At 60.4% G+C, this 114,194-nt stretch carries 99 protein-coding genes and 6 pseudogenes (1 of these 105 only partly in view); 62 read left to right on the top strand and 43 right to left on the bottom strand.

Annotated features, from left to right (window positions below):
• Nucleotides 1–316 precede the first annotated feature (316 nt).
• Nucleotides 317–3,295: an ATP-binding protein gene (locus ABIB95_RS10655; protein WP_354239203.1), complete on the bottom strand. Its 2,979-nt coding sequence runs from the start codon at nt 3,293–3,295 to the stop codon at nt 317–319.
• Between the two features lie 267 nt (nt 3,296–3,562).
• On the opposite strand from ABIB95_RS10655, the gene ABIB95_RS10660 reads away from it, so the two are divergent.
• The 6 genes from ABIB95_RS10660 (at nt 3,563) to ABIB95_RS10685 (ending at nt 10,906) form a co-directional block, all read left to right on the top strand.
• Nucleotides 3,563–4,210 (top strand): sensor histidine kinase, encoded by a 648-nt coding sequence (locus tag ABIB95_RS10660; RefSeq protein ID WP_354239205.1) that lies wholly within the window; start codon nt 3,563–3,565, stop codon nt 4,208–4,210.
• 107 nt (nt 4,211–4,317) lie between these two features.
• Nucleotides 4,318–5,289 carry an MBL fold metallo-hydrolase gene (locus tag ABIB95_RS10665; RefSeq protein WP_231142949.1) on the top strand — a complete coding sequence of 324 codons (972 nt, stop codon included), beginning with the start codon at nt 4,318–4,320 and terminating at the stop codon, nt 5,287–5,289.
• Between the two features lie 585 nt (nt 5,290–5,874).
• Entirely contained in the window at nt 5,875–6,624 is a 750-nt protein-coding gene (locus tag ABIB95_RS10670) for a gluconate 2-dehydrogenase subunit 3 family protein (RefSeq protein WP_354239208.1), read from the top strand.
• A 1-nt stretch (nt 6,625) separates the two neighbouring features.
• Nucleotides 6,626–8,404 (top strand): GMC family oxidoreductase, encoded by a 1,779-nt coding sequence (locus ABIB95_RS10675; protein WP_354239210.1) that lies wholly within the window; start codon nt 6,626–6,628, stop codon nt 8,402–8,404.
• Nucleotides 8,405–8,486: 82 nt separating this feature from the next.
• Nucleotides 8,487–9,647, top strand: a complete 1,161-nt coding sequence (locus ABIB95_RS10680; protein WP_354239212.1) for a c-type cytochrome — start codon at nt 8,487–8,489, stop codon at nt 9,645–9,647.
• Between the two features lie 422 nt (nt 9,648–10,069).
• Nucleotides 10,070–10,906, top strand: a complete 837-nt coding sequence (locus tag ABIB95_RS10685) for a universal stress protein (protein ID WP_354239214.1) — start codon at nt 10,070–10,072, stop codon at nt 10,904–10,906.
• Between the two features lie 668 nt (nt 10,907–11,574).
• Here ABIB95_RS10685 and ABIB95_RS10690 read toward each other — a convergent pair.
• Entirely contained in the window at nt 11,575–11,805 is a 231-nt protein-coding gene (locus ABIB95_RS10690) for a hypothetical protein (protein ID WP_354239216.1), read from the bottom strand.
• A gap of 284 nt (nt 11,806–12,089) precedes the next feature.
• Nucleotides 12,090–13,103, bottom strand: a complete 1,014-nt coding sequence (locus tag ABIB95_RS10695; RefSeq protein WP_354239218.1) for a helix-turn-helix transcriptional regulator — start codon at nt 13,101–13,103, stop codon at nt 12,090–12,092.
• A gap of 1,184 nt (nt 13,104–14,287) precedes the next feature.
• On the opposite strand from ABIB95_RS10695, the gene ABIB95_RS10700 reads away from it, so the two are divergent.
• The 4 genes and pseudogenes from ABIB95_RS10700 to ABIB95_RS10715 all read left to right on the top strand — a co-directional run bounded on the left by ABIB95_RS10700 (nt 14,288) and on the right by ABIB95_RS10715 (nt 17,365).
• A complete protein-coding gene (locus ABIB95_RS10700) occupies nt 14,288–15,082 on the top strand; it encodes a class I SAM-dependent methyltransferase (protein WP_354239220.1) in 795 nt (264 codons plus the stop codon).
• A gap of 253 nt (nt 15,083–15,335) precedes the next feature.
• Nucleotides 15,336–16,154 (top strand): BA14K family protein, encoded by an 819-nt coding sequence (locus ABIB95_RS10705; RefSeq protein ID WP_354239222.1) that lies wholly within the window; start codon nt 15,336–15,338, stop codon nt 16,152–16,154.
• 82 nt (nt 16,155–16,236) lie between these two features.
• A pseudogene (locus ABIB95_RS10710) lies at nt 16,237–16,439 on the top strand (SOS response-associated peptidase); the annotation flags it as partial.
• Nucleotides 16,440–17,122: 683 nt separating this feature from the next.
• A complete protein-coding gene (locus ABIB95_RS10715) occupies nt 17,123–17,365 on the top strand; it encodes a hypothetical protein (RefSeq protein WP_187387749.1) in 243 nt (80 codons plus the stop codon).
• A gap of 643 nt (nt 17,366–18,008) precedes the next feature.
• Here ABIB95_RS10715 and ABIB95_RS10720 read toward each other — a convergent pair.
• Entirely contained in the window at nt 18,009–18,986 is a 978-nt protein-coding gene (locus ABIB95_RS10720; RefSeq protein WP_354239224.1) for an AraC family transcriptional regulator, read from the bottom strand.
• 844 nt (nt 18,987–19,830) lie between these two features.
• Between ABIB95_RS10720 and ABIB95_RS10725 the strand changes: the two genes are divergently transcribed.
• Nucleotides 19,831–21,027 (top strand): OpgC family protein, encoded by a 1,197-nt coding sequence (locus tag ABIB95_RS10725; protein ID WP_354239226.1) that lies wholly within the window; start codon nt 19,831–19,833, stop codon nt 21,025–21,027.
• Nucleotides 21,028–21,798: 771 nt separating this feature from the next.
• Here the strand turns inward: ABIB95_RS10725 and ABIB95_RS10730 are convergent.
• The gene (locus ABIB95_RS10730) at nt 21,799–23,187 is read right to left on the bottom strand and encodes a hypothetical protein (RefSeq protein ID WP_354239228.1); all 1,389 of its coding nucleotides are present in this window, start codon (nt 23,185–23,187) and stop codon (nt 21,799–21,801) included.
• A gap of 358 nt (nt 23,188–23,545) precedes the next feature.
• Between ABIB95_RS10730 and ABIB95_RS10735 the strand changes: the two genes are divergently transcribed.
• The 6 genes from ABIB95_RS10735 (at nt 23,546) to ABIB95_RS10760 (ending at nt 29,573) form a co-directional block, all read left to right on the top strand.
• The gene (locus ABIB95_RS10735) at nt 23,546–24,205 is read left to right on the top strand and encodes a Spy/CpxP family protein refolding chaperone (RefSeq protein ID WP_354239230.1); all 660 of its coding nucleotides are present in this window, start codon (nt 23,546–23,548) and stop codon (nt 24,203–24,205) included.
• Nucleotides 24,206–24,280: 75 nt separating this feature from the next.
• Nucleotides 24,281–24,535 (top strand): DUF2933 domain-containing protein, encoded by a 255-nt coding sequence (locus tag ABIB95_RS10740; RefSeq protein WP_354239232.1) that lies wholly within the window; start codon nt 24,281–24,283, stop codon nt 24,533–24,535.
• Entirely contained in the window at nt 24,535–25,209 is a 675-nt protein-coding gene (locus tag ABIB95_RS10745) for a methyltransferase family protein (protein WP_354239234.1), read from the top strand. The genes ABIB95_RS10740 and ABIB95_RS10745 overlap by 1 nt, the downstream gene beginning before the upstream one ends.
• A gap of 47 nt (nt 25,210–25,256) precedes the next feature.
• Nucleotides 25,257–25,964 carry an ABC transporter ATP-binding protein gene (locus ABIB95_RS10750; RefSeq protein ID WP_354239236.1) on the top strand — a complete coding sequence of 236 codons (708 nt, stop codon included), beginning with the start codon at nt 25,257–25,259 and terminating at the stop codon, nt 25,962–25,964.
• Between the two features lie 4 nt (nt 25,965–25,968).
• Complete coding sequence (locus ABIB95_RS10755) at nt 25,969–28,332, top strand: ABC transporter permease (protein WP_354239238.1); 2,364 nt, start codon at nt 25,969–25,971, stop codon at nt 28,330–28,332.
• A 2-nt stretch (nt 28,333–28,334) separates the two neighbouring features.
• The gene (locus ABIB95_RS10760) at nt 28,335–29,573 is read left to right on the top strand and encodes an efflux RND transporter periplasmic adaptor subunit (RefSeq protein ID WP_354239240.1); all 1,239 of its coding nucleotides are present in this window, start codon (nt 28,335–28,337) and stop codon (nt 29,571–29,573) included.
• A 633-nt stretch (nt 29,574–30,206) separates the two neighbouring features.
• On the opposite strand, the gene ABIB95_RS10765 is transcribed toward ABIB95_RS10760, so the two are convergent.
• Nucleotides 30,207–30,611, bottom strand: a complete 405-nt coding sequence (locus ABIB95_RS10765) for an EF-hand domain-containing protein (RefSeq protein WP_354239242.1) — start codon at nt 30,609–30,611, stop codon at nt 30,207–30,209.
• 125 nt (nt 30,612–30,736) lie between these two features.
• Between ABIB95_RS10765 and ABIB95_RS10770 the strand changes: the two genes are divergently transcribed.
• The 3 genes from ABIB95_RS10770 (at nt 30,737) to ABIB95_RS10780 (ending at nt 33,030) form a co-directional block, all read left to right on the top strand.
• Complete coding sequence (locus ABIB95_RS10770) at nt 30,737–31,969, top strand: medium chain dehydrogenase/reductase family protein (protein WP_502917809.1); 1,233 nt, start codon at nt 30,737–30,739, stop codon at nt 31,967–31,969.
• A 188-nt stretch (nt 31,970–32,157) separates the two neighbouring features.
• Nucleotides 32,158–32,721 (top strand): hemerythrin domain-containing protein, encoded by a 564-nt coding sequence (locus ABIB95_RS10775; protein ID WP_028153141.1) that lies wholly within the window; start codon nt 32,158–32,160, stop codon nt 32,719–32,721.
• Nucleotides 32,722–32,823: 102 nt separating this feature from the next.
• Nucleotides 32,824–33,030, top strand: coding sequence for a hypothetical protein (locus ABIB95_RS10780; protein WP_354239245.1), 207 nt, complete (start codon nt 32,824–32,826; stop codon nt 33,028–33,030).
• A gap of 228 nt (nt 33,031–33,258) precedes the next feature.
• Here the strand turns inward: ABIB95_RS10780 and ABIB95_RS10785 are convergent, their stop codons facing one another.
• Nucleotides 33,259–33,537, bottom strand: a complete 279-nt coding sequence (locus ABIB95_RS10785; RefSeq protein ID WP_354239247.1) for a hypothetical protein — start codon at nt 33,535–33,537, stop codon at nt 33,259–33,261.
• 599 nt (nt 33,538–34,136) lie between these two features.
• On the opposite strand from ABIB95_RS10785, the gene ABIB95_RS10790 reads away from it, so the two are divergent.
• Nucleotides 34,137–34,859 (top strand): hypothetical protein, encoded by a 723-nt coding sequence (locus ABIB95_RS10790; protein ID WP_354239249.1) that lies wholly within the window; start codon nt 34,137–34,139, stop codon nt 34,857–34,859.
• Nucleotides 34,860–34,897: 38 nt separating this feature from the next.
• Here ABIB95_RS10790 and ABIB95_RS10795 read toward each other — a convergent pair whose 3' ends face one another.
• On the bottom strand, nt 34,898–35,254 hold the full coding sequence (locus tag ABIB95_RS10795; protein ID WP_038944690.1) for a c-type cytochrome: 357 nt from the start codon (nt 35,252–35,254) through the stop codon (nt 34,898–34,900).
• Between the two features lie 150 nt (nt 35,255–35,404).
• Nucleotides 35,405–35,857 (bottom strand): pyridoxamine 5'-phosphate oxidase family protein, encoded by a 453-nt coding sequence (locus tag ABIB95_RS10800; RefSeq protein WP_028153137.1) that lies wholly within the window; start codon nt 35,855–35,857, stop codon nt 35,405–35,407.
• A gap of 155 nt (nt 35,858–36,012) precedes the next feature.
• On the opposite strand from ABIB95_RS10800, the gene ABIB95_RS10805 reads away from it, so the two are divergent.
• From ABIB95_RS10805 to ABIB95_RS10815, 3 genes are all read left to right on the top strand, one after another.
• Nucleotides 36,013–36,291: a hypothetical protein gene (locus tag ABIB95_RS10805; protein WP_354113104.1), complete on the top strand. Its 279-nt coding sequence runs from the start codon at nt 36,013–36,015 to the stop codon at nt 36,289–36,291.
• Nucleotides 36,292–36,317: 26 nt separating this feature from the next.
• Entirely contained in the window at nt 36,318–36,668 is a 351-nt protein-coding gene (locus ABIB95_RS10810) for a c-type cytochrome (protein ID WP_502917818.1), read from the top strand.
• A gap of 256 nt (nt 36,669–36,924) precedes the next feature.
• Entirely contained in the window at nt 36,925–39,213 is a 2,289-nt protein-coding gene (locus ABIB95_RS10815; RefSeq protein WP_208070084.1) for a heavy metal translocating P-type ATPase, read from the top strand.
• An 18-nt stretch (nt 39,214–39,231) separates the two neighbouring features.
• On the opposite strand, the gene ABIB95_RS10820 is transcribed toward ABIB95_RS10815, so the two are convergent.
• The 5 genes and pseudogenes from ABIB95_RS10820 to ABIB95_RS10840 form a co-directional block, all read right to left on the bottom strand.
• A complete protein-coding gene (locus ABIB95_RS10820) occupies nt 39,232–39,543 on the bottom strand; it encodes a DUF3240 family protein (RefSeq protein ID WP_085400502.1) in 312 nt (103 codons plus the stop codon).
• Nucleotides 39,540–40,058: pseudogene (locus ABIB95_RS10825) on the bottom strand (efflux RND transporter permease subunit); the annotation flags it as partial. The pseudogene ABIB95_RS10825 and the gene ABIB95_RS10820, both read right to left, overlap by 4 nt.
• Before the next feature lie 193 nt (nt 40,059–40,251).
• The gene (locus ABIB95_RS10830) at nt 40,252–40,563 is read right to left on the bottom strand and encodes a c-type cytochrome (RefSeq protein ID WP_063982735.1); all 312 of its coding nucleotides are present in this window, start codon (nt 40,561–40,563) and stop codon (nt 40,252–40,254) included.
• 209 nt (nt 40,564–40,772) lie between these two features.
• Nucleotides 40,773–41,069 carry a c-type cytochrome gene (locus ABIB95_RS10835; protein ID WP_166106037.1) on the bottom strand — a complete coding sequence of 99 codons (297 nt, stop codon included), beginning with the start codon at nt 41,067–41,069 and terminating at the stop codon, nt 40,773–40,775.
• A 53-nt stretch (nt 41,070–41,122) separates the two neighbouring features.
• On the bottom strand, nt 41,123–41,956 hold the full coding sequence (locus tag ABIB95_RS10840; protein WP_354239253.1) for a universal stress protein: 834 nt from the start codon (nt 41,954–41,956) through the stop codon (nt 41,123–41,125).
• A 123-nt stretch (nt 41,957–42,079) separates the two neighbouring features.
• Here ABIB95_RS10840 and phbB point away from each other — a divergent pair, with 123 nt between their 5' ends.
• Complete coding sequence (phbB, locus tag ABIB95_RS10845; RefSeq protein ID WP_354239254.1) at nt 42,080–42,805, top strand: acetoacetyl-CoA reductase; 726 nt, start codon at nt 42,080–42,082, stop codon at nt 42,803–42,805.
• Nucleotides 42,806–43,625: 820 nt separating this feature from the next.
• Here the strand turns inward: phbB and ABIB95_RS10855 are convergent.
• Nucleotides 43,626–43,823: a cation-transporting P-type ATPase gene (locus tag ABIB95_RS10855; protein ID WP_354239258.1), complete on the bottom strand. Its 198-nt coding sequence runs from the start codon at nt 43,821–43,823 to the stop codon at nt 43,626–43,628.
• Nucleotides 43,824–43,950: 127 nt separating this feature from the next.
• On the opposite strand from ABIB95_RS10855, the gene ABIB95_RS10860 reads away from it, so the two are divergent.
• Nucleotides 43,951–45,780 (top strand): PHA/PHB synthase family protein, encoded by a 1,830-nt coding sequence (locus tag ABIB95_RS10860; protein ID WP_477007985.1) that lies wholly within the window; start codon nt 43,951–43,953, stop codon nt 45,778–45,780.
• Nucleotides 45,781–45,789: 9 nt separating this feature from the next.
• Here the strand turns inward: ABIB95_RS10860 and ABIB95_RS10865 are convergent, their stop codons facing one another.
• From ABIB95_RS10865 to ABIB95_RS10880, 4 genes and pseudogenes are all read right to left on the bottom strand, one after another.
• Complete coding sequence (locus ABIB95_RS10865) at nt 45,790–46,773, bottom strand: zinc-dependent alcohol dehydrogenase family protein (protein ID WP_354239260.1); 984 nt, start codon at nt 46,771–46,773, stop codon at nt 45,790–45,792.
• Nucleotides 46,774–46,963: 190 nt separating this feature from the next.
• Nucleotides 46,964–47,371: pseudogene (locus ABIB95_RS10870) on the bottom strand (helix-turn-helix domain-containing protein); the annotation flags it as partial.
• 312 nt (nt 47,372–47,683) lie between these two features.
• Nucleotides 47,684–48,202, bottom strand: coding sequence for an Hsp20/alpha crystallin family protein (locus ABIB95_RS10875; protein WP_085400515.1), 519 nt, complete (start codon nt 48,200–48,202; stop codon nt 47,684–47,686).
• A 282-nt stretch (nt 48,203–48,484) separates the two neighbouring features.
• Nucleotides 48,485–48,619 carry a hypothetical protein gene (locus ABIB95_RS10880; protein ID WP_354239262.1) on the bottom strand — a complete coding sequence of 45 codons (135 nt, stop codon included), beginning with the start codon at nt 48,617–48,619 and terminating at the stop codon, nt 48,485–48,487.
• Between the two features lie 274 nt (nt 48,620–48,893).
• On the opposite strand from ABIB95_RS10880, the gene ABIB95_RS10885 reads away from it, so the two are divergent.
• The gene (locus tag ABIB95_RS10885; protein WP_354239264.1) at nt 48,894–49,724 is read left to right on the top strand and encodes a universal stress protein; all 831 of its coding nucleotides are present in this window, start codon (nt 48,894–48,896) and stop codon (nt 49,722–49,724) included.
• Nucleotides 49,725–49,952: 228 nt separating this feature from the next.
• Here the strand turns inward: ABIB95_RS10885 and ABIB95_RS10890 are convergent, their stop codons facing one another.
• Entirely contained in the window at nt 49,953–50,999 is a 1,047-nt protein-coding gene (locus ABIB95_RS10890) for an ABC transporter substrate-binding protein (RefSeq protein ID WP_354239266.1), read from the bottom strand.
• A gap of 170 nt (nt 51,000–51,169) precedes the next feature.
• On the opposite strand from ABIB95_RS10890, the pseudogene ABIB95_RS10895 reads away from it, so the two are divergent.
• The 3 genes and pseudogenes from ABIB95_RS10895 to ABIB95_RS10905 form a co-directional block, all read left to right on the top strand.
• Nucleotides 51,170–51,451: pseudogene (locus ABIB95_RS10895) on the top strand (site-specific integrase); the annotation flags it as partial.
• A gap of 390 nt (nt 51,452–51,841) precedes the next feature.
• Nucleotides 51,842–52,141: pseudogene (locus ABIB95_RS10900) on the top strand (TerC family protein); the annotation flags it as partial.
• Nucleotides 52,142–52,228: 87 nt separating this feature from the next.
• A complete protein-coding gene (locus tag ABIB95_RS10905; RefSeq protein ID WP_354239268.1) occupies nt 52,229–52,426 on the top strand; it encodes a hypothetical protein in 198 nt (65 codons plus the stop codon).
• A gap of 226 nt (nt 52,427–52,652) precedes the next feature.
• On the opposite strand, the gene ABIB95_RS10910 is transcribed toward ABIB95_RS10905, so the two are convergent.
• On the bottom strand, nt 52,653–54,455 hold the full coding sequence (locus ABIB95_RS10910) for an NAD(P)/FAD-dependent oxidoreductase (protein ID WP_354239270.1): 1,803 nt from the start codon (nt 54,453–54,455) through the stop codon (nt 52,653–52,655).
• A gap of 374 nt (nt 54,456–54,829) precedes the next feature.
• Between ABIB95_RS10910 and ABIB95_RS10915 the strand changes: the two genes are divergently transcribed.
• The gene (locus ABIB95_RS10915) at nt 54,830–55,207 is read left to right on the top strand and encodes a hypothetical protein (RefSeq protein ID WP_166102969.1); all 378 of its coding nucleotides are present in this window, start codon (nt 54,830–54,832) and stop codon (nt 55,205–55,207) included.
• Between the two features lie 821 nt (nt 55,208–56,028).
• Nucleotides 56,029–56,244 (top strand): hypothetical protein, encoded by a 216-nt coding sequence (locus ABIB95_RS10920; RefSeq protein WP_071909883.1) that lies wholly within the window; start codon nt 56,029–56,031, stop codon nt 56,242–56,244.
• 701 nt (nt 56,245–56,945) lie between these two features.
• On the opposite strand, the gene ABIB95_RS10925 is transcribed toward ABIB95_RS10920, so the two are convergent.
• Nucleotides 56,946–57,368, bottom strand: a complete 423-nt coding sequence (locus ABIB95_RS10925; protein ID WP_354239273.1) for a hypothetical protein — start codon at nt 57,366–57,368, stop codon at nt 56,946–56,948.
• 784 nt (nt 57,369–58,152) lie between these two features.
• On the opposite strand from ABIB95_RS10925, the gene ABIB95_RS10930 reads away from it, so the two are divergent.
• The 15 genes from ABIB95_RS10930 to ABIB95_RS11000 all read left to right on the top strand — a co-directional run bounded on the left by ABIB95_RS10930 (nt 58,153) and on the right by ABIB95_RS11000 (nt 72,464).
• Nucleotides 58,153–60,723 carry an ATP-binding protein gene (locus ABIB95_RS10930; protein WP_354239275.1) on the top strand — a complete coding sequence of 857 codons (2,571 nt, stop codon included), beginning with the start codon at nt 58,153–58,155 and terminating at the stop codon, nt 60,721–60,723.
• 359 nt (nt 60,724–61,082) lie between these two features.
• On the top strand, nt 61,083–62,429 hold the full coding sequence (locus ABIB95_RS10935; protein ID WP_063981213.1) for an ABC transporter substrate-binding protein: 1,347 nt from the start codon (nt 61,083–61,085) through the stop codon (nt 62,427–62,429).
• A 101-nt stretch (nt 62,430–62,530) separates the two neighbouring features.
• Nucleotides 62,531–63,490, top strand: a complete 960-nt coding sequence (locus ABIB95_RS10940; protein WP_014492573.1) for a carbohydrate ABC transporter permease — start codon at nt 62,531–62,533, stop codon at nt 63,488–63,490.
• Nucleotides 63,487–64,440, top strand: coding sequence for a carbohydrate ABC transporter permease (locus ABIB95_RS10945; RefSeq protein ID WP_028150087.1), 954 nt, complete (start codon nt 63,487–63,489; stop codon nt 64,438–64,440). Before ABIB95_RS10940 ends, ABIB95_RS10945 begins: the two co-directional genes overlap by 4 nt.
• Nucleotides 64,437–64,649: a hypothetical protein gene (locus ABIB95_RS10950; RefSeq protein WP_208072923.1), complete on the top strand. Its 213-nt coding sequence runs from the start codon at nt 64,437–64,439 to the stop codon at nt 64,647–64,649. Before ABIB95_RS10945 ends, ABIB95_RS10950 begins: the two co-directional genes overlap by 4 nt.
• A gap of 6 nt (nt 64,650–64,655) precedes the next feature.
• Complete coding sequence (locus ABIB95_RS10955; protein ID WP_063981215.1) at nt 64,656–65,753, top strand: ABC transporter ATP-binding protein; 1,098 nt, start codon at nt 64,656–64,658, stop codon at nt 65,751–65,753.
• Nucleotides 65,746–66,753 carry an ABC transporter ATP-binding protein gene (locus ABIB95_RS10960; protein ID WP_063981216.1) on the top strand — a complete coding sequence of 336 codons (1,008 nt, stop codon included), beginning with the start codon at nt 65,746–65,748 and terminating at the stop codon, nt 66,751–66,753. The genes ABIB95_RS10955 and ABIB95_RS10960 overlap by 8 nt, the downstream gene beginning before the upstream one ends.
• Complete coding sequence (gene dhaL, locus ABIB95_RS10965; protein ID WP_063981217.1) at nt 66,750–67,364, top strand: dihydroxyacetone kinase subunit DhaL; 615 nt, start codon at nt 66,750–66,752, stop codon at nt 67,362–67,364. The genes ABIB95_RS10960 and dhaL overlap by 4 nt, the downstream gene beginning before the upstream one ends.
• Complete coding sequence (gene dhaM / locus ABIB95_RS10970) at nt 67,361–67,762, top strand: dihydroxyacetone kinase phosphoryl donor subunit DhaM (RefSeq protein WP_028150082.1); 402 nt, start codon at nt 67,361–67,363, stop codon at nt 67,760–67,762. Before dhaL ends, dhaM begins: the two co-directional genes overlap by 4 nt.
• The gene (locus ABIB95_RS10975) at nt 67,755–68,069 is read left to right on the top strand and encodes an HPr family phosphocarrier protein (RefSeq protein WP_028150081.1); all 315 of its coding nucleotides are present in this window, start codon (nt 67,755–67,757) and stop codon (nt 68,067–68,069) included. Before dhaM ends, ABIB95_RS10975 begins: the two co-directional genes overlap by 8 nt.
• Before the next feature lie 5 nt (nt 68,070–68,074).
• Nucleotides 68,075–69,673, top strand: coding sequence for a phosphoenolpyruvate--protein phosphotransferase (ptsP, locus tag ABIB95_RS10980; RefSeq protein WP_063981219.1), 1,599 nt, complete (start codon nt 68,075–68,077; stop codon nt 69,671–69,673).
• The gene (locus tag ABIB95_RS10985) at nt 69,670–70,095 is read left to right on the top strand and encodes a hypothetical protein (RefSeq protein WP_028160804.1); all 426 of its coding nucleotides are present in this window, start codon (nt 69,670–69,672) and stop codon (nt 70,093–70,095) included. Before ptsP ends, ABIB95_RS10985 begins: the two co-directional genes overlap by 4 nt.
• A 39-nt stretch (nt 70,096–70,134) precedes the next feature.
• Nucleotides 70,135–71,124 (top strand): dihydroxyacetone kinase subunit DhaK, encoded by a 990-nt coding sequence (gene dhaK / locus ABIB95_RS10990; protein ID WP_085400593.1) that lies wholly within the window; start codon nt 70,135–70,137, stop codon nt 71,122–71,124.
• A 261-nt stretch (nt 71,125–71,385) separates the two neighbouring features.
• Complete coding sequence (locus ABIB95_RS10995) at nt 71,386–71,916, top strand: DUF1269 domain-containing protein (RefSeq protein WP_028150077.1); 531 nt, start codon at nt 71,386–71,388, stop codon at nt 71,914–71,916.
• Between the two features lie 359 nt (nt 71,917–72,275).
• Nucleotides 72,276–72,464, top strand: coding sequence for a hypothetical protein (locus ABIB95_RS11000; RefSeq protein ID WP_224517481.1), 189 nt, complete (start codon nt 72,276–72,278; stop codon nt 72,462–72,464).
• Between the two features lie 293 nt (nt 72,465–72,757).
• Here ABIB95_RS11000 and ABIB95_RS11005 read toward each other — a convergent pair whose 3' ends face one another.
• The 3 genes from ABIB95_RS11005 to ABIB95_RS11015 form a co-directional block, all read right to left on the bottom strand.
• Entirely contained in the window at nt 72,758–73,117 is a 360-nt protein-coding gene (locus tag ABIB95_RS11005) for a hypothetical protein (protein WP_354239278.1), read from the bottom strand.
• A gap of 3,021 nt (nt 73,118–76,138) precedes the next feature.
• A complete protein-coding gene (locus tag ABIB95_RS11010) occupies nt 76,139–77,770 on the bottom strand; it encodes a winged helix-turn-helix domain-containing tetratricopeptide repeat protein (protein ID WP_247343128.1) in 1,632 nt (543 codons plus the stop codon).
• Between the two features lie 45 nt (nt 77,771–77,815).
• Entirely contained in the window at nt 77,816–78,712 is an 897-nt protein-coding gene (locus ABIB95_RS11015; protein ID WP_346659162.1) for a hypothetical protein, read from the bottom strand.
• Nucleotides 78,713–78,826: 114 nt separating this feature from the next.
• On the opposite strand from ABIB95_RS11015, the gene ABIB95_RS11020 reads away from it, so the two are divergent.
• Together ABIB95_RS11020 and ABIB95_RS11025 are read left to right on the top strand one after the other, a co-directional pair.
• Entirely contained in the window at nt 78,827–79,666 is an 840-nt protein-coding gene (locus ABIB95_RS11020) for a DUF1194 domain-containing protein (RefSeq protein ID WP_247304648.1), read from the top strand.
• Between the two features lie 428 nt (nt 79,667–80,094).
• A complete protein-coding gene (locus ABIB95_RS11025) occupies nt 80,095–80,271 on the top strand; it encodes a hypothetical protein (protein WP_167768162.1) in 177 nt (58 codons plus the stop codon).
• Between the two features lie 90 nt (nt 80,272–80,361).
• Here the strand turns inward: ABIB95_RS11025 and ABIB95_RS11030 are convergent, their stop codons facing one another.
• The 9 genes and pseudogenes from ABIB95_RS11030 to ABIB95_RS11070 all read right to left on the bottom strand — a co-directional run bounded on the left by ABIB95_RS11030 (nt 80,362) and on the right by ABIB95_RS11070 (nt 90,508).
• On the bottom strand, nt 80,362–81,075 hold the full coding sequence (locus ABIB95_RS11030) for a class II aldolase/adducin family protein (RefSeq protein WP_247304646.1): 714 nt from the start codon (nt 81,073–81,075) through the stop codon (nt 80,362–80,364).
• Nucleotides 81,072–82,487, bottom strand: coding sequence for a carbohydrate kinase (locus tag ABIB95_RS11035; RefSeq protein ID WP_354239282.1), 1,416 nt, complete (start codon nt 82,485–82,487; stop codon nt 81,072–81,074). Before ABIB95_RS11035 ends, ABIB95_RS11030 begins: the two co-directional genes overlap by 4 nt.
• A 6-nt stretch (nt 82,488–82,493) precedes the next feature.
• A complete protein-coding gene (locus tag ABIB95_RS11040; protein WP_028150070.1) occupies nt 82,494–83,501 on the bottom strand; it encodes an ABC transporter permease in 1,008 nt (335 codons plus the stop codon).
• Entirely contained in the window at nt 83,498–84,502 is a 1,005-nt protein-coding gene (locus ABIB95_RS11045) for an ABC transporter permease (protein ID WP_028150069.1), read from the bottom strand. Before ABIB95_RS11045 ends, ABIB95_RS11040 begins: the two co-directional genes overlap by 4 nt.
• A complete protein-coding gene (locus tag ABIB95_RS11050; RefSeq protein WP_354239285.1) occupies nt 84,495–85,979 on the bottom strand; it encodes a sugar ABC transporter ATP-binding protein in 1,485 nt (494 codons plus the stop codon). Before ABIB95_RS11050 ends, ABIB95_RS11045 begins: the two co-directional genes overlap by 8 nt.
• 112 nt (nt 85,980–86,091) lie before the next feature.
• Nucleotides 86,092–87,093, bottom strand: coding sequence for an autoinducer 2 ABC transporter substrate-binding protein (locus ABIB95_RS11055; RefSeq protein ID WP_354239287.1), 1,002 nt, complete (start codon nt 87,091–87,093; stop codon nt 86,092–86,094).
• 286 nt (nt 87,094–87,379) lie between these two features.
• A pseudogene (locus ABIB95_RS11060) lies at nt 87,380–87,972 on the bottom strand (transposase); the annotation flags it as partial.
• Between the two features lie 137 nt (nt 87,973–88,109).
• Nucleotides 88,110–88,532, bottom strand: a complete 423-nt coding sequence (locus ABIB95_RS11065; RefSeq protein WP_071909902.1) for an SseB family protein — start codon at nt 88,530–88,532, stop codon at nt 88,110–88,112.
• 98 nt (nt 88,533–88,630) lie between these two features.
• Nucleotides 88,631–90,508: a sigma-54-dependent Fis family transcriptional regulator gene (locus tag ABIB95_RS11070; RefSeq protein ID WP_502917819.1), complete on the bottom strand. Its 1,878-nt coding sequence runs from the start codon at nt 90,506–90,508 to the stop codon at nt 88,631–88,633.
• 336 nt (nt 90,509–90,844) lie between these two features.
• Between ABIB95_RS11070 and ABIB95_RS11075 the strand changes: the two genes are divergently transcribed.
• From ABIB95_RS11075 to ABIB95_RS11120, 10 genes are all read left to right on the top strand, one after another.
• Nucleotides 90,845–91,888 (top strand): NAD(P)-dependent alcohol dehydrogenase, encoded by a 1,044-nt coding sequence (locus tag ABIB95_RS11075; protein WP_135215639.1) that lies wholly within the window; start codon nt 90,845–90,847, stop codon nt 91,886–91,888.
• A gap of 57 nt (nt 91,889–91,945) precedes the next feature.
• The gene (locus ABIB95_RS11080) at nt 91,946–92,317 is read left to right on the top strand and encodes a hypothetical protein (RefSeq protein WP_354239292.1); all 372 of its coding nucleotides are present in this window, start codon (nt 91,946–91,948) and stop codon (nt 92,315–92,317) included.
• 85 nt (nt 92,318–92,402) lie between these two features.
• Complete coding sequence (locus ABIB95_RS11085; RefSeq protein ID WP_354239294.1) at nt 92,403–92,582, top strand: hypothetical protein; 180 nt, start codon at nt 92,403–92,405, stop codon at nt 92,580–92,582.
• Between the two features lie 150 nt (nt 92,583–92,732).
• Nucleotides 92,733–94,403, top strand: a complete 1,671-nt coding sequence (locus tag ABIB95_RS11090; protein WP_028156528.1) for an aromatic/alkene/methane monooxygenase hydroxylase/oxygenase subunit alpha — start codon at nt 92,733–92,735, stop codon at nt 94,401–94,403.
• A gap of 105 nt (nt 94,404–94,508) precedes the next feature.
• A complete protein-coding gene (locus ABIB95_RS11095) occupies nt 94,509–95,549 on the top strand; it encodes a 2Fe-2S iron-sulfur cluster-binding protein (protein WP_354239296.1) in 1,041 nt (346 codons plus the stop codon).
• 49 nt (nt 95,550–95,598) lie between these two features.
• On the top strand, nt 95,599–96,702 hold the full coding sequence (locus ABIB95_RS11100; protein ID WP_354239298.1) for an aromatic/alkene monooxygenase hydroxylase subunit beta: 1,104 nt from the start codon (nt 95,599–95,601) through the stop codon (nt 96,700–96,702).
• Between the two features lie 46 nt (nt 96,703–96,748).
• Entirely contained in the window at nt 96,749–97,105 is a 357-nt protein-coding gene (locus ABIB95_RS11105; protein ID WP_028150059.1) for an MmoB/DmpM family protein, read from the top strand.
• 111 nt (nt 97,106–97,216) lie between these two features.
• Entirely contained in the window at nt 97,217–98,260 is a 1,044-nt protein-coding gene (locus tag ABIB95_RS11110) for an amidohydrolase family protein (protein ID WP_354239299.1), read from the top strand.
• A 5-nt stretch (nt 98,261–98,265) separates the two neighbouring features.
• On the top strand, nt 98,266–99,054 hold the full coding sequence (locus tag ABIB95_RS11115; protein ID WP_354239300.1) for a metal-sulfur cluster assembly factor: 789 nt from the start codon (nt 98,266–98,268) through the stop codon (nt 99,052–99,054).
• 78 nt (nt 99,055–99,132) lie between these two features.
• On the top strand, nt 99,133–100,761 hold the full coding sequence (locus ABIB95_RS11120; RefSeq protein WP_354239301.1) for a molecular chaperone GroEL: 1,629 nt from the start codon (nt 99,133–99,135) through the stop codon (nt 100,759–100,761).
• Nucleotides 100,762–100,855: 94 nt separating this feature from the next.
• On the opposite strand, the gene ABIB95_RS11125 is transcribed toward ABIB95_RS11120, so the two are convergent.
• A complete protein-coding gene (locus tag ABIB95_RS11125; RefSeq protein WP_502917820.1) occupies nt 100,856–102,781 on the bottom strand; it encodes a sigma-54-dependent Fis family transcriptional regulator in 1,926 nt (641 codons plus the stop codon).
• Between the two features lie 439 nt (nt 102,782–103,220).
• Between ABIB95_RS11125 and ABIB95_RS11130 the strand changes: the two genes are divergently transcribed.
• Nucleotides 103,221–103,367, top strand: a complete 147-nt coding sequence (locus ABIB95_RS11130) for a hypothetical protein (RefSeq protein WP_187388109.1) — start codon at nt 103,221–103,223, stop codon at nt 103,365–103,367.
• Between the two features lie 115 nt (nt 103,368–103,482).
• On the opposite strand, the gene ABIB95_RS11135 is transcribed toward ABIB95_RS11130, so the two are convergent.
• The 7 genes from ABIB95_RS11135 to soxC form a co-directional block, all read right to left on the bottom strand.
• Nucleotides 103,483–104,466: an HlyD family secretion protein gene (locus tag ABIB95_RS11135; RefSeq protein ID WP_354239303.1), complete on the bottom strand. Its 984-nt coding sequence runs from the start codon at nt 104,464–104,466 to the stop codon at nt 103,483–103,485.
• Nucleotides 104,453–106,783 carry an ABC transporter permease gene (locus ABIB95_RS11140; RefSeq protein WP_354239304.1) on the bottom strand — a complete coding sequence of 777 codons (2,331 nt, stop codon included), beginning with the start codon at nt 106,781–106,783 and terminating at the stop codon, nt 104,453–104,455. The genes ABIB95_RS11135 and ABIB95_RS11140 overlap by 14 nt, the downstream gene beginning before the upstream one ends.
• Entirely contained in the window at nt 106,780–107,841 is a 1,062-nt protein-coding gene (locus ABIB95_RS11145; protein ID WP_354239305.1) for an HlyD family secretion protein, read from the bottom strand. Before ABIB95_RS11145 ends, ABIB95_RS11140 begins: the two co-directional genes overlap by 4 nt.
• Before the next feature lie 171 nt (nt 107,842–108,012).
• Nucleotides 108,013–108,330, bottom strand: coding sequence for a hypothetical protein (locus tag ABIB95_RS11150; protein ID WP_354239306.1), 318 nt, complete (start codon nt 108,328–108,330; stop codon nt 108,013–108,015).
• Between the two features lie 32 nt (nt 108,331–108,362).
• A complete protein-coding gene (locus tag ABIB95_RS11155) occupies nt 108,363–108,764 on the bottom strand; it encodes a DUF302 domain-containing protein (protein WP_502917810.1) in 402 nt (133 codons plus the stop codon).
• A gap of 76 nt (nt 108,765–108,840) precedes the next feature.
• Nucleotides 108,841–109,389, bottom strand: coding sequence for a c-type cytochrome (locus tag ABIB95_RS11160; RefSeq protein ID WP_354239310.1), 549 nt, complete (start codon nt 109,387–109,389; stop codon nt 108,841–108,843).
• Nucleotides 109,376–110,647 (bottom strand): sulfite dehydrogenase, encoded by a 1,272-nt coding sequence (gene soxC / locus ABIB95_RS11165; RefSeq protein WP_354239312.1) that lies wholly within the window; start codon nt 110,645–110,647, stop codon nt 109,376–109,378. The genes ABIB95_RS11160 and soxC overlap by 14 nt, the downstream gene beginning before the upstream one ends.
• A gap of 221 nt (nt 110,648–110,868) precedes the next feature.
• Between soxC and ABIB95_RS11170 the strand changes: the two genes are divergently transcribed.
• Nucleotides 110,869–111,846, top strand: coding sequence for an AraC family transcriptional regulator (locus tag ABIB95_RS11170; protein ID WP_354239314.1), 978 nt, complete (start codon nt 110,869–110,871; stop codon nt 111,844–111,846).
• Here the strand turns inward: ABIB95_RS11170 and ABIB95_RS11175 are convergent.
• Nucleotides 111,809–113,596 carry a peptide ABC transporter substrate-binding protein gene (locus ABIB95_RS11175; RefSeq protein ID WP_354239316.1) on the bottom strand — a complete coding sequence of 596 codons (1,788 nt, stop codon included), beginning with the start codon at nt 113,594–113,596 and terminating at the stop codon, nt 111,809–111,811. The genes ABIB95_RS11170 and ABIB95_RS11175 overlap by 38 nt on opposite strands.
• A gap of 263 nt (nt 113,597–113,859) precedes the next feature.
• Between ABIB95_RS11175 and ABIB95_RS11180 the strand changes: the two genes are divergently transcribed.
• Nucleotides 113,860–114,194, top strand: the 5' portion of a protein-coding gene (locus ABIB95_RS11180) for a hypothetical protein (RefSeq protein WP_354080090.1). Its footprint extends 220 nt past the window's final position; 335 of the gene's 555 nt are visible here — the first part of the coding sequence; it begins with the start codon at nt 113,860–113,862; its stop codon lies beyond the right edge, outside the window.

Genomic DNA, 114,194 nt, shown 5'->3' on the forward strand with positions numbered 1-114,194 from the left:
CGGGCAAAATTGTTCGGCCAGCGGGTAGGTGACTTCCAGCGCCCGGGGCACCGGTGGATGAATCAAGTGTCTCATGCTTGCAAAGTGCCACGCTGTGGCTGGTTCGCTCGAATGGCTACGTATCCTTTTAAACTCTTAGTCGTTTCGGGAGGCCTTGAAAGATCAACCTCTCAACCATCGGCTTGCGTTTATGACTGATATTCGGCGCTCGCGCTGTCCCGAGGCCCGCCGGTGGGCATTTCCTCCCCAGACCCGCCCCACGGCCAATGCCATCGGGCGCCTTTCAGGTACGTTCGATTGAATTCACCTTTGTCGATCAAAGGCCCGGAGTCGCCCTTAACCTGCCGAGCAACGCCTTTGCGGCCTTGAGATCGGAGCTATCGAATCCTTCCGTGAATCGGTTGAACACAGCAGCCAATAGACTGCAGCCGTCTGATTGACGACCTTGGTGTATCCACAGTTCGGCAAAGCTCATCGCGGTTCGCAATTCCCAAGAAAGAGCATGTTGCACGTCGGCCAATTTCAACGATCTCTGAAATAGCCGTTCCGCGCCCGCTAAATCCTTTTGATCTGCCGACGCTAAAATGACGCCTTTGATACGCAGCAGCTCTGGCAATATGAATGCTTGGCCGTTGTCTTCAACTCGGGCGATTGCATCGTCGATGGTCGCTAATGCGTCGTCACTCCGCCCGAGCTTAGCGAGGCCTTCGGCCAAGCTGCCAAGTAATGCCGGATGATGCAGTTCGTACCGGTCAGCTTGCAGCGCGCTGATTGCGCCACCCAACATCTCGACACCTTCGTCTGCGTCGCCATGGTGAATATCCAACACACCTTTCAAGCCGATACCAACTGCGCGGTGGGGACCGAGTGAATGCCTTTCGCAATGAGCGATAAGTCGCTCGATCACGCCGCGCGCCACGGGGACATTTCCGATGCGAACGAACATGAAACCAGAAAAGACCAGGCCGGTGCTCAATGTGACGGGATGCTCTATATCCGTGCGATCGTGGATTGTCTCCAGCGCCATCTTGACGGCCTGGTCGGGAAATCCCCTAAACCACCGAATTGCAGCCAACGCACACCGAACGCGCGTCTCCGTATGACTATCGAAGCCAAAATTACTCGACTGGTTGCGAAGAACGCTGGGATCGGCGAGAAGGCTCTCGCAACTTCTCTCGGCAGAAAGCTGGTTGCCGGCGAAATAGTTCGAAAGCCCGAGCATCCAATTCGCTACAGCAATGGGGGCTGGATCGTTCGTTTTTCGGGCGACCTCCTCATTGCGTTGCGCAAGTTCAAATGACTTGCGGAAATCCCCAATTGCAATGTGGAAGTTGTGAAGGGAGCGAAGCATCCGCATTTGGAAGTACGGATCGCCAAGGACCTCGGCCAAATCCAGTGCTCTCATCAGAGCAATCCGCGCATCCTCGCGGTAGCCTTCCGTAAGCATCAACGATGATCCCAGCGACGCCTGCAATTCCATCTCTCGTCGCGTGGCGCGATCAGGTTCGCCGATTACTCCCAGCGCTCGCCTCGTTAGGCGATGACATTCGGCCAATAACGAAAGCTCAGCCAAGAAAGGTGCGACTAAGGCCGCCAGAGAAACTCCGACTTCGGTGTGGTTCGCGGACGATAGGCTCCAATCGAGTGCGCCGCGCGCGTTACCGAGCACTTCTGATCGCAGGCTCAAGTCTCGAGACATTGCGAGCGAGCTGGAATCGTGGCGTTCAAGGACTTCTCGATAATGGATCGCGTGACGCTGCTTCGTCGGGTCGAGCTCCCCGCTTTCTCCCAATTTGATTGCAGCATAGGTGCGGGTGGTATCAAGTAGTCGGTACCGCCGTTTTGTCCCCCCTTTGTCGACCTCAACAAGGGATTTTCCAACCAGAGCGGCGGTGGCTGCCGCGACACGTATGTCATCAAGATCTTCATCTGTTGCAACTGCGCACGCTGCCTCAAGTGTGAAGGTGCCGACAAAAACGGAAAGCCTGCGAAGAACCAAGCGTTCTTCCTGCGGCAGTAAATCATAACTCCAGTCGAGCGTTGCTCTCAGTGTGTGATGACGTGGGCGCGCCGTACGCCGTCCCTCCCATGTTAGCTCGAACCGATCCTTCAAGAGTGACAAGGTGCCCTCCATCCCATAGGCGTTGGCACGGGCGGCGGCGAGTTGAATGGCGAGGGCGATTCCGTCTAGCCGACGGCAAATTTCCCCGATTATGGGAACATCAGTATCGGTCAGCGTGAGTTGTCGTCGTCCGCCAGCGATAGCGCGTTCCATAAATAGCTGCACGGCGGGGAAATCGAGTACCTGCGTAGCGGTGAGGCGTACGTTATCGGGTGGACTGGCGAGCGGCGGTAGCCGATGAATATGTTCGCCTTCGACCCGCAAGGATTCCCTGCTGGTCGCCAATATGTGCACTTGCGGTGCGTTCGCGAATATTCGCTCAGCTAGCGTCGCCACGGTTTCTATTACGTGCTCACAGCTGTCAAAGATCAAAAGCGTTCGTTTGTCCCGGAGATGGTTAATCAAGGCAGTAGTGAGATCCGCGGACTGAAGCGGAATACCAAGCGTCACGGCAATAGTGCCAGGTATGAGAAGCGGATCACTCAGCAGTCCAAGATCGAAAAGATATACGACGCCGCCAAACTCGTTGTTCAGCTCGTGACCGACTGAGACAGCCACCGTGGTCTTCCCAATGCCGCCCGGTCCCACGATCGTGAGAAAGCGCTCGGTCTTCAACCGGATAACGATTTCCCCGACCGTTTGATCACGTCCGAAAATCCGCGTAACCTTAGGCGGAAGATTGTAGTCCGGATCAAACGCCTGATTGGTCGATGCTGGGACCCCCGCGCGAAAAATCGGCGCGACGAAGCAATAGCCCGTCCCGGGAATTGTACTGATATAGCTCGCACTCGTGGCTCCGTCGCCGAGTGCCTTCCGAAGCGCGGCGACCTGGACGCGAATATTGGCCTCGTCGACGGTGATCCCAGGCCAGGCTTGCGCGATCAGGTCACTCTTGCTGACTACCTTGCCAGCTTCTGCGACCAGAACGACAAGGATGTCGAGGGCTCGACTACTCAGACGAACCGGTGTGCCGTCACGTTCGAGGAACCGTCTCGCGGCGAACAGCCGGAACGGTCCAAACGAAACGACTTGATCGTGCGTCTCGCTCGATTCATGTCGACCTTCGTGTTGACCGCGATCAATGGGTAGGCCGGGCATTGTAGAGCCTAAGGCTTTTTGTAGGGGGAGCCGGCTGCTGGAAGCAATCCTCGATTTATGCTCGTCCGAAATCAAGTTAGTTTATTGCCGCAGGCAAGGCCTCTGCCCGAAAAGCCGTGCAAGGACATTTCGATACGGTTGTAACGACCGGGCGGTTAGCGTCGAGCCAAGCAACTCTAAGGTGTGGCCGGGTGGCTCAATGCCGTCCGCGGAGCATGCCACTTTGCGTTCGATCTCAAAACACAGTCCGAATTCGAAAGATGATACCGCGAAGGCGTCGCAGAATACGGAGCGAGGTCTCAATCCTTGTCATATGGCTCATACAAGACGGCGGAGCATCTCTTGAACACCATAGCGCGGCCCAAGATCCAATTCTCAGAGCAGCTGCTTCTGCACGAGTTTACTCATAGAATTAACAACGAGTTCGCGTCGGCGATTCAGGTCGTATCCTCGACCGCGGCTAGATCGTCAAACGACGATGTGAAGACTGCACTGGCAAATGTACTGGAACAATTGCACGCCTACGCGCGGGTTCATCACGCGCTGCAGATGCCAACGCAAAGCGATCTTGTCGATGCCTCGAAATATCTGCGCGAGCTGTGCCTCTCGATAACTTGCTCCAAGCTCGTAAATGCGGGCATTGAGCTAATTCTTGTCGATCAGCCATTCCGATTGTCTGCCGAACGCGCGTGGTTGATGGGATTGATAATTTCAGAGCTCATTACGAACTCCGCTCGTCACGCGTTTGATCAGCGAGGTGGCGTGATTCGGGTTGATTGCCTGGTGTCACAAGAGTCCGTGGTGTGTCGAGTGTTGGACAATGGATCTGGTTCGATGGCGCAGCCAAGGAATGGAGGCGGCATGCGAATTATTGGCGGACTTGCGGAGGCCCTCGGTGCGACATTTGCCTTCAATCTTGGCGAGGCTGGTGCTGAAGCTATCCTTGATCTTCCGCTTGAGACGGTGTGCCTACTTCAGACACCGACGTGAGCTCAAATGATCTGGTGTCAGTGAGGGATTAGGGTCGCTGCATTCCGTTGAGCCGCACGGACGGTTCGGCCGTTCATGGGCTCCATGTGGAGCATTGGAGGAAAACCATGACAATCACTCCATCGCAAGTGTTCTCCAGGCGACGTTTTTGCTCCTGCTGTGTCGCGGGCGCGGCGCTTTCGACCGCTAGTCGTTGGCTTTCGCCGAGTGAGGCATTTGCCGAAGCACGCGGACTCGTAAGCGCTATCAAAGATGCCGCCGCGGTCTCACCGATCGTTACCCACAAGTTGCGTAACAATATCAGCGTGCTTGAAGGTTCGGGAGGGAACATTGCGGTTCTTGCGGGGGCAGACGGCAAGGTGCTCGTTGACGCTGGTATTGGAATCTCGCGACCGCGCCTTGCCAGGGCTCTTGAAGAGTTGGGTCCCGGAGCCGTCACACATGTCATAAACACGCATTGGCATTTTGATCATTCCGATGGAAATACCTGGTTGCATTCGACCGGTGCGAAGATCATCGCGCATGAAAAGACCCGAGAATATCTCTCAAAGGTGCAGCGAGTGGAAGACTGGGACTACAATTTTCTGCCCCCATCTCTGGATGGAATGCCCAGCGAAGTCTTCACGGAAGAGTACGATCTTCAATTCAACGCATCAAACCTCCACTTATGGCGGTACGCTTCCGCACACACTGACAGTGATATCGCCGTTACGTTTGCCGAGGCGGATATTGTTCATGTCGGCGACACGTTCTGGAACGGAGTCTATCCGTTCATCGACTACTCGACGGGAGGCAGCATCGACGGAATGATTGCTGCATCTGATGCCAACCTGGCAGCAACCACAGACGCAACGATCATCGTCCCCGGCCACGGAAAGCCTATCGGCAATCGATCCGAGTTGAAGGAGTTCCGCGAGATGCTCGTAGTTGTTAGAGATAGCGTTGCAACTCTAAAAGAGCGAGGATTATCTCGCGACGAGACCGTTGCCGCGAGGCCGACCGCGGCCTTTGATGACAGATTCGGCAACTTCGTCGTCGATGGAGGCTACTTCACCAAGTTGGTCTACGAGGGCGTATGAGCGTGGTCTATCATGAACCTCCGCCGCCTATAACGCGCGCATTGAGCGCACCACCACCGAGATGTGGGTCAATCAGCGATTTGCGATCTATCAGTTCGTGCAAATTCGAAGCGCTTGCGCCCTTCGCTAGTGGCCCAAGACGGACATCGAACCATCCGACTTCAACGTCGTTTTCTGTGCGATACCGGAGGCGACAACTTCCAGCGACACGCCTTCATGCATTGGTGTGGCCGACGCGCAAGCGAGCCGGGCAGGGCAGTCATTTTCGGGATTGGTTTGCGGTAACCTCTGTACCCTCTTCGGTCGGGCATCGTGTCTTTTCGGAATATCATGCGCTTCGTGGAATACGCGATCGATGGACCACTGTAGAATTCGGGAGCACCGCTCGAGAGATCGCGGGTATTCACGGATAATTGCTGTCGATCATGATCGATGGATGCGGGTCATAAGCGACATACGGCGTTTCACTTCCGTTCGGATTTTGGCCGAATGACGGTTGCGTTGCTCGCGCAAAATGGTGTTCGCGGGCGATTGGCCGTCTCCGAACTGTCATTGACAGCGTAGTCGACCGATAAGGAAGAACAAATGAGACAGGCGAAGCCCGCAACAATCGCCCTGCGGCGCAGGGAGTTCCTTGCCGGAACGGCCATGCTGCTGTTCAGCGCGACGACCGTCAAAGCGGCCACGATCGCGGGGAGGTTGCCCTGGGTTCCCAATGCAGGAAATCCCCCGCCGCCAATCAAGGTCGGACCGTGGGAGTTCTTCAACGGGGAAGAGGGCCAGGCCATGGAGGCGCTCGTGGATTGCATCATCCCGCCGGACCCGGAGACACCGGGCGGCAAGGAGGCCGGCTGTGCCGTGTTTATCGATCGGCAGCTGGCCGGGCCTTATGGCCGGCAGGAGGGATTGTATGTGCGCCCGCCGTTTCAGGCCGGTGCGAAGAACCAGGGCCATCAGTCGGCGAACGGCCCCGCACAAGACTACCGGGAGGGCCTCGCTGCACTCGATCGTGCGTGCAAGCAGAGGGGCGGGGGAAAGCCCTTCGCCGAGCTGTCGGGCGACGACAGGATCGCGGTTCTGAAGGCGGTTGAGAAGGGCGAGCTCAAACTCGACGGTGTCGATGGCAAATCGTTCTTCGCGCAACTCGTCAAGGACGTGCAGATGGGATTCTTCGCGGACCCGATCTATGGCGGCAATCGCGACATGGTCGCGTGGAAGATGATCGGCTATCCGGGCGCGCGCTACAACTATCTCGATTGGGTGAACCGCCACAACGAGCGCTTTCCACTGCCGCCGGTCGGGATGACCGGCAACGCGCAATGGACGAGGTCGTAGCATGTCCCGAAGGCTTCCCAGGAAGGACGTCGTCATCGTCGGTTTCGGCTGGACCGGCGCGATCATGGCAAATGAGCTGACCGACGAGGGGCTCGAAGTCATCGCCTTTGAGCGCGGTCCGTGGCGCGATGCGCCGACGGACTTTCCGCCGGGCTACATGCAGGACGAGCTTCGTTACCGCATCCGGCACGAGTTGTTCCTCCGTCCGGACCAGTTGACGTTCACGTTTCGCAACAATATGGGTCAGACCGCCCTGCCGATCCGAAGCTGGGGTGCGTTCATGCCGCCGAACGGTGTCGGCGGCGGGGGCGTGCACTGGAACGCCGAGATGTGGCGTTTTCTTCCGTCGGATTTCGTGCTGAAGACACATCTGACCGAACGCTATGGTGCTGCGTTCCTGCCCCCGGATATGACAATCCAGGATTGGGGCGTGACCTATGACGAGCTTGAGCCGCATTACGATCGCTTCGAATATCTGTGCGGCACGTCGGGGACGGCCGGAAATCTGAGCGGCAAGATCATGGACGGCGGCAATCCGTTCGAAGGGCCCCGGTCCCGTCCTTATCCGACCCCGGCGCAGGCCCAGCCGTTCAGCCATACGCTGTTCGGGAAAGCCGCGCGCGAGCTTGGTTACAAGCCGTTCCCGCAGCCTTCGGGCAATCTCTCGCAAGCCTATACGAACCCGCTGGGCATGCGCCTTGGCCCCTGCACCTATTGTGGCTTCTGCGAGTGGTTTGGCTGCGGCAATTATTCCAAGGCTAGCCCGCAAACAACCATCCTGCCGCATCTCATTCGAAAATCGAACTTCAGCCTCCGCGACAATTCCGAGGTTGTCAGGATCAATGTCGATCGTTCAGGCAAGCGCGCCACCGGCGTGACATTCGTGGACTCGAGCGGCGAAGAATGGGAGCAGCAGGCCGACCTCGTGATCCTGTCGGCTTACACGATGTTCAACGTCCAGCTTCTCCTGCATTCGCAAATCGGACAGCCCTACGACCCCGTCACCAATACCGGGGTCGTTGGCCGAAACTACACCCACCAGACGATCTCGTCGGTCAACGGCTTTTTCGACAACAAGAAGTTCAACTTCAACCCGTTCATCGCGTCAGGCTCGATCGGGATGTGCGTCGACGAGTTCAACGGCGACAATTTCGATCACGGGCCGCATGGTTTCGTGGGCGGCGGCTATGTCGGCCAGGTGCAGACAGGTGCTCGTCCGATCGAAAGCACCCTGGTGCCGCCGGGAACGCCGCCATGGGGCGCCGACTGGAAGAAGGCGGTCAAGGACAATTATCTCAGCACGGTCAAGCCCGGCACCGGTGTGCATGGCAGCTTCTACGCCTACCGCGACATCTACCTGGATCTCGACCCCGTCTACAAGGACCGGTTCGGGCGTCCGCTGATGCGGATCACGATGGATCTCAAGGAGAACGAGATCAAGCAGAACAAGTTTCTCACCGACAAGTTCGCCGAGATCATCAAGGCGATGGGCGCTGAAAAGCTCGCCGTGCAGTATCGGACCGCGCCATACGACATAACGACCTACCAGACGACGCATCTCAACGGCGGTGCGATCATGGGGGCCGATCCCAAGACAAGCGTCCTCAACAAATATCTGCAGAGCTGGGATGTCCCGAATCTGTTCGTGATGGGGGCAAGCGCCTTTCCGCAGAACGCCGGCTACAACCCGACGCTCACGGTCGGCGCGCTCGCTTATTGGTCGGCGGCCGCGATCCGGAACCAGTACCTCAAGAATCCCGGAAGGCTGGTCGATGCGTAGGATTCCTCGCGTATGCACGCTCGTTTGCGCAGTGCTCGCTTCGGCGTCGCTGGCTGGCCGCGCGCATGCCGGCTCCGCAAACATGCAAGAGTTCACCCAGATCGAACGCGGGCGCTATCTGTCGATCCTGTCGGACTGTGCCGGCTGCCATACCGTTCCCGGCGGCAAGCCGTTTTCGGGTGGGCGGCCGATCGAAACGCCGTTCGGCAACATCATATCGCCCAATGTCACGCCCGATCTGGAAACGGGCATTGGAGCCTGGAGCGACGATCAATTCGATGCCGCGGTGAGAAAGGGTATCGGACGAACCGGCGCGCATCTCTATCCGGCCATGCCTTACAATGCGTACACGCGGATGTCGCGTGACGATGTGATGGCGATCCGGGCCTATCTGACTTCGCTGGAGCCGGTCCGAAATTCGCGCAACGCGGATACGCTTCCGTTTCCATTCAATATCCGCTCAACGATGATCGTGTGGAACGCGCTCTACTTCACGGCAGGTGAATACAAGCCGGAACCGACCAAATCCGCCGAATGGAATCGCGGCAAGTTCATCGTCGACGGGCCAGCGCATTGCGGAGCCTGTCACACGCCGAAGACGCTGCTCGGAGGCGATCGAACCGATCAATATCTGCAGGGAGCAAATCTCCAGGGCTGGTCGGCGCCTGACATCACCAACAACCGACGGACCGGATTGGGCAGTTGGACGGCAGACGATGTCGCGCTCTACCTCAAGACGGGGCACAATCGCGCTACCGCTGCGACAGGGCCGATGGCGGAGGCCGTCGAGCTGTCGACGTCCAGGATGAAGGATGAGGATACGAAGGCTATTGCGACGTATCTGAAATCGCTGCCTGGCAATGCGGATGAGGCCACGCTTGCCCCGATGGATACGAACATAATGGCGGCTGGAGGTGCGATCTACCGGGACCAATGCTCCGCCTGCCACGGGATCGAGGGCAAAGGCGTTCCCCACCTGTTTCCCGCCCTCGCAGAGTCCACGATGGCGCGCTCGAATGATCCCGCAACGGCAATCCGAATCGTGCTCCGCGGTGCGCGAAGTGTAGGTACGATGGCCGAGCCGACGGCGCCCGGGATGCCCTCCTACGGATGGCAGCTCGATGACCGCGAGATCGCGGCGGTCCTCAGCTATATCAGAAACAGTTGGGGGGGAGCGACTACCCCGATCGACGCAAAGGACGTGACGCGTGTTCGGTCCGACACGGCGTCGCGCAACGATTGAGCTGACTGGTCTCGGATCCGCCGGCCTATTGAAGTGGTCGGCCAGCGCAAACGCCCACGAGGAGTAGACTCCCGCGTGGCCCGCCACAGCGCCGATCAAAACGTAGATTCCAGCCCCCACGGTGACCCCGTCCCGTAGAGGACGAGAAGCGGCAATCCCAGCCGCCGTCGCAAACCTGCCGGAGGCGTGATTGCAACTTGCGGCGGTGTTTTCATTTTCATCATTACGAGCGACAATCGAACTTGGAACTCATACGAGCGGACCCTAAGCGCAGTCGCTTGATCTGGGTCAATCGGGAGGCGTGAGCGAGGTCAAAGCCGCATCAGAATGTCGCGTTGGGAGTTGCTGCTCTGACCTAGATCAAGCTGTTCGGACCTCTCGCGGTTACCTTGAAGGAAGAAATTGCATTTCCGGAGACGCCGATGGCCATCAGGGACGTTTTGCTCACCCTCACTAGCTATCCTGATCCGACCCCGGTTTCGGTGATCGATCGCGCCCTGTCGCTGTCGTCACTTCTTGGCGCCCATATCGCCGCGATCTCATGTGAAGCTCACGTCCAAGTCCCCGGTAGCTTCCTGGCCGGCGCTGGCAATCTCGGGTCAATCGTGGCCAGCGAAGCACACAAAAGCAAAAGGAATGCGGAGGATCTGCTGGCGGCCTTTGAGGCGGCCGCTCAGAAAGCCGGGGTGCTGCACGAGATCGTTCTCGAGCGTTGTCTGACATCCGAAGTGCCGGACCTTTTGATGGAATATGCGCGGCTCCGCGACCTGACGATTGTGCCGGTGCCGGAATTCTATGACCAATGGTACGCCGAGGACATCATCTTCGGGTCGGGGCGACCGACCCTGGTGGTCCCGGAAGTCGCGTCGTCCGGGCCCGTCGAGCTGAACAGGGTGCTTATTGCGTGGGATTTCAGCCGCGCGGCCGCACGCGCGGTATCCGATGCCATCCCGATCCTGGAGAAGGCGCGCAAAGTGTACATCCTTACGGTGACCAACGAGAAAGCGCTTCCGAGCCGGCGCTCGTCGTCCGAACTTGCCAAAAACCTGTCGCGGCATGGAATCGATGTGATCGTCGAGGAGGCGGATGCCGCTGGAAGGACAATTGGCGACGTTCTCGGAACGCAGATAGCCTCCCTTAAAGCAGATCTCCTCGTCATGGGCGCTTACGGCCATTCGCGTCTTCGTGAGTTCATATTGGGAGGCGCGACCCGAAGCATCCTGACGAAGCCGCCGATTCCCGTGCTGTTTTCCCACTGAACCGGCAGTTGTCACTCAACTCCAGGAGGAGTTGAGGAGGAGAGGGAGCGCAACGACCGAAACAACAGACGTAGGATAGTAGGATAATGGGCCACGCTGCCCGCCTGTGTTGTCTTCCGCCGCGTCGCCACCAGGGTGGCGGACAACGAGATGCTCCTGCTTTGAACGGATTCGCGGGTTCAGTTCGACGAGGGCTGCTTACTTAATTAGCAGCCCTCTTGCGGGCCGATGGCCAAAGGCTCCTTATGCGCTTCGTCGGCAAGCAGGCGATCGGCTGATTGAACTTACGACGTGTGAGTTCGTCGATGAATGGGGCTGCGATCGTGATGGCACGGCTACCATCGCAAGCGGAGCCCGGACAACTACCGTCCTTTCTTTTCGCCCATGTGGTGGGGCGCCGAAGTGGCCGGACCGCCCGTGTAGTCCTTGCTGCAAGTAATATTTTTGGCCTGTTGAAATCGTCGGAAGTGACGGAAAATAAAAACATATTTCGGTTGTCGCCTGGCTAGCGAACGGCCCCCTCGAACCGGCCGGGCCCTAATAGGCCCTAGTTTCACATGGCGCTGGCGCGGGCCGGCCTCGTCCCCTGCGCTGTGCGGCCTTCGTGTGGCCTTGCGCCTGCCGTCTGCCGCGTCGTGCTGATGCGGAGCGCGATAAAAGAGCCTGCGTCAATCGGTCAGGTTGAGCGTCTTATCGGCGCAGACGTTGATGCCGGAGGCATCCGTCGACTGGCCGTCGTCGAACGTCCCGCGCAGATCGAAGCGGCAATCGCTGGACTGCGGCAGTTTAGCCGACGCTTGCTTGCCGGATTTCAGCGGGCCCAGTACTTCCTTCCAGTCTGGCGACCCGGACTTGGCCGCCTCCAGCTGGACTAGATCCGCTTTGCGCGAGTTCGTCACGGTGACGGTGACCGCGCCCGCCTGTTTCGCCTTGGGCTTCGGCGCGGCCTACGCGGCGGTAAGGCCGAACAGAGTTGCTCCCACGAGCGCTGCAGCAAGTGTCCGAGTGTTCATCGGATTGTCTCCGTTTGGCCCCCAGCAGCGACGGTCTCATTCTTCAACGCGAAGCGGTCCCGGTTATGGCCAGTTCGCGTGTTCCATAGATCAAGGTGAAGGAACTCTTTCAGCCCTGTAGCCCCGGTGCGCGCTGCCTGCCGTCCCGCGAGGTCGAACTGTCCGCGTTTTCAACGGCCGTCGCCCGCGCATTGTGAGGGGGCGCAGGATGACTTCTGCCGCACCATCGATGCGGCGCGCACGCCTGATGGCGTCTCGCCGAAGTGTCGGCGGAACGAGCGATTGAAATGAGAAACATCACCAAAGCCGGCTGCAAACGCGATATCGATGATGGCCAAATGCAGATGGTGCGGGTCAGTCAACATCGCGAAGGCACGCTCAAGCCGACACGCTGCAAGGTGCTCGGTGAACGACTTTCCGGTCTCTTCGAGCAACTTTTGTACGTATCGCCGCGACATATCGAGCGCTCCGGCAACATTGTTCAGATCGACATCGGGATCGCCGAAGCGTTGCGCGACCTCCGCCAGGATCGCCTGCAGCTTGGCTGCCTTCACACCACGCTCCGTAACGAGGTTTGCAGCTTCGACGGTCGGCCCGAGCGTCGCGGCCACAAGATCGAGGAGATGTGTGCCGACGGTGGAGGCGAGTTTTGATGACGGAGGTTCTTTGAAGGATGCGAGCGATTGCAGGTAGAGGTGGAGCAGGCGAAGCGCCGGTCCAGGACGCACCGGCCGACCTGATAGATCTTCCGGCTGTGCAACCAGCGACCTAAGGGCGGCAGCCGGCACGGTCACGAATTTGACGCTGGCGCCACGCGACCCAAATACTCGCAGCAGCCTTCCCCGGTCAACCAAACAAGCGGCGCCGGCATCATAGACATGTTCCTGGCCAGCATTTGCAAATTGGACCGGACCAGCTTCGACGATGTTAAGTCCGAATTGGTCACGGCTATCCTTGAGGTGGCGTTTGTGACGGATAAACTCCACCGGCGTGGTGACAATGCTACAAACGCTAACCGGGCCGAGCGGCAAGTAGGTGACATTGATACGCGGGCGGCCGCCGCTGTGATCTATCACGTCCAAGGCGAGGTTCAGCCGCGTAAACTCTTCACGGAACGTGGAGAATCTTGTTCGCCCCGGCAGCATCTCAGTCGACCATCGCACAAGGGGAGATGACGTTGGCATGCCGGCCTCCCGTTTCGGTGCCCAACCACGCAAGAACGACTGAGCGCCCGAACGAAATCTGTAAATTCCTCGAATGACGCCAAGACTGAGACAATATCGGACCGCAGCTTCGCTGCAGGTGTGAGGTGGATTACAAATGGAGGTAGGGACCTCAAGAAAATGATGAGGAATTTCCCGTCAGGCTTTCGATGCTGACACGGTTCGCATCGAGGTTGCTATGATGCGCGAAATGCCGCAAGGGCACGAAGAATTTGCGTGTGCAACTTTCAGGATGCGCATGTGTGATCCACAGCAGATACGACTGGCGTCACTCCTCAAAAGGTGAAGAAAACGCCGTGCCTAAAGGCCGCCAACCGAGACGGCTTGCTTCTTTAGCAAGCCCACATCATCCGCGAGCTGCGGGCGGCCGGAAAAGCCAGTCTACGTTCCATTGCAGAGGAGCGGAACGAAGCCGGCAACTCGGTTGCGCGCGCGGAAGGCTCAGTTTGCTCGGTTCAGCGGTTGCAAGTGTCTTGACCATCGCAAGATCGAATGGGGTTGGGATAGAAGCAGCGATGCGGGCCCGAATGGGATCGCCCAAAAATGTCACTGCAATCGTGATCATCACTACAGATACTAGGACTACGAGCACATCAGTCATGATGCGCCTCGAAAAGTGCTTCGTCATGATTTGAACCCCTCACAACCAATGACGCGCGCGTGCGCAGCTAAAATCAATTTCGCATGCAAATGAGTATGTGAATGGGAGTTCGCCGCACGTAGCGGATCGTCCCTTTATAGCGCAGCAGTCACCAACTATGTAGCAGCGGTCCAGACCCAATTTAGCGGATGCGTCAAAACTGATGTCCTCGCAGGACGCTATAGCTTCCACGTCGTGCATCGCACGGACACGACAGGATGGTCGAGGGTCCTATGGATGGCGACGAAAAGCGCGGGGAACGTGCGACCGAACCTATCGAGAATATCTGGCGCGAGAAAATCCGTGGTTGCAGTTGCAGAGGACATGCATCTGTTTCGGACGCGCGCCCATATCATCGCGCTAGGCGGTCTACCTTGAACTGAGACATTGTGCCGCAACCGATTTGTAAACTGTGGTTGAGGTTCGTCTTGCGTGCCAATGTTCTCATCACGCCGGGCTCAAGCGACTGAGCTGATTATTCCATCGAGATCGAGGAGTAAATTTCATGGCGCAAATTCTTGCTCATAACCTCAAACCCGCCGCGACTTGGGGTTCCGGCGGCGCGTCCTACGATACCGTGAGCCAAAGTATAGCAGACGCCATTGATCACGTCGTGAATCGAATCTGGCCGCAACCGGGAGAGCGCATCCTTGACGTTGCGACAGGCACGGGCTGGACTGCGCGGCGGTTATCTAATCGAGGCGCAAAGGTGACTGGTATCGATATTGGTGACGGCGTTATCGAGGCGGCGAAACTGATTGCACCGGAGATCGACTTCAAGGTCGGCGATGCCGAAGCGCTGGAATTTCCGGATCAAAGCTTTGACTGTGTGACTTCGACGTTCGGTGTCATGTTTGTCTCGCGCCCCGAGGCTGCAGCTGCCGAGTTGGCACGTGTCACGCGCAAGGGCGGGCGACTGGGGTTGGTCACTTGGCTGCCTGGCAGCGCGGTTGAAGAAATATTCCAGACAATGCGGCCATACATGCCGCCACCGCCTGACAATCCTCCTCCTTCGCCATTCGCGTGGGGCCGGGAAGGCCGCGTTCGGGAATTGCTTGGCGATACATTCGATCTGGCCTTTGAACCTGGCACCACGGTACTCCGCATGCCGAGCGGCCAAACGGTATGGGACATATTTGTGACTGGCTATGGTCCGACAAAAACGCTGGCCGCATCGCTCGACCCTGAAAGGCGCACGGCACTTCAACGAGACTTCATCGCGATGCATGAGAAGCACCGCTCGCCGGTCGGGTTAGCCATGCCGCGCGACTATCTCTGTACGATTGGAACTCGAAAATAACGCACTCGGCACTGCGTGCCCATCAGCCATCCTGCGCAACGTATCCGCAGTCGACCAAGCGTCCCATCATCGACCTCGACGCGAGCGCGTCAACGAGGGGGCCTCCGTTGTGTCCGGCACGTTGTCCACCGCAATCGGTAGCGGCTTGCCTCTCCCGCTCGGGGCGGCGCATCCCCGCGTGCAGCCGGAGCTATCACCGAGGAGTAACACCAAACTTGAGGCGCACAACGGGTGGGGTTAGGCTTCCGGCGAAGTGAAGAAGCAATGGCCTGATAACCCGGCGGTGGTTTACATGCGCCATACGATTAAGACCGCACCAAACGTCGTCATCCTCGAGGCGTCACACGCGCGGCGGGGATTTGCAATTTCCTGGTTCGCCCGAACCCTCGTCGCGGCGGCACTCATCGGGTTCTGTCTCAACGCCGACGTCGTCGCCTATGTGGCGCGATACGCCACTCAGCAGGAGTTATCTAAGCTCATCACGATCGTCCCGCCGGTCATGGCGCAACAGACGCCATTGTCGAAGGACGACGAGGCGGCGCAGCTCAAGCAGGCGGTCGACAGCGCGACAGCGGAACTGCGGCAGTCTCTGCAGCAAGAGCACGCCAGGGCTGAGGCGCTCGAAAAAGAACTTGTGAAGGCATGGCGGTACGTCGGGAAACTGCTGTCGATGCCCAACGGCGAGGCGCACCAGTTCAGCCAAGCGGTCGACAGCGCGACGGCGGTACTGTGGCAGTCTCTGCAGCAGGAGCACGACAGGGCCGAAGCGCTTGCAACCGAACTGGCGGACGCGCGGCGCTCCATGGAACAGAAACCTGCCGTTGTGGAAGAGACGCCCGGTGTCTCCTTGCCTGCCTGGGCAAACAGCTACGCCGCCTTCGTGAACCCCGCCCAGACCGCAGGTCAACCGGACGTGGCCACGGATAACAGCAAATCGGCAATTAAACCAGGCGAACCAGCTCGCGTTGAACACAAACCGCGCGGGGGCTACGGCTGCCAGCACTTTCAGACCTACGATCCGGCATCCGGAACTTACATCGGCTATGACGGACGGCGGCGTTCCTGCCCATAAGTGCGGGGCGGTGTTTCGGCAACAAGTCTAGCTGACCTGCCGCTATGGCAGCGAGATGCAGCCGCCCTCACTCGGCTGCTGCGGCTTCCTGACGACGTCACCGAACGTGTCGTCTTGTCGATCCATCCGAAGGCCATGCCGGTGATCCCGACCACCGATGAAGAACGCGATGTCTGGATGCGCGCGTCGTGGCACGAGGCCAAGGCGTTGCAGCGGCCATTGCCGGATGGTGCGCTCAAGATCGTGCTGCGCGGCGCCGATAAGGAAGATCGGGCGGCGGCATAAAGGACCCAGCCGTATGGTTCAGTGTCAGCTTGGCTTAGTGCGAAATCCCGAATGGGAATCCACATTCTTCGGAATGTGCGATTCAGCGAGAATGCACGCGATCGGCGGGACACGCGAACCGTGGGATTGCGTTCTGGTTTTGCGTTGCGCACAAGCAAGCCAAGGCGTTTTTTGACCGAGGGGGAGGGGGGAGGAAAAAGTTCGGAAAAGAATGCTTATGCGAATGAGATCCTCGGACCAGTTGGTGATCTCGAAAAACGCTGCCCTTCTGAGCATCCCACTTTCCAAGTTGGCCGCGTGCTCTCTCCAATCACGAGTTTCCTCGGACCCGAAATCGCGGCTTTTACTCGCTGCCTGTCGGCGTCCTCCGAGATCAAAGTACCGCGGACGCTTTCGTACATCATCGCGAGATCGCCGTTTCAGCCCGATCAAGTCCAGGAGGAAGGTGGCATTAGCTTAACCAGCCGTCGATCGAACCGGCAGCTCAAGGCCGCGCTTCGGTCTGTTCGCTGGGACGTCTCTAGAGATTTGGTGTTGCCCAAGTGGAGGAGCGCGCCCGCGCCAATCACGCTTGCTCCGAAAAAGTCACGTTGTGGTGACGACGGAAGGTGATGCTACCTGAAGTGAGCTGACTATGTTATGCGTTGTAGCACTCCAGGGGGGAATCCCAACAGGAGCTAACTATGACAAGAAAACTGCTCGTGGCTCTCGCTGTTCTCACTCTCTCCGTTACTGCCGCCTCGGCAACGCACCATCATCGCCACGCGATGAACACTCATGCCGCTGTTCCGGAATCGCCATCGCCCATGGGCTGGGCGGGTGGTATGAACGCAAACGATCACGCCATGTATCTCAAAAATCTTCACGACTCAGGTTACAACCCGAAGAATGATCGCGATGCGACCGGGAACGTGGCCACGCAGTAGAAATCGCAGAGCGGGTTAGCGATTGTCTGCCGAGACTCGAAGACCGAAGGTGGACGCGTAATCCGCCGCTCGGTATCCACCAGGCATGGATCGTGGGTGGGAAGGCGTTAGGCTAACCCACCCGCAATCATTGCTGCGCAATCACTTCACCGGCCCCTTCTCGAGCCTTCTGGCCAGAGTGCGCCTGTACACGCCGAACCGGCTAGCGCGAACGGATCGACGTCCGCGCCTAGTTCTGCCACCAGAAATGACACGCGATGCACCATGAGGCCGGCTGATGAGGCGAACGTCGCGGCTCAGTCGGTCCAGCTTGGCGATCGGGGCTGCGCTTGTCTTGCCACCTCGACCGACCGTACGAGCATGCTTCATGGCTGCCGCGAGTTCAGGCCAACGCTCCAAAGCATCGGCTCCCTTGCCAGTCTCCACTTCGCGGTACTCCGCCGCGATGCTGTAGCTGTGCTGTGCGCAGAACACCTTGATTGCAGATTGTTGCGCTTCCCGGCCGAGACCGCTGCGCTGGGCAATCACTATGTCAGCGTTCGGCATTGAAGCGGCAGTCGACCTCCGTAGTCGTCATCGACGGCTTATGACCCAAGGCGGTCATTGGGCGACCATCACTCGCACTCACCGAGGGGCACGTGGATCAGCTAGGATCCCTTCGGGCGCAACGAACGCCACGCGGCGAATCGCCGAAGCGAGCTCGGAACAAGCGATTGAAATGCGAAACATCCGAGAAGCCGACCTCTAAGGCGATATCGGAAATTAGCCGCGCGCTGGCGCTGGAATCGGTCAGCAGTTTGAGCGCTCGTTGGAGGCGTAACTCATTCACGTGCCCGGTGAACGATGATCCTGACGATGTCATCAGGCGCTGCAGATAGCGAGGTGAGATGCCTTGGCAACGAGCTACCATCTCGACGCTGAGTCCTGGTTCTTGAAAGTGTGTCTCGATGTAATCAAGGGCGGCGCCGTGGCGCGCAGTCACGACAGCGCTCGCACTGCTCTCGCCCAAGGGAGCGCACTCGACGATTGCGAGCGCCAGGAGATCGTGGATGTGAGTCACGACTGCATCTCGCAGCTTCGGGGTGGCCAGAACACTCTCATTAAATGCCGACTTGAGATAAGCCATGAGAAGTCGGAGCGCTTCATTTCGGTGAGAAATCGGCCGCATGGCGCGGCTTTCGACGTTCGTCACGCGCTGTGCAAGCGCGTCGCGCGGTACGGCAAGACCGAATAGCAATCCGTCGACATAGGTGACGGTGACCGGCTCGGAATGCAGAATTGCGATGGCGTCGCTGGCGTGAAGCTCGATTTCTTGACGGCGCTGCGATAGTTGACTTTTGCCGGGAGAACAGAGGATGACTCCGATCGAGTCATCACCATCAGCGATGCTCGCCTGCAAGCGCTTGAAACGCATAGGGGAGCCTTTCAGCGCGAGCCTGCGCAAACCTCGGATCGCTTGCAGCGTTGCGTAGGCCTGAAACGGTGCGTTCGATAGAGGCTCAATATCAGCGTGGACTATGCCTCGCCCAAAGTCCTCGCGCCATAGCGGGATTCGCATCCGCTCCGGAAACTCTCGCGTCGAGAATCGATGTGATACGAATTCGGCTGCGTCCATAGACATGGGGACCTCCAGCCTTGTTGGACATCGGGATCAAATGCGACAAACTCACCGGTATCTGCATTTTGCAGTTCGCGCACCGAACTTGTTTGATCTGTGCGCAAGAGTCCAAGAAGCTACGCCATTGGCCTGCTAGTCTCGCTCAGCTAAGTTCAATGCTGATGTGAACTCGTTCACTTAGCGGCCAGAAATTAGGTCTATAGTGATTGCGAAGGCCGTGGCGTCAAAAAATCTCCTTTAAGAGGAGGCGCTCGTGATGGCTCTATTTCTGATTGCCGTTATCGGATCTAGTTTAGATATCCTTGGCGGGGTGAACCCGTAAGCTCCGCTTCTATGACTCTCGCGATTGATCGAACTCAACGATCCGCGGACAGACTGTCCTGCAGCACTAGACGTTCTCTGATACCGATTTCGTGTCGCGCCTCGTCGGCCACATCGTCGTCATCCGAGTTCGTCGGACACAAACTACTCCGGCGCCGTTGATATTTACCGTCGGTTGAAATGGTCGAAATCTATCGTCAATGGTGATGATCAAGCGAGGGTTCGATCATGTCCACCCTAGTCGAGATGTTTTACCGTGAGTATTGTCGTGCCCGCCTCGCCGAAATGCGGAAGCAGCTTCTGATACCGGTTGCCAGCGACGACATATTGCAAACGTTTTGGGAGGACGGCGAACCTTCCGGCCCAGGCAATCAAAGCACCGGCTGGCCAACGAAAGAGCCTCCAACCATCAGGTAGCTCGGGCTCGTAACCGCATCGTTTGGTCGGATACCCCGCTCGGCACCCCAGCCCGGAGCAGCAGAGCCTCTCATCGACCGATGTGCGAGTACGCCGGCAGGTCAAACCGATGCACGATCGAACTCACACCTCGAAGCGATTGATCGGCGAAACTCCGCCGGAGTTCAGGGGGGCTGGCCGCGACCTGCGCATCGATGTCTGTCGCGGGATCGCGCTATGGTGGATCTTTCTTGATCATGTTCCCAACAACACCGGAAGCTGGCTGACACCGCGCAACTACGGCTTCTGCGATGCCGCCGAAATATTCATGTTCATTTCGGGCGTGACCTGCGCGCTGGCCTACGGCAGGGCACGTCAGCGCGAGGGCTGGAGCGGCATGATTGGTCGTTCGCTGCGGCGGGGATGGGACATCTATGCCGCGTTTCTGCTGCTCACGCTCGCTTGCACCGTCCTCGTCTACCTCGCGGGCAGCGATCGGCTTGCTGACGAGAGCAATACGCGGATTCTGCTCGATCATCCGGGCGCGACGCTTGCGCATGCCGCAATCCTGCAATATCGCCCTGTCAATACCGACGTCTTGCCGACTTTCGTCATCTTTCACGTGTTGTTCGCGCCGCTGTTGTGGCTGCTGCTGCGAGCACCAAACGTTACGCTTGGTGTTTCGCTGTTGCTTTATGCGCTCGTGCACATCTTCGGCTGGAGCGTTCCAGCCTGGCCCAACGGCGCCTGGTTCTTCAACCCGTTGGCTTGGCAGCTTTTGATCGTGCTGGGCGCGTGGTGCGTCATCGAAGGGGAGAGGGTCTGGCCCTGGGTGACGTCGCGCACGACGCTTACTCTTGCTGTTGTCTATCTGGTTTTTGGCCTGGTCCTGACGCTGAGTTGCAGCGGCAAACCGCTGGTCCCGCAAAATTTGACGACCCTGGTCTTCCCGCTGGATAAATCGAATCTCAGTCCGTTCCGGCTGCTGCATTTCTTGGCTCTTGCAATTGTGGTGCTACGGTTCGTTCCTCACGATTGGCGCGGGCTATCGACGCCAGTCATGCGCTGCGCGAGGTGCTGCGGCGAGAATTCGCTGCCAATCTACTGTCTCGGCGTCCTCCTGGCGCTGGCCAGCCACCTGACGCTGCTTGACATTTCGGACCGGCCTGCGATGCAGGTCGTGCTCAGTCTTGCTGGAATCCTCGCGATGATTGTCGTCGCGATGCTGCTGAACCGGATCAGCGTCAGACGCAGTCATTACCCCGGGTGGACGCAGTCGACCAAGAAGATCGCACCGGTATTTTCTAGCTGGCAGGTTGCGGATTGAGCGCGCAGGGAAGCTCTTGGCCCTTAGCTGACGTATTGGTCACGGTGTCGGCTTTTGACCCGTTTCGGACTTGGACTAAGAGAGCCTGGGTGCGGAGCGCCTTCATAACCGCAATGCACTCATCGATCAGCTGGTCGGACATGGCTACTGTCCTCGGCAGCGCCGACAAGGCGCATGCACTGGCCGAGCGTCTCTCGTCCGAGACCGGCTTGCCGCTCAAGTTGCGTTGGGAGCCTGACTGACGCAGTCCTTCCCCCAGAACGAGTTGGTAGCGCTTATTAACAGGGAAAGGAGAAGTACCTGCCGCAGTTATCAGTACTTCCGCCACGCCCGCGGCAAAATGTTTCACTCTCGAATCGCGGACGGTGACCCATCTTCTTCGAAGGGGCTGTTGCCGCATGGGGTAGGGCACTCACTATGTCCGCTATCGGGACTAAAGCGGCAGTCGCCCTCCGTAGTCGTCGTCGACGGCTTATGACCCAAAGCCGACCTCTGCTGAGATCCGCTATTGCGCCGCTATCAGGGGCACAGCGGACCTCATACGCGCCCTGACTGCCGGGCGTTCTGCGAGTACAAGCCTCGGTGCGCCTCGTGAAATCGGCTCAAGAACCTTCAGCCGTTTCGCTGCGCGGCTGGCGGATGGTTTCCTCGGGCGTGCCGATCCTCGGCCATGATGCCGGCATTCATGAAGCCGACGCAGGTCGAGACATCGGACGAAGGCCATCTCGTGCGTGACCAGCATGATGATGCCTTCGGCGCTTCTGGCCCCGGTCACCCCTTGGCGGCAACGTACCCATAAAAATTCATAAGGAAGTCCCGAACGGCGAGGGGCTTGACGGCACCGGTTTTTTCCTGCGGATGCGGTATCACGTAGTCTCCATCGCCATATGAGAAGACCTTCGCCTTCACGTATCCGTTCATCACTTGTATCTTCTCGCGCAGCACGACCCAGTGCATTGTAAACGCGGAGCCTTTATCGGACTGGTCGTCATAGTCGATCATATTGGCGCTTATGAAAAGACATACGCGATATCCGCTGTCGAGCAGCCGGTTGGCTTCGTTTACATCGTCGATGTCTTTGTTGTATCGCGAAATGTTGGTATTCTCCCGCACGTCCCGGTATCCTGCCTTGCGAAACCATTGCTCCATTTCGCTCGGCAGGGTGACACCCGCAAGATCGCTGATCTTGCCTGTGTCGTCGAAATCGAGGAACCAGTTCTCCGAATCGCGTATGGAGGCGCATGTCAGCCAATCGACGTGGTCCAGTGACCAGGGTGGCGTGAAGTTCCTCACATCCTTTCCCGGCTTGATCAGCAGGCGGCCAAGGTTCGCCTGCCCCTTCTGATAGAGATCGATCGCGAACCGCGCGTAAGACCCTGGCTTGTCGGACGCGTAGCCGAACATCAGGGCGGATGGCCCGCACAGACTTCCCTGATCTTGATTGATGAGGCTCGGCTTCGCAATGCGCCTGAGAATACCTATGCCGACGCGGTGTGGGTCGAGCTTCGGAAAGAACGTCGTCCTCGTGTTTTTCAGGAAATCGCAGACCATTTCCGCGGCTAGTTTTTTCTGGTCGGAATTGAGGTCGTACGGTCCGATCCCGCGCTTCTCCTTGTATTCTTCTCCGACGAAGAGCGTGATGAGCTTTTTCGAGGTGGGGGAGAGCGTTCTGGAGGTGTTCGCAATGGTGGTCAGGTCGTCCAGCTCGAATGCGGTGACCATGCCGTCTGCGACGGTAGCCCGGATGATGTCAACGATCTCTGCGTAGTCCAGCTTTGAATCGTCGATGAGGCCTTTGCGAAGTGCAGCATCGACGGAAGGAGTCGCGATTGCGTCCCATTGGCCCTTTGGCAGGGCGGGCTTAGCAGTCGCCTTCGTCGACAGTTCAACGAGCCGACTGAATGTCGGGCCGGCAGGCCGAACATAGCCGTCAGGCGTGCCGGGAAAGTTCTTCTTTTGGAAGTACAGAATCGAGTTGTAAAGGCCGTCGCTGGCATAACCGGTCACGACCATCTGTGGTTTAAGCGTGTTCTCGGCGCCGCCGTCGGAAATGGCGATCTTGTTGAGCAGCGAAATGACCAGCTCCTGATCCTTTTTCCAGTTTTGGCAGCTGCGCCCTGTCGTCGCGAACCGTCCGACCTTGTCTTTCAACTGCAGCATATCGCGCCTCCCCGGAACGGGAATGCTGCCTCGAACGTCCTGACATGCAGCCGAGGCAGGCGCTGTGGCAAGTCTTCCCGCTGTAGGGTTGGTCGCCCCTGCCGTCCCTTGTGTTCATTCGCAAGGACAGCGGTCGCCCTGTGGCGAGGTTCACGAATGCGTTATGTCTGCCTATCGGGGTAGACCGGAATTCGTCGGCGCACCGCTAGAATGTCGCGAATGGCCCGTAGCGGACGTGCAAGAGATAGGTGGTGATGTCTTGTAAGCTCCCTGCGGCCAGCCTTGGTTGACTTGCATCAAGTCGGCCTCGATCCAGATCGGCATTATTGCATCGAATGCCGACCCGAAGGAGAGGGCGATGCGAATCCCGACGCTGGCCATAGCGCTGCTGCTTACCGCCCTGAGCTACCCCGCACTCGCTCAATCACCCGCCGACCATCAGGCCCATCATCCGGATCAAAAAGAGGCGCCGGCGGCCAAGTCGACTGCTCCTCCGGAGACGCCGCGCAGTACGGGCCCCTCGCAGGGCATGGGCGGCGGCATGATAAGCATGACGGACGGCAATATGCCCATGTCCGACATGATGCGGATGATGAGCATGATGCGGCAGTCTGGCGGCGACGGAATGAGCGGCATGGAGACGATTGATCACGTGGAGGGCCGGATCGCGTTCCTCCGGACGGAGCTCAAGATAACCGACGCACAGCAGTCCGCCTGGAACGCGTTCGCCGACGCGCTGCGGACAAACGCCAAGACACTGGGAGACATGCGCGGCTCGATGTTGTCTCAACAGAGCGCCGGGTCGCCAGGTCTCGTCGAAAAGCTTACGTTGCAGGAAAAGTGGCTCGCGGCGCGACTGGAAGGAACCCGGTCGATGAAGTCGGCGCTTTCGGACCTAGTCGCCACGTTTTCCGAAGAGCAGCAGAAGGCTGCCGACGAACTGCTCGCGCCGCAGATGGGCATGATGCCGATGATGCAGGGCCGTCGGATGGGCTCCATGCGGATGGACGGCAATTGAGACTACGAGCCGTTGATCTGCCTCAACAATGATGGCAACGGCGCTCCTATGCTCCTATAACCACCGGAGCTGCGGATGTCGGTACAGGATCATTCCGGGTACGGAGGGCGCCCTCAAGAGGGCATGTCAACCAAAGCCAAGGCCGGGTTGGTCCTGGTAGGATTCCTGGTCATCGCCGGCGCGCTCCTGTTCACCGAACACAGGGCTCACGTGCTCGGGTTGCTGCTCTGGCTGCCGCTCCTCGCCTGCCCACTCATGCACTTCTTCATGCACGGAGGACACGGCCATCATCACGGCGACGTTCGATCGAGTGATGGGAGAGGCAACTGATGCACGATGCCGCCCCCGCGTACGGCCTCTGGAGCCTCGTCATCCTCAATTCGGCGGTCTTCATTCTGTTTGCCTACAGCTTCTTCAAGCCGCAGACCTCCCACGACTGGCGCTCGTTCGGCGCCTTCAGCGCGTTTCTGGTCGCGCTGTTCGTGGAGATGTACGGCTTTCCGCTCACCATCTACTTCCTTTCGGGCTGGCTGCAGTCGCATTACCCGAATGTCGACTGGTTCTCGCATGACGCTGGCCACCTGCTGGAGGTGATGTTCGGCTGGAGGGCAAATCCGCACGCGGGACCGTTCCACATCCTAAGTTTCGTCTTCATCGCCGCCGGCTTCATTCTGATCTCGGCCGCCTGGAGGGTTTTGTACGACGCGCAGCAGACCCGCCGCCTGGCGACCAGCGGCCCATACAGCTACGTCCGGCACCCGCAGTACGTCGGTTTCATCCTGGTGATGTTCGGCTTCCTGCTGCAGTGGCCGACGATCCTCACGCTCGCGATGTTTCCGGTGTTGACCGTCATGTACGTAAAGCTGGCACGCGACGAGGAGCTTGAGGCTCGGACCGAGTTCGGCGAGGCCTACCCGACGTACGCAGCAGATGTACCGGCGTTCATTCCCCGTCTTGGGCGACTGTTCGGTCATGGCTCTTCCCGCGGCCATCGTCACGGCTGACCTTCACGCGGGAGATGCCGTCGGACGGTTAGCTCGAAAGGAAGTCGATGAGCGAGCCCGTCTTCATCGCCAAGGCACTCACCAAGACCTACGGCTCGGGCGAGGTGATGGTGCATGCCCTCAACAACGTCGACCTCGAAATCGCCGAGAGGGAAGTGGTCGTGCTGCTCGGGCCTTCGGGTAGCGGCAAGACGACATTGCTCAACATCATGGGCGGTCTCGACCGGCCGACCAGCGGCAGGCTGTTCTTTCGCGATCAGGACCTGACGGATCTTGAGGAGCGCGACCTCACGATGTATCGCCGCGACCACGTCGGCTTCGTCTTCCAGTTCTACAATTTGGTGCCAAGCCTCACCGCGTATGAAAACGTTGCACTGGTCACCGAGGTTGCCAACGACCCGATGCGACCCGCCGACGCCCTCGCGCTCGTCGGACTCGAAGAGCGGATGCATCACTTTCCCGCCCAGCTATCCGGCGGCGAGCAGCAGCGCGTCGCCATAGCGCGTGCGATCGCGAAGCGCCCCGCGGTGCTGCTTTGCGACGAGCCAACCGGGGCGCTGGACTCCAATACCGGCATTCGCGTCATCGAGGCGCTGCTCGGGGTCAACCGGCAGCTCGGGACCACCACCGTCATCATTACGCACAACGCGAGCATCCAGCAGGTCGCCGACAGGGTGCTGTTCTTCGCCGACGGCCGGATTTCTCGGGTCCGGAAGAACGAGACCCGACGCGAAGCCGCCAAGCTCACCTGGTGACGATATGACTGCGCTCGACATCAAGCTGCTTCGGGACGTCAGGCGGCTCTGGGCCCAGGTGCTCGCCGTCGCGCTGGTCGTCGGAGGGGGCGTTGCGACGCTGGTGCTCGCGGTCGGATCGCATCGGTCTCTCGAAGAGACGCGGATCGCGTACTATGAACGTTACGGCTTCGGCGACGTGTTCGCTCAGGCGAAGCGGGCGCCCAAGGCGCTCGCCGACAGGATAGGCGAGATCCCCGGCGTCGCCGCCGTCGATGCGCGCATTGCCAAGCTGGCGCTGCTGGACATTCCAGGCTTCTCCGAGCCCGCCAGCGGGCAGTTCGTCTCGCTGCCCGACAACAACGAGCCGCATCTCAATCGGCTCTACATGCGCTCCGGGCGGCTTCCGGAGCCGGGACGGACGGAGGAAGTCGTTGTCAACGAGCCGTTCGCCCGGGCTCACGGCTTCTCGGAGGGGGCGCGGCTCGCGGCCATCCTGAACGGCAGGAAGCGCGAGCTCGTCATCGTCGGCATCGCGCTGTCCCCCGAGTTCGTCTACACGGTCGGACCGGGCGACCTTATGCCGGACGATCGCCGCTATGCGATCGTCTGGATGTCCGAAAAGGCGCTCGCCAGCGTCTACGATCTCGACGGTGCCTTCTCCGCGGTGTCTGTCAAGCTGCAGCCCGGCGCTTCGGAGCGCGAGGTGATCTCGCGGCTCGACGACTTGCTCGATCCCTACGGCGGGCAGGCGGCCCACGGCCGGAAGGACCTGACCTCGCACGCGTGGCTCGATCATGAACTCGACATGCTCAACAACATGAGCCGCACGCTGCCGCCGATCTTCCTTCTGGTCTCCGCCTTCCTGGTCAATCTCACCTTGAGCCGGCTGGTCGCGCTCGAGCGCGAGCAGATCGGTCTTCTTAAGGCGATAGGTTACGCCGACAGCAGCATCGTTCTGCACTATTTCAAGTTCGTCGCCCTCATTGTCGCGACGGGGATCGTTTTGGGCAGCGTTACCGGGACTTGGCTCGGATTACGGATCACCGCGCTGTTCGGAGACTTCTTTCACTTCCCATTCCTAGTTTTCGCGAAGGCGCCGGATCTGTACGTCACGGCCGGCGCCCTCAGCGCGGCCGCCGCTGCTATCGGCGCGCTGCGGGCGCTGCGCGAGGTGGTGAAGCTGCCGCCGGCGGTCGCCATGCAACCGCCGGCCCCTCTGGTCTATCGGCGGCTGCTTCCGTCGAGCATCCAGCTCGACCAGATCGTGTCGCAACCGACGTTGATGATGGTCCGCAACATCGCGCGGCATCCGGTCCGGGCGGCCTTCACGGCACTTGGGATGGCACTGGCCACCGCGATCCTGGTCGTCTCGCTGTTCACGCGGGACACGATGGAGCAACTGATCGACGTGACCTACTTCCTCGCTGACCGGCAGGACGCGACCATCGGCTTTTCCGAGAAGCGGATCAAGAACGTGGTGGAGCAAGTGAACAGGCTCCCGGGCGTTCTCGCCGCCGAGCCATTCCGCGAGGTGCCCGTCCGGATCCGTTATGGCAACGTCGAACGGCGGATCACGATCAGCGGCCGGCCCGCCGATGCCGATCTGAGGCGCCTCATCGACGTCGACCTTCGACCGGTCGTGCTTCCGGAGACGGGTCTCGCGATCTCCAGCATGCTCGGTCACATCCTCGGGGTGGGGGCCGGCGATACCGTCGAGGTCGATCTGCTGGAGGGCGCCCGACGCACCGTGACGATTCCGATCGTGGCGACCGTCGAGGACTACTTCGGCATCAGGGGGATGATGGACATCGAGGCGCTCCGCAAGCTGATGCGTGAGGCGCCCGTCGTGAACAGCGTGAACCTAAGCCTCGACGAGAAAAGAAAGGAAGACTTCTACGCGGCGGTAAAGTCCATGCCGACGGTCGGCGGCGTGGCACTGCAGCGTGTGTCGCTGGCAAACTTCCGTAACACCGTCGCGCTGCTCGTCACGACGATGGCGAGCATCTACACCGGGCTTGCCGCCGTGATCGCGTTCGGCGTCGTCTACAACAACGCCCGGATCTCGCTATCAGAACGGGCGCGGGAGCTGGCAAGCTTGCGCGTGCTCGGCTTCACTCGCGGTGAGGTGCTCCGAATTCTCCTGCTCGAGCTCGCCATTCTGACGCTGGTCGCCCAGCCACCCGGTTGGGTGATGGGCTACGGGCTAGCGTGGGTCATGAAGACGAACCTCGCCGGCGAACTGATGCGTGTCCGGCTGGTGGTCGAGCATTCGACCTATGTCGTCGCCACGTGCGTGGTGGTACTGGCTGCGATCGCTTCCGCAGCGGTCATTCGCGAACGCATCGACAAACTGGACCTCGTCGCGGTCCTCAAGACGAGGGACTAGCCATGCCAGCAGACTGGACCAAACGTATTATCGGCGCTGCGGCCCTAGCCGCGATCGCGGGAGGGCTGGCTTGGTTCGCCTGGCCCCGGCCGGTTCTCGTCGATCTTGCCACCGTCGCAAAGGGCCCGATCGAAGTCACGGCGGACGACGACGGCAAGACCCATGTCCGCCACATCTACACCGTCTCGGCGCCCATCGCTGGGAAGGTACTTAGAATTTCGCATCCGCTCGGCGAGAAGGGACCTTCGCTTCACGTCGGCGACGAGGTGGTCGCCAACCAGACCGTCATCGCCCTGATGCAGCCGACGCTACCCGGCTTCATCGACGTCCGGTCGCGGGACCAGCTTCAAGCCGAGGTCTCGGCTGCGGACGCCGCCATCCAGCAGCAAGAGGCCGAGGTGCAGCGGATCGAAGCTGCCCTGGATTTCTCGCGGACTGAATTCCAGCGGGCGCAGACGCTCTCCCGGACGCAGACCATCTCCACCCAAGCATTCGACAAGGCGAAGTTCGATGTGGCCACGAACGAGGCCGCTTTGGCGAGTGCCAAGGCTCAGGCCGACATGCGTCGCGCGGTGCGCACCAGCCTCGCGGCGCGGTTGATGGACCCGGCCAATGCCTCCCCATCGGCGGAGCCAACGTGCTGCGTCAGGGTGCTCGCGCCGGCGAGCGGAAGGGTGCTGAAGATCATCCAGGACAGCGAGGCGACGGTCCTGCCTGGGACGCCCCTCGTCGACATCGGCAATCCACTTGATCTGGAGGTGGTGGCGGACCTGCTCTCGACGGACGCCGTCCAGATCAAGGTGGGCGCGCCGGTCCGAATCGACGGCTGGGGCGGGCAGCCCATTAAGGGGAAGGTCGTGCGTGTGGACCCCGCTGGCTTCCTGAAGGTCTCGGCGCTAGGGATCGAGGAACAGCGGGTCCGGGTAACCGTCGATTTCAATGACCCGCCGCAGGCTTGGTCGCAACTAGGTCACGATTACCGTGTCGCGGTCCACGTGACCACTTGGAGCGCTCAGGACGTCCTGACCGTGCCGGTAAGCGCCCTATTCCGAAAGGGTGATCAGTGGGTCGTTTTTGCCGATGAGAACGGCCGTGCGCGGGCCAAGCCAGTTGATATTGGTCACCGCAATAACCGGTTCGCCGAGGTGGTGTCTGGACTGACCGCGGGGGATCGCGTCGTCGTACATCCAAGCGACCGAATTGCCGGCGGAAGCAGGATTGCGCAGCGAGGCGCACCATGACTAGCGCAAAGCGGACGTTGGGAGGGACCCGCACGCCGGCGATGGGCCCAACTCCGCTAAGGAGCCGCAGTCCCACTTCGGGAGTGCATAGCAGTCGTATCTTTGTGCGGACCCACCTGTTTCCCGGATGCGTCAGGTGACGTGGAATGTCGCTGCCCTTGAAGCGGGACGTGCCGAAATCACCGTACGGGGCAACCGAGCAGCACTGGTGCTATCGGCGGGCATGCCCCCTTAGAGACCGTTTTTCGGTCTCGCACCACCGTTCACCGCGAACTCGGCGCGCTGGATACGACGCCTTGGCCAGGTGTCGTGGTGCGTGAATGTGAACGCGAGACACCATTCCTGATCCCAGGTTTTAAGAATGTGCGATATCATTGTGGAGCCGCGGTCGAAGACTATGGGTCCCCGATGATGAATGCTATGGTCCGCCATATTACCGAAGGGGAGCTTCGGCTTGAGCGGAGGGCAAGACCTTTAAGGCAAGAAGAATTTTGTCTGGACCTGCAACAAGGCACGAAAGAACAGGCGTACAATAATGTGGTCGCGATTATGCGGATCATGGACCTGACAGCTTAAGGCTCGTTTCTTCGGGCGGATGGCGGACGCGACAACGCGCCATCCGCGCGGAGCCGATCACCTGGTCCCATGCATAAACGCTTGCATCTCCTCCAGGGTCAGCTTGCCATCCTTATTGCTATCCATTGCCTTGAAAATCCGTTCTTGAGCTGCCTGAAACTCCTGCAGTGAGATGGTCCCATCGCCATCGGCGTCCATCAGAGCAAACATCATACGCATCATAAAAGGTGATCCCATCGCGCTCCCGCCCATCATGCCGCGCCCCATCATACGTCCTTCCATCATTCCGTGCCCCATCATGCCGCCTTGCCCCATCGTGCTCGCGCCTGCCTGGCCGCTGGGATGGGACTGCATTTGTTGCTGATCTGGCTGGGGTGTCATTCGGTCCTGTGCAATCGCACCGACAACGCCGTACGTCAGGATGAGAGCAGTTATCGTGAGTCCTAAAGCGCGCGTGTACATTTCGAACCTCCTCCGAAACGTTTGGCCTTTCTCCATTAAATTCGGCAAGAGTGATATTGATCCTCTGGTCCCAGCTTTCGCCTACGCACCCCGCACACACTACGACAGGGCAAAGCGGGCTATCGTTGGGGGGTAAGCTCGCGAAGGAGCAAAATCTGTATAAACCAAGCGGTTCTAGTGACGAGAAGGAAAGCTGGGCTGACGCATTGATCCTCCTCAATGCCAAAAGCAGGCTTATGGGCGATGATTTAGCCGAGGACGGCCAGAGCGGCCGCGGAATACCCCATGAGCCAAGGAAATCCGCTGTGGGAGAGCTGCGCAATCGGGTTGTTCAGATCAGGTACTTCGGCGATCCTGACGGGTTGGAGGTGGTCGACGCTCCTCTTCCAACGGCCGGCCGAGGCGAGGTGCGAGTTCACGTGCTTGCGTCGAGCGTCGTGTTCACCGATGTGGTGATCCGGCGTCACCTTTATCCGCAAACGATTTCTCTCAAGCCGCCTTTCGTGCTGGGCTACGACGTTGTCGGGGAAATCGATCAGCTGGGACCGGACGTGACGGGCTTCAAGCTTGGCGACCGAGTAGCTGACATGACCGTGGTGGGCTCGAATGCCGCCTACCGAACCCTCCGGGCCGGGGAGGCGACCCGCGTGCCACCAGGCGTAGACGTGGCGGAGGCGGCCGCCTTGATCCTAAGCTGGACAACCGCCTACCAACTCCTACACCGCGCGGCCCGCGTGAAGCGGGGGCAGCGCGTCCTCGTGCATGGCGCGGCTGGCGCTGTCGGCCAGGCGCTGCTCACGCTCGGCAGGATGGCGGGGCTTGAGCTGTGGGGCACGGCGCGTGGGGATCACGCCGCATTGGTGCGCGAACTGGGCGGCACGCCGATCGATTACCAGCGCGAAGACTTTACGAAGGTCGTGCCAGGCGGGTTCGATGTCGTGTTCGACGGAATTGGAGAGGATGGCTGTCGCCGCTCGTTGGCGGCACTCAAGCGGGGCGGCATGCTCTGTGCCTACGGCTACACGGCGGGTGTACAGGCGCACCATAGCCTGTTCAGCATCTTGACGTGGACGGCGCGCCTGTATGTATTGGGGTGGTTGTCCGGCGGCAGGCGGGTCTACTTCTACTCGATCAATTTGATGCGGGCGCGACATCCGGCCTGGTTCCGCGAAGATTTGGCGCGGCTCTTCGAAATGTTGGCGGCTCGCGCCATTCAGCCACGCGTTGCCGAGCGAATCTCCTTCGCTGAAGTTGCTGAGGCGCACCGGCGTCTGGAAGCGGGCGGTCTGGAAGGAAAGCTCGTGCTGTGCCCAGATCTGCCGTCGCGCCATCAACGAGAGCGCGAGCTCACGGTGTAGACGTCGAGACCTCGTGTGCCGTCAGGCGCATTCGGTCTTGCCGCGGTCCGCGGCTACCTCGACCCTCGAGAAAGCAGTATGTCGTCCCAGACGACGCGACGGCCAGTCGTCCGTGTTTGATCTAGCGCAAGAAACTGGGATCGCTTTCAAGATAGCTTCCATCATTCAATGGTCCATTGGAGGTCGCAATGATCATTGAGCGTCTATCCCGGGAACACCGCAACATTGAGATGCTGCTCGCCGTGCTTGAGCGCGAGCTTGAGATTTTCGATCGCGGGGGCCACCCCGACTACGAGGTCATTCGCGCGATCATCAGCTACTTCGAGCTCTATCCGGAGCTGTATCATCATCCCCAAGAAGAATTGGTCTTTGCCAAGCTAAAGCTTCGAGATCCAGCCGCGGCGGCAAGGGTTGGCGATCTAACGCTTGAGCACCAAAAAGGGACCCAGCGTTTGCGCCGCGTCGCTCAGGCGATCGACAGTGTTCTGGCGGATCGGGAGATTCTTCGGCAAAATGTGGACAACATCGTTCGCGATTTCATTGAGAGCGAGCGGCGTCACATCATGATCGAAGACCGCGATTTCTTCCCCGCCGCCCTTAGGGTTCTAAAGCCTTCAGATTGGACTGAGATCGCTTCGGCCTCAACGAATCATGAGGATCCGCTGTTTAGCGAGGCTGCTGAAGAAACCTTCGACGCACTACGAGCGCGCATCTTGCGGATGGAGCAAGAGTCCGAAGCTGAACGGCACTAGAAGTGCAGTCAAGGGCCGCTTGATTTTTGATCAAGATGCTTCAAGGCAAACGCCAAAAAGAATTGACGCCCAGTGGGGTTAGCTAGTTGATGGAGCGTCCAAATGGCAGATTGTGTGATTGTTCGAGCCTACGGAAGGCAATTAGATCAATTGCGTGCAGAAGCGTTCCGCATTGCACGAGGACGACAAATCGACTGGTGGATAGACCGTGGCGACAAAGGGACGCATTTTTGCTTCGAGAGTTCTGAAGCAAAACAAGCGTTCACCTCAATGTGCGACAACTTCGCCGTCCCATACGTCGAAGCCTAGATCATTTAATCTAATCGTGGCTGTCGCTCTTGTTCGGCCTGTACCGCACTGGCGATCCGGCTGGTTGCGACCACGGTTTGCGCGGAACCCTCCGCCTCGATCCCACTTTGTTGTTCGCTGGGATGGGCGGCGCGGGCGAGCAGATGGAATTGCGAAGCGCGAAAAGGTCTGTTGGATCGTCCGGCGCCGTGGTGAGTGAAGACCGCGAGTCAAGTCCGGGCCGTGTCTTCAGGTGCCGGGATCTCTCCGATCGCACTCCGGGCATCGGCCATCTGTGGCGCCGCCGAGTTGACGGCCGAATTCTTCCCTGAGGACGTCCGATGCCCAGAACTCGCCATCGCTCTTGATGATTCTTTTCGCCCGCTCAAAGGCATGGCTCTCGGCGGCATCGTCGCCGACGCGGATGATAACCCGATCGTGGAAAGGACAGACAATCGTGGCACGGGTGGTTTCGAGCGCGTAGCGCACAACCGCGCTCAGATCGTCGGCATGAATTTTGCTGGACATCGTGGCTCTCCTGTCGACGTCGCGGAGCGGAATACAAATCAACCCCGGGCTTCTGAAGAGGAGGTCGGCATGCTTACAAACCCCAATTCCTCGGGTCCGCATTGATCCAGCTCAACAACGGATGTCGCATGCTCCAATCGCCGTAAGGGGGCTCTATGATCATCCGCAATTTCGCCGAGGCGCAACTCAAAGGTCGCCTCCACGTCAGCTGCCGGAAGAACGAGCAAATCGTTGATCTAGATCATTTCGCCATACTGCCAAGATCGCATGCTGCGCACCGGACACGAGCGAGCTTCTATATGGCACCAGTCTCAACACCGCATGATGAAAAATGCCCTCGCTGTCGTTCCAGGTTAGTACACCTCGAGTGGCACGAACGCGTCAATGCTCAGGAGGCCCATGAGCTCTGGCGCTGCTGGAACTGCAAGAGCGAATTTGTCACCGCCGTCGCTCCTGACGGGACAGAGTCGTCAGTGGCTGGGATCACCGAACCATTCTTTACGAACCTGCTCGTCTAATCAGTTCCGCTTGAGCGGATCGACAAGGAAATCGTTCGATGTCCTTGGTTAATGCATCGCCTCATCATCTCGAGCGCTGGCATGAAGTTTCGGACGCTGATGGTCGCCGCGATTGTCGCCATGCTCCTGCAATTTAATGCGGGAGCACAGGTGAACTTGTCGGCTGGCAGCACGTCGTCCCAACTGTCCGACCTTATGATCGCGATACAATTCCAACACATCAAATTATGGTTGGCCGGAAAGCTAGGCAACTGGGACTTGGCGAATTATGAGCTTCGACAAATCCAGGCAAGCTTGCAGAAGGCAACGCCGACTCCCTCCGAAGGCCTGCGCTCGTCCCAAACTACCGAACAGCTGCAAGCTCTGGATCGCGCGATTCAACAGAAGGATGGTGCAGCTTTCGCCAAGGCTTACTCGGATCTCACGAACGGATGCAATGCCTGCCACCGCGCCAGCGGATACAGTTCGATCACCATCCAGGTGCCGGTTAACTCGCCGTTCAGCGATCAGCTGTTCGCGGATCAGATCGCGCAGGGTCGCGCGCTCGCTCGCGGGACCTGCGGCCTCTGTCACATTGTCTCGGATGCTTCAAGGGAAACACCAGCCTTTCGCGTCCCCGCGCCAAGCTTCAGCGAAATTGCCAGCCGGCCATCTTTTTCAGCCAACTATCTCCGAGAGCTATTGACGTCAAACCACCGTCGCGTAGGCCCGAACCAGGCAATGCTTAAGCCAAAGCTCGTCGAATACCAGATCGATGCGATCGTTGCGTTCTTCGAGACCGTGCAAGCCGACCGGGCTCGCTAAGATCTGAGCTTAGGGTCATGGTCGCGCCGATCAGCGTTCTAGTCTTGAGTCTTTAGGCTAAGGATGTAATTCGCGAGAGCGTCGGCCTGATCGGGCGCGATGACGAGGTTCGGCATGTTCTGGTGGCTGGTCTTCAGGAACACTTTCAGCGAAAGTGCCGTCGTTCCATATCTGTTTGCGATTGACGCGAAGCCCGGTGCCTGATCCGACATTCCCGGCATGTGCGGTTCGATTGCATGACACGGCTTGCACCATGCTTCCGCGAGGCGACGTCCTTCAAACGCGCTGTCTGCAGCAAGTTTAGATCCGTCCGCCTTGTGCACGCGGACGAGAAACAACGCTAATAGCGCGATCAGGATCACGAGGCTGATGTTGACTCGCATGCTGCGGAACATGTTCCGTCTCAACTCGCGGTTGGGGCACTCACAGCAACCGCGCGAGCGCCAGCGGGCATCTCATCGCCAAAACCGCCTGCCGATCAGCCGTTCTGGCGAAAGAAAGCAGAATGACCGAGCGCACCCGCCCTTAGCGCAGGATGCGGCGCTTTAGCACGCGATCAGGTCGGTATGTCCAAATCCCTTTGAGTAGTCGAGCAGGGAGACAATCGTGGGTGTCAGGCGGAAGACGCAGACCTCCGAAGTGTTCGGCATGGGGAGATCAAGGCTCTTCTGGTTCGGATACCGCGAGATCAGGAGGCGCAAGGCTTTTTCGAATTCGGCGGGATTCGTTACGAGCTTCGCGCGTGCCGCCATCGATAGGCCCACGATGTCCATCACTTGCGTGGGATCGTCATCCACCGTTAGCGAGACCCGATCGTCCTTCGCCAGGTTAGCTGCCTTCTGGCTGTCCGCTCCGCAAAGGAAATAGATGACGAGCCCATCATTGGCGTAGCCGACAGTGGTCACCTGGGGCCAGCCGTCAGATCGTAGGGTAGCGATCCTCGTCGTCCGGTGCTGATCCAGAAGCCGAAGGATTTTCCGCCTGAACGTTTCGTCCATTGGTCGCCTCCGATTTAGACCAGTTTAGCCCCGAACTAGCGTGTACGTTTTGAGGCAGGTCAAGTATCGAGGAAGCCGGCCGCCAAGCGTAGGCGCAGTGGGCCTGCCATACGCCTGAGCGCAATTGCGCCAATCGCTCTCGGAGGGAGCGCTGTTTGGCAGTTATGCTTGTCGCGATAGCGGGCCCCATCGCCAACCGACCTCATGCTTTGAGCTGCATCAAGCTGGCTTTGAACGGCGGTGACATCGTGTGGACTGGGAGGGCTGCTTCGATGCGCCGATTTGCCTTGAAAGCCCTATTCACGGCTCTCGCTTTCAGAAGAGCCGAGAAGGAGCGAGTCGATTGGGATCGAAATATCTTGATCTTCTCGACGGTGGTGACCGTCGGGCTGGTTGCGCTCTACGTCTACGGCAAGGCTACCTCGCGTTGGTGAACTGTTTCGCGGGAACGACTGCGATGATGCGATGCTTGCTGATACTTTCGACAATAGGTCTCGGGTCGAGCACCTGCGCCCATGCGCGCGATGAGGAGCAGCAACATGGCAAAGAGCTGTTGCAACAATTGTGCGCCCGCTGTCACTCAGTTGGTAGGACCGGCGCGAGTCCCAACAGGCAAACGCCGCCCTTTCGCAGCTTCAGCGAAACCAAACTCTATGACAGCGACTTCCTGCAACGACTACAGGATGGCTATAGCAGCATTCATCCCTCCATGCCGACCTTCCGCTTCAACAGGGACGATGCAGAGGCTGTCCTAAACTACATGAAGTCAATTCAGGAACCAACTAAGCCGAAACAATCTCCGCCGCGATGAGGTCTGAGCATCTCCAGGAGACCAAAATATTCGTTCAAGGACAATAGACAGCATCTTTGGGTGAAGCCGGAGACCCAGTGGTCGTCCTCTTGAGAGCATCTGCCAGAACCCTCGGAAAGATTTTGACCTAGCTCATCGGCGCCTTGCGAATGGCTGCGTTCGTTGGAGGCGAGTGTTCGAGACTTGTCATTGATTCTGCTCAAGCAACGGAGCTTGTTTCGGAAGAGAATGATGCAGGTAGTGTTGGAATGAGATCATGTCGTTTGAGCGGGTTCTACGATGGACTCTGGTTGCAATCGCAATCGCGGGATTAACCGCGGGTATCCTTGCGCGAGCTGCCGGCCGTCCTGATCTGGCCGATTTCGCATGGGCAATCGGCACGGCACCCGTGATAGGTGGACTGGCGGTCTCGATCGTCAGGGACTTGCTGGGCGGCCGACTGGGAGTGGACGCGATTGCGCTCCTGTCGATGAGCGCGGCATTGGCGCTCGGCCAGCCGCTTGCCGGCGCCGTGGTGGCGCTGATGTATTCCGGTGGCAACGTACTGGAGGATATCGCGATCGCGCGGGCTGAGCACGACCTGCGGTCACTGGTCGATCGTGCGCCGCGCCGGGCACATCGCAAGACTGGCGAGCGGATCGAAGAGGTTCCGATCGAGGCGGTCTTGGTCAGCGAAGAGCTCCTGGTACGGGCCGGCGAGATCGTGCCAGTCGACGGCATCGTCCGTTCGGCCATGGCGACCATCGACGAGTCCGCGGTTACGGGCGAGCCGATCCCGGTCGAGAAGACACGCGGCAGCGCCGTTCTTTCCGGTTCGCTGAATGCGGGTGAGACCTTCGAGTTGACCGTTACCGCACCGGCTGGCGAGAGTACCTACGCTGGTATTGTGCGCATGGTGACGGCGGCGCAAACTGCGAAGGCCCCCTTTGTGCGGTTGGCCGATCGCTATGCGCTGATCTTTCTTCCCGTGACGCTCGTCACCGCCTTCCTGGCGTGGTGGATCTCCGGTGATTTGACCCGCAGCCTCGCTGTGCTGGTGGCGGCAACGCCTTGCCCCCTGATTCTGGCCGCACCTGTCGCCTTCATCGCCGGCGTAGCGCAAGCGGCCCGTCGCGGCATCTTAGTCAAGGGAGGAGGGGCACTGGAGGCGCTGGCTCGTGCGCGCACCGTGCTCTTCGACAAAACCGGCACTCTCACGGTTGGAGGTGCGCGGTTGCTTTCGGTTGAAGTCGCTCCGGGGGAAAATCCGGACGAGGTCCTCACGCTTGGGGCCTCGCTTGAGCAGGCCTCGCATCACGTCCTCGCCAAGACCGTCGTCTCTGCGGCCGTCGATCGCGGCCTCAAGCTCAAAGCGCCCGAACAGGTCAAAGAAACCATGGGCACCGGTTTGTCCGGCCTGATCGACGGCCGCCGGGTAACCGCGGGCTCGCGAGAGTTGCTTCGCTCACATGCCGAGCTGTCGCCGTGGGAGCTGCGGGCAATCCGGCGCGCATCGTGGCGCTCGGCGCTGATCGTCTTTGTCGCCGTGGACGGCCTTCCGATCGGTGCGCTGCTGCTGGCCGACGAGCTGCGGGCTGATACGCCGCGAGCGATCCGGCTGCTGCGCGATGCGGGCATCGTACGAATGGTCATGGTCACAGGCGATCGTGCCGCAGCGGCGCAGGCAATCGGAGCAGCGCTCGACCTCGATGCCGTGCTGGCTGACCGCGTTCCCTCGGACAAGGTCGAGGCGGTGCGCACTGAACAGCGGCTGCATCCGACCATCATGGTCGGTGATGGCATCAATGACGCCCCGGCACTGGCCGTGGCCGATATCGGGGTCGCGCTCGGCGCACGCGGCGCGAGCGCCTCGTCCGAGGCGGCGGATGTGGTCATCCTTACCGATCGGCTTGATCGCGTCGGCGAAGCGATCATAATTGCGCAGCGTGCACGGCGTATCGCTCTCCAAAGCGTCATTATTGGCATGGGATTGTCGATAGCTGCCATGGTGGCCGCTACCGTTGGCTGGCTGGATCCCGTGCCGGCGGCGATCGTGCAGGAGGTGATCGATGTTGCCGTCATCCTGAATGCGCTGCGGGCGCTCACTCCAGCCCATGGGAGCGCCGGTCGCCGGATATCCGCAGAGGAGGGCCTAGCACTGCATCACGACCATCAGGCGCTGTTCGGGGATCTCGACCGACTGCGCAAGATCGTCGATGCGATCGACGATGTGCCGCCAGACGCCGCTGCGGCCTTGATCGAAGAGGCTGATCGCCTCGTTCAGGGCAGTGTAGTGAAGCACGAGCGCGAGGACGAGGGCAGCGTCTATCCGAAAATTGCGGAGGTGCTGCGCGAACGCCACGGCCTCTCTGCCATGAGCCGCGCGCATCGTGAGATCCTGCACCTTGCGCGGTTGCTCGCACGGATCGCGGCCGACCTGCCGTCAGAAAAGATCGACCGCTATCTTATTCGAGATGCCCAGCGTGTGATCGAGGCGATCGAAACGCTGGTGCGCATGCATACGGCCCAAGAGGACGATATTTACGAAGCCGTGGCGGCGGACTGAGCAGCTTGGCGATGTCGGTTAGTCGATCGTGCCGAATTCCGCCACGGGCAGAATCCAATAGACGAGGTTGGTGCCGGTGAACGAAGCCCGAACCCGGTCGAGCAGGCGCGCGGCATCGTTCCGTGGTAGGACAATCCATACGATGACCTGATTGGCGTGCCCTTTGACGCGCTCGGCCATGCTTTGGAGCCGCACGGCGGTGCCGTGTCCGGCAGCATCGGAGGCCGTGAAACCCCTCACCAGATCGGTCTGTTCGCTGAGATAGTCGAAGAGCTCGTCGCGAAGCTGGCGCGGCAGGATCAGCGTGAGGCAGACGGACACGCTCGTCATTTGGCCCCCTTCGCAGCGCCGCCGTAGCGGCGATACAGGATCGGCAGCAGAATCAGCGTCAGCATTGTCGACGAGACCAGGCCCCCGATCACGACGATGGCCAGCGGTCGCTGCACTTCAGATCCCGGACCGGAGGCGAACAACAGCGGGATCAATCCGAGCGCCGTGATGCTGGCCGTCATTAGAACGGGCCGCAGTCTTCGCATGGCGCCTTCGACGACGATGCGACCCTCGCTCAGGCCGTGAGCGCGTAGCTGGTTGAAATAGGAGACCAGCACGACGCCGTTCAGTACGGCTATGCCGAGCAGCGCGATGGATCCGACCGACGCCGGAACGGACAGATATTCGCCGCTTGAGACCAGCGCGAACACGCCGCCGATCAGCGCGAAGGGGATGTTGACCAGCACCAGCAGGGCATGGCGCACCGAGCCAAATGTGGTGAACAGCAGCACGAAGATCAGGCCGATGACGACCGGCACCACGACAGAGAGCCGCGCGGCGGCGCGCTGCTGGAAACAGGTCCGGCTGCAGCGCCGTAGACCGGCGGGAAATCACAACGACGTTCTCCCGGCCGGTGTCGTCGAAGAACGGCACCTGAGCGCGCTCGCGCCGCTCGGCACGCTTTCGACTCTATCCGTGCATCGGAAGTTCCGCATTGACCCATCTCAACCCGGGCTTCGAACCTTGGCGGCGGCGGTGGGCCGTGCCCTACTTGAGTGTGCGGACGTAGTCCGCGAGATCCGCGATTTCCGTCCGGTTCAGCGATAGCGTCGGCATGTTCGGATGCGGTGCGAGTAGAAGGAAAGCGAGCTTGTTCTGGTCGAAATCGGGCATCTTCGCGAAGGTGGAGAACGGCGGCGCCTGGTCGGAGGCTTTCGTCTGGCCACTTTCGACGAGATGGCACGCGGCGCACCAACGCTTTGCGATGTCCTTGCCGTGATCCGCGTCGGCCGCTGCGGCCGGTGTCACGATCGCAAGCGCGCAAATCGTGGCGGACGACAATCTGAATGCTTTCGACATGCGAGGGTCCCCAAGGATCGAGCGTTATTGTCGGCGGACAATCTGACCGGTGACGTCTTCCACGTGAAGCAGCAGAAAGATAAGCGGCGCCCCGTCGTCGTGGACCGGCGTGTTGATCGATCGCTCGCCGCGCGTTACGGCAAGGCAGCCCGGGACGATGTCCGACCAATTTTGACCAAGGCTTCTCTCGATCGCGCACGTCTGATAGCTCATTGCTCCAACGTCTTCAGGAACGCCATGAAATCGCCGACTTGGTCGGAATCGAATTGAAATTCCGGCATCGCCGGATGCCCAGTGACGATGCCCTCGGCCAAGGCCTCCTGCAGCATCTCGATCGGATATCGCTCGTGTAACGTCCTGAACGGTGGAGCAATCTTGAGGGGGCTTGGGCTGACCTTGTCGGTCGAGTGGCACTTCGCACAATACAGCAGCGCAAGACGTCGGCCTTGCTCGACGCTCGAAGCTGCGGTTGGGTTAGGGGAGAAAAACAAACCCGCAACGAGCATGGCGCCTGCCACGGCACGTCCAGTTCCGAGATGCGTCCTCACGTAGTGCTCCATCAGTGCGACATCATGACTGGAACTGTCATACTGCGGAACATTTCCTGCGTGACCCCGCCGAATACCGTTTCCTGAAGTCGAGAGTGGCCGTAACCGCCCATGATCAGCAGGTCGAGGCTTTCATCCGCAGCGATCGACAGGATGCTCGCTTGCAGATCGCTACGGTCGGCCTGAAGCGATACGGCCTTCGCCGGCAAGCCCTTCCGCGCGAGATGTGTCAGGAGGCGTTCGGGCGATGCATCGGGCGGTACCTCGGATGCATTGAGGGTGATGGTCGTCAGAGCGGCTGCGTCGGTGATAAATGGCATCGCGTCCCGCAAGGCGCGGGCGGCAAGGCGGCTGCCGTCCCAGCAGATGCCGACGCGTGCCGCCTTGAACGCACCCCGGAAAGTATAGGGAATGAACAGCAGGGGCCCACCCGCCTGCAAGAGCAGTTCCTTCGGAAGCCGGTTGTCAAACGTGTCGCCCTCGGGGTCGCCTTGTGACACGATCGTCAGATCATAGAGGCGCGCCGCTGCACCAGCTTTCGCAACCGCGTCGGCGAGAGTTCCGTTCAGTGCGTACCTTCCATAGTTGATCAGGGCGTTCTTCGCCTCGACCTCGAAGACGCGCAGCGCTGCCTCGGCTCGCTCCAGCGCACGTTCATACTCGAATTGCAGGGACGATGCGATGGCTGCGCCGCCTTCCGCAAGAAACGGCACGTTCGTCGAAGCATATCCTGTTGCAATTGCATCCAGATGTGCCGAAGCACTCATTGCAAGAGAAACAGAAGCGTCGATGGCAGGCCGCGGTGAGCGCTCCGTAGGAATATGCACCAGTAAGTCCTTGAACATGCGTGCCTCCCGTTCCGATCGGGCTGAAGAGCAGCACAGGTCGACATCGAGAGCCTTGACGCACGTCAAAGCGGTAGCCGGCGCCCCGGGTATCGTTTTGACCATAGGGCGGGAGTTCTAGATATGGCGCGGGTGGCATTGGTAACTGGCGGTACCAGAGGCATTGGCGCCGCCATATCTCAAGCGCTTCAGGCCGAGGGTTGCCTCGTAGCGGCGACCTACGCCGGAAATGCCGAGGCCGCCAAAGCCTTCGCGAGCCGAACAGGCATCTCAGCCCATCAATGGGATATCGGTGATTTCGACGCTTGCGCTACCGGAGTGAAGGCCGTTGAGGCGTCAGTCGGGCCAATCGACATTCTTGTCAACAATGCCGGCATCGTTCGTGACGCCACGTTTCATAAGATGACCCAGCCGCAATGGGATGCCGTGATCCGCACCAATCTCGACGGTGTGTTCAACATGTGTCGACAAGTGATCGACGGCATGCGCGCAAGACGGTATGGCCGAATCATCAATGTCTCGTCGATCAACGGACAGAAAGGCCAGTTCGGCCAGACAAACTACTCCGCGGCCAAAGCCGGCGAGCTTGGATTCACCAAGGCGCTGGCGCTGGAAACGGCGCGTCTCGGAATCACGGTAAACGCCGTCTGCCCCGGCTATATCCATACCGAGATGCTGGATGCCGTGCCGCAGGATATTCTGGAGAAGAGCATCCTGCCGCAGATTCCGGTCGGCCGTCTCGGCCGACCGGAAGAGATTGCGCGCGCTGTCCTGTTTTTGGCAGCAGAAGAGGCGGGATTCATCACCGGGTCGACGCTGTCGATCAATGGCGGCCAGTACGTGAGTTGAGCATGGACAGGTCCCCGACCCTCAAAGTTTCTAACTCGCCCGAGCCGTTCACTCCCGAGCCTTACGGATTTGAAACCGCCAGGCGCTTGGCAATCTCCGCCGTACGAGACAAGCGGCCTCGATACCGATTATCGCGGCCAGCAGTGCCGCGGAGGGAGCGGTAAAGCCGAACAGTCCTCCCCATGGCCCGAGCACAAGCGCCACGCCGGCAGCGAAAGCGCCGAGAGACGTGGCGGTCAGGATGATATGGGGGTGATTTACGCGCCGCGGCATCCGACGAGACCGGATAAAGAAAATAACTAGGATCTGCGTGCAGATCGATTTGACGAGGCGACGCAGCGGGCAAGGATGGATTCCGGAGTTCCTTTTGCGATCAGCATGTGTTCGCCGTTCTGCGCATCAGCACGGGCAGGGCACCTTCGCTCGAAATCGAACGGCACTTCCGAGAGACGAACCCAGCCATCTCTGCCGCCGTCCCTCGCTGAGAGTATCGCATATCGCATCATCGAGGGGACTTCTGACTCCTGCCTGAAAGGTGCTGTTGAGGTGTGCAAGGCTCAGAACGCGATCGCAAGGTCGCCCCTTCGGATCGACATGCACTTCAAGCGTGATGTCCTTCATTCCGAACGACGAGGTCTGAATGGCCACCGATTCCCGCGATGCTTCGGTCGTCAGCTCGGCGCGATGTTCCTGAACGATATCGAGCGTGAGAGATAAGGACCGCACGGTTGCGATGATTGCGAAACTGCCGACATCGCCGCTTAGTCCGGATACGAGCGCGGCAGCCAGCTAGCATCGCAATCAACGGGTTCCAAAGGCGTTAGCCAAGCCTGCGCAGGACCGATCGGCTTTGAGAGGAGCTAGCGCGGTTTGCTCTGAAAATCGCGAGGCGCCGGCCCGCTTCGACCTGGGATAGCCCATTGGGGCCGGAGTCGAGCGCGCTGTAGAGGGCGTCCTTTGGCGTCTGCCAGAACTCGGCGGCGGCCAAAGCCTTGGCCGCGCTAGACTGCTCGATCATCGAAGGGCTCGCCGGCCTGTTGGTCACTTGGTCAGGAAGGTAAGAGGCAGCTCGATCTCCGAGTTGATGCAGCTCAATTCGGTCTCGGACAACATGGTTAGGTTGCGGGGGGCCAAAGGAGTTCACCATGCCGCCTCCAGCATCCGTCGGCCGCATTCCCATAGCTTCGAATTCTGACCAGGTCCCCGTCGAGCCCCCGGTTACTGAGGCAATGGTGCCAGCGCAGCCGTTCGGCTCCGATGCAGCCGTCGATGCCATCGACCGATCCTTCCACGCGGCGCTGGCGCGTTTTACCGGCGGCGTCTCGCCGGCAGCGCTGGCCCTGGCTTTTGCCGACTGGCAACTGCATCTCCTGGCCTCACCCGGTAAACAGGCCAGTCTTGCCGGCCGGGCGATCCAGAATGCGTTTGATCTTGTCGATGCCATGGTGCCGAGGCATGCGATGTTCCAGCCTTGGTCCGTGATCAGGCCGCCGGAGAACGACCGCCGTTTCACGGGCTCAGATTGGGAGCTGCCATCCTTCAATCTCCTGGCCCAGGCTTTCCTGCTGACCCAACAATGGTGGCATTCGACGACGATCGGCATTCACGGACTGGCCCATTCGAACGCGGCAATCGCCGACTTCGCGCTTCGCCAATACCTGGATACGGTGGCTCCGACGAATTTCGCCATCAGCAATCCCGAGGTTCTGCGCAAGATCATGGAGACCGGCGGGGGCAATTTCGTCTACGGCCTGCACAATTTTGTCGAGGATTGGCAGGCTCTGCTCGCCGGTGCAAGGCTGAGGAGCGATCAGACTTACGTCGCGGGTAAGGATGTTGCGATCACACCCGGCAAAGTCGTCTATCGCAACGAGCTGATCGAGCTCATCCAATATTCTCCGACGACGCCGACCGTGCGGCCCGAACCCGTTCTGATCGTGCCTGCCTGGATCATGAAGTACTACATTCTCGATCTGTCGCCGCGCAATTCTCTCGTCCGCTATCTGGTCGAAAGCGGTTTCACCGTCTTCATGATCTCATGGAAGAACCCAACGCCTGAGTATCGCAATTTCAGCCTCGAAGACTACCGCGAGTTCGGCGTGGATGCTGCCATCGCCGCCATCAACTCGCTTCGGCCTGGACAGGCCATTCACGCCGCGGGGTATTGCCTCGGCGGCACGCTGTTGTCGATTGCGGCAGCCAGGCTGGCTCGCGAGCGACCCGACTGCCTGCGAACAGCGACACTGCTCGCGGCGCAGACCGATTTCACGGAAGCCGGCGAACTTACCTTGTTCATCAACGAAAGCCAGGTCGCGTTCCTGGAGGACATGATGTGGCGGCAAGGTTTGCTCGGAACGGCGCAGATGGCCGGGGCCTTTCAGATGTTGCGGACCAATGATCTGCTCTGGTCGCGCGTCGTGCGAGACTATCTGGTCGGAGAGCGGGCCGCTCCAAGTGAGCTAATGTCGTGGAACGCCGATGCCACGCGTATGCCGTATCAAATGCATTCCGACTATCTGCGGCGGCTGTTCCTCAACAATGATCTCGCCGAGGGGCGCTATCAAGTCAATGGTAGGCCGGTCTCACTCTCGGATCTGCACATGCCGATGTTTGTTGTCGGCACGTTACGCGACCATGTCGCGCCGTGGAAATCGACCTACAAGATCAATTTTCTTGCCGATGCAGACATCTCCTACGTCCTGACCAGCGGCGGGCACAACGCCGGCATCGTCGCGCCACCAAGCGAGGAAGGGCATAGCTACCAGGTGCTCGCAAAGAAGGCTCATGATCCCTATCTCGGCCCGGACGAATGGATCAAGCGCGCGCCGTCTCACGAGGGATCATGGTGGACCGAGTGGACGCGATTTCTCGCCGCGCATTCCGGTCAGCCCGTTTCGGCCTCCTTGCCGGCGGGCGCGGCAGAAAAAAGCGCGCCTTTGGATGACGCGCCGGGCTCTTACGTGCTTGAGCAGTAGACGCGGCGGTCAGGGACGCAAAACGGCTGCGCCAACGAGCTTGCCTTCCCTCAGACAGGCGAGCGCTTCATTGGCCTGCGAGAGCGGAAATACCGTCGTGTAGGTCTGAATGTTGGTCCTCGCCGCGGCGGCGAGAAAATCGATGCCGTCCTTTCGGGTCAGGTTAGCAACTGATACGATCTGCCGTTCACCCCAGAGAATATGGTACGGGAACGTCGGAACGTCGGACATGTGAATGCCGGCGCACACAACGCGCCCGCCCTTGCGCACCGAGCGCAAGGCAAGCGGCACTAATGCCCCGACCGGTGCGTAGATGATGGCGGCATCGAGCTCGGTCGGCGGAATGTCCTCCGAGGCGCCGGCCCAGTCTGTGCCGAGGGAAAGCGCAAGTCGCTGTGCGTCCTGGTCGTCGCCACGGGTGAAGGCGTAGACGGTCCGCCCCTGTGCACGCGCCACCTGCGCCACGATATGGCCGGCAGCGCCGAAGCCATAGATGCCGAGCGTCTTGCCATCGCCTGCCATTGCCAAGGATCGCCAGCCGATTAGTCCGGCGCAGAGCAGAGGCGAAAGGGCTGCGTCATCGCCGCGCTCGCCAAGCGGAAAGCAAAATCTGGCATCGGCAACGAGATGACTAGCAAAGCCGCCGTCGCGGGTGTAGCCGGTGAATTTGGGACGATCGCAGAGATTTTCCTTGTCCGCGCGGCAATAGAAACATTGGCCGCAGGTGTGGCCGAGCCAGGGAACACCTACACGCATGCCCACCTTCAGCTCGTCTACGCCCGCGCCTATCGCATCGATTCGGCCGACGACTTCATGCCCCGGGATGATTGGATAGGGAATTCCGGGAAGCTCGCCATCCACTACGTGCAGGTCGGTCCTGCATACGCCGCAGGCACTGACCTTGACGCGGACCTCGCGGGGGGCGGGGATCGGGTCGGGTCGTTGCTGGAACGTCAACGGCGCGCCGCGGGCGGAGAGAACCATCGCGTACATGTCGCATTTCCGTTACGGCTTGTAATGCATCGTGCAGTTGTACCTGGCGGATTTAGTGCCAGTGTGCGCCGTCCGCTAAGGGGGCGCAACAGGCGGCTTCCGCAGGCTCTAGACGCGATCGCAACCAGTGGCGTGAGAAGCGGCAACAGGCCGCTCAGCGGATAATAGACCGCGCCCGTAACTTGAGCGATCAGGCATCGAGAGTGTGCAAGCGCTGGCGGTTGCGCAGCACGATCTGGCAGGCACGGGAAAAGCCGAGAATGCCCTGGACGTGAAGCTGCGACAGCGCACGCGACACGGTATCGAGCGTGAGGCCGAGATAGTCGCCGATGTCGCGGCGTCACATCGGCAGCGCCATCATGCCGACGACGGCGAGGCGCCGATCCATCTCCAGCAGGGAGATGGCGACGCGCTCCATCGCAGTCTTGCGCCCGAGCAGCAGCATGTGATTATCAGCGTGGCGCAGCTCGGAGGCGGTCATCGTCCAGAGCTTGCGGGCAACCTGGATGCCGGTGCCGGCGGCCTTCTCGAGGCTCGCGCACTTCACCAGGCGCACCGTGGTGTCGATGATGGCCTCGACGGCAAGCCGATCCGTTGCGCTGAAGGCTTTGAGGCGTCAACTCTGCACTCCGTCGCGGGAGGCTTGGTCGAAAGACTTACGCGCTGGCTCGGTGTGGGCCGGGACGTCCGTGAAATACGCAATCTCGACCAACCCTGCTCGGGCTCGTCAATCGAGTGAACTGGCTTTTCATCGGAGCTCTCGTCGTATCGTAGAAGCGCAGCAGGCGGCTTTTTCAGACCGACAGCGCAGCCCGCCGCGGATCTCATCACGGCATCGGAAGAACGGGAATGACAAACCCCGGAGACCGCATGGTCCGGCTCTCCGGTTTGTTACGAAGACTGTACAGGACTAGGCAGCCTTGCCGGGCGCCGTGGCCTTATCCGATACTGGGTTCGCGCTCGGTGGAGCTCCTGTCTTGATATCGATGGTCTTGGTGGTCTTCACGGCCTTGGCGGGCTTGTTGATAGCGAGATGCAGCACGCCCTTGTCGAAATGAGCTTCGACGGCTCCGTCTTCCGGCTCGAAAGGCAGAGACATCGATCGATAGAAGGAGCCGTAGCTGCGCTCCTCGACATGCCAGTTCTTTTCGTCTTTCGTGCTCTCCGCCTTTTTCTCGCCGGAGATGACTAGCTGGTTGCCGTCCAGGCTGACCTTGATATCTTTCTCGTCCACGCCGGGAAGTTCGGCGGTCACTTCGAAGGCATCCTTGGTTTCAGCCACATTGATTGCCGGCTCGCCTGCCCCAATACTGGGAGAGGACGAACCCTGATTGAAAGCGCGAAGCGCGTCTTCCACTTCGCGTCGCATGGCCCTGAACGGGTCGAACGCAGGTTCCTGGCTGGTGGTCCACAATCTCGGAAGGCTCATCTGCTCTCTCCCACAGGTTGAAGAAATATCCGAAATTGTGCTCCGCCCGCTCGCGCCGGCCTTGATGTAGCGCAAAAATGGCTGGGTTATTTGGAGGCGGAAAGGCCGGTCATGATGAGGAAGCCCGCAAGCAAAGGGTGCGCGTCAGCGAGGTTGACCTATGAGGCGGGAGCGTACCCAGTGAGCTTGCGTCGCTTCACAAGCTCGATGTGTTGGTCTTCGCAACCGGCTTCGACGCTGTCGACGGCAACTATCGGTCGATGGATCTGTCTTCCAGCGCTTTCAGTAATACTGCGTGCCGTCCGGCAACGGTCCGGTCGAAGCGACCGAGGTCGCGGAGACCAAGAAGAACTTCGATGCGATCTGGCAGCAGGTGCGCAACTCGGTCGTCGCCTTGGGCTTCCAGGAGAGCAGCATCGAGGCAATGAGCGTTTCCGAGGAGGTATGGAGTGTGAGGCATGAAATTCGGGCTGCAGACTCTCGATAGATACTGGTAGCTCCAGTGCGGTCAGCGCCTCGCGCTACCCTGTGAAGTTCTGATTTTGTGTAGGCGGCGCTCAAAAATCGCACCGATTGCTGGCATAGACTTCGCCGCCGGCGACCATATACACGAAGTCGGGCAGGGGTTGACCTGCGTCAAATAGGCTACATTGGGATCAGCTAGAATACGGCTATTCTCGGAGAAGCGTTAATGGCTATCAAGGATATGCTTTTGCCGCTGTTTGGGAACCCAAGCCCAAGATTAATTGCAGCGATTGCGAAATGCGTTAGTGTGGGGGCGAGTTTCGACGCCGAGATCACTGCGCTGGCTGTCGAAGAGGATGTCTCTGTTCGGCCGCAAGTCATGATCTCGGCCGATTTCCCCGCCGAGGTCAGAAACACTACGGATGCGCAAGGCTTATTGAAAGCGTTCGATGCCGCCGTCGCCGAGGTCGGGGTACGCAACGTACAGAGGGTTGCGCATTTGAGAGCGGGGGAGGATGCTCCGAAACACCTTGCGCTATGCGCACGCCAGAAGGATTTGTCGATAGTTCCGGTCAAGCCGGGCGATGACCAAGCGGAAAGGGTCATCGAGGGATTGATTTTTCAATCAGGTCGACCGATTCTGTTGTGCCCGGAAGAACTCGCCGCCGAGCTGCCTGTCAACTTCGACCGGGTTATCGTTGCCTGGGACCATAGCGCGCCGGCTGCAAGAGTCGTTGGCGATGCCCTGTCGATGCTGCGCCGTGCTCGCGATGTGCAGATCATCACAGCGACCGATGGCAACACCCTGGCGGAGCAGCAGTCGGGTGCGGCAGTGGTCCGCCATCTGGCCGAACATGGCATTAGCGCAAGCTTCGAAACGGTGCGGATTGATGGCAGTTCCGTCGGAAAGATACTCGAGGCGGAGGTCAAAGTTAGAGGCGCGGATCTCTTGGTCATGGGGGCCTACGGTCATTATCGGTTGAGCGAATGGGTCTGGGGCGGCGCGACCAAGACTATCATCGGGCGGCCACCTTGCTGGGTGATAATGTCGCATTGAAACGCTCGTCTCGGGCCGAGCAAGGGCGAAGCTCGATGTGGGACACGGCTGTGAATGGGCAGCCCGGACCATCCGGGACCGCGACTTCGGGTCTCAAGCGTCGTGTTCTGCAATAACGGCTGTCCGTCAACTTCTGCGACGCCTCGTTCGCAACCGAGATTGCGTGGCGCTGCAATATGTCGCGAAGGGCCATTTGCAGACTCATGCAATGCAGCAAACAGCATCGTTTCACTCAATCACCTTGTCGGCGCGCACCAACAAAACCTCCGGAACCGTCACACCCATCGCCTTAGCGGTCTTGAGGTGGATTACCAGCTCGAATTTCGTCGGCTGTTCGACCGGCAGATCGGCAGGCATCGTGCCGCGCAAAAGGCTCGCCGCGAATCGGGCAGTAAGGTCTGCCAAGTGATCGGAGGATGGACCGTAGCCGATAAAGCCACCTTGCTCGGCCCGCACTCCCCACTGATACATGGTTGGAAGGCGCAGTGCTGCAACTCGTTCCATAATCAGTGGACCATTGCCGTCGAGCATCCCGGAATTAAGAACATTCAGCGCCGTGGCCCCCGATGCCTGTGCCTTATCGATAGTCGCTGCAATCTCCTCAGCCCTCGTGACGCGATAGATTGAAAGCTCAACGTTGCGTGTGCGCGCCGCCTCTTGCAGGGCGCGAACCTTCGCCTCGCCTCGCAACCCCTTCACCACACGTTCAAACCAAAGGTCGTCGGCGAGAGCCGCCATGCGGCGAATCCCGGGCACGGCTTCGATCAGGAGGTCCTGTCGCAGGCCGTCAAGCTCAGGGGCAAAAATGCTGATCCCCGTGATATTGCCATTGGGCCGGGCGAACGATTTTACCAATCCCTCCCCGACCATATCGCCTGTGATCCCAACGATGGGAATGCTCTTGGTTGCCCGCTGTACGGCGTTAACTGCCTCGGGTCCAGCAGCATAGATGACATCGGGTTGGGCTATGACTAGCTCCGCCGCAAGTTGCGAAATCAGATCGATCTGAGATGCAAAGGCGCGGTAATCAATCGTGAGGTTTTGGCCGTCAATGAAACCAGCGCGCCGTAGTTGGTCGAAAAAACGTACGTTAAATTGAATATTGCGAGGATGCGGAGACAAGCAACCCAGGCGATAGGTCCGTCCCGCTTTCTGGGCCAGCGCTGCGAGCGGCACCGCCAACACCGCGCCGCCGGCAAGCGTTATGAACTCGCGCCGTCGCATCGCGTCGCCCTCAAGGCCGAGCGACAGTCTAACATATGCTTCAAATCCCATCGGTACTGTGCATCACAGCAATATGCGCGCGGATGTCGCAGCTGGGTCAAAACCGCCACCTGATCGGTTGGATCGAGCCTGAACCACGTCTCAAACGAATTGAAAGCCGACGTTCTTTCAGAGGTTTACCGGCTCCAATATGGCGCACCTCACTAACTGAGGAGGCCATCATGCCTGACATCTCAAGCGTTACCAAAGTGGTTGCGAAGCGCATCCCCTGGAATAAGGGGAGGATCGTCGGAGCGAAGCCGCCACTCCGGCCGAAGCACGTGTGGTCCATTCGAACGAAGCTTCAAGTCGAGGGGCGCGTTCGGGACCTTGCTCTCTTCAATCTCGCCATCGACAGTAAGCTCCGCGGCGGCGACGTTGTGGCGCTTAAAGTCGGTGATATCGCCCCTAGGGGCTACGCGGCCGACCGCGCAACCGTTCGGCAGAAGAAGACCGGCCGGCCGGGTTCGGCGCCGAGGGCGGTCGATTGCGGACCGAGAATGGATGGATCGCCGTGCCCTTTTGCTATCGCATCCACCAGTCGTTCGATTTCTCGATTCAACTGTCTAAGCTGTTGTTCGAGGCGCTGCGTTTTCCATTCGATGTGATTGCGAGGCGCTTTCGCTCTTCGAGATAAGTACGCACGTACTCCGCAATAACTTTCGGCGCGCTCAATTCAGCCCGCAAACCACTGAGAACTGCGCTCTCAACCGTGTCTATAGAAGGTCTTTGGGGCAGAGCACGTGCCGCTCTCCGTGGCAGCTGAGCATCGAATGCGAACACGCCCCGATGTGTCTTTGCCATTGGTCGACATACCGGCGCCGCACGCACTGCTTGCAGGCAGCAAAGCTCGCAAAACACTCGCTCAAGCGAGTTGGCAGATTGTCGTGGCCGACGTTTCCATGTCTCTCGACAACGTTCTGGCCGTGGTAGGGGCAGCACGCGAGCATCCGATAATCTTGATTTTCGGCCTGGGGCTTTCCATCGCGATGATGGGCGTGGCCGCTTCTTTCATTGCACGCCTTCTGCAAACTCATCGATGGATTGCTTGCGTCGGCCTAGCCGTCATCCTTTATGTGGCGGGTGAGATGGTCTTTCGCGGGATGTTGGATATCATCGAGGTTGCGTCGATACAAGGTGCTGTTTCACCCTAGGTGTCTCTAAGTCGGCAGGCAGACTTCGAACGCGGTGCGCATGATGCGCGGATAGGGATCGTCTTTCTCAAAAGAAAGGGCCGCCTCGTGGCGGCCCCTTCCTTCGATGCTGTGATTGAGGTGGTCGAGCAACTCGGCTCGGAAATCCTGCTCGATATGAAGGTCGGCGAGAGCATCATGGTGGCGAGCGTCGAGCCGACCGCGAGGGTGGGCGACAAGCTGCGCGTTGCCATGCGGCCCTCTAGGCTTCATGATTTCGACGGGCAGACCGAGGCGGCCATCTAACGGCGGCAGTTGGCCAATTCCACTGGCGAGGGGAATTCTCTCAGAACCGGTGACCTCCCTGTCACCAGCTTCGATGACGCCCGGAGAGTGCGAAGGCACTTGGCCTAACCGCTCCCGAGCCCTTTCTGCTGCGCGCTGACAAGGCGGCCATTGCGCTGGCGAGTGCGGAGACCCGGAAATGGCATGGGGCTCGCAATCCGCGAGCCCCGCTGTGCGCTCGGCAATTTCAGGCCTTGTGATGGACAGTTTGCAGGCCGTAGACCGGCGTCGGGATGCTCTCGTAGCGCGCCTTCAACTGCAGGGAAAGGAATTGCGAGTAATGTCGCGACTGATGCAGATTGCCGCCGTGGAACCATAGGCCTTCCTGCTGCGTCGGCTTCCACATGTTGCGCTGCTCACCTTCCCATGGGCCGGGGTCCTTTGTCGTATTCGAGCCGAGGCCCCAGACCTTGCCGACTTTGTCGGCCATTTCCGGACTCACGAGATCGGCGACAAAGCCGTTCATCGAGCTGTAGCCGGTGGCATAGACGATTACGTCCGCTGGAAATTCCTTGCCATTGTCGAGCCTGACGCCGTTGGGCGTGATTTCCTCGACCTGTCCAGCGAACAGTTTTATCTTTCCGTCAATGATAAGCTGAGAGGCGCCGACGTCGATGTAATAGCCCGAGCCGCGGCGCAGATATTTCATGAATAGCCCGGAATCGTCATCACCGAAGTCGAGCCTGAAGCCGGCCTTCTCCAGCCCGGCATAGAAAGCGGCGTCGTCCTGACGGATCTTGTCGTAGACTGGCTTTTGAAACTGATTCAATATCCGGTAGGGCAGTGAAGCGAAGATCAGATCGGCCTTTGCCGTCGTCATTCCGCCGCGGACGGCGCGTTCGGAATAAAGATCGCCGATACTCTCCATCAGCGAATCCGAGCGCACAATGTGCGTCGTTGAACGCTGCACCATCGTTACGTCGACGCCGGCCTCGTACAGCGCAGCGCAGATGTCATGGGCCGAATTGTTCGAGCCGATCACCGCCACCTTCTTGTTCTTGCCTTTGTAGCCGCCGGAGCCGGGATGGCGTGAGGAATGGTGTTGCTCGCCCTTGAACGTTTCCATGCCTTTGATTTTCGGCATGTTCGGCTTGGCCGACATGCCGGTCGCGAACACAAGCTGCCTGGGCCGCAGAGTAATCTCCTTGCCATCGCGTTCGACGATGACGGTCCATTCCTTCTTGGTGTCGTCCCAACTGGCGCGTTTGGCCGTGGTGTTCGACCAGTAGTTCAGCTCCATGACCTTGGTGTACATTTCCAGCCAATCGCCGATTTTGTCCTTGGGCGAGAACACAGGCCAGTTCTTGGGGAAATCGATGTAGGGCAAGTGATCGTACCAGACGGGGTCGTGCAGGCAGAGCGACTTGTAGCGGTTGCGCCAGGAATCGCCGGCGCGTGCGTTCTTTTCGACGATGATCGTCGGCACACCGAGTTGGCGCAGCCGGGCCCCGAGCGCAATGCCTCCCTGTCCGCCGCCGATGACAAGCACGTAGGGCTGGCTCTTGAAACCAAGTTGCTCGACTTCCTCGTCACGCAGTTCCTTCCAGGTCTTGGCGCCGGGATTGACGCCATGCCTGGCGCCGAGCGGTCGGCTGAAGCCGGCCTTTTCCTCATGGGCCTTCAGTTCGGCCATGGTTGTCAATAGCGTCCAGATCTGACCGTTCTGCAGGCGGATGAGTCCATATCCGCGCGCGACCTCGGTCTCGAACGTGATCCAAGATTCGGTCACGCCGCCGGCCTCGGTTGGCGTTTCACCCTCGGCGATTTTCCAGTTGCGCGGCTTCACATGCGCGAGGCAATGCGCGAGCATGTCGCGGACCTGATCGCGGCCTTCCATGGTCTTGATGTTCCAGGTGAAGGTAACGAGGTCGCGCCAGTAGCATTCCGGAGCGAACATTCCTACGGCGGCGTCGAGATCGCCCGCCGTAAGCGCGGCTTCAAACTTGTCGAGGAAAACCTGGACGCGCGCGCTAAGCGTGGTGTCGAGCATCACTTCCTCCCGGATGTCGTTTGCAATTGTTCTGCGCAGGCCGCACGACCTTACTCCAACCATCGCGGGAATCCAGACTCGCGCGGCAGGGTTCCCGGTCGGCTTCAGCGCCTCTCAGCGCTCGCCTGCAACAACGCCGCTTTGCCCACCGACGATGGGGCAGACTAAGAGCTCTGTTTGCTGCGGTGCATGCGTCCGGAATTTGGCCCGCAGGCTCCTGTAACGGAGGGGCGGAGCATGTCCGCTCTACCCCGGACAGCTCACGATCGCCATGATTCGGCGGACTGCAACCCGATGCCAGTCCCCCACTGAAATCAACGAAACTACTGCTCACCGATTTGCGCTAAGGTGCGGCATGATCCGGGAGATCAGCGATGCGATTGTCTAGCCTTGCCACTCTGGCGCTTGTCGCGGGAGCTTCCAGCCCAACTTATGTTTCTATCGTCCTGGCGGCTTCGGAATGTTCCAGATCAATGGAATTGGCGGATTGGGGCGAGAACTCGACCGGCGACATCAGCGTCGCGTCTGGGGACAGTTGCATCTTCCCGATCACGTTGCGCGGCGCGGCGAGTAGCTCGGAAATCTCGCAAAAGCCAGCACACGGCAAACTGAAGAAGCTCGACGTTGCGACTTACGAGTACAGGACGAAGGCGAGATACAAAGGAAGTGACACCTTTGCCATCAAAGCAACCGGCAAGGGGCCGAAGGCTTCTGGCACATCGGTCATCACAGTGCACGCGACGATCAAGTAGGCGGGTCGAGCATTGGCGTGACGCCGAGTTGATGCGCGTCGCGTGAGGGCAGGGAGCAACAAGCGTGCCTCAACCCGTCCGAGACGCTCCCACAAGAGCACCCGGTGGCGGATCGTGATCAGGGCCTGGTTGAGTCAGCCAACAGCATCGGCGGAAGTGATTTGAAGGCAGGATCCGAATGCGATTGCGGTCTCGCGGGGGACGCTCCATCCGCAACTCCGCGAGCTGCTTAAGCGGGTTGGGCCCAGACGCAAACTTGGTTTTGCCGGTATTGCAGCTAAGCTGCTCTCCGCTATGCCCAGAAAGACCCAGCCTCGGAGAGTTGGTTTTCGTTTAGCCAGAGGAGTGCCTGACGAAGACTCAATGGGACCAGTCGCTCCCTACCAAGAGGCGGTGGGGCTCCATCTGTTAGATAGAGCATAAAGCCGTCTTTGCTTCGGAAAAGTGCTTCTTTTGCCTCACAACATTCAAGGGACTCTACGTCAAGAGTAGGCAAGCTGCGCTGGACGATCAGCTCCATGTTTTGCAGCATGGCGCTCACGACGCAGACTTCCTCTTAACAGCCATCAAGTTGACGGCGTGCTGATGGGCAAATTGAACACGGTCCGATTTTCTTCGACCAAAGGCCATGCGCGGCGAAAAAATAGAAGTATGAAATATCTGACGTAGAGCGTGTACCCCAATGATTAACAAGAGTTAGCGATTCGCGCTTTGTAGCTCGACTAATCGCTAGCGAAAATTGGCGAACTTCAGTGAGACAGTGCGCGCCGCCAAAAACGGTCGGAGCCATCGCATCCTCTGGCGGAGCCAGGAGGCGAACGATGCGATCAGTCATTGCCATTGTTGTAACGGTCGGGGCGTCATCGCCCGTGCTCGCCCTGACGCAGGGGGAGATTGAGGCCAAGCTACGTGCCGCGGGCTATTCGCAGATTCAGGAGGTCCCGAGCGGCAAGATCAAGACCTACCGAGCAATCAAGGAGGGTACGGAGCGGTCGCTCATCGTCGACAGCACCGGCCACATCAAGGAGCTTCGGTAGCGCTCTCGCTGGGTGGCCAGTGTTCGGTCAGGGACGCTGCCGAATACTCGCGCTAGGCGGCCCGCCTACCGTTTGTATCGGTTCACCTGCCGCACGGTCCAGCGGCGGGTGTGGCCTAGCGAGGCCTACCGTTCCGGGAGGTGCGTCGTTGCTGGCCGTACGAGTATCGAGGCGCTCTGACATGATTGCCGATCCAATGGCGATGGCCAGAGCGATAGCAGATAGGAGTAAAGCTGCTCGATTCGGGTCCATCACTAGACCTCCGCGAAACGGCTCCATGGTGCCGGGATAACGCCGATCTGGTGATTTGGTTCTTAGGTTCGCCCACAAAGGTATCCGAACAACACTCGCGCAATTAAATGTTGGTCGGATAGCGAGGCACAACGATAACGATTGATCGAAAGTCGGAAGCGGTTTTGTGGGGCGACCGCGCAACAGTGTTGCACCGATTTGGAGTTCAGCGATGAGAAACGTACCGCATCCAACAATCACGACCCGTCGCTCGCTGCGTCTTTCGACCGCTGCCCTTGTCGTTACGACGGCTGACGCGCCCGCAGACGGTCATCTTCGGAGAGCGGGGAATATTCGAGGGAGTACATCGCCGTTACGAGGCCATCGCGTGCCTTCTCGCCCCACTGATCAACCGTAGGGCTGAGGAGATCGATCCGTCTTAGACCGAACCGATCTAAGATTCCGCCGACTTAAGCCGATCGTTTGCGATGGTTCTTGGGGTGTTTGCCTTGGGGGCGCCCGTGCGATCGCTCCAGTACTTTCGGCAGAGAAGCCGCCGCTGGCGGAGCTATTGGCGAGGCTTGCTCGACCTCAACCGGCTCGGCTGGGTCGGGGGGCCGTATGGCCGGCGTTGCACCCAAGGCAGCCTCCTCGAGTTTGGCAAGGAAGTCGCGTCCTTGGTTCGTGATAGTCCATGCGCCGCGTTCACGAGTGATGAGTCCTTGGCTGAACGCATCAAGATCCGGCGCAAGTTCAGCGAGACGCTTCATACGCAACGTCCATTCCGGGCCGCTCGTATAGAAAACCGCGAGATGCAGCTTGATAAGCTCAAGGTTTCCCCGGCCGTCTGGCTGCCCTGCCAAAATCTTCAATATGGAAAGCTGAAAACTCACGCGCGCCACTCGAACGCAACGACTCAATCCTTGCAATCTATCGGTTCTGGCCAACGGCTCATAGATCGGCCGTCAAGCTTCTCGCGGAGATGCTTGCTCGGTAAGCCTAACCGCCAAGGTTAATCGTGCCTGGAGGGTCAAAGGCAGACTTCGACAAGATAAAGGCGCTTGTAACGGAACCGATCCAGGTGGCTCCTTCCGTTACCGAAACACATCCGCCGATTCGTTAGACCATAACTCCATCACCGCCAGCTTTTCCAGGATGGTTGGGCCATGAAGCACCGGCGCTTGCCGGTATCGCTGGCGCGGTCCAGATCGGATCTGTGATCACCTGGCATTTCATGAGCGATGATGAGCAAGGCGGTGCTTTAAGCAAAGTAGGTTTGGTCTAAATTACCGACGCAATACTCCGACGCCGTGGCGCGATCGCGCCCGACGCATTCGAACCGTCGTGCCACAGGTCGAAGTTACATCCGAGTTGCCGTTGGTCTTGGCAGATAGATGCGCGATGCCCGCTCAAAAAAACAGTACCAAGATTGTCGATTTTGGCTGTACCACCGCGCGATGTCATGGCGCTCGCGAGTAGGGCGGGATTGCAGTGGCGAAGATGCAACATGTGTCATTTGAAAGCGGGCGCGGATGAAGCTCGCGCCGCCGCGCATGTTCAACGAGCGGTCACTCGTGGTTCTCACGATCGTGATTGGAATGACGAACGCCTATAAGCGTATCCCCATTGGGATTGAAATGCACAGCAAGCTCCGGGACGATTCGAATACGGCAGAGAATGACCATCTTGTCGCGCCTGTTGGCGCTTGTCGCAGTCGCGTTATTGCCCGCTATCTCGATTCAGGCGTACAACGAAGTTAACCTTCGACGCGCGCGCCAAGTGGACGTACAGAATCAGGCGCTCGGTCTCGCTAAGCTCGCCGCCGAACAGCAGCAACAGATCGTTCAGGGCATTCGGCAGGTCCTGATTGCGCTGTCCGAACTCCCTGCGATAAAGGCGAAAGATAGCAAGGGGTGCAATGCGGCGATGGCGGGGATGAGGTCCCGGTTTCCGGCTTTCCTCACTTTCGTCGCTACCGATCTGAGTGGCCAGCCCTTCTGCGATACAAACACAGATCGCAAGCCGGTGAATGTCTCCGGGCGTCCCTACTTTGCGGACGCGTTGAAGACGGGCGCGTTTACGGTGGGACAATTCTCGATCGGTCTGTCCGTCGATCGGAAACTCATTCAGTTTGCGCTGCCTTTCTACGGAGATGATGGTCAGCCAGGGGGCGTCATCATTGCGCCTCTCGGCCTGGACTGGTTAGCGGACTACATCGCGCGCGCGGGTGTTCCGGCGGGAGACGCGCTGGCCATCACCGATCGCAACGGCACCTACCTTGCCCGCTATCCGGACAATGACCGATTTGTCGGTAAGAAATTGGTTCGCGCTGGTGATGAGAGGCAGTATGGCGACGGTCTCGCAGCCGACCTGGTTGATGTCGACGGCGTCGAGAGGATCGTGGGTTTCTCGGCTCTCGGGCCCGATTCTGGGGGACTTCGCGTCAGCTTCGGCCTCGACAAGGCGAACGCCTTTGCCGAGATCCAGAGCCGGACCCGACACGACATCTTCCTCATCGCCCTCAGCGCCATGATGGTGCTGGGCCTGACGCTGCTCGGAGCCCGGCAATTCATCCATCGGCCGCTCGGACTATTAGTTGACGCCGCGAACCGATGGCGCCTCGGCGACTATGCTCGCCGTGTGAACATCCGCGGCAGTTCTGAAATCGCGGGCGTAGCCGGCGCCTTCAACACCATGGCTGATGCGCTGGATCGCCGCGAGCAGGAATTGTCCGATGCAAAAGAGAAGGCCGAGGACGCCGCGGCCCGGCTTACGATGCTCTTCGAAAGCACAACCGACAGCGTCGTGATCGTCGACCACGATTGGCGGATCAGCTTCTTCAACCAGAGGGCCTGGTCTCAGATCGCTCAGGGGCGTGATCTGATTGGAATGCACCTGCAGGCGTCGCTTCTGGATGCCCGCGATACGGGAATCGTCGAGCAGCTTCGGGAAGTCATGTCGGACCGCCGTCCGGTTTCGTTCGAAGCGCACTGTCCTCGTCGTGCCGCATGGTATGCGATCAACGCGTTTCCTTCTGGCGAAGGGATCGCGATCTTCTTTCGAGACGTCACCGAGCAAAAGCATGCTGTGGAGGCGCGCCAGCGCATCGAGGAGCAGCTTCATCAGAGCCAGAAGATGGAGTCCGTCGGACAGCTCACGGGCGGTGTTGCCCATGACTTCAACAACCTGCTTGCCGTCGTTTCGGGGAACCTTGATCTCATCGAGCGCGCGGCAAATGACGGCAAGATCCGGCGCTTCGCCGCGACTGCGCGGCGTGCCGCCGACCGGGGGGCGAAGCTCACCGCACAGCTCCTCGCTTTCTCTCGACGGCAAAAGCTCAACCCCAAACTGATTAATGCCAACGAGCTGATCTCCAACTTCCAGGGGCTCGTCCGTCAGGCGGTCGGCGCAGAATGCGAGGTCAGGCTGAAGATCGACGAGCGATTGTGGCTCTGTCAGGTGGATCCATCCCTGCTGGAGACTGCCCTTCTCAATCTAGCGCTGAACGGTCGCGATGCGATGCCGGGCGGCGGAGTGCTCGAGATCGAGGCGCGGAACGTCGTTCTGGATGGGGAAGCCGTCGCTGGATGTCCGGCCGGATCATATGTGAGGCTGTCCGTCTCGGATACGGGGCAGGGGATGTCTCCCGAGGTGCGAGACCGGATTTTCGAGCCCTTCTTCACCACCAAGGAAGTTGGCAAGGGCACTGGCCTCGGTCTCAGCATGGTGTATGGCTTTGTCCGGCAATCCGGTGGCTATATTTCAGTCGAAAGTGCCCCTAACGCCGGCACCACGATCTCGCTGTACCTGCCGAGAGCCAATCAGGAGGCTCGCGACGAGGTGGAAACTGAACAGACCCGGGCTATGCCGGGAGGTTCCGAGCGAATTCTTTTGGTCGAGGACAATGAAGATCTGTTGGAAGTCGTGTCTGCAATGCTGACGAGCTTTGGCTATCGGATTCGCCTTGCTCACAACGGTACCGAAGCCATCCGAATTCTCGACAGCGATCAGGGGTTCGATCTTCTGTTCAGCGATGTCGTCATGCCGAATGGTCCCAATGGCGTCGAGCTTGCTCGCGAAGCAAAGCGGCGGAACAGCAGGATCAAGATATTACTTACGTCGGGCTACGTGGGAGACGTGCTCGCGCGTCACGGGGCGACAGACGAGTTCCCGATTATTCACAAGCCCTTTGGCGTGTCCGAACTCGCTCAACGTCTGCATTCTCTTCTTCAGAAAGAAGATGTTTAGGCAGGCACGAAGCCAGACGGCATCGCCGTCCATAGCGACAATGCGTATTCGTCTCTAGAGCCAGCCATCTCACGGTTCTTGCGGATCAGGTCGAGGCAGCCGTGCGCGAACGCAAAGTCCCTGACGTCGCGAGGAGCACCATGACCGAGCGACTTAAGAGCGTGCTTGCAATGTTTAGTATATAGTGTTTCACTAAACAAATCGAGCTTGGCTGAATCCCTAAGAATCCAGGCAGGCGCGAGGAAACGTCCGTTTAGTCGTTCAGCCCGTGAAGGACTGTATCGCTCTGCTCGAAGCATTCGAGCGGGTTGGAGAGTCGCGCCATGTCGATGGCCGGCCCCACTGGGAGGGAAAGCGTTATGAAACAGACAGTAAAGGCGCTTCTTACTACGTTCGGAGTTCTCGCATCCGCGCTCGGTGTCGGAGTGGGGACTACTCCTGCGCATGCGCAGGCCAAGACCATCACGCTGTGCTGGGCCGCGTGGGATCCTGCCAACGCCCTGGTCGAACTGTCGAAGGATTTCACCGCCAAGACCGGCGTCGGCATGAAGTTTGAGTTCGTGCCGTGGACCAACTATGCCGACCGCTTCCTGAACGAGCTCAATTCGCATGGCTCGCTGTGCGATCTCATCATCGGGGATTCGCAATGGATCGGGGGCGCCGCCGAGAACGGTCAGTACGTCAAGCTCAACGATTTCTTCACAAAGGAAGGAATCAGCATGGACGACTACATGCCGGCGACAGTGGTCGGCTATTCCGAATGGCCGAAGAACAGCCCGAACTATTGGGCGCTGCCCGCCATGGGTGACGCGGTGGGCTGGACCTATCGCAAAGACTGGTTTGCGCGGCCTGAGATCCAGGCGGATTTCAAGGCCAAGTACGGCCGCGATCTCGCCGTGCCGAAGACGCTCGATGAACTGCGCGACATCGCAAAATTCTTCCAGGGCCGCGAGATCGACGGCAAGAAGGTCTATGGCGCTTCGATCTATACCGAGCGGGGCTCGGAAGGCATCACCATGGGAGTGTCGAACTACCTCTATGATTACGGCTTCCAGTATCAGGATCCGAAGAAGCCGTATTCAATGGACGGGTTCGTCAACTCGCCTGGCGCCGTGAAGGGGCTCGAGGCCTACAAGGAGCTCTACAAGTGCTGCACGCCGCCCGGCGCATCCAACTCCTACATGTCCGAAGGGCTTGATGCGTTCAAGTCGGGGCAAGTCGCGCTGCAGATGAACTTCTTCGCCTTCTTCCCGGGCCTCTACAAAGATCCGAACGTCGGTGGGGACAAGATCGGCTTCTTCAGCAATCCCGCCGGCCCAGCGACCCGGGCGACGCAGCTCGGCGGGCAGGGCATCTCGGTCGTTTCTTATTCCAAGAACCAGGCCGAGGCGCTGCAATATATCAAATGGTTCTCCGGTGGAGATGTGCAGAAGAAGTGGTGGGCGCTGGGCGGCTATTCCTGCGCCAAGTCAGTGTTGAACGATCCGGGCTTCCCGAACAGCGCGCCGTTTGCCGGCGAGTTTTTGAAGTCGATGGGAATGGTCGTCGACTTCTGGGCCGAGCCTTCCTATGCCCAACTCCTGCAAGCCGAACAGAAGCGCGTGCATGACTACGTGGTGGCGGACAAGGGCACCGCGCAGGAAGCGCTCGATGGCCTGGTCAAGGACTGGAAGGCGATCTTCAAGGAAGAAGGCAAGAAGTTCTAGGGCAAACGCCTGGAGCACGCCGAGCGCGCTCCAGGCTCTCTTCGGTAGAACCCGCAGGCGTCGCATAGTCGACAATCGCGACGCCAGGATTGACCAGGGCCATGAACGATTTGAGCACTTCGTCGCAGATCACCTACCGGGCCGTCCCGATCCGACCAGGCGTGATACGTCGTATCCGCGGCCTTTCGGACCAGGCGCTCGCATGGCTCTTCATCACGCCGACGATCGTGCTGCTGCTGGCGATCAATATCTTCCCGCTGGTATGGACGATCTACCTGTCATTTACCAACTACCGCGCCAATCGGCCGAACGCGCCGACGCTATGGCTGGGGACCGATTGGTACCAGTCGATCCTGACCGATCCGGATATCTGGGCGGCAATGCAGGTCACGGCGCATTTCGTGGTTTGGACCGTGCTGATCGAGACTGTGCTCGGATTCGGCCTTGCGTTCCTGATCGACAAGAAATTCCGTGGCCATGGCCTGTGGACCACGATCATTCTGTTGCCGATGATGCTCTCACCAGCGGTTGTCGGCAATTTCTGGACCTTCCTCTATCAGCCGCAGATCGGGCTGTTCAACTACGTGGTCGCCTTCTTCACGGGGCGCGGCGCTTCGTCGTTCCAGATGCTGGGAGACGTGACCCTCAGCCCGTGGGCCATCGTCATCGTCGACGCCTGGATGTGGACGCCTTACGTGATGCTGATTTGCCTGGCGGGGCTGCGGTCGATCCCGGATTACATTTATGAGGCGGCGGAGGTCGACCGCGCGTCGAATTGGCGGCAGTTCTGGTCGATCACGCTGCCGATGGCTCTGCCGTTCATCATGCTCGCGGTGCTCTTTCGCGGGATCGAGAATTTCAAGATGTTCGACATGGTCAACCTCCTGACCGGAGGAGGGCCGGGCTCGACCACGGAAGTCGCTTCGATCACACTGAAGCGCGCAGCCTTTGAGAGTTGGCGAACCGGCTATTCCTCGGCCTTCGCGATCATTCTGTTCGTGACAGTGTTTGGCCTTGCCAACATCTACGTCAAGGCGCTGAACCGGGTGAAAAGCCGATGAGCGCCTCAAATGCAGCCCACTCAGTCGTCGAACCGTCGACCGGCACTCGCCGCTTTGCCGGCCTGCTCGTCATACTCTATGCCATCATAACGATGGTTCCGCTGATATGGATCGTGCTCACCTCGTTCAAGTCGCCTGACGATGCGATCTCCTATCCGCCGAAGGTCCTCTTCAAGCCCTCCCTTGAAGGCTATTGCAATGTCTTCACAACACGCTCGCGTCAGACTCAGGAGTTTATCCAGACGCTGGGGCCGCCGCAGGGGCTTTGTGACAACATCGCGCGCAGCCGCAACATGGTTGTCGCCGGGCCGTCGAACTACGTGCCGCGCTTCATCAACTCGCTGATCATCGCCTTTGGCTCGACGGTGCTTGCCGTCGCGCTCGGTACGCTCTCGGCTTATGGTTTTTCGCGCTTCCGCGTGCCTCTCAAGGACGACCTCCTGTTCTTCATTCTGTCGACCAGAATGATGCCGCCAATCGCGGTCGCGATCCCGATCTACCTGATGTACCGGACCGTCGGGCTATCGGATACCCGTCTCGGGATGATCCTGCTCTACACTTCGGTGAACGTCTCGCTCGCTGTCTGGCTACTCAAGGGCTTCATCGACGAAATCCCGCGCGAATACGAAGAAGCAGCAATGATCGATGGCTATACGCGCTTTCAGGCGTTCGTGAAGGTGGTTCTACCGCAGGCGACGACGGGGATCGCGGCGACGGCGATTTTCTGCCTGATTTTTGCGTGGAACGAATACGCCTTTGCTGTGCTTCTGACCTCTGGCAACGCTCAGACCGCGCCCCCATTCATTCCGATCATCATTGGCGAAGGCGGCCAGGATTGGCCGGCCGTAGCCGCCGGCACGACGATCTTTCTTGTGCCGATCGTCGTGTTCACGGTGCTGCTTCGCAAGCATCTTCTGCGCGGGATTACCTTTGGGGCCGTTCGCAAATGAACCTTGATGTGAACACGTCAACGCCGAACGTCAGCCTGACGAGCAGAATGTTGCGGCGCGGTCCGCTGGAGGCCATCGCGACGGCGATCATTGCCGCAGGCGTGGTCATGCTGATGCAGCCGTGTTTTCTAACGCTTTATTCCTGGTCTTTCGCGGTCACTCTCTTTGGGACGGTGATGTTCATGATCGTCTCGAAGGTCCGGGAGTAGCGCTCGATGGCACAGATCAGGGTCGAAGCGCTCAACAAATCCTTTGGAGAGTTTCACGCAGTCAAGGGCGCGAGCTTTACGGTGGATGACGGCCAGTTCCTTTGTCTGCTTGGGCCGTCCGGCTGCGGCAAAACGACAACGCTGCGGATGATTGCAGGACTGGAATTGCCGACATCCGGCACGATCAGGCTCGACGGTGAGGACGTGACGATGAACCGTGCCTCCGCGCGAGATATCGCCTTCGTCTTCCAGCTATTTGCACTCTATCCGCACATGAATGTCCGGCGCAATATCGGCTTTCCGCTCAAATGCGAGGGGATCGGAGCCGCGGAGTGCGACCGGCGCGTGGTGGAGGCCGCTCGGATCCTGCGTATCTCCCACCTCCTTGATCGGTCGGTTTCGACCCTCACCGGCGGCGACCGTCAGCGCGTCGCGCTTGGGCGGGCGATCGTCCGCAAGCCGAAGTGCTTCCTGATGGACGAGCCGCTCGGAGCGCTCGATACCGAGATGCGCGAGGCGATGATCCAGGAATTGCGCGCGCTGCATGACCGGCTTGGCGCGACCACCGTTTACGTCACGCATGATCAACTGGAGGCCATGGCAATGGCGGACCTGATTGCGGTGATGAACAACGGCGTGGTCGAGCAGATTGCGAGTCCGCGCGACATTTATGACCGGCCTGTTTCGCTCTTCGTCGCGGACTTCATCGGTTCTCCAGCGATGAATTTCCTGCCGTTTCGCGGCAGCCTGCAAGCCGGGGCGCAGGCGATCCGGCTCGGGGACCGCGACGTTGCGATACCCACCGCACGCGAGGCTCTGGTGGAGAGCGACCTTGTCCTGGGCGTCAGACCCGAGCATGTGCGTTTTTCCGATAGCGGCATGGTGCGGGGCGAGATCTATGGGTCGGAATATCTCGGCACGACGCAGATCGTGACGGTGACGACGCCTTACGGCGCTCTCAAGGCCCGCTCGCCCGCCAGCATGCCATTTCGGATTGGGATGAATGTCGGGCTCGATTTTCGGCCCGATACGTTGTCGCTCTTCGACCAGGGGTCGGGACGGGCAATACGCACCGCATTGCACGAGGGAGGCAAGCATGGCTGAAGTCGAGATCGGGGCGGTCTCCAAGGCGTTTGGCAAGACGCAAGCCGTCGTCGATCTGTCCCTCACCATTGGAGATGGCGAATTCGTTGCGTTGCTGGGGCCGACCGGCGCCGGCAAGACAACGACGCTGCGTCTCGTTGCCGGATTAGAGGCGCCCGACAGCGGTTCGGTCCGCATCGACGGACGGGATGTGACCAGTGATGCGCCGGCGGATCGCGACGTCGCCTTCGTATTCCAGCAATATTCGTTGTACCCGCATCTGACCGTGTTCGAGAACATGGCCTTTGCGCTACGCGCGCCGACTCGGCGCCTGCCGGAGGCCGAAATTCGCGCAAAGGTCGAACAGGTTGCGCGTCTTCTCCATATCGAGGCCAAGCTCCACAGCAAGGCGACCCAGTTGTCGGGCGGGCAGATGCAGCGCGTTGCGATTGGCCGCGCTCTGGTGCGCTCGCCCTCGATCTACCTGATGGACGAGCCGCTTTCTTCGCTCGATGCCAAGCTGCGCGGTGAAATGCGCCTGGAGCTTAAGCGCATCCAGATCGATCTCGGCGCGACGATCCTCTACGTCACCCACGATCAAACCGAGGCTATGACCATGGCATCGCGCATCGGCGTGATGGAGGCCGGGCGGCTGATGCAGATCGGCACGCCGCGCGAGATTTACGAGAACCCGGTCAACGCCTATGTCGCTGCCCGGCTCGGCCAGCCGATGATCAACCTGCTGCCGGCAACTCTATTTGCCGGCGTTCCGCCCGGCGTTAAGACGATTGGCGCTCGTACCGAGCACCTGGCGATCGCACGCAGCGGCGGGGACGTGTCGGCCACCGTCACGCGGGTCGAACATCTCGGCGACCAGAGCCATGTCCATCTCGATCTCGGCGGCCAACCTGTCGTGACGTTGGCGGACCCTGAGGCGAGGTTAGACGTCGGCGACGTCGTGTCGCTACGCCTTAACAGGCCGCTGTTCTTCGATGCGGCCGGCGGGAGGGTCGCGGCATGAGTCTCGATCGGACCTCTAGGGAGAATCTGGTGCGGGCGCTTGCGGAATCGGTGATCCAGCACGCCGACGAACTGACCAGCCTCGACCAGGCGATCGGTGACGGCGATCATGGGCTGAACATGAAACGCGGCTTCGAGGCCGTGCTCGCGACGTTGCCCGGCCTTGCGGACAAGTCTCTGCCAGAAATGCTGAAGTCGATCGGAATGACGCTGGTCATGAAGGTTGGCGGAGCCTCTGGGCCGCTGGTTGGCACCTTCTTCATGGAGTTGGGCAAGGCGCTTCCAGAGCAGCCAACACGCGCGGAGTTTGTCGCGGCTACGGATATGGCAATCAATGCCGTAAAGGCGCGCGGACGCTCGGAGGCAGGACAGAAAACCTTGCTGGATGTCCTGGTGCCCGTGCAAGCGGTATTAGCTGCAGGCGGCGATGCGCGGGCGATTGCGTTAGAAGCGGTGCAGGCGGCCGATCGCACGACGCCGATGCTCGCTATTCGCGGCAGGGCTTCTTTTCTCGGCGAACGCTCCATTGGTCACATGGACCCCGGTTCGCGCTCAACGTCCCTGTTGATCGGGGCTGCAGTCAAAGTATTGGAATTCGAGGCAAGGTCATGAACAATCCAAATGGCGGCAATGTCGGAATCGTTATCGTTTCACATTCGCCCAAGATAGCGGAAGGCGCGGCAGATATGGTGCGCCAGATGGTGGGCAATGCGGTGCCGCTCGCCTGGACCGGCGGCGATGTCGATGGAGGGCTCGGCACGAATGTTGCTGGAATCCTGGAAGCGATCGAGGCGGCGTGGTCCGCAGCAGGTGTGGCTGTGCTCGTTGATCTCGGTGGAGCGGAGACAAATTCCGAGATGGCGGTGGAAATGTTGGCTGAAGATCGAAGGGCGCGCGTCGTCGTCTGCAATGCTCCGGTGGTCGAAGGAGCGGTGATTGCAGCGACGGAATCCTCGGGTGGCTCATCGCTCGCAGCCGTCAAGCGTAGTGCGGAGGAATTCTATGCATGATGCCCACGCAAGCCGGGCAGGTGAGACGTCGGTGCCGCTGACCGCCTCGGCGGTTCTCGTCAACAAGGTCGGACTTCATGCGCGGCCGTCGGTCAAGCTCACGCAGTGTGCGAAGAGGTTTGCCGCAAAGATCGAACTCGCCCTCTCTGGAGACGGGCCTTGGACGGATGCCAAGAGTCCGGTGAAGGTGATGCGTGTAAAAGCTCCGCAGGGGGCGACGCTGCATTTCCGGGTCGCCGGACCGGACGGAGAGGTGGCGCTTGCTGCCATGCTTGCGCTTGTGCATGACGGTTTTGGTGAGGCTTAACGGCAGTGGCAGAGATCCAACTTATCGGCCGTGCCGCATCGCCGGGCCTCGCGTTCGGGCCGGTCGCCGTGCTGACTGCGGCCGTGGCTGGGCGAATGGCGAGCGAGGATCCGGAGCAGGAGGCTGCAGCGCTACGGGCGGCGATTGGGGGGGCGAGGGCGCAACTCGCCGAGCAGATCAAGACGATTCAGAGTGAGGCGGCAGACATTCTGGAGTTCCAGGCCGCCATGTTGGAAGACGATGCACTAACAGATACGGCATATGAACTTATCGCGATCGGGATCGCTGCCGACCATGCCTGGCGCCGGGCACTCGACCTAGAGATCGCCGGCTATCGCGCGGCTGAAGATGAATATTTCCGTGCCCGGGCCGTTGATATCGTTGATATCCGCGATCGCGTGCTTGCGCATCTGGGCGGTGTGGACGTTGTCGCCGGAATCGCGGGCGGTTCGATTGTTGCGGCTGAAGATATCACGCCTTCGACCTTTCTTGCTACTGACTGGTCGCAAGGCGGCGCGATCGCGCTGGCCAGTGGCTCACCTTCCTCGCATGTCGCGATGTTGGCGCGTGCGCGCGGGGCGCCGATGGTCGTTGGATTAGGTCCGTTGTCGTGGCATGGACAGCCACCAGTCTTGGCGCTGGTAGACGGCGACGCCGGAAGGGTCATCTTCGATCCGGAGCCGGAGACCATCCGTCTCTTTGAGCTGCGTATGGCGGCTGCGAAGGCCGAACTGGCTGTCGCCGAGGAGACCAGCCTTGCGCCTGCCTTCGTCGCCAATGGTCGGCGGATAGCGGTTCTGCTCAATGTCGCCGGGCCTGAAGACCTTGCAAACCTTGATTCCGCAATTTGCGACGGCATCGGCCTTGTACGCACGGAATTCCTGTTCGAGGCGGCCCACGGCCTGCCGGACGAGGAAACGCAATACAGGGTCTATCGAGACATTCTCGTCTGGGCCCAAGATAAGCCGGTGACGATCCGGACCTTGGATGCAGGCGGAGATAAGCAGGTTCCCGGTTTGACGGTCGAAGGTGAGAGCAATCCGTTTCTCGGCCTCCGCGGTATCCGCCTCTCGCTCGCGCGGCCGGAGGTGTTTCGCATGCAGCTCCGCGCGCTCTGCCGTGCGGCTGTCCATGGCACGCTGAAAGTGATGTTGCCCATGGTTGCGGTCCCGTCGGAATTGGACCGCGCGAACGAAATACTTGACGCGGAGTTCACAGCCCTCCAAGCGAAAGGAGTTGCCTGCGCTCGACCGCCGCTCGGCATTATGGTCGAGGTTCCAGCGGCGGCGCTCTGTGCAGCGGATTTTGGCGCTGCATTCTATTCCATCGGTTCGAACGATCTAACCCAGTACACCATGGCGGCGGCGCGCGACATCGGCGCAGTCGCTGACCTCAATGATACCAGCAATCCGGCTGTGCTGGCACTGATAGCCGCGACCGTCGAGGCCGGGCTAAAGCGTGGCGTCGAGGTTTCGCTCTGTGGCGACGCCGCGGCCAACACTCACCTCACGGCGGCGCTGCTCGCGACCGGATTGACAACTCTCTCTGTGTCGCCGATTGCCGTCGCACGGCTCAAGGCCGCAATCGCAAAGGTGAGTTCATGAAGGACGATGTCGGCAAGGACACGCCCGGTGACAAGAATGTCGCAGAATACAAAATAATCCTGCGAAAGGTACTCGACAATCGGCCCTCGGGGACGCGCCTGAAGCTTGCGGCGGCGCTGGGCAAGAATCGTTCGTTCGTGAGTCAAATCACGAATCCGGCTTATCTGGTGCCGATCCCGGCGAAGCATGTCGCGGTCATCTTCGACGTCTGCCATCTGTCCAGCGCCGAGCGTGCGGCATTTCTCGATGCGTATGGCCGCGCGCACCCCGGAAGACTGCGCGCACCCCACCGCGAAGCGCGCACGCGTGTCATTACCGTGACCGTTCCTGAACTTGGTGACGACAAGAAGAATCGTGCGCTCGAGCAGCTCATCGTGGATTTAGCCGCGCAGCTCGCGCGCTTTGCGGAAAGCGTCGGTTAGCCATTGAATCGAACTTTAGACCGGACTGGGAGAACGCTCATGAAAAAGCTGATCAACAGCGCCGATACTGTACTCGAAGAAAGTCTTGACGGCCTCGCCGCAGCGCACGCGGATATCCTGCTTCTCGGCGCCGAGCGCAAATTTGTGCGCCGTCGCACGTTGAAACCGGGCAAGGTCGCGCTGATTTCGGGAGGCGGCTCGGGACATGAGCCGCTGCATGCGGGCTTTGTCGGCCTGGGCATGCTCGACGCGGCTTGTCCTGGCCAGGTCTTCACCTCGCCGACGCCAGATCAGATGATCGAGGCTGCGGAGGCCGTCGACACCGGCGCAGGTGTGCTGTTCATCGTCAAGAACTACGAAGGCGATGTGATGAATTTCACCATGGCAGCCGAGATGGCCGGCCGAGAAGTCGCAAGCGTGGTGACGAACGACGACGTGGCGGTCGAAAAGTCGACCTACACGACCGGTCGTCGCGGTGTCGCTGGAACGTTGATCGTGGAAAAAATGGTCGGCGCCGCTGCCGAGACCGGAATGCCGCTTGCCGCGCTCAAGGCGCTCGGCGATGAAGTCAACCGGCGTACGCGCTCGATGGGGGTAGCTCTATTGCCATGCACTGTGCCGGCCGCCGGACGGCCAAATTTCACGTTGGCCGACGATGAAATGGAAATGGGCGTCGGCATTCATGGCGAGCCTGGCCGGCGCAGGGTACCGTTGGCTTCCGCCGATGCGATCGCCGCCGAGGTGCTCGACGCGATCCTGAAGGATCTTGCGCCGAGCAAGGGCAGTGAAGTGCTGCTTCTCATTAACGGATTTGGTGCGACGCCTCTGATCGAACTCTATCTGATGGTCAATGCCGCAAAGCGGACTCTGGATCGCGCGGGGATCACGGTGACGCGCTTCCTGACCGGTTCCTACGTCACATCCCTCGACATGGCCGGTGTCTCGATCACCGTATCTGTGCTCGATCGCAAAGCCACGGCATTATGGGATGCCCCGGTGCAGACCGCTGCTCTGCGTTGGGGCGTCTGATTTCCGCGCGCGGCTCATTTTTTGCTGATATCGCAAATCTGCGTCGTGTGGGGAGAGGCGTTAGCGGTCTCCTGACTCGAACCCTGACGCCTCATCTTGTCGGTTCTCGCGAGCCGGTCCGCCCGTGCCGGGTGTGCCCGCCGCCTTCCGTTGTGCCCGGAGCGCCGTCATCCGCTATCCGTAGCGGCTTGCCTGTCCCGCGCGACCGGGCGCATCCTCTCTCGCATGGGCAGCAATCGTTCGAGTAGAGGAGCAGAACAGATGAGCGACCTTGTCGTAATTGCATTTCCAACCGAGGCGAAGGCGGAGGAAGTTCGTCAAAAATTGCTGGCCATGCAGAAGGAGTATTTGATCGAACTCGGCGATGCCGTGATCGCGGTGAAAGACAGCAACGGAAACATCAAACTAAATCAACTGATCAATACCACGGCTGCTGGTGCGGCTACTGGCGCCTTTTGGGGCACGCTGATTGGCCTGATCTTTTTGATGCCGCTTGCTGGTGCTGCCCTTGGCGTCGCGTCCGGCACACTCAGCGGATATTTAACGGATGTCGGCATCAACGACAAATGGATGAAAGAGACCGCTGCCGCCGTTCAACCCGGAACCGCAGCGCTCTTCGTACTGGTGCGCAAAGTCACGGCAGACAAGGTTCTTGAGAGGCTAAAAGGCGAAGGCGGCACGGTGCTAAAGACTTCTCTCGACCACACTAAGGAAGCCGCCTTGCAAGCGGCGCTGGCGGAGGTCAAAGCGGCGGTACCGGCGGCTTCGCCTCCTGATTTGCCGGGCGCTTGAAACGATGGCGACCGCCTGCCGACGACCGCTCTCGGCATTACCGCAGCCCTCTCTGGCCCCGTGACGCCGCGCCGGGTGCGGTCATTGGTCCAGTTCCGGGTCCTTTGTGAGGGCCAGAGGCAAGTGCCGGGACCGCGCGACCGCGCCGTATGAATATATTTGCAATTCATCATACCGCGTTAAATTCAGTGCGATCCGTTCACGTGCCTGAGCCCGAGGCACAGCGTTGACCTAGATCAAACCATTGATGGCGGTGACGTTCTTCTGAACGGAGAGGGCCGCCGGGTGAGTGTCCGGCTGGGCTTGTTCTTTAATTCCCAGGATTTTGATCTATTTCGCCAAATGCGTGAGGGATGCAGATGTCGGACAATCCCATCGACGTGATCGAAGCCGCCATTCGCTCCGCCTTCACCAGTTACCCAAAGGAAGACGACCCGGATTGGAGAAGTCCGCACTGGATCAAGTCTGAAGAGTGCACGCACTTGGCACAGGGCATACTGCTGGAATTGCACGCAAAGGGATTTGAAATCGTGAAGAGGCAGACCTGATAGATCGGCGGCGGGCCCGCGCAATTGGTCATTTGAAGCGACCAGATCTCGCGACGTGACACAGGCTCGACCCAGGCGGCCAAGGCGCGCCGCTCGACCGGCACCTTGCGGGCGTTACCATTCTTGCCCGTGCGCTTCCCGTATCCGCGCCCTTTAAATTCGACACGATCTCCGCGAGCAATGTGATCCCACTGGTCCTTGCTAACTCCTAGCTCGACCATCACCTCGCCGTTTGCCCCAAGTCGCAGCAAACGCCTTGTAAGACACCTTCGACATATGATGTGACGCCTTGGTCAGCTGGAGATATTCGGCAAGTCGGAGTGATCGATTGTCGCACTTGCGCCACATCGCGCGCCGCCTTTGTGTACGGGACCGCATAAAATTAAACCAGGAATGCGCGTTGACAAAAATCCTCGTTGGCGTTGTTGCGATGCACCGAACAACGTACGCTCGGCGAGCGGCTCAAGCTGTAGTCGAAGAGAACTTCCATAATGCTTGAAGAAGTTATCAAGCTTCACTGGTTCGCCGGTATCTCGCCAGAACAGTCTTTTACCGAGGCTGGCCGCCACTGCGAGGCGGTGGTGGCCGCCGATTAAAGTATGGTCATCGGATGCTGTTGCGATGATCTCGCCGCCTTCGTCCACGATTTTCATGTGCTGCCTCCAATCCAGCGTGCGGTCAGGCCGCCGCGATGGTGCGCAATCTATCTAACCTTATGCGGGCCCTGGGCGTTCCAACCCATGAAGATCATGGCTTCCGTATTCGACATGCGCCACATCGCCGCCCTTTGTGTACCAACTGGCAAGGCCCGATTGCGGAGGGCGCGCGCCAGCACTCGACGGTCCCGGGCCTGGAAGCCCCCCGGCGATGACAAATGGGCAAATTGTTTGTTGTGGATCAATTCCAAGGTGCCCAGACAGTCGTACGCTGCGCCGAAAACGAGGGAGGTTCCACATGGCATCAATCTTCTCGACGCCCCATCCAGAAAAATGCCCTCAATGTGGTTCTGGGTTGGTCCATCTAGAGTGGCGTGAGCGCGTCAATGCCCAAGAAATCCATGACCTTTGGCGCTGCTTTAACTGCAAAAGCGAGTTTGTCACCGCCGCCACTCCTGATGAGAGAGAACCCTCGGTCGTCGAGATAACCAAGCCCTTCTTTACGAGCCTAATAGTCTAATCGACTGGCGTGGCTCGCGCTTTACTTGACGCCTTGACCGCCGACGCGCGCCGTTCGGCGGAGATCGTGCGGCGTGAAGCGCTTGAGGCCCAATAAATCACAGAGCCGGGGCGTCTTGCTCTTGTCCTCGTTCCGGCGCCAAACGCCACTCTTTGCGACGATTGGGCAAATAGGTCCTTGCCGTTACCTACTGTGAGCTTCGTCAGGCAGGATGCGAACGAGCAAGCGCATCCGGTCCTCCACTGGCCCAGGAAACAGGCTAAGGTCGCAGCCCCCATCAAGGGTCAAAAGGACAAGCTCGATGACCACAATCAAGTTCTTGGCGACTGGATTGATTGCGATCACCGTCCTTACAACGACCGCCGTGGCTCGCGAGAAATTCGCAGCCGGGCCAACGCGCATCACGGTGTACGGCAAGCCCTGTCATATATTCAATACCGGCCCCGGCGGCTGCTGGATTGTCTGGGAGGGCATTCCAATATGGTTCGGTCCGTCGGTCCGGGGCGTGCCCGGCCGCATTTGCGACAATGGCGACAATCCGAGGATATGTTGAGATGCGGACGATAGGAGGTGCGCAGCGGTATCCGAGGCGATCGCTGCGCGGTTCGGCCCTCGGCGGCGTCGGTCAGCGCGGTGGCGGCGAGAAGTACGCGCGGGTGCTTGTGCTCGCGTTTCGGCACCGTCTCGCTGAAGTGCCGGATCGCATCGGGCAACGTGATGAGCTCGGTGCCGCTGGGCAGCACGATCCGAGTGTCAAAGCGGCGTAAGCAACCATCGGATTCAGCCATGCTGACACCAGTCCGACGGTATCCGTTCGCCGCAATCAAAGCGCGCGTATTTCTCGCGAGTCCACGCCTCATGAACGCGCGAGGCCCGGAAATTGGCCTCTGTGCTTTTGGGCAGATATTCGCTCCATGCCACCTCGAACGCCGCGCGGGAGCCGCCTCGAACGACGGCGCCGAGCCTTTGCAGTGCTCGCCGGGCTTCGAGCCGGGATAGAAGCCGCACTGCCATTGCCAAACCTCGGACGAGTCTGGGGTTTCCGACGGCTTTTGCTATGCTGCCGACGTGATGTCGTCAAAGTGGATGTGCCAGCAATCGCTGCGGTGCGGATCGCGCCGGCGGGTGAGGACGGGCATAGGCGCATTTGAGCGGGGCCGGCAAGGTGCGGCGACCCGGATTGGCCGCGCCCGCTACTGGTCGAGCGGCCCCTTCCAATCTGTAAAGTCGTATACGGCCCACCATCGATGCAGTGTCTGCCCGCACGCTTTGCAATCGAAGCGCCCGCTTGCCACGACCGGCCGCCTTATTTGGATAGCGCTGTGAAGCGTCCCGCAAAACAAGCAACTAAAAAAGACGCGCATTGGTCATCGATCCCCGGTCGAAGTGCACCCCGTGCGTTGGGCCAACTGGGTCGCCATAGTAAAAAGGGCAGTTTGTATCTTGGCAGTTCAGGCCGAATATTTGTGAGTTCGCGCCAACGAGGGTCCTCGGTCGCGATGGGCCCAGGGTGCAGTGAGTGCACATAATTCACAAAGGACAAAAGGCCCGGCTGGGCCGGGCCCCATTGCACGCCACTCGCGTCGGTGACTTGTGAGTTCAGAGGCCAAAGGACCAACCGATTGCGAGACGCTGGCTCACTGGCGAATCAGTACCGTAATTTGTCGACACAATTGAGGCCAACGACGGTCGTCCCCGAGCATCTCAAGCTCGGCACTATGCGGCAGTCACGGCCATGGCAGCGATCCTCACGGCCTATCCCTTCGGCGGCTGCAATTCCCCAGCAAACCACCTGGCGACCTCGGGCGACGTGATCGGATCGGCTTCCTCGCAATGCAAGCATGTCGGCCGGAGTGGGCCCTTGCCATCCGGTCGCGCTATCAGGACTAGCGGCTTGCCGCAACGCGCACAATTTAAGGTTTTGGATATCCCGTCCATCGCCTCATTATGGCGCGTGGAACCGGAGAGTCCAGATATTGATGGCGAGCTCCGCGACTGACACGCACACAAATTCGCGAACGCCTCATCAGGCTACCGCGTCGTCCAGCCACAGTTCGAGCAGCGCGCGATCTGCGTCGCATCCCCTCGGCCGCCAAGAGCACCTGGGCGCGCGTAGGCGCGGCATGCACCTGCGGCAGGTCGGTAGCGCAAGCATGGATGACGCTTATTGCGGCTGGCTTCGCCTGGGATCGAATCAACATCTATCTCGCAATGGTTGGCCTGGGCCTAGCGGCGGCGTCTTGGCTGATCGGGTACGCGCTCCGATACGTTCTCACGGGCGGAGATGATGTCATGTCGAAATTGAAGAGAGACAGTTGAATAAAGCCCACTTCAGTTGGTAGCTTCTGGACGTCGCCCGTTGGCCCTTAGAACGAGCTGACACCGGCCTCAAACGGCAAAGCGACGCGGATCACTCCATCCGGAACGGCCTCGAAGCCGCTTCTGCGCCGAAAAAGGCCAACTTGGAATGATCACATCAGGTTCACGCGCCTGAAGCTTTACTGGGCCATTGCCGAGGTGTTGCTCTTGCGAAGTCTGTCGAGGTCCTCATCAACCGCCAGAGCCATCGGCGTATTCCGCGGCGTCATCCGGTACGTCTGCAAAGAGGGTGCGGCCGCGACCAAAGCGGGCCACGCCGCCTCCGCGTCGGCGGCATGGCCGGTACGAATAAGCGACGATAGCCAGACCGCCTTGCAGACACCTATCGCAGGTGTTCGATCCATACATTCGCGGGCGAAACGCAGCGCATCCTCGTAATCCTGCACGGAATAGCGCAGCCTTGCCCCGTAGAGCGCGTAGTGTGCTGGGCGCACCGGGTTCCAGGAGATCGCCTTCTCGAAGGCTTCAATCGCTGCCTGGGTTCGACCGGCATAATGCAATGCACCGGCAAGGACGACCCAGTTGTCCGGATCGCCAGGGCCGAGCTCGATCGCCCGCTCGGCCGCGCTCACCGCTGACTCAGGGTCCTGACCTGCGTCGGTTACTAAGGACAGCACTCGCCACGAACTGGCACGCAGCGGGTCCAGCGCAATCGCGCGCCTGACGTCGGCGATCGCCTGCGGCAAGTCCTGACGACTGAGCCCAGGATCGTGATGGCCAAAAATCAGCATCTTCTTCACCAGTCCGAGTCCCGTCCACGCGGGCGCGTAGTTCGGATCAAGGCGGACCGCCAGTTCGAGTTCCTGCCGCGCTTGGCGGAGGCTCTCGGAACTTGGTGCCATGGTCAGCGCAAGCGTACGCAGCACGCGCGCATGCACATCAAGCGAGGCCGGCGCGCGGCTCCGTAACGCCGCCCGGTCCGACTCGCGCACGGTTGCACCAAGCGAGGCGCTGATCCGAGAAATCAACGTTTCAGTAACGTCGGGTAGGTCCTGCGCAGTGGGCTCGAACCGGCCGCTCCAGACGATGCGGTTGTTGCCGGAATCGATCAATTGCACGTGGAGCTGCAGCCGGTCGCCGCGTCTCTCTGCGCTGCCATCCACAAGGTAGCGAGCGCGGGTCATCGCAGCGATCTGCGCCGGCGACAGGTTCTTGCCGCTAAGTTCGGCTGTGGCGAGGGTTGAGACGATGTGCAGGTCGGGGTTGCGCGCAAGTTCGGAGGCAATCATGTAGGCTAATCCGTTGCCGTCCGGACTGCCTTCCTGAGAGGTGTTAAGTACGCGCAGGGGTAGAACTGCAACGTCGGCCACCATCCTGTTGTGTACCTTGGGGGGCCCGGAGCCGGCGCCGAGCAGTAGAAGTTGCCAGACCACCACGATCGCGACTGCCACCATCGCAAGGGCGGCGGCCAGGCGATAGAATCTTCGCACATCGCGCGGCGCCGTGTCGGCCGCGTCAACGATCAGAAGGTAACCACGTCGTGGCATCGTTCGCACGACTTGCTGCCGGCTGTCACCGAGCGCGCGCCGGATCTCGACCACGCATTGCACGAGCGAGTCGTCGGTGACCGAAACGCCCGGCCACACTCGCGCACCGAGATCGAGTTTTGTAACCAGCTCTCCGGGACGGCGCCCCAATTCAAGCAACACTGCCAGAGCCTGAGGCCGCAGCTCAACGGCCTGGCCGTGCAGGTCAAATACCTGCGCCTGATCCAAATTGAGCGTGTATCCGTTCAGCCGCAGGCAGGTCATGCGCACACCTCCCGCCATTGATCTTAGCGGACCGGAAAGTGCGTCTCAAGGCAGCGGCAGAGCCCGATTTCGTCCTTTATCGTGCCTTTTCGTACGGTTTTCCCGCAGACCTGCACTACGTTGACAACCGGAGAGCCGCTGCCCTGAGCCCGCGGTAACCGAATAACGCGATACCGAGAAAGCTGCACCGCGCTCACAGGGCGCAGAGTGTGTCCAGTGCCAGACGGTGGTCTCTTTCTTCTCGCGAGATTGCAAATGCGGAAGAGATTTTCGATAGCCATCACAGCGGGAAGGGCGCATTGCGGCGGAGTCGACCGTCATTCGCGCGCGCGCCGGGGCAGCCGTTACTTCATTGTGTCGATACTGTGCGCGGCCTGCATCGTTCAGTTCGCAACCAATCCAGCGCGGGCTCAATGCACGGCTCGCGATGTCTTGCAAAACCAGCTGAAGCTCAAGACGCGCCCCGCCGAAGTGTCCCAGCAACTCATTCAGTCCGGCCGCGATGTGGCGACATGGAAGACCATTACCATTGGTACCTTCGCTGATCCGCTTGGACTGCGCAATAAGCTGGACGGCATGGGCTGCGGTATCGGGGGGCAGGCCGCTGAAATACTTGCTCGACCGACATTCATCCTTGGCTCTCGCAAGACAGACGTGGAGCTTGTCCTCGTATCGCCAGCCCAGCTTGGATTCACGTCCGATACTGTGACCTTGGCTGATGTTTACGCGCGTGCTCGACAGCTCGGCTTCGAACTCGCGGCAGCCGAAGTCGGCCCGCAATTGCGCATCCAATATCTTGACCAGCCTATCGGTGAATTTCTCATCATCGGAATGGAGCCAATCAAGACGTGGAGTGGCGAGCCGATTGTTCTGAATGTAGCAAATGGCGGCGCCGGATTGATCCTCATCGGCCAGGACGGCAAAGCCGCCTCCGAAATACATGTGACATCTCGGTTCGTCTTTGCGCGCTCGCATCAATCCGCACCCGGCACTGGACCGATCGATCAGGCAGCGGCGTCTCTGCCACCATGAAGAGGAACCAGCAGCGAGGCCACCATGCTTCATCGTGTCTCCATCGCAGCGGCATTGATCGCCGGAGCGATCGCCGGAGGTGAAGTCGCCAACACGGCCGCCCTCAATTCGGGGTACCGAGTGGTTGCCGGCAGCGAGCAGCCATCGGTCGATGTCGAACTCGTTCTTGCTGTTGATGTCTCCTATTCAATGGATCCTGGCGAGCTTTTGCTTCAGCGCGAGGGTTACGCGGAGGCCATCGTTTCCAACGAATTTCTCCAGGCGCTCAAGGCCGGGCCGAACCGAAGGTTGGCCCTGGTCTATGTGGAATGGTCTGGACCGAACGATCAGAAAATCATCGTGCCGTGGAGATTGATCGACAGCCGCGAATCTGCAGCTGCGGTGGCGGCGGAAATCGCGAAAGCGCCGGTTCGCATGGGCTCACGCACCTCGATCTCTGGCGCGATAAATTTCGCATTGCCGCTGTTCGATGCGGATCCGTATCGTGGACTGCGGCGTGTGATCGACGTTTCCGGCGATGGCGTGAACAACGACGGAAGCCCAGTTACCATCGCACGTGATGCGGCGCTGGCAAGGGGCATTACCATCAACGGATTGCCGATCATGCTCGAAGGAAGGCTTCCGTCGCAAATGGACATCGACGACCTCGATCTCTATTACGAGGATTGTGTGATTGGCGGGTCAGGCTCGTTTATGGTGACGATCAGAAGCCGTGACGGGTTCAAGGAGGCGATCCGAACAAAGCTCGTGCTCGAGGTTGCCGGCGGCGTGCCCAGGGACCGGATCGTTTCGGTGACCGAAAGGGAGCCACGAATATCCTGCCTCATTGGTGAGGCAATATGGGCGAAACGAAGCCGGTGGTGAGCGCTTCGGTACCTTTTGGAAGGCGCACAGTTCGATCCGCGTTGAACGAGCGTAGTACGTCTGCTCATGGCCCTCAGCCGACATAATTGGCGTTATGGCTGACTTCCGCTTTACCGGAGATGTCCGACTTCATCATCAAATGCGGAAACCGCTTCCGTCGGCCGGAAAGGCAAGGATCGTGGATGCTGTCACCTCCCACTCATCAGTAGGCGAGCCCGCCTGACACCCTCGCGGGCTGTGCACGAACGAAAAGAGCACGTATCCGGTGTGGTCGTCGCGCTGGGGGTAGCGAAGCTCGCTCCGTGCTGTTGTATTGGCGCGGCAGCTTCGGGCCTGGTGACCCGGAACGGACCTCGTCAAGCGAACGCGGCCGTTGCAGACGATCTGTACAACGCGTACCGTCGCCGATGCCGATACAAGGAGCCCCAATGACTGATCGAGACAAGATTCTGATTGCCCTTGGCGAAAAGCCTCTGAAGGTTTTCGAAATCATGAAGCGCGTGAACATAAAGCATGAGGACGATTGCCAATCGCTCTTGTTGAAGATGCGTGACGACGGCGCCGTGAAGTTCGATATTCACAAGGGATATTGGCACGCTGTCTGACAATTTTCGCTTGATCACCAGCGGCTGGTAGAGTTGCTTGCAAGTTTCCTTAGCGAAGAGAAGACTAGCCGCGTTCAACGACACTCTGAGTCAATGTGGCGCCAGTTTCGACTGAGGCATGGCGCGTGGAACATCACCGACGTCGTCAAGATCGGGCGCCTGGCCGTAGCCCATGCGTTTCATCTGTTCGTGGACCTGTGCCATTTCGGTCTCGCTGAGGCGCGGAGGTTCGCCGATCGCCAGCGCGTGGACATACATCTTCGCCAGGGTCTCCACCTCCACGGCAAGCCAAAGCGCCTTTTCAAATGTCTGCGCCGTTACGATCAAGCCATGATGGCCGAGCAAGCAGGCATTTCGTCCTTCGAGCGCATTGACGGCATAATCCGACAGCGCTTGTGTGCCGAAGCAGGCATAAGGCGAACAACGGATATCGTTGCCACCGGCTACCGCGACCATGTAGTGGAAGCAGGGAATGCCACGCTCGTGCACGGCGAGAATGGTGCTGAAGGTGGAATGCGTATGAAGCACGACGTTTATGTCGGCCCGCGCTCGCAGAATATCGCGATGGAAACGCCATTCTGAAGAAGGGCGATGGTTGCCCTGGTAATTCGCGGCAAAATCCATCGCGACAATGTCTTCTGACCGCATGCGCTCGTAGGGCAAGCTTGTCGGTGTGATTAGCATGCCGTTTGGAATCCGGTGCGAAAGATTGCCGGAAGTCCCTTGGTTGAGACCGTTTCGGTTCATCTCCTTGCAGGTATCGACGATGCCCTGGCGGAGATCGGCATGATTGCGGTCTGTCATGATGGGTGCTCCGAAAAAGAAATCCAGGATTGATAGGCGGCGGAAAGGGTGCGTTTGCCCTCATCCTCGCCGAGCGGCGTGACAGCTTCAAGCACCACGCTCGAAACCGGAATCGTATGCGAAAATCTCCGCCACAGCAGCGCCGCGCCGAGCGCCGTTCCATCCCGAGATTGGCTCACCGAGACGCTCTGCGATGGCCGCAACGCGGCCAGAGCGCGCGCGAAGGGCAGGTTGGCGGCGAAGCCACCGTCGATGACGATGTGTTTCGAGCTGCCAAGCGCATCTAGACAGCGGTTTGCGCTGAATGCGGCGTAGAGGACTGCCAACCCCTGCCATTCGGCTGGCGTCTCGGGCCGCGGTCCGATAATGCGTCCGCGGTGAGCTGCACCGGGGAACAGTCCATCATCCCCAACGAAGGAGGGGAGTGCCAGGGTTCCAAGGGCCAGTAGACTCGGCAATGCGGTGAGGACGGCTGCATCAGAAGCGTCGTGGTCTCCGCTGATCAAGTCGTATTCGCGGCCTGTCGCGATCAGCGTGGAGGGTACGTTCTCACCGTCGACATCGATATTGAGCACCATGCCGCGTGTGGCGTCGAGCTTGTCTAGCGCGAGGCCGCGCTGAAAGCCGATCATCCAGGTGCCTGTTGATAGGATCGAGGTATCGGCCATGCCGGCGGCCTTGTAGCGGAACAGGTTGGCGTTGGAATCATGCACGCCGCAGAGGATTTCGGTCGAGCGCGCCAGGCCGGTACGCTTGGCTACGGCCTCCGAAACCCTCCCGAGCACCGCACCGGCGGATGCCCGCTCCGGCAGAAGACGGTCCCAGCCGCGCTTGCGCATCAGGGAGGAAGGCTGATGGTGGAAAAGGTCCCAGATATGGCTCTGAGCCGCGAGCTGTGAAATTTCACTTGCAGCACACCCGCCGAGCCGCAAGGCGAAATACTGCGCAGTCGTAAGATAGGTTTTCGCGCGGGCGAATTCGGCGGGATATGCGCTTTCCTGCCAGAGCAATTGCTTGCCAAGCCGCATCGCGCCGCTGATACCGCAAAACACTTCATCATAGGCAGGCGCAATCCTGGCGTAGGCCTGGTCGATCTCAGGCGGCGAGACCGCATCATAGTCCATCATCGGCAGCACTGGCTCGTCACCTTCGACAAGAACGGCGCCACACCCATGCGCGGTCGCGATCACCGCGCCGATGGTGTGGCGTTGCGTCACCACGGCCAAAGTGTCGAGGAACCACTCTTCCAGCCCGGCAAGATCATAGGCGAGGTATGGTCCTGCCGTAGTCGGCACATTCGGGATCGAAAGTGCTTCGAGCGGCCAGCCGTCCTCACTCGCGACCAGCAGTTTCAGATTCGTCTTGCCAATGTCGAGAACCGCGATCCGGGAAGAGGCTTCCGATCTTGTCATCGTTGTCTACCGGGGCGCTTTGCCGCCCAGATGAGGAACCGCGGCAACGGCAATCAGGATGCCACCCCAGATCGCCAGAGTGAGGAACTGGCTGAGATTGAGAAGGTTGAACGCCGAGGAGATCACCTGAAGGATTATCAGCGCAAGCAGCAATCCGCCGACTTTGCCAAAGCCGCCAAATGGATCGACGCCACCGAGCACTGCTGCAAGAATGGTGACGAGCAGATAGCTCTCGCCATATGCAGCGTTGGCTGAATTGAAACGTGCCAGCATGACGACCGCTGCGACACCGGCGAGCAGGCTCGAGAGGACATATAGCTTGAGCAGGACGGCGCGGGTATCGACGCCGGAGTAGCGGGTTGCCTTCTCGTTCGAGCCGATCATGTAAACCCTTGCCCCGAAGGGCGTTGCGTTTAGCATGAGCGCGACGGGCAACGCACAGAGCGCCAGCACGATCAGGGCAAAAGGCACCCCGAGAACCGTTCCATTGCCGATGAAAACAATGGGCTCCGGAAATCCGGAGATGACATTGCCGCGCGTCAGGCCGATCGCGAGTCCCTTGCAGAGTGTCATGGTGCCGAGCGTTGCGAGGATCGGCGAAACGCCGAGATAGGCGATGACAAATCCGTTGACAAGGCCGACCAGTGCCGCGACGGCAAACCCTGCCGCAATCGCCAGCACCTGTACGCCGGCCCAGGCAATGCCCTGAGTGCCCGGAATGTAGTGCGTCAGCAGGAAGGCAATGGTCAGTCCGGAGAGATTAGCGGTGGCGATGATGGAAAGGTTGAGGCCGCCAGATAACAAGGCCAGCATCATCGCAAGCGAAAGGATGCCGAGCTCCGGCATCTGGAAGGCCATCGATTGCAGCGTGTTGACGGAGAAAAACCGGTCGCCGATGGTAATGGCGAACACCAACCAGAGCGCGACCAACAACAGCATCAGGGTTGCGATCGTCCCGCTGCCGGCAAAACGGATCAGGCGTCCGCGAAGGGCGAGGGTGGACTCATTTCTCATGGCCGCGCGCTCCGGGTCCGCCGTTCTCGCTGCGACCAGGCTGTTGCCGAGACCGAGATCAGAATGACCAACCCGACAAAAAATGGCGACCAGTAGGACGAAACGCCCAGCAAAATGATTCCATTCTGCAGGATGGCGAGCAGTGCCAACCCCAGAAACGTGCCGAGAACGGTGCCGACGCCGCCCATCAGGCTGGCGCCGCCGAGCACGACGGCCGCAACCACATCGAGCTCCTTGCCCACCAGCACCGTCGGAGCGACGGACTGTGCAAGCTGCGCCTGGACCAGTGAGGCGATACCGGCCATGACCCCCATGTAGCAATAGACCAGCATGTTGAGGCCGAAGACATGGAAGCCAAGTCGCTGCGCGGCATCGGTATTGCCCCCCATGGCGTAGATCTGACGACCGATATTGCTACGATTGAGCAGGAGCCAGGTGAACAGAAATGAGAACCCGAGCGCGAGGATCTGCAGGTTGACGCCGTAGGACGTATCCTTGCCCCAATCGAACTCGAACCAGAATATCCCGGTCGCGAACCAGTCGGGTAACGAATAGATGTATTTACCGCCCGTGAAGAAAATCAGCAGCCCATAGAAAATGTTCAACGTTGCGACGGACACGATGATTGATGGTATCCGAAGCTTCTGGATGAAGATCGCGTTGAGGGCGCCGAGCGCACCGCCAATGCCGATCGCGATCGCAAAAACGCAGATCCAGTTCGCGCCGTATGCGTTCGCCACCGTAAGCGTGACATATTGCGCCACCGATGCCGTCGCCGTGAAGGAGATGTCGATTCCGCCGGCGATCAGCACCACGAGCAGCCCGAGGGCGAGGATGCCTACGAATGCGTAGGAGGTCAGCAGGTCGAACAGATTCTGCATGGTCAGGAACTGGCCGTTCGCCGCGCCCAGGCTGGCGCAGAGCACGAGGATCACGATCAACAGCCAGAACTCATGGCTGCGCCGAAACCTGCCAAATGAAGCAAACCGCGATTCAGGCATTGACTGCCTGCCGAAGCGCATCTTCGGAGGTGTCTGCGGCCATCACGTCAGCGGTCAAACGCCCTTCGCGCATCACCAGCACGCGATGGCTGTGATAAAGTACCTCGGGGATTTCGTCTGATATCATCAGCACTGCGACGCCCTCGCGGGCCAGCCGCCGGATGATCTCATAAATCCCATCCTTGGCGCGGATGTCGACACCGACCGTTGGGCTATCAAGGATAAGCACTCGTGGGTTGGTCGCCATCCATTTGGCGAGCACGATCCGCTGCTGATTGCCGCCGGAGAGCGTCTTGACCGCGTTGTTGGGATCAGACACCTTGATTCCGAGTTCGGCGACCCATCGCGCAACATGGCTTTGCCGCGCGCGTGCGCCAATCAGGCCGAACGCGCCGGCGAGACGTTCCAACACAGTCAGCGTGACGTTCGACGTGATCGACTGGTCAAGGATGAGGCCAAGTGTAAGCCTGTCTTCAGATACGTAGGCGATGCCTCGACGGATCGCGTCTGCATTCGTGTTCAGCGCGATGCGGTGGCCGTCAAGCGCCATGGTGCCTCGATCGGGTGGGTTCATGCCGAACAGCGACAGTGCGAGCTCGGTTCGGCCCGATCCAAGCAATCCGGTAAGCCCCACGACTTCTCCGGCGCGTAATTGCAAGCTCACATCGTCGTAGTCACCATCGCGGCCAAGGCCCTGGACTTCGAGAACAACGGCACCCACGGCAAGGTCGGGCACCTGTTTCTGATACTCGAAAGCCTTCCCGGTCATCAGGTGACTGAGTTTGCTGCCGTCGATGGTCGCTGCGGCAAAGGTGCCTACCTTGGCGCCGTCCCGCAACACCGTCACGCGTTCGGCAATCTCAAGCACCTCGTCGAGGCGATGGCTCACGAATACGACGCAGATACCGCTTCTTTTCAGGTCGCTGACGAGCTTGATCAAGGTGTTGACCTCGTGGCGGGTCAGCGACGCCGTCGGCTCATCCATGATGAGAAGTTTGGCATCCGCCGCCAAGGCCCGGCAGATCGCGACCAGCTGGCGTCCGGCAATGCTGAGTTCGGAGACTTTTGTTTCTGGATCGACCTCAACGCCGACCTTCGCCATTGTGGCCATGGCGATGGCCCGCATAGAGGACCAGTTCACCGTGTGGACGCCGCCAAGATGGTGCGCCATGGCGATGTTCTCGACGACGGTGAGGTTGGAGAATAGCGATAGATCCTGATAGATGACCTGAATGCCGCAATGGGTGGAGTAGACCGGGCTTAGTTTTGGGTACTCCTTGCCGGAAATGACGATCCGGCCTCCTGGTTCCGGCGCCTCGACGCCGGAAATGATCTTGATCAGCGTCGACTTGCCGGATCCGTTTTCGCCGACAAGGCAATGCACCTCTCCGACCTCCAGCGTCAGATCGACGTCGCGAAGCGCATGCACGCCGCCGAAACGCTTTGATATGCCGGACATCTCCAGGAAAGTCGTCAAGGCTTCGTCCTGTAATGGGACCGCTTGTCAAGCGATCGCCTCGACGCGGATCGCATTCCCGGCCGGAAAGCCGGGAATGCAGCGCGACGAGGCGGCTGGGACTGGTGTAGTTTTAGAGTCCTCCGGCGATCAGTCCGTCGATGGTTTCTTTGTTGATCCGCATGATCTTGTCGACCTTGATCTGCTTGCCGGCCACATCGACCGCAGCCTTGCCGAGGCCGGGAACATCGACGCCATCCGTGATTGGCTTGCCATCAAGCACGAGCTTGGCAACTGCAACCATGGCGTAACCTGCATCGGTGGGATTCCACAGGAAACCTTCGCGGATGGTATCATCCGCGATGAGCGATTTCGCCTGGCTCGGCAGCACCGTGCCGACCACGGCGATCTTCTTGCCAAGGCGTTGCTGACGCACCGCATTGCCGGCCCCGATCGGCCCATTCGAGCCGAAGCCGAGAATGCCGCGCAGGTTCGGATAGGCCTTGATCACGTCAAGCGTCGTGCGCTGGCTGGTATCGATCTCGTCGGCGCCGGGGAAACGGTCGGCGACGAGCTTCATTTTCGGGAAATTCTTCTGCTGATAGGCAATCGCGGCGTCGGCCCATTTGTTGTGAAGCGGCGTCGTCAACGTCCCGACATAAACCACGTAATCGCCTTCGCCGCCCATGTCCTTGGCGAGACGCTCCATCTGCACTTCACCGAAGCGAACGGAATCGATCAATTCGACATTCCAGTCACGGCCTTCTTGTTCGGGGCCCTCATGGGTGATGACTTTGATGCCGGCCGCCTGGGCGCGCTTGAGCACCGGCTCGCACACTTTGACGTCCAGCGGCACCAAGCCGATCACGTTGACCTTTTTGGCGATCAGGTCATCGAGCAGCTTTACCTGTTGTGCCGGATCGACGTTCGCCGGTCCAACCATGGTGGCATTGATGCTGAAGTCCTTGGCGCCCTTCTGGATTCCCTTTTCAAGAGCGTTGAACCACGGAATGCCGGCGATCTTCACGACCGTGACCATTTCCTTTTGAGCCTGCGCAAAAGCAAACCCCGGAAAACCGGCACCGGCGATCGCCGCCGCACCACCAAGCATTTTGATTGTCTGGCGTCTGTCCATTGTTCCCTCCCAGGAAGCTATTTTTAGCCTCTGCTCCTTTACCCGGCACTCGCCTGGCGGAGCAGTTGGCCTTATTCTTGATTGGCGGCGAAAATTTCGCCTCCAGCCTCAGGACTTGCCTGGGGATTAGAGACCAACGCTACGAGAGGTGTCAAGCAAGCGACATGTCAGCCAGCCCCGCCTGTGGCGATGTCCGGGCATGGCCGATTTTGTTGCAAAAGTCGGCTGTAACCGACGGAGGTCTTTCGGCCATTCGGTAAGGCCGACCGGCTTTGATCCGCCGACCCTAACGCGCGAGGCGCCTCAGATTTTGAGCGATTGCAGCAAGAACAAACTCGTCCTGGGCGCCCCGTGGGCCACGAAGCCGAAGCCGACCAAGCCTCAGGATACGCTTCAAATGCGCAAACCGCATCTCGATCTTCTTGCGCTGACGTCGCGACGTCTCGAATCCCTCGGTGCCAGCGAACGACCGGGCGACGTCCCGGGCGTGCTCATGTATGTTGCGCGGGATCTTGCGCGATGGTTCCTTTTGGACAGCACTGCGGTTTAAACGGGCATGCGTCGCAGTCGAGCTTGCTCGCACGATACAAAAGCGTTTTGCCCCCGTGGACGGTGCCGCTCGTCCCGAGCCGCTTTCCGGCCGGGGCAGTGGTAGACGTCGCTGGTCGGATCATATCGAAAGTCGCTGCGCGAGAACGTACCGTCATCTCGCTTCGACTTGTCGAACACGGGGATATGTGGTGCGATGCCCTTCGCCTCGACCAGCATCGGAGCAGCCCCGTAAGCGGTATCCCCGGCAAGCCGCTCCGGCTTGAGACCAAAGCGCTCCTCTGTTCATTCGATCATTGTCTTCGCCGCTCCGACCTCGGCCTGGCGAATTCCCATCCGTCCGGCTCGCCACGAGCCTTTGCGGGCACACTTCAGGAAATCAGGCAGATGGTCTAGTGAACTGATGTCGCTGCGCCGTTTTCGAAATAATTCCGCTTGGCCGACAGCATCTGGCAGGAAGTCTGCGCCTATCGCGCGGACTTAATCGGCATGTCAAAGATCTCGCCACTCATGAGGAGAGCGATCTCGGCGGCGGGCAGCGGCTTCTGACATTCGGACAACGGATTGAGCCAGAAATTAGAGTCAGGCAACATTTCGAACAGATTGCGCGCGGCGGCGCCAAGGCACACCTCAGGCTGCTTTATATAGTCGTAGATGCGCTTCTTTGAGGTGAAGGTCGGGTGCCATTTCATGTTCTGGAAGTCGACCGTTGCAACGTTGATCTCCTCCTGAAATTTGAGCGAGCGACGGCGTCCAGGTTTCATCGGTGCTTCCGGCGTCAGAATGTAGATCTCCGTCTCGAGCAACGCGCGATAGAATGCTGGAACGATGCTGGCGTCCCTTGCGGCAGCCTGCATCAGGGCTTCGAGACCGTTTTCCGGTTCAAACATGGCGACACTCCCAATTGAACCCGACGAGGGGTTGGACTTCAGCGCCTCCAGTTACAGCCGGATCGCGCTGTCGCCGCAGAGCCTTCGCCACGATTGTGCTAATCCTTGTTGCCGCGCAGGGCACGATAGATCGTATTGCGCGACACGCCCAGGCGGCGCGCGGTCTTGCTGATGTTGTTGCCCGTTTCCGCATACGCGGTCAGCACATGCGAGCGCTGAATCTCATGCAGATTGGCCTTGAGCCCACCACCCACCGCCTTGCCGGTCAAGCGCTCGCCGCCTGAATGTGCAAGTACGGACTCGACCGATGTCTCGTCGATCAGATCTCCCGGCTCGGCCAGCGACAATCGGGAAAGCACGTTGCGCAGTTCGCGGATGTTTCCATCCCAATCGAGTTCGGCCAAACGATCGATCGCCCCTGCGGTCAAATCCATCAAGGGATCGATCTTGTGGATCAAATAGCGCGCGATCTCGGCGAAATCGGAACGCTCGCGCAAAGGCGGTAACGTCACCTCCAGCGTGTTGAGACGAAACAGCAAATCGGATCGGAATCGGCCCTTCGCAATCGAGTCGTCGAGGTTGGCATTGGTGGCAGACACCAGGAGAACGTCGACCTGACGTTTGGTGCCACCGACCGGCCGGACAGTCCAATCGTCCAGAAAGCGCAGCAGCACGGCCTGCAACGTCACCGGCATGTCGCCGATCTCGTCGAGGAAGAGCGTTCCGCCGTCCGCTTCCTTGAACAGTCCCGCAGCCCCGCCCTTTTTTGCTCCCGTGAAAGCGCCTTCGGCATAGCCGAACAGCTCCGCCTCGATCAGGCTGTCAGGGAGCGCTGCGCAATTCACCGGGACGAAAGCGCCGGCCCGTCCACTGGCGGTATGAGCATGGCGGGCGAGTTGCTCCTTGCCGGTGCCGGTTTCGCCACGGATCAGGATCGGCATCTTGCGGACCGCCGCGACTCCCACCCGTTGGACAATGGAAGCGATCGCCGGATCGGCGGAGACGAACTGGGTGGGGACGTCCTTGGGCGTCGACAGCCGAGGCCGCGAGATGGCTTGCATCATCGAGAACTGGCGCGCGTTCTCGATTGTTGCGACGAACTGGCTACCGACCTCGTCCTCGAGGCGCTGGCGTTCCTTGCGCCGGCCTTCATCGACAAAGGCGTTGAATTTCGTACGAAAGACGTCGGCGAAGCGACGACCCGGCAAGGCTGGCAGGCCATGCAGCAGGACGCTTGCGGCCCTGTTGGCTGCAAGGATCCTGCCCTCGTTGTCGACGGCCAGTAGGCCCGCGCTCAACGTATGCAGATATTCGCCGCGGCTATGGAAAGCGATCAGGATGTTTCCGCGGTGATGTTCGCGGAACAGACCATTCTCGATCTGGGTTGCCGCCATCGCGACGAGCGCCTGGGTATGCGCCTGCCTCGACATGCAATCCGATGACGCATCCAGTATTCCGGCCAGTTCGCCATCGGGCGCGAAGATTGGCGCCGCGATGCAAGTAAGATTGTGGTAGCGCGAGAAAAAGTGCTCGCCCCCGTGAACGACGATGGCCCGCTTGAGATACGCGGCGGTGCCGAGGCCGTTGGTGCCGCAAATGGCTTCAGTCCAGATAGTGCCGGGCCGAATGCTCGCTGCGTTCGAGGCATCACTGAAGCTCGAGTCCGAGATGATGTCGAGCAGCAGGCCGTTGGCATTTGCAAAGGCGATCATGAAATTGGAGCCGGCAATCTGCTGATGCAGCGTGTGCATCTCCGCGAGCGCCAGGCCGCGAATCAGTGAGCAGCGCTGCTGCTCCTGGCGCAAAACGGCGGTGCTCACGAACTCGGGCGAAGGAGGGCGCAATGTATCGAGACCAAGCGAAACGCAGCGCATCCAGCTGTCGTAGATATCGGCCGATAGCAGCTCTGCCGGCGGCGCGCCGCGCTGATCGAGCGTCATCCAAGCATTGTCCATGCGTCGGCTGGCGGTCAGCATCATAGCTCCTCCGGGAGTCGCTGCTTGGCGATTTCCTCTTGGTCGTAGCCCGGTTCGGGTCGTTCTCGCGTGTGGCGCGGTTCTCACGATCATAGATCAAACAATCAAAAATCCAAATTTCTGCTCACCCGCTGTTGCTGCCGTCGAACTGTTCCGTCTCGGAACAGTCGCGCGCAAAGTCTGCTCCGAGGCGGATCGGCGCGAGCACTCCCGAGATCGCAAGAACAATAGAAAGATCAGGCCGTTGTGCGCTTGGCACAGCCCTTGCTCAACTGTTCAGCGGGATGGCGATCGCGTGAGATCGACAGAATAAAAATTTTGCCGGGGAGGCGTTTAATGAAAGCGGCGGTGCTTCATGAGTTCGACGAGAAGCTGACGGCGAAGGAGTTCGTCAAGTTCGATGACGTAACTGACCCGAAGATCTCGCGCCCGATGGACGTGATCGTCCGCATCGGTGGTGCCGGCGTCTGTCGCACCGATCTGCACATCGTTGAGGGCATCTGGCGCAGCAAGGTCGACGTCAAGCTTCCATACATCATGGGCCACGAGAACGCCGGCTGGGTTGAAGCGATCGGCCCGGGTGTCGAAGGGATCAAGGTTGGCGACAGCGTGATTTGTCATCCGCTGGTGACCAGCGGGCATTGTCTCGCGTGTCGGCGCGGCGACGACATGCATGCGCTGGACAGCTCGTTTCCCGGGATCAATGCCAATGGCGGCTATGCGCAGTATCTGCTGACGGGGCAGCGCTCCCTGATCAAGCTGCCGAAGTCGCTCGCACCGAAGGATGTTGCTCCCTACACCGATGCCGGGCTGACGGCTTATCGCGCCGCGAAGAAGGCATCCCGTCATCTGTTACCCGGCGAACATGTCGTGGTGATCGGCGCCGGTGGGCTGGGCCATATCGGCGTCCAGGTTCTCGCCGCGCTCTGCGCGGCAGAAATCATCGTGGTCGATCGCGCCGAACAGTCTCTCGAGCTCGCCAAGAAGTGCGGTGCACATCATGTCGTGAAGGCAGACGGCAACGAAGTCGAGGCGGTGCTGGCGCTGACCGACGGGCGCGGCGCGGAGGCCGTGATCGATTTTGTTGGCGAGGGTGACGCTATCGCCAAGGGCCTGTCGATGACAGCGAACGCCGGCTACTACTACATCGTCGGGTATGGTGGGAAGATCGATATCCCGACCATCGACATGATCACATCGGAAAAGACCATCGTCGGCAACCTGGTCGGCACATACGCCGAGCTGGTGGAGCTGATGGCGCTCGCGGATCGCGGCCTCGTCGAACTCCACACCAAGGAATACAGGCTGAGCCAGGCCAATGACGCGCTTCACGATCTGCATCATGGACGCATTCATGGCCGCGCGGTCCTGATCCCGTAGGGCATGTGCCGCGACATGCAAAGCCTCGGTCCAGATCATCGAACGAGAGTGGTGCGAGTGACAAAGGACAGCCGATGCCGGCCACCGATCACCGCCGAGGAAGCCGCTGAATTGCAGCGTGCCCGCGATCGGATGATTGCCCGGGACAGGCTGATCGACGAGATGGTCGACAACAACGAGATGCAAATCAAGAATGAGTACGCGCGCGGCGGAGCCGAAATCGAACTCGCGTGCGCCGTGCGTGGCGCGGCGCGCGGCGACGCCGGAAGCGACGCGCATGCTGAACTGGAGCGAGCGATCGCGCGCCTGGAGATGCTCCAGGAGGAGCATCGACGCCTGGTGGCCGAGCGTGAATGGCTCGACACGTCCCTGCTGGAGATCGACAACGGTCCTTCTTCCGGCGACCACCAACGTTCGGGGCACGCATGATGAGCAGGAACAACGCAACCATGATTGCATCAAAGCAACAGGCACAAATGCCGTCTCCGCAACCGGACATGAGCGAGGAAGCCGGGTGAAAGACGCCTTCTTCATTCAGCTGGCCGAGATCGCGGAGGCCATGATCGCCGCGCACGGCAGGGATTTCGCTACTGGTGCGCTGGTCCTCTCGGCGAAATTCGTTGCCGAAGGAAAACCTCTCATCAAACGAGCCAACGGAGGTGACGAGACCGTCAGCGCCGAGAAACCGGGCTGACGTGAAACGACGAGTCAGCAGATCAATCAATCCATTTAACGGACTTAAAGTGTGTTTTGCGGCGGAGAATTTCAACAACGCGATGCAGGGGGTTGACCCGGAACCGAAGCGAGAATGCCGAAGATAACGCAACGTTCAAAGGAGCTGGAAATGTCTGCAAGTCTGACACTGAACAAGATCACCGCGCAGAAGGGGATCAGCATCGCTGAAGCGGCCAACCGCGTCGCGGACCTTGGTTGGACGCCAAGCTACGTGCAGGAGGCGATGACGTTCCCGACCGACTACAAGATCTCGAAGACACCGCGCGACCCGATGAAGCAGGTCCTGCGGTCATATTTCCCGATGCAGGAAGAGAAAGACAACCGCGTCTATGGCGCGCTGGATGCGGCGTTGCGCGGCGACATGTTCCGCAATGTCGAGCCGCGATGGGTCGAGTGGATGAAGCTGTTCCTGGCGATCATCCCGTTCCCGGAGATCTCGGCGGCGCGTTCGATGGCGATGGTCGGGCGGTTGGCGCCCGGCGAGGAATTGCGCACCGGCTTCACCATGCAGATGGTCGACGAGTTCCGGCACTCGACGATCCAGATGAACCTCAAGAAGTGGTACATGGAGAATTACATCGATCCAGCCGGGTTCGATATCACGGAAGCCGCGTTCGGCAAATGCTATGCGACCACGATCGGCCGCCAGTTCGCCGAGGGCTTCCTGACCGGTGACGCGATCACCGCGGCCAACGTCTATCTGACGGTCGTCGCGGAAACCGCCTTCACCAATACCCTGTTCGTGGCGATGCCGTCGGAAGCGGCGCGCAACGGCGACTATGCATTGCCAACCGTGTTCCTGTCGGTCCAGTCGGACGAATCCCGTCATATCGGCAACGGTCACTCGATGCTGATGGCGATGATCAACGATCCGTCGAACCACCAGCTGCTGGAGCGCGATCTGAAATACGCCTTCTGGCAGAATCACGCGATTGTCGATGCCGCGATCGGGACGTTCATCGAGTACGGCACGACCAACCGCGACAAGAACAAGGAGTCCTACGCCGAGCTCTGGCATCGCTGGATCTACGAAGACTATTACCGGACTTACATGCTGCCGCTCGAGAAGTACGGCATCAAGATCCATCACGATGACGTCGCCGCCGCCTGGGATCGGATCGTCAAGAAGAACTATGTCCACAAGACCGCGCAGTTCTTCACGGTCGGATGGTCGGTGAACTTCTGGCGTATCGAGGCCCAGACCGAGCGTGATTTCGAGTGGTTCGAGCACAAATATCCGGGTTGGTACGCCGAATTCGGCGATTTCTGGAAATGGCACGCCAAGCTCAGCGTGCCCGGCGAGACCAACATCCTCTTCAACAGCGAGGTGGGCTATTCATACCCGCATCGCTGCTGGAGCTGCATGGTCCCTTGCCTGATCCGCGAGGACTTCGTCTGCGACGAGGTCGACGGCAAGATCTACACTTACTGCTCCGAAGGTTGCCGTTGGACCCACAAGGTGGCGTTCGCCGCGGAATACGAGGGCCGCGCGACGCCGGCAATGGGCCGCTTCAGCGGTCGCCGTGAATGGGAGGACTGCTATCACGGCTGGGACGTCGCCGACGCGATCAAGGATCTCGGTTTTGTCCGGCCCGACGGCAAGACCATGATCGCGCAACCGCATCTGCGCTTCGACTCCAAGGACATGTGGACGCTCGATCACGTGCGCGGACACACGCTTGGCAGTCCGTTGCGTGGCTTCAGAGCGCTTTCGCCGATCGAGCGCGAGGTGGCGACGGCTGAATACCGTAAGGGCTTCAAGATCAATCCCTGCCACTAAAGAGATGATGAGGGGGAGGGGCCGCTTTCGGCGGCCCCTCTTGCCGGGACCGGCAACGGTTTGCCGATCGTTCTGTACAACTGCCACGACGACAGGGCCGGGATAATGACGGACGTGCGGGTTCACAAGGTTCGTTTCGAGCCAGTGGGTATCGAGATGGAAGTGGAAGAGGGCGAGACCGTCCTCGATGCCGCGTTTCGTCAGGGCATCTCGCTGATGCATGGCTGCAAGGAAGGTCAGTGCGGCAGCTGCAAATCAAGGCTGGTCGAGGGGGACATCGAGCTTCTGAAATACTCGACCTTCGCTCTGCCGGATTACGAGAGCGAGACCGGCCACATCCTGTTGTGCCGGACGCATGTCTACAGCGACATCGGTGTTGAATTGCTCAACTATGACGAAGATCTGCTTAGCCGTTCGATCGCGGTGAAGGCATTTTCCGGCCGCGTGGCAGGGATTAGCGCGCTGACGTCAGACATCAGATTGCTGGAGATCGAGATCGAGAGGCCGATGAAGTTCTGGGCCGGCCAGTACGTCGATCTGACGCTTCAGGATGGCACCATCACCCGCGCCTTTTCGATGGCGAACCCGCCCGGAGAAGGCACTAATCTCCGCTTCATCATCAAGAAATATCCGAACGGGGCATTCTCGTCCCAGCTCGATGGGAAATTGGCCGTCGGCGACGCCGTGATCGCCAAGGGGCCGTATGGCACCTGCTTCCGGCGCGAAGAACGTCCGGGGCCGATGCTGCTGATCGGCGGCGGCTCGGGCATGTCGCCGCTGTGGTCGATCCTGGCCGATCACATCGGGAGCGGCGAGCAGAGACCGGTCCGGTTTTTCTACGGAGCGCGTACCCGCGCCGACTTGTTCTACCTCGATGAGCTCGCGGCCATCGCGGCGCGGCTGAACGATTTCAAATTCGTGCCGGCACTGTCGCATGCGGAGACGGGTGACGGCTGGGACGGCGAGACCGGACTGATCCACGAGGTCGTGCTGCGCCATCTGCGCGAGGAGAAGCTGAGCGGCGCCATCGACGCCTACGCGTGCGGGCCGACGCCGATGATCGACGCCGTATTGCCCGTGCTGCAAATGAACGGGGTCGAGCCGGACCACATCTATTTCGACAAGTTTACGCCGGCGGTGCGATGACGGCGTTCGAGGTTCGTCGCAGAACAGGATGGCAGAAAGGGAGTAAGCAATGAGCGCGCAAACGAGCAGAGCAGCAGCGACCAAGCCTGCGGCAATCGTCAAATCCGGAGCCGCGGGGGCAGCGGTTTTCCCGGGCTCCGACAGCCGCAAGTATAACTACTTCGAACCGAAGGGGCGCAAGGCGACCCATTACGAAGACATGACGGTCGATGTTCAACCCGATCCGGAGCGCTATCTGCTGCAGGATTGGATCATCTCGTTCCCTGACGGAACGCCGACCTATTCCAAGGACTGGACGGCGGCAAAGAGCTCGAACTGGCACAAATTCCGCGCTGTCGACCAGGAGTGGGAGCGTACCCATTACCAGCGCCAGTCGACGATCTGCGGCATGGTGCAGAACACCATCGAGAATGGCCGGAAATCGGGCGCGCCGACCCGCTTCGATCCCGCCTGGGTGAAGATATTGCAGAACCATCTCGGAGCCTACAAGCATGCCGAGTTCGGTCTCGGCACCTCGACGATGCAGGCGCAACGTTACGGCTACACGCAGATGGTCAACAATGCGATCTTGACCAACTCGTCCTATAAGCTTCGCTTCGCGCAGGACATCACTCTTTATCTGAGCGAAATCGGCCTCGACCTTCCAGGCTTCGACATTGCCGCCGGCAAGAAGCACTGGCTGGAAGATCCGATCTGGCAAGGCGTGCGCAAGTCGGTTGAATCAGTGATGGGTTCAAACGACTATCTCGAGCAATATTTTGCGACCAATGCGGTGTTCGAGCCGCTGGTCGGCGAACTCTTCCGCTCAGGCTTCCTGATGCAGGCGGCATCTGCGCAGAACGACTTCATCACGCCGGCTGTCGTCTCCGCTGCGGAGGCCGACTATGAGCGCAATCTCGCCAACACCGTCGAGCTGTTCCACATCCTCGGCACTGATCCGACCTTCGGGGCGCAGAACCTTGCGTTGTTCAACAAATGGTTGGCCAATCATGCCGATCTCGCGCTCGATGCCGCCAATCATTTGCAGCCCATCTGGTCGCAGCCTCGGGTCAAGGTCGCGGCTTTCGCCGATGCCATGGCACACGCGAAGAATCGTATCAGGGGGATCGCCACCGAGCTTGGCCTGACGGTTCCGGCCGGACTGGCGTCGTAATCGGCATCGCTTCACGCCCTCACACTCAATCCTTCTGGAGACCGACATGCTGCACGAGAATGACAACATCTTCAAATCGATGAAAGACATCACGTTCGAGGACACGGTGTCGCATCAATGCGGAGTGACAATGAACGATAGCGTCGAGGCACGCGCTATCGCCGAAGTCATGAGCCGTCATGAGCACATCAAGGTGACCTACATGCCGGCGATGATCCGTATCGATGGCGACGGCAAGATGGAATTCAAGATGGATGAGATTTCCGAAGAGTTGGGCCGCGTCATGACCCCGCATCTCTTTGAGATTTCAACCTCGACGCATTACGGCCGCATGGTCATGACGGATGACAACACCGTCATGCTGTTCGGCGACATGAACGAGATGATGAAATACATCGTTTAATGATCGCCAGCGAACCAGCCTGGCCGGCACCAGAGCCGGCCGGGCTCATTTCGACGACATCAATCGCGCCTCACAACAATACGCAATATCCAGCGGAGCGGGAGTAACGCCATGTACAGGACGGCCAAGGGTGAAGAGATTTTTGTCATCGATGGGCATACCCATTTCTGGGATGGTAGCCCGGCCAACCAGAAGAACATCCACGGCAAGCAGTTCATCGAGTGCTTCTACGCCTATCACTCGAATCTGAGCCCGCCGTCGGAGAAATGGGAGAAGGAGAAGTTCGAGAAGTACGACGCCAAGACGATGTTCGACGACCTGTTCGTCACCGGTTACGACGACATGGCGATCCTTCAGCCGACCTATCTCACCGATTTTTACAAGAACGGCTTCAATACCACCGAACGAAACTCGACGATGAAGAAGAGCCATCCGGACCGCTTCATCCTGAACGGCGCCTTTGATCCGCGTGACGGTACCAAGGGCATCGAAGACCTTCATGCGCTCTCCGAGAAGCACAAGCTGAAGGGTGTCAAGCTTTACACCGCCGAATGGCGTGGAGAGTCGAAGGGCTACAAGCTCACCGACAAGGCGTCCTACCAGTATCTTGAGGCGGCGCAGAAGCTCGGGATCAAGAACATCCACGTCCACAAGGGGCCAACGATCATCCCGTTGAACCGGGATGCGTTCGATGTCGCCGATATCGATGACGTCGCCACCTCGTTCCAGGATTTGAACTTCATCGTCGAGCATTGTGGCTTGCCGCGCCTTGACGATTTCTGCTGGATCGCGACCCAGGAAACCAACGTCTATGCCGGCCTCGCGGTGGCGTTGCCCTTCATCCATTCGCGGCCGGGCTATTTCGCCCACGTCATTTCCGAACTGCTATTCTGGGTCGGACCGGACAAGATCCTTTACGGCAGCGATTATGGCATCTGGACGCCGAAATGGCTGATCGACAAGTTCATGGCATTTGAAATTCCGGCCGACGTCACCAAGGAGACCGGTTCGGTGCTGTCGATGGAAACGAAGATCAAGATCCTCGGTCTCAATGCCGCGCGCATCTACGGCATCGATGTCGAAGCGCAAAAGAAGAAGATCCAGGCGGGCGGCGGTTATGCCCACTTGCCCGAAGCCGTTCACGCGCCGAGGTGATGGCTATGAAGCGTGGCGCTGAGGGGAGGGAGCGGCCGAGAAGCCGTTCGTCAGACGACAGGCAGGCGCAGATATGGGCCTGCCTGCGAGACGTGATGGACCCGGAACTCGACGAGTCCGTCATCGACCTGAATTTCGTGACCAGGGCCGATGTCGACGCGAAGGATCGGGTCCACATCGAGTTCCGCTTGCCGACCTATTGGTGCGCTGCCAATTTTTCGTTCCTGATGGCGGACGACATGCGCCGGTCCATCAGCGCGTTGGACTGGGTCAAGGGCGTCAGCGTGGTCTTGGGTGAGCACATGTATGCCGACAAGATCAATGCGGGCCTCGCGCAGGGGCGCTCGTTCCAGGAAACGTTCGGCGCCGAGGCTGATGGCAGCCTCGATGATCTGCGTCAGACATTCCTCGTCAAGGCGTTCCAGCGCCGGCAGGTTGCGCTACTCAGTCACCTCATCGCGCTGGGGCAATCGCCGGCGGAGATCGTGAGCCTGACGTTGACGGAGCTCGGTTGCCTGCCGCTCGACGATGCAGGTGAGACGCTGATTCAGCGCTATCTCGAGCGACGTGCCGTCGTAGGACCGGCAAGCGGTGGTGAACCCGCCTTTGTCGATGCGAACGGAGCGCGGCTGAAAGCCGACGGCCTTGCCGCATACCTGTCAAATCTACGGCGCGTGGGCATCAATGCTGAATTCAACGGCGCACTGTGCCGCGGCCTGCTTGCCGCGCGGTTCGACCTCGATACACCGTTCGTACCGAAATCGAGGACGATGCCGGCGTCGCCGGGCACGTAACAGGTGCCGTGATGCGGGTGCGCAGCATCGATAACAAGTCCAGACCAGACGACCTCAAGGCAAAGTCGGGGATATAGAATGCCGAAGATCATGTTGCACGATGAAGCTGCGCGGGCCGCGCTGGGCCGGGGCGTCGCCAAGCTCGCCAAGGCGGTACGCGGATCGCTGGGTCCGAGGGGCATGAACGCGATCATGGACCGACCGATCGGCACACCGATCGTGTCGCGCGATGGCGTCAGCATTGCCAGCGAAATCGAACTTGAATGCCCGTTTGAGAATATGGGCGCGCAGGTGTTGCGTGAGGTTTCAGCGCGAACCAATGAGGTAGCCGGGGACGGCACCACCACGGCCACCGTGCTGGCCGATGTTCTTGTGCAGGAAGGCCTGAAATGTTTAGCGGCCGGCGCCAATCCGGTCGAGCTGGTTGAAGGGCTGGAGCTGGCGGTTAGTGAGACCATCACGGCGTTACGACGGTCGGCGAGACCGCTGCAGGGGTCTGCTGGCCTGCGGGCTGTTGCGAGCATTGCCGCCAACGACACAGCGCTTGGCGATATGGTCGGCGAAGCCTTCGAACGCGCCGGCAATCACGGAATCGTCGCGGTGGAATTTGGCAACACGGTCGAGACGACGCTGGAAATCGTTGAAGGCATGGCCTTCGATCGCGGCTATCTTTCACATCACATGGTCACCGATGTCGAGAAAATGCAGGTGGTTCTCGACAGTCCGTTCATCGTCATGACCGATCTCAAGATCCAGGCCGGGGAGCAACTGGCTGGTGTGATCTCGCTCATCGAGAAGAGCGGGCGACCTTTGCTGATCATCGCGGAGGAAGTGGCGCCATCTGTCATCATGCAATTGCTGGCGCGTCGGGAGAAATCCAATTTCAAGGTTGCCGCGATTCACCCGCCGGAGTTCGGCCATTGGCGCAAGGCGATGCTCGAGGATATCGCGATCGCGACCGGAGGGCGCGTTATCTCGGCCGATCTAGGCGGAAGGCTCGAGAAGGTGGAGCTGCACGACCTCGGGTCCGCGCGCCAAGTGCGCATTTCCGCCTCGAAGACCCTGATCACGGCGGGGGGTGGCGATCAGAAGGCCATCGCAGCGCGACGCGAGCAGGTGTTGCGCCAATACGATGCCGCTCCCGAAAATATTGAGCGGGACAAGTTCCAGGAGCGCATCGCAAAACTGTCCGGCGGCACAGCGATGATTCTTGCCGGCGGCGCGACGCCGGTCGAGCAAAAACGCCGGACCCAGTTGATCGAGGATGCGATCAACGCGACCCGCGCCGCGATCGAAGAAGGCATTGTGCCGGGCGGGGGAGTGGCTTTGCTCAGGATCGCTGCAAGGCTCGACGAATTGATCAGTCGTCTGGACGGAGGCGCCAGGCAGGGCGCCGAGCTGCTGCAACGCGCGCTCAGCCGGCCGCTTTTCTACATTGCCGCCAATGCCGGCCTGAACGGAGAGGCGGAAGTTGCGAGAATTGCCAAGGCCACGAATGGCCACGGGCTCGACGTGCGCAATGGTTCGGCGGTCGATCTTGTCGAAGCTGGCATCATCGACCCGGTCAAGGTTTGCTACAGCGCGGTTCGCAATGCGGCATCGGTGGCCGGACTGATCCTGACGACTCAGACCTTGATCGCCAAGAAGCCGGATGACTACGATCCGACCGCCGGCCCGGCCCGAGGTGGTGGTGCCGAGCTGCTTTGAACGGAACAATCATCGGTTCGAAGCGACCGGCGCTCCGTCCATAGTAGGGCATGCTGCGATACTCGCAGCATAGGCGCTTCGAGGCACTAGGGCATCACTCGGGCTTCTTCTGCCCCAGTGCGCGATAGATGGTGTTTCTTGAGACGCCGAGGCGCCGCGCGGTTTCGCTGACGTTTCCGGCGGTCTCGGCATACACCACAAGGATTCGCGCGCGGTGGACGTCGTGGAGCGATCCGGACTCCGTTCCAGGGTGTTGAACGATGTGCTCCGCGCTGGCTTCGTTGATAGAGCCGTCCGAACCGGCAAGGGTGAATCGCGCCAGGACGTTCCGGAGCTCGCGGACGTTGCCAGGCCATGGACGTGCGGCGAGATGCGCAATGTCCGTCCGCGTGATCTCGCAATTCGGGTCGATCGCATTGAGCAGATGGCGAACGATGGCGTCAAAGTCGTTGCGATCCCGGAGCGGTGGCAGGTTGACCTCGAGCGTATTGAGACGATAGAGCAGGTCGGATCGGAACCGGGCTTCGGCGATGGCCTTGTCCAACCTGGCGTTGGTGGCGGAGATGAGAAAGACATCGACCTTCGATCTGACGCCGCCGACGGGGCGCACGGTCCAGTCGTCAAGCAGGCGCAGAAGCACCGCCTGCAGCGCGACGGGCATGTCGCCGATCTCGTCAAGGAACAGCGTGCCGCCGTCGGCCTCCTTGACCAGTCCAATCGCGCCGCCGCGCCGCGCCCCGGTGAATGCTCCCGCGGCATAGCCAAACAGCTCGCTCTCGATCAGACTTTCCGGCAGGGCGGCGCAATTCACTGGAACGAACGCGCCGGTCCGCCCACTCGCCATATGGGCGTGGCGGGCAAGCTGTTCCTTGCCGGTTCCGGTCTCGCCTCGGATGAGGATGGGCATCTTGCGTGCTGCCGCGGTCTCGACTTGACGGACGATGGCTCGGACCGCGGGGTCGTCCGCAACGAAGCCGGCGGCCATGCTCTGAACAGACCGTGGTTCCGGCTTTGAATCCTTTCGGGCAGATGATGAGCTCGCGGTCTCCCGGCCGTCAGATTCGGATCTCGATTTATGGACGTCGCGATGCGTGATCAACTGGCGTCGTCGCGCATGCAGCACCACGATGGCGCCGATGCCGGAGCGTTCGTTCTCGACGAAGTTGAAGCTCGCGTTGGGAAGCAGCTCCTTCAACCTGCTCGGCCACTCATCGAAGGGAACCGTCTTCAAAAAGCGGGTTGGCGCGTCGTTGTGAATGCCGTGGCGATCATGCTGGAGTGCGTTCAGAGCACGCTCGGTGGCGTGGAGGATCATGCCACGACGATCGAGCACGATGCATTCATCGTTCGCCCATTGCGATCTCCTGCCGAGAAAGCGGCACAGCAACTCCTCGTGTTCCTGTCGGACTGATTGGGCCAGAACGCTTTCCACGTGATGGCCGACCGCGACGGCCAAAGCCAAGCTCTGCAGATTGAAGGTGCTTGCAGGACCCGAGATGTCGACCACGCCAAGCAGTTCGCCATCGGTCGGGTCATGAACCGGGACGGCAGCGCAAGTCCACCGCTGCACCTCCGAGCAGAAATGCTCTGTGCCGTGAATTTGGACAGGTTTCGATTCCGCTATCGCAGCGCCGATCGCGTTGGTGCCGATGTCGGCCTCGCTCCAGCGTCCTCCGTGTTCGAGATGGACTGCGCGGCCGGCGTCGATGACCCTGTCGTCGCCCTGCGTATCGATGATCAGCCCACTCGGATCGGTGAGGATCATGATTGAGTTTGCATCGCGCAGAAATGTTTTTGAGTTCTCGAGAGCGCAGCGGGCGGCATGACGGAGCGACGCGTATTTGGAGCGATGACGAAACAACTCGGCGTCCGCGACGAGCGGCGCTCGCGCACGGTCGACGGTGACGTGATGGTTCCTGGATCGCTGCCACGACGCTGCGACCGATGATCTCAAGTCGGATGACAACGCTCCGCGCTCGACGAACTTCTCCCACGCCGCCAGCACTTCTCGTTGGTCCATCCCGGCTCCTCCGACGCGAAAGGTGCTGGACCGCTCATGACGGGCCCTGCGATCATTCACCTGAATGCGGGGGAGTGCCTGCCGCAACTGCCGGTTCGCTCACGTAAAGTCCGACGGTAAGACCCTTCCAGGCCGCCGTGACGGCCGTCTGAATCGGATTCCATACCCGTCGCCCCCGCCGTGAAGACGACCGCGCCTTCCGATCAAGCAACCCCTTCAGCGTCTCACGTCCCGAACGTCCCGGGCCTTTCTCTCAAGCCCGTTGACCAGATCAGCCTATACATTTTGAATGGTTCTAGCAAAGGTAGCGATCGAAGTTCCGCTGGGCCGCGGCTCGATCTGTTCGAAAATCCGGGCTAGGCGCGCAGTAGTGCGGCGCAGCATCAGGGAATTGGGCGGCGCGCGCTAGTATCTTCGGCCATCCACACGGGCCGCAGCTATGGACATCGGGGTGATTCACTTCCTGAAGAACGTCATGATGGCGGGCGGACTGCTCCAGATCGCGGCTTTCGGTGCGGGCGCTCTTAGCATCGACAACCGCGCGAAGAATACGGCGCCCTACACCGAAGCCGCCGTCACCAGCTAGGTTGAATTCGAATTCCGCAAGGCTGTGAAAAACCCCAGTGGTCTCAATGACTGCTGGGGCTTCATTTTGCAGACGGTCGGAACAGCTTGGTTCCGCGAGCTCAAATCACCGGGGTTTAGGGGCCGATCCAGACGGTCATGCCCGGCTCAAGGCCTGGTAACTCTCCCTTGTCTCCCTTGGGGTCGAGGCGCAGGCGAAGCGTGTTGCGGTCATGATCGCCAATCACCCGCTCCGCCTGCCAGGTGGCAAACACGCCGAGCGGCCGCAGCTCGGTGATGACCGCCTTCGTCGCGCTATTGGCGCCGTTCCGCATCACATTCGCTGTTTCTCCCATCGAGAGACGATCGAGATGATCCTCGCGCACGTTGAACGAGAGCCATTGCCTGCCCGCCGCCTCGACCATCAGGATCGGTTGGCCCGCGCGAACATTTTCGCCGACCTCGGCGGCGATGACGCTGACCACGCCGTCGGCCGGCGCGCGCAACACCATCTTGTCGAGGCGGCGCTCGAGCACGGCGACCGCGGAGGCCGCAGCCTGCACCTGCGCGTCGGCGATCGCGCGCTCTTCCCGGGTCGGTCCCGCCACGGCCGCATCGTAGTTGGCCTGGGCCTCCGCCACGCCGGCACGCGCGCTTGCAACGTCATTCTCGGCCTGGTCGAGCGACTGTTGGGATTCGAAGCTCTGGCGCGCCAGCGTGCTGGTCCGGGTGAGCTGGGCCTGCACGTAGTCGAGGCGGGCGCCGGCCTTGGCGATGGCGGCTTTCAGCGAATTGACATGTTCCCGGCGCACGCCGGCATAGACATTGTTGCGGCTTGCGACGGCGGACGCGAGCGCGGCACGCGCCTGGTCCGCCTGCGCCGTCAACTCCACCGCCGAGAGCCGCGCCACGACGTCGCCGGCCTTCACAGAGGCACCCTTCTCGACCGCGATCGAGACCAACTGGCCGTTGACCTCCGGCTCGACCCTGATCTCGGTCGCGCGCACGACGCCGACGATGGCTGCCGGCGGTGCCGAGTGGCGCATGACATAGAGCAGCGCGCCCGCCGCAACCAGCGCGAACGGAATCGCGACGAAGGCGGCAGGTCTAAGGTTGGGCATGTCCCTGTCTCCTCCTGACGGCAAATGTCGAGATCACCGCGAGCGCGAAGTAGCCGAGCGCCAGGCACCACAACGCGAGCCAGTCATGCGCAACCTCCCAGATGCCGGCGCCGAGCTGGTTGACGCGCACGAGGCCGTCGATCGCGGAGTCGGCCGGGAATAACCGGCCGAACGCAAGGGCCACGTCCGGAATCGCTTCGCGCGGCCACGCGAAGCCGGCCATGAAGAACTGCGGCAGGCTCGTCGCCAGCAGCAGGATGGTTGCGTTCTCCGGTCGCGTGAACCAGGCCCCGATAGCCTGCCCCATGAAGCTCGTTGCCAGCAGAAAGACAGTCGCGAGTGCGAGGATCTGCGGAAGATGGCCGAGTGTGGAAAAGCCGTAGATGCGGGGCAGCACGATGACGTAGAGCGCGAGCGCAGGAAGGTAGACGGTCAGATGCGCGATGCCGCGGCCGAGCACGCCGGCAAAGGCCGCGCCGCCGCTCGCCAGCGCGGTGCCGGTCAGCATAGCTGCGCCGATCAGCAGGGTCTGCTGCAGGATCAGGATGAAGGCCGCCGGAACGACGTAGCTCGCATAGCCGCCCACCGGGTTGAAGATCGGCTGCAGCAACACGTCGGCCGGGCTCGACGTCGCGAGCTTCGCCTTGACGAGGCTGCCATCCGAGCGCGCGCCGCGCGAAACCAGCTCGGACGTCAAGGTTCCGATGGCGGTGGCGACCCCGCTGGCGCTCGATCTGAAGATGAACAGATAGGTTGCGTCCGCATAGACGGGTATGTGGGCGGTGATGCCCTTGAGCACGTCGCGTTCGGTGTCGGGTGGAATCTCGACGGCGGCAAAGGCCTGCCCGCGATCGATCGCGCTGTGCGCCTCGGCGAGCGTTCGGGCGCGAACCGTCACGCTTAATGCGCCGCTCGCGTCCAGCGTCTCGACGATCTGCCGGCTGAGATTGCTGAGATCGTTATCGACGACCGCAATCGGAAGCTTGCGAAGGATCTGGTTCAGATAGGGCTGCGGATAGTAGATGCCGTAGACCAGGGGAGCGAGAAACAGCAGAGCGAAGGCGCCCCGCGTTCCCAGCACGCGCCGCCACTCCGCCACGAAGGCGCCGCCGACGCCGCGCGGTGTGGAGATGACCTCGTGTGGCTCGGCAGGCCGCGCTGTTGCGAACCAGCCCTTGCGGGTGACGTTCGCCATGCGCAGCCATGCCAGGCCGGCAAACAGCAACGCCAGGCCCGCAAGCGCCGCGAAGGGAATAGCGGAATCCGCGACCGGCAATCCCCGCGCGGCTTGTCCCAGCAGGATGGCCATGTACCAGCGAAGCGGCAGGATCGCGCTCCATGTCTGCGCAAAGGCATTCATGCCGATGGTGGGAAAGCCGACGCCGGCATAGCCGAATGCAGGCGAAGCAATGAGGCCCGCAAGCCCGAGCCCTGTGGCGAGATCGCCGACCAGAAGCTGGAGCAGGGCGCCGAGCGACAGATAACCGACGATCAGCAGCGAGGCCGCGGCGATCATCAACGGCAGATTGCCCTTGAAGGGAATCTCCAGCACGCCCTCCAGGAACAGTGGCTCGGCCAGCATGATCAGGAAGAAGATGCAGAACAGCGGTGCGAGCTTGCCGGCCAGCGCGACAAGCGGATCGCCGCCGGCGCTTTCGAGCCAGGCCCGCGCGTCGCGGCGGCGGAATTCGGAGCCGACGGAATAGCCGGCGGCAAGGGTCATCACGACATGGATGATGGTCGGCAGCAGCGCGCGCAGCAGGAACTGCGCGTAGTTCTTCTGCGGATTGACGAGCGCCATGGTCTCCGCCTTGAGCGCACCCAGGGACGCTGGCGCAGGTGCCGCGCGACTGGCCGGAGCGGCCACCGCTGCCGCTGCGGAAAGTGAATTGCTCAGACCCGAGGATGCGATGCCGGAGGGAGTCAAAAACTGCTGGTTATAAAATCCGACGATCTGCGGGCGGCGCGCGGCCTTCAGGTCGCGCTCGAAATCCGGCGGGATGTGGACGGCCGAAATCGACTTGCCGGAGCGTATGTCCTGCACGGCCGTGGACAGCGTGCCGGAGCGGTCGACGATCTTCAGGCTTGGCGACGCCGCAATGTATTCCACCAGGGCGCGCGACGCGTCCGACTTGTCCTCGTCGACGACAGTCACGCCGAGCCCGCGGATGACCGGATGGCTAAAGACCGTGGTGAGCACCACGAACGCAAACAGCGGCACGCCGAAGATCAGCAGCAGCGCCACACGATCGTGAAACAGCCAGCGGCACTCGCGCCGCGCGACCAGCAGAAATCCGGGCTTCGGCGCCGGCCTCATGGCCGTGACCGCCAATCCAGATAGGCGCTCATTCCCGGTCGCAGCTCGGGCACGGGTTGCACCGGATAGGCACGGATCGAAAACGTCCGCAGGTCGAAATCACCCGAAGCACGCGTGGCCCGCCAGCTTGCATATTCGCCCTTGGTCGCGATGAGCTTGACCTCGACTGTCACCGAGCGGTCGCCGAGGGCGGGAATGCGGACATCGAAGCTATCGCCGACCTTGAGGCCTTTGACGAGATCCTCTCGCAGATCGAAATGCACCCAGAGGTCCGCGAGATTGATCAAGGTGACGAGCGGGACGCCCGGCGAGACGTATTCGCCGGGTTCCACATTACGCTGATAGATCTGCGAGGCTACGGGCGCATAGACCACGAGCTGGTCGATGATCGACTGGACACTCTGGATATCGGCACTGGCCTTTTCGACATTGGTATTGGCAATGGCCCGCTCCTCCTTGGTGTAGCCATTGACCGCCTGGTCATAGGCCGATTTGGCCTGGTCGACGGCGCGCTCGCTTTCGTGCAGCGCATCGGTGGCCTGATCGAGGCGGGCTTGCGGCGCATTGCCTTGCTCGGTCAAGGTGTGTGTGCGGTCAAAGGTCTTTTGCGCCAGCACCAGTGCCGCTTGCGCGCGCTCCATTTCCGCCTTCCGTGCCGCGATCACTTCCACCCGCGTTCCGACGAGTACGTTGGCAAGCTGGGCGTCCGCAACGGCCTTGGCCGCCTTCATCTGGTCGTGTTTGGCCAGCGTTTCCGGATTGTCGATCTGGACCAGCACCGCGCCCGCAGCGACGTTCTGGCCGCGCTCGACGGGAATCTTGCCGACCCGTCCGTCCACGCGCGCCGCGATATCGAGCCGCGTTGCATCGACCTCGCCCTGTACGAGCAATGGTTCGGGTCGTAAGAGATAGAAGGCGGAAAGCGCGACGACGGCAGCCGCAACGACACCGACGATGATGGAAGGAGTACGTGTTGGGTTGCGCGTGGTTTTCGCCTGTTCGTTAGCCGGCTCGTCGGGTGTGTTTTGAATGTCCTTGTCAGAGCTCGGCGCGTCCATGCCTGACTCCCTTTCTCGTGACGGGATGGCCCACTCTATTCGGTTGCCAGGCCCAGTCGCAATCGCGAAGCGGTGCGGTACTTTCAATACTCCGCGACGTGCCGGCGGCCATCTTATTCGGATTGCTCGTCGGGCAAAACACCCGTCACCCCGTCAACCCCTTGTTGCGGCCTAGCGCGGGCCGCTCTGTCCATCGTCCGGATCGCTCTCCGGCTCCCGGATCAGCACCACCGGCTCGTCATAGCCTTTGCGGCTGCTGTAAAACACCAGCGCCATCAGGCCGACGCCGACGACCAGCGAGAACACCACGCCGAGCACCAGCGCGACATAGCCGGACGCCGGCACGCTGGTATCCGTGCTGGTCCAGCCGAGATAGCCGAGAACGCTCGCGGCGACGAGCATGGCGCACAACACCGCGATGACCAGCCATCGGGCGAGCTTGCTGTCTTGCGCCTTGGGCGGCGCCGGTTGCCCGCTGGTCACGTTCATGAACCTCTCCTCACGCGGCCGTCGCGTCGCGCTTACGGCGCGGTGGCCTTGGTCGCGATCGCATGCAGCGCGGCGGTCATCGCGCCGATGGCGGTCTTGGCCGGCTCGCCGACGCCGTGACGGCCGGCGAGATAGGCCGGATCGTTGTAGGACAGCCAGGTCGCGCCTTGCTCGTCCTGCCAGACCAGCGCCTTCAGCGGCAGGTCGATGCCGACGGTCTGCGCCTGCTGCATCAACGGCGTGCCGCCCTTGGCGTTGCCGAAGATGAGGAGATCGGTCGGCCGCAGAGTCATGCCGACGGCGGCCGCGCCCGCGGCGTGATCGACATGGGCAAACACGGTGAGGCCCTTGGCCTTCACCTCGGTCTCGAGCCGCGTCATCGTGTCCTGCGGGCCAAAACTGCTCTTGATGGTGATGAGTCCGTCTGTAGCCATTGCCTGCGTCTCCCAGAAACATGTCGCGATCAGAGCGAAGATCCGGATCAGTGTGAAGAGCCTCATGATCTCAGGCTCATTTCTTGCGGAATAATCGCGCCGGATCGAATTCCGGCTCCGGAATGAAGCCGTCGCGATTGGGCATCCTGATCTTCGGCAAGGACTCCTTGTCGACCTTGCCGTCGGCGGCAACGATGCCGTTGAGGCTCAGTATGTAGGCGGTGACGGCATAGGTCTCGTCGGTGCTGAGCGAGCCCGGCGTCGGATACGGCATCGCGCGATGAATGTAGTCGAACAGGGTCGTCGCATAGGGCCAGAAGCTGCCGACGGTCTTGATCGGCATGTTGGAGGCGAGCGTGCCCTGTCCGCCGGCGAGACGATCCTTGATGCCGCCCTGGCCGTTGTCGCCATGACAGGCCGCGCAATTGTCGGCAAAGATCTGCTTGCCCTGCACCGCCGTGCCGCTGCCGTCGGGCAGGCCCTTGCCGTCGGGGCCGACGTCGATGTCCCACAGCTTGATTTCCTGCGGCGTTGCCGGACGGCCGAAATCGAACGCCAGCGCCGGCGCCGCGAGCAGGCCGGCGGCAAGAATGCCGGCGAGAAGCAGCTTGTCATGCGAGGACATTGCGGACCCTCCCGGCTTCGTCGATGCTCCAGGTCTGCTGGGCGTTGTAGTGAAACAGCGCGTTGGTCCCCATCGCGGCGATGAAGGACTGCCGGTCCGGCTGAACGTTGCCGTGGTCGTCGGTCGAGCGGCTCACGATTTTCGTCGGCTTGCCGTCCCACGCCCAATCCATCTGGAAGCGCACCTGCGCCTTGGACAGCACCGGCTGGCTCAATTGCGCGGGCTTCCAGGTCTTGGCGCCGTCAGTGGAGATCTCGACCTTGGCGATCTTGCCATGCCCGCTCCAGGCAAGACCCGAGATGCGGTTATAGCCCGGCTGGATCTGCATCATTCCGGAGGGCTGGGTGATGACGGAGTTGGTTTCCATCCGCAGCTGGAACTGCCGCGCCTTGCCGTTGGCCAGCAGCTGGGTGTAGCGCGCCGTCTCCCAGCGCGTCATCCAGGGCTCGCTGCCGAACTTGAGGCGGCGCAGCCATTTGATGTTGAGGTTGCCTTCGAAGCCCGGCATCACCAGCCGCATCGGAAAACCGTGCGCGGGCCGCAGCGGCTCGCCGTTCTGGCCGTAGGCGACGAAAGCCTCGTTCACGATCTCGTCGGTGAGGGGAATGCTGCGATCGACGCCCGCGCCGTCGCCGCCCTCCGCCAGCATCCAGTTCGAGCCCTTGTCCTTGGCGACGAGGTCGATCAGGAATTTGAGCGGAACGCCGGTCCATTCATTGGTGCTGACGAGGCCATGCGTGTTCTGCACCGTCACGTCAGGATCGGCCTTTTTCCAATTCTCCCAGCCGTTGCCGGTGCATTCGATGAACACGACGCGCGTCACCGACGGCATCCGCTTCAGATCCTCGACGCTGAACACCAGCGGCTTGCCGACCATGCCGTGGATCAGCAGCCTGTGCTGGGCAGGATCGATATCGGGCACGCCGGAATGGCTGCGCTCGTAATGCAGATCGGTCGGCGTGATGTTGCCGACGAGCTTCTGGTGCGGCGTCTTGGAATTGATGGCGTCGCCGGGATCGACGTTGCGCTTGCCCGGCGTGGCCTCGGGAATGCGATCGAGTTTTGCAAACCGGGAGCGTTCGCTGTGCGCGCTGAGATCGGCGCCCGGCCCGCGATCGGGGACGTCGGCGAGCGTCTCGGCGCCCGCCGCCTCGGACGCCACCGCGCCAAGGATGCCCGCCGACAGGCCTCCCACGAAGCCGCGGCGCGACACATTCGCAGGCCGTGGCAACAACTCGATTGGCGTCTTGGACGTCATATGATCTCCCCTCGATGAACCTGTTTTTTGGAAATCCCTGCCGCCTTCATGCCGTGACATTACCGAACACCGTGAGGATTGCTCGTTAGGATGTGTTAAAAGCCATGAGCACTGGTCCACTCATGCGCGGGACGGCCCGCTCATACGGTAGATGCGCTTGGCTGTTCCATGGAATGGCCGGGCGGCTCGGAGACATGTCCGGGCGGATCAAGGGGAGAGGGATGTCGGAGGCGGACGCGGCGGAATTGTTGAAGGCGATGGTGCCGCTGTTCAGGATCCGTCCCATATTCGAGGATTCCTGCAAATTTGGCGGCAGCTGGGAGTCGCTACACGCGCCGAACGGCAAGGGATGGGCGCAATTCCACATGGTCACACGCGGCGCTTGCGTGGTCGAGCGGCCGGGCCTGGGCCCGCAGCGGCTGGAAGCCGGCGACATCCTTCTCCTGCCGCATGGCGACAGTCACGCGGTTCGCAGCCGGACGGGCGGCGCTGTCGGGCGTGTTACGACCGAGGTCCGCAATGGCGTCCGCCAGCGCGCGACGGTCGAGGCCGAGGTCGATACCGAACTGCTGTGCGGCCGTTTCCTGTTCGAGACGTCAGATGAGAACCCGCTGATCGCCGCCCTTCCCGACGAGATCATCCTGCGCACGGCGGAGGAGCCGCTGCTGGAACGGTTTCGGCGCCTGCTGATCGACATCCGCGAAGAGCTGGACGCTGGACGGGTTGGATCGGAGGTGGTCGCGGCCGACCTCGCGAGAGCGTTGTTCGTGATGATGCTCCGCGATCATCTTTCGGACGATGCCTCCGGGAACGGGACGGTGTCGCTGTTGCGCGACCGCATGACGGCCCGGGTGGTGTCGGCGATCCTCAACGATCTCGCCCGGGACTGGACACTCGACGACATGGCGGCGGTGGCGATCGCCTCGCGCGCGACGCTGGTGCGCGCTTTTCAAAAGCGCGCGGGGGTCGCGCCCATGACGTTCCTGTCCGATTTGCGATTGACGGTCGCGCGCAAGCGGCTGGCCGGCACCTCCGATCCGATCGCCAAGATCGCCGGCGAGGTCGGGTATGCGTCCGAAGGCGCGCTGAGCAAAGCCATCATGCGCAGATACGGCATGCGACCCGGCGCCTTGAGGGAGCCGGGTCCTCGGGCGCCGGTTGTCAGACCCGAAACCAGCTCCCCAGATTCCAGGTCGTGACGTCCCAGCCCGAGATGTCGGCCATGAGGTTATTGACGCCGGCGCCGACGATGTTGCGGGAGAGCAGCGGCACGAGAATATTGGCTTCGCAGAAGATCTCGTTGACCTTGATCAGGAGCGCGGCGCGCTTGACCGGATCGAGCTCCTGCTGCGCGGTCTTGTAGGCCTTGTCGGCCTCGGGATCGGACCAGCGCGAGATGTTTCGGCCGAGCCACTTGTTCTCCTTGTTGGCGATCTCCCAGGAGACGCACTGGTTCAAGAACCGCTCGGGATCAGGCTGCGGCTGCGTCGTGTTGTACATCTCCATGTCGCAATAGAGTTTCGAGTAGGTGTCGGGGTTGCCGACATCAGACGAGAAGAACACCGATGCGGTGACCGACTTCAGCTCGATGTCGATACCGGCCTTCTGGCAGGCCTGCTTGATGATGGCCTGCGTCTTCTGGCGCGGGGCGTTGATCGAGGTCTGGAAGACGTATTTGAGCTTCTTGCCGTCCTTCTCGCGGATGCCGTCCGCGCCCCGCTTCCAGCCGGCCTCGTCGAGGATTTTGTTCGCCCTGTCGACGTCGAACGCGTAGGTCAGCTTGCCCGACTTGAACTGCTGGGGCTGGTTGACGAAGCTTGCCGTGGCGATGCCGCCGCGGCCGTAGATGAATTTCTGGATCGCCTCGCGATCGATCAGGAGGTTGAACGCCTGGCGGACGACCGGATCGGACAGCGTCGGGTGCTTGGTCTTGACGCTGGAACGCTCGCCGTCGACCTCGGTCCACGGGTCCGTCGTGTTGAGGATGATGAACTCGACGTTGCCGGACGGCGTGATGTCGACCCTGCCTTTGCCGCTGGCCTCCATGCGCTTGAGGACCTCCTCCTCCACCAGCAGGTTCCAGGCATAGTCGTACTCGGCGGTCTGGAGCACGGTGCGCGCCGCTGAGACCGCGTCGCCGCCGCCCTTGACCTCGAGCGTGTCGAAATGCGGCTGGTTCTTGACGTGATAGTCGGGGTTGCGTTCGGCCCGGATCAGGTCGCCCGGCTTGAACTCGACGAATTTGTACGGGCCGGTGCCGACCGGCTTGAGATTGCCCGGCGCCTCGCGCGACTTCGCGCCGGCATAGTCGCCGAAATGGTGCTTCGGCAGGATCTGGCCGACCGAGCCGACGAAGGGGTCGGCCCAGAACGGCGTCGGGGCCTTGAACAGCACCTTGACCGTGTGGTCGTCGATCTTCTCGACGGTGATGTCCTTGTAGGATCCCGTGCTGTAGGCGGCGGTCGCGAGGTCCGCCGCATAGGCCCAGGTGAAGACAACGTCGTCGGCGGTGAAGGGCTTGCCGTCATGCCACTTCACGCCCTGCTTCAGCTTCCAGATGACGCTCATGCCGTCGGCTGCGAGGCTGCCGTTCGCCTTGGTCGGAATCTCGGCGGCGAGGCAGGGGATGAGGTTGCCGTCCTTGTCCCAGCCGGCCAGCGGCTCGAAGAAGATGCGCGAGGCGATCTGATCCTTGGTGCCGATGGCGAAATGCGGATTGAGCAGGGTGGGGGCCTGCCACAGCAGGATCTTGAGCGGGCCGCCGCCGCCGGCCTTGGTCGGCTTGTATGGCAGCGTGGCATCCGCCATCGCGACGTCGTTCCAGAGCAGGATCTGGCTCGCGACCGGCGCGGCGATCCCGGCCGCAGCCATGGTCCGGATGAACGAGCGTCGCGACAGCGTGCCTTGCTTCACCTCCGCGATGGACTTGCGAATCTCGTCTTCGTTCATCGAATGACCCCCACCTCGAAGAAAAATCGTCTTCGGCACCCCATCATGTTGCATCATGCACGAGGCGGCAATGCCGGCGAGGCCGCAAGGCCCTGCGACGAAATGGCGAACGTGGAGATGGGCAGCTTCTGCCGGGACATTGTTGCCGGCGTGAAGGGGATGCCGGCCGGATTTCGCGATAAGCCCTTGATGGCAATGAGGCTCTCATCTGGCATGCGCATTGCACGCAAAGCGTGCGTTCGCAATGACAGTGGAGTGCGGGTATGAGCGTCAGCAGCATGAGCAGCATCGGTGGAAGCGCGGCGGGGTCGCCTTCATCCACCAGCCAGTCGAAATCAGCGGGTTCACAAGACGGCGCCTCGATGTTCTCGTCTCTGCTGGAGAGCGGCACGCCCTACGACGAGGTCAAGGTGAGCCTGCCGAACGGTATGTCGATCGGCATCGTCCATTTCGGTGGCGGCGGCTTCGACAGCAGCGCGCTCAAGTCCATCGAGGATTTCGTGCAGAAGCTCGCGAGCCAGCAGATATCAGGTGATCCCGCGTCCGGCGCCGACCAGTCGCAGAACGGCGACACGCCCGACGCCGTCGGGATCGACAA

Source organism: Bradyrhizobium sp. LA2.1, assembly GCF_040547725.1.
Classification (GTDB): Bacteria; Pseudomonadota; Alphaproteobacteria; order Rhizobiales; family Xanthobacteraceae; genus Bradyrhizobium; species Bradyrhizobium barranii.

What these genes read in the sequence shown, in the direction of transcription:
- ABIB95_RS10920 (WP_071909883.1), top strand. Translation starts at nt 56,029, where the DNA reads ATGCGATCAGTCATTGCCATTGTTGTAACGGTCGGGGCGTCATCGCCC.
- ABIB95_RS10890 (WP_354239266.1), bottom strand. Translation starts at nt 50,999, where the DNA reads ATGGGATTTGAAGCATATGTTAGACTGTCGCTCGGCCTTGAGGGCGAC.
- ABIB95_RS10750 (WP_354239236.1), top strand. Translation starts at nt 25,257, where the DNA reads ATGAGCGAGCCCGTCTTCATCGCCAAGGCACTCACCAAGACCTACGGC.
- ABIB95_RS11075 (WP_135215639.1), top strand. Translation starts at nt 90,845, where the DNA reads ATGAAAGCGGCGGTGCTTCATGAGTTCGACGAGAAGCTGACGGCGAAG.
- ABIB95_RS11140 (WP_354239304.1), bottom strand. Translation starts at nt 106,783, where the DNA reads ATGAGGCCGGCGCCGAAGCCCGGATTTCTGCTGGTCGCGCGGCGCGAG.
- ABIB95_RS10720 (WP_354239224.1), bottom strand. Translation starts at nt 18,986, where the DNA reads ATGTCTATGGACGCAGCCGAATTCGTATCACATCGATTCTCGACGCGA.
- ABIB95_RS10730 (WP_354239228.1), bottom strand. Translation starts at nt 23,187, where the DNA reads ATGCTGCAGTTGAAAGACAAGGTCGGACGGTTCGCGACGACAGGGCGC.
- ABIB95_RS11100 (WP_354239298.1), top strand. Translation starts at nt 95,599, where the DNA reads ATGAGCGCGCAAACGAGCAGAGCAGCAGCGACCAAGCCTGCGGCAATC.
- ABIB95_RS10685 (WP_354239214.1), top strand. Translation starts at nt 10,070, where the DNA reads ATGGCCATCAGGGACGTTTTGCTCACCCTCACTAGCTATCCTGATCCG.
- ABIB95_RS10725 (WP_354239226.1), top strand. Translation starts at nt 19,831, where the DNA reads ATGCACGATCGAACTCACACCTCGAAGCGATTGATCGGCGAAACTCCG.
- ABIB95_RS10675 (WP_354239210.1), top strand. Translation starts at nt 6,626, where the DNA reads ATGTCCCGAAGGCTTCCCAGGAAGGACGTCGTCATCGTCGGTTTCGGC.
- ABIB95_RS10880 (WP_354239262.1), bottom strand. Translation starts at nt 48,619, where the DNA reads ATGCTGCTCTCCTGGAAGCCCAAGGCGACGACCGAGTTGCGCACCTGC.
- ABIB95_RS11095 (WP_354239296.1), top strand. Translation starts at nt 94,509, where the DNA reads ATGACGGACGTGCGGGTTCACAAGGTTCGTTTCGAGCCAGTGGGTATC.
- dhaL (WP_063981217.1), top strand. Translation starts at nt 66,750, where the DNA reads ATGAGTCTCGATCGGACCTCTAGGGAGAATCTGGTGCGGGCGCTTGCG.
- ABIB95_RS11105 (WP_028150059.1), top strand. Translation starts at nt 96,749, where the DNA reads ATGCTGCACGAGAATGACAACATCTTCAAATCGATGAAAGACATCACG.
- ABIB95_RS11005 (WP_354239278.1), bottom strand. Translation starts at nt 73,117, where the DNA reads ATGAAAATCGTGGACGAAGGCGGCGAGATCATCGCAACAGCATCCGAT.
- ABIB95_RS11135 (WP_354239303.1), bottom strand. Translation starts at nt 104,466, where the DNA reads ATGCCCAACCTTAGACCTGCCGCCTTCGTCGCGATTCCGTTCGCGCTG.
- ABIB95_RS11035 (WP_354239282.1), bottom strand. Translation starts at nt 82,487, where the DNA reads ATGACAAGATCGGAAGCCTCTTCCCGGATCGCGGTTCTCGACATTGGC.
- ABIB95_RS10740 (WP_354239232.1), top strand. Translation starts at nt 24,281, where the DNA reads ATGTCGGTACAGGATCATTCCGGGTACGGAGGGCGCCCTCAAGAGGGC.
- ABIB95_RS11160 (WP_354239310.1), bottom strand. Translation starts at nt 109,389, where the DNA reads ATGTCCTCGCATGACAAGCTGCTTCTCGCCGGCATTCTTGCCGCCGGC.
- ABIB95_RS10820 (WP_085400502.1), bottom strand. Translation starts at nt 39,543, where the DNA reads ATGACGAGCGTGTCCGTCTGCCTCACGCTGATCCTGCCGCGCCAGCTT.
- ABIB95_RS10760 (WP_354239240.1), top strand. Translation starts at nt 28,335, where the DNA reads ATGCCAGCAGACTGGACCAAACGTATTATCGGCGCTGCGGCCCTAGCC.
- ABIB95_RS10715 (WP_187387749.1), top strand. Translation starts at nt 17,123, where the DNA reads ATGACAAGAAAACTGCTCGTGGCTCTCGCTGTTCTCACTCTCTCCGTT.
- ABIB95_RS10795 (WP_038944690.1), bottom strand. Translation starts at nt 35,254, where the DNA reads ATGTTCCGCAGCATGCGAGTCAACATCAGCCTCGTGATCCTGATCGCG.
- ABIB95_RS11145 (WP_354239305.1), bottom strand. Translation starts at nt 107,841, where the DNA reads ATGGACGCGCCGAGCTCTGACAAGGACATTCAAAACACACCCGACGAG.
- ABIB95_RS10780 (WP_354239245.1), top strand. Translation starts at nt 32,824, where the DNA reads ATGGCAGATTGTGTGATTGTTCGAGCCTACGGAAGGCAATTAGATCAA.
- ABIB95_RS10735 (WP_354239230.1), top strand. Translation starts at nt 23,546, where the DNA reads ATGCGAATCCCGACGCTGGCCATAGCGCTGCTGCTTACCGCCCTGAGC.
- ABIB95_RS11070 (WP_502917819.1), bottom strand. Translation starts at nt 90,508, where the DNA reads ATGCTGACCGCCAGCCGACGCATGGACAATGCTTGGATGACGCTCGAT.
- dhaK (WP_085400593.1), top strand. Translation starts at nt 70,135, where the DNA reads ATGAAAAAGCTGATCAACAGCGCCGATACTGTACTCGAAGAAAGTCTT.
- ABIB95_RS10830 (WP_063982735.1), bottom strand. Translation starts at nt 40,563, where the DNA reads ATGTCGAAAGCATTCAGATTGTCGTCCGCCACGATTTGCGCGCTTGCG.
- ABIB95_RS10860 (WP_477007985.1), top strand. Translation starts at nt 43,951, where the DNA reads ATGCCGCCTCCAGCATCCGTCGGCCGCATTCCCATAGCTTCGAATTCT.
- ABIB95_RS10885 (WP_354239264.1), top strand. Translation starts at nt 48,894, where the DNA reads ATGGCTATCAAGGATATGCTTTTGCCGCTGTTTGGGAACCCAAGCCCA.
- dhaM (WP_028150082.1), top strand. Translation starts at nt 67,361, where the DNA reads ATGAACAATCCAAATGGCGGCAATGTCGGAATCGTTATCGTTTCACAT.
- ABIB95_RS11110 (WP_354239299.1), top strand. Translation starts at nt 97,217, where the DNA reads ATGTACAGGACGGCCAAGGGTGAAGAGATTTTTGTCATCGATGGGCAT.
- ABIB95_RS10745 (WP_354239234.1), top strand. Translation starts at nt 24,535, where the DNA reads ATGCACGATGCCGCCCCCGCGTACGGCCTCTGGAGCCTCGTCATCCTC.
- ABIB95_RS10930 (WP_354239275.1), top strand. Translation starts at nt 58,153, where the DNA reads ATGACCATCTTGTCGCGCCTGTTGGCGCTTGTCGCAGTCGCGTTATTG.
- ABIB95_RS10700 (WP_354239220.1), top strand. Translation starts at nt 14,288, where the DNA reads ATGGCGCAAATTCTTGCTCATAACCTCAAACCCGCCGCGACTTGGGGT.
- ABIB95_RS10800 (WP_028153137.1), bottom strand. Translation starts at nt 35,857, where the DNA reads ATGGACGAAACGTTCAGGCGGAAAATCCTTCGGCTTCTGGATCAGCAC.
- ABIB95_RS10995 (WP_028150077.1), top strand. Translation starts at nt 71,386, where the DNA reads ATGAGCGACCTTGTCGTAATTGCATTTCCAACCGAGGCGAAGGCGGAG.
- ABIB95_RS11115 (WP_354239300.1), top strand. Translation starts at nt 98,266, where the DNA reads ATGAAGCGTGGCGCTGAGGGGAGGGAGCGGCCGAGAAGCCGTTCGTCA.
- ABIB95_RS11150 (WP_354239306.1), bottom strand. Translation starts at nt 108,330, where the DNA reads ATGAACGTGACCAGCGGGCAACCGGCGCCGCCCAAGGCGCAAGACAGC.
- ABIB95_RS11010 (WP_247343128.1), bottom strand. Translation starts at nt 77,770, where the DNA reads ATGACCTGCCTGCGGCTGAACGGATACACGCTCAATTTGGATCAGGCG.
- ABIB95_RS11040 (WP_028150070.1), bottom strand. Translation starts at nt 83,501, where the DNA reads ATGAGAAATGAGTCCACCCTCGCCCTTCGCGGACGCCTGATCCGTTTT.
- ABIB95_RS11090 (WP_028156528.1), top strand. Translation starts at nt 92,733, where the DNA reads ATGTCTGCAAGTCTGACACTGAACAAGATCACCGCGCAGAAGGGGATC.
- ABIB95_RS10950 (WP_208072923.1), top strand. Translation starts at nt 64,437, where the DNA reads ATGAACCTTGATGTGAACACGTCAACGCCGAACGTCAGCCTGACGAGC.
- ABIB95_RS11125 (WP_502917820.1), bottom strand. Translation starts at nt 102,781, where the DNA reads ATGGACCAACGAGAAGTGCTGGCGGCGTGGGAGAAGTTCGTCGAGCGC.
- ABIB95_RS10940 (WP_014492573.1), top strand. Translation starts at nt 62,531, where the DNA reads ATGAACGATTTGAGCACTTCGTCGCAGATCACCTACCGGGCCGTCCCG.
- ABIB95_RS10810 (WP_502917818.1), top strand. Translation starts at nt 36,318, where the DNA reads ATGCGATGCTTGCTGATACTTTCGACAATAGGTCTCGGGTCGAGCACC.
- ABIB95_RS10755 (WP_354239238.1), top strand. Translation starts at nt 25,969, where the DNA reads ATGACTGCGCTCGACATCAAGCTGCTTCGGGACGTCAGGCGGCTCTGG.
- ABIB95_RS10910 (WP_354239270.1), bottom strand. Translation starts at nt 54,455, where the DNA reads ATGCTCGACACCACGCTTAGCGCGCGCGTCCAGGTTTTCCTCGACAAG.
- ABIB95_RS11175 (WP_354239316.1), bottom strand. Translation starts at nt 113,596, where the DNA reads ATGAACGAAGACGAGATTCGCAAGTCCATCGCGGAGGTGAAGCAAGGC.
- ABIB95_RS10840 (WP_354239253.1), bottom strand. Translation starts at nt 41,956, where the DNA reads ATGTTCAAGGACTTACTGGTGCATATTCCTACGGAGCGCTCACCGCGG.
- ABIB95_RS11130 (WP_187388109.1), top strand. Translation starts at nt 103,221, where the DNA reads ATGGACATCGGGGTGATTCACTTCCTGAAGAACGTCATGATGGCGGGC.
- ABIB95_RS11045 (WP_028150069.1), bottom strand. Translation starts at nt 84,502, where the DNA reads ATGCCTGAATCGCGGTTTGCTTCATTTGGCAGGTTTCGGCGCAGCCAT.
- ABIB95_RS11015 (WP_346659162.1), bottom strand. Translation starts at nt 78,712, where the DNA reads ATGTATTTCGGAGGCGGCTTTGCCGTCCTGGCCGATGAGGATCAATCC.
- ABIB95_RS10875 (WP_085400515.1), bottom strand. Translation starts at nt 48,202, where the DNA reads ATGAGCCTTCCGAGATTGTGGACCACCAGCCAGGAACCTGCGTTCGAC.
- ABIB95_RS10695 (WP_354239218.1), bottom strand. Translation starts at nt 13,103, where the DNA reads ATGCCAACGTCATCTCCCCTTGTGCGATGGTCGACTGAGATGCTGCCG.
- ABIB95_RS11025 (WP_167768162.1), top strand. Translation starts at nt 80,095, where the DNA reads ATGACTGATCGAGACAAGATTCTGATTGCCCTTGGCGAAAAGCCTCTG.
- ABIB95_RS10815 (WP_208070084.1), top strand. Translation starts at nt 36,925, where the DNA reads ATGTCGTTTGAGCGGGTTCTACGATGGACTCTGGTTGCAATCGCAATC.
- ABIB95_RS11065 (WP_071909902.1), bottom strand. Translation starts at nt 88,532, where the DNA reads ATGTTTGAACCGGAAAACGGTCTCGAAGCCCTGATGCAGGCTGCCGCA.
- ABIB95_RS10935 (WP_063981213.1), top strand. Translation starts at nt 61,083, where the DNA reads ATGAAACAGACAGTAAAGGCGCTTCTTACTACGTTCGGAGTTCTCGCA.
- ABIB95_RS10665 (WP_231142949.1), top strand. Translation starts at nt 4,318, where the DNA reads ATGACAATCACTCCATCGCAAGTGTTCTCCAGGCGACGTTTTTGCTCC.
- ABIB95_RS11000 (WP_224517481.1), top strand. Translation starts at nt 72,276, where the DNA reads ATGTCGGACAATCCCATCGACGTGATCGAAGCCGCCATTCGCTCCGCC.
- ABIB95_RS11170 (WP_354239314.1), top strand. Translation starts at nt 110,869, where the DNA reads ATGTCGGAGGCGGACGCGGCGGAATTGTTGAAGGCGATGGTGCCGCTG.
- ABIB95_RS11030 (WP_247304646.1), bottom strand. Translation starts at nt 81,075, where the DNA reads ATGACAGACCGCAATCATGCCGATCTCCGCCAGGGCATCGTCGATACC.
- ABIB95_RS10765 (WP_354239242.1), bottom strand. Translation starts at nt 30,611, where the DNA reads ATGTACACGCGCGCTTTAGGACTCACGATAACTGCTCTCATCCTGACG.
- ABIB95_RS11155 (WP_502917810.1), bottom strand. Translation starts at nt 108,764, where the DNA reads ATGGCTACAGACGGACTCATCACCATCAAGAGCAGTTTTGGCCCGCAG.
- ABIB95_RS10960 (WP_063981216.1), top strand. Translation starts at nt 65,746, where the DNA reads ATGGCTGAAGTCGAGATCGGGGCGGTCTCCAAGGCGTTTGGCAAGACG.
- ABIB95_RS10835 (WP_166106037.1), bottom strand. Translation starts at nt 41,069, where the DNA reads ATGCTCGTTGCGGGTTTGTTTTTCTCCCCTAACCCAACCGCAGCTTCG.
- soxC (WP_354239312.1), bottom strand. Translation starts at nt 110,647, where the DNA reads ATGACGTCCAAGACGCCAATCGAGTTGTTGCCACGGCCTGCGAATGTG.
- ABIB95_RS10855 (WP_354239258.1), bottom strand. Translation starts at nt 43,823, where the DNA reads ATGATCGAGCAGTCTAGCGCGGCCAAGGCTTTGGCCGCCGCCGAGTTC.
- ABIB95_RS11020 (WP_247304648.1), top strand. Translation starts at nt 78,827, where the DNA reads ATGCTTCATCGTGTCTCCATCGCAGCGGCATTGATCGCCGGAGCGATC.
- ABIB95_RS10775 (WP_028153141.1), top strand. Translation starts at nt 32,158, where the DNA reads ATGATCATTGAGCGTCTATCCCGGGAACACCGCAACATTGAGATGCTG.
- ABIB95_RS10975 (WP_028150081.1), top strand. Translation starts at nt 67,755, where the DNA reads ATGCATGATGCCCACGCAAGCCGGGCAGGTGAGACGTCGGTGCCGCTG.
- phbB (WP_354239254.1), top strand. Translation starts at nt 42,080, where the DNA reads ATGGCGCGGGTGGCATTGGTAACTGGCGGTACCAGAGGCATTGGCGCC.
- ABIB95_RS11055 (WP_354239287.1), bottom strand. Translation starts at nt 87,093, where the DNA reads ATGGACAGACGCCAGACAATCAAAATGCTTGGTGGTGCGGCGGCGATC.
- ABIB95_RS10945 (WP_028150087.1), top strand. Translation starts at nt 63,487, where the DNA reads ATGAGCGCCTCAAATGCAGCCCACTCAGTCGTCGAACCGTCGACCGGC.
- ABIB95_RS10785 (WP_354239247.1), bottom strand. Translation starts at nt 33,537, where the DNA reads ATGTCCAGCAAAATTCATGCCGACGATCTGAGCGCGGTTGTGCGCTAC.
- ABIB95_RS10955 (WP_063981215.1), top strand. Translation starts at nt 64,656, where the DNA reads ATGGCACAGATCAGGGTCGAAGCGCTCAACAAATCCTTTGGAGAGTTT.
- ABIB95_RS10680 (WP_354239212.1), top strand. Translation starts at nt 8,487, where the DNA reads ATGCAAGAGTTCACCCAGATCGAACGCGGGCGCTATCTGTCGATCCTG.
- ABIB95_RS10670 (WP_354239208.1), top strand. Translation starts at nt 5,875, where the DNA reads ATGAGACAGGCGAAGCCCGCAACAATCGCCCTGCGGCGCAGGGAGTTC.
- ABIB95_RS10915 (WP_166102969.1), top strand. Translation starts at nt 54,830, where the DNA reads ATGCGATTGTCTAGCCTTGCCACTCTGGCGCTTGTCGCGGGAGCTTCC.
- ABIB95_RS10985 (WP_028160804.1), top strand. Translation starts at nt 69,670, where the DNA reads ATGAAGGACGATGTCGGCAAGGACACGCCCGGTGACAAGAATGTCGCA.
- ABIB95_RS10865 (WP_354239260.1), bottom strand. Translation starts at nt 46,773, where the DNA reads ATGTACGCGATGGTTCTCTCCGCCCGCGGCGCGCCGTTGACGTTCCAG.
- ABIB95_RS11120 (WP_354239301.1), top strand. Translation starts at nt 99,133, where the DNA reads ATGCCGAAGATCATGTTGCACGATGAAGCTGCGCGGGCCGCGCTGGGC.
- ABIB95_RS10790 (WP_354239249.1), top strand. Translation starts at nt 34,137, where the DNA reads ATGAAGTTTCGGACGCTGATGGTCGCCGCGATTGTCGCCATGCTCCTG.